We start from the raw sequence: 113,702 nt of genomic DNA, 5'->3' as shown, positions 1-113,702 counted from the left end.
TATTGACCTGCAACGGCGAATTGCCCAAAAGGCGCAGGAGCTGCGTCTCCGTGGCAATCTTGGTCGGCATGAGATTGACGATTGCAATCTCCAGCGGGCGGATGTCCTGCCGCACGGCACGATCTTCGGTCATCACAAAGATGTTTTCGCTTTCCAGCGCCGCGCGGGCGGGAAGATCAGCGGGAATTTTGATGGGCATGTGCTTTCCTTGCAAAGCATTGAGCGCTTGCGCGCGTGCTGTGTCGCAGCATCATGGCTGCATATTCCGGCCGCATCGGGCCTGATCCGGCTGCATGGGCATCGGCGGCAAAGCCCTGCATGATTTGCGGCAAGAGACTGTAAAAGTGTTCAGGCCTGCGACCGATAAAGTATGCTATACTTTTTTTACGGTAATAAAAACTTATCATTTTACTATGATTTGTCAAGTTGCGCCAAACCATGCCGAGGGTCCCGGATCGCGGGCATTGCCCGTTGCGGGCGGGCCAGGCCGCGCGACAGGCAGTGCCTAGTTAGCAAAACGCTCTAGTTGCACCACATGGCAATGCAGTGCCGCGGAAGAGCCGCAGCCTTCCAGAGCTTGCCGCGCCAGCCGCTCCAGGCCCTGGCAACAGGGCACGCTCATGCGCAGCACGCTCAGTTCCACGGGCCGGGCCACGCGCAGAATGGCGTTCAGTTTTTCCTGAAGTTCCTTGTTGTCGTCCAGCTTGGGGCAGGCGATCAACGGCACGCGGCCAGACAGCCAGTTCTGATGCAGACGGGGCAGGGCAAAACCCGCGCATTGGGCGGCCAGCAGCAGATGCGCGCCGACAAGAAAGGGAGCCTGCGGCGGCAGTAAACGTAGCTGAATGGGCCAGGCAGGCAGATCCGCGCGCAAATGGGGCTCGGCAGCGGCAGCGCCGGTCAGAGGGCGCAAGATGCGCGCCGCGCCGCCGGGGCAGCCGCCTGCAGGCAGCCCTGCCGCCGCTTGTCCTGCGGGGCCGCGCGCGGCTTCGCTTCGGGCCTTGGCGGCCAGGGCCGCGGCCTCGTCAAAAGGCGGAGCCTCACGCACTGTGAGCGTCAGCGCGCCCTGCGGGCAATTCAGGCAGGCACCCAGGCCGTCGCAATACACTTCGCTGATCAGGCGCGCCTTGCCCTCAATGACGGCCAGCGCGTTTTCGGCGCAGTCCAGCACGCACTGGCCGCAACCATTGCATTTTGCTTCGTCTATCTCAATAATCTGTCGTTTCATATCTCTCCTGAAAATTTTCCGTCTGAAAGAATTTCGTGCGCGCTGTCCCGCCCGCTGTCCCGCCCACCTTGGGCCGCGGCCTTTTCCCGCAAAGGGCAGGCGGCCAGTTCCGGCAACTGATCCGGCGTGTCCACCAGATAGCGCGCTCCGGCGGCGCGCACTTCCGCAAGCCCCCGAAAGCCCCAGGCCACGCCCACGGAAATCATGCCCGCGTTATGCGCTGTGAGAATATCCACATCACTGTCGCCCACATAGAAGCATTGGCCTGCTTCAAGCCCGAGTTCCGTCAGCATGGCCCGCGGCCCCGCCGGGTCGGGCTTGAGTGGCATGCCCGGGTGCGCTCCTCGCACCAGAGCAAAGGGAATCTCCGGAAAATAGCGCGGCATCAGCCCGGCAGTGAAATTGTCGGGCTTGTTGGAGAGCACGGCCAGCGTGAAACCGCGCCGGGCCAGCTCCTTGAGAGCTTCGGGCACGCCGGGATAGGGGCGGGTGCATCCGCACATATGCGAGCCGTAAAAGGCGCGGGCCTCGGCCGTCAAAGCCTCCAGGCGGTCGGGCGCAAGCGCCTCCCCAATGCCGGGGGGCAGAGCCCCGCGCACCAGGCGGCCAAAGCCGTTGCCCACAAGCCGCCGGTAGGCCGCGACGCTGTGCGCGGGATACTTGTGCGCGGCCAGCATTGCATTGCAGGCTGACGCAATATCCTCAAGTGTATCCAGCAGGGTGCCGTCCAAATCAAAGATAAAAGCCTTCATTGCAGCTCCAGTTAGAGCATTTTTTGATTGAAAATATTCATTTTCAATCACTTCGCTGCCATCATTTCGCGTCCAGGCTTCAGCCGTTGCGACGAAGGAAGCTACGGATGGAGACAGCAATGAGTTACCACAAAAAACATTCAACGAAACCGCTGTCGCCATCCGTAAGGCTCGCAGACTCGCCAACGGCTGGCGCAAGCAAGCAAAGCTTGCTAACGGCTACCGCAACGCGGTCTGGACGCTCATTCGGCGCGGACGCCAGCTAACGCTGTCGCCAGAGCGGTTTGGATAATTTCATTATCAAACCGCTCTAATCCGTGTGCGCCGAAATGTGTCAGCCCTGAGCCGTTGCGGCCGGCGTCTGGACAGGGCCGGGCGGCCTTGGTAAGCTCTCTGTATATTCGGCTGCGGCATAAGGCCCGCGCCGTTCCGCCCTGGAGGAAACAATGCCACGACATGTACTGACCATCAAGGATCTTGGCGAGGAGGCCTGCTGGCTGCTTGTGCAGCAGGCTATCGGCATCCCTGACGCCAAAGCCCGCAGCGACTTCATGACCGAGCGGGTGGCCATGCTGATTTTTACCCGGCGCTCCCTGGCCGAACGGCTCTGCGTCACGGCCGCGGTGCGCCAGATGGGCGGCTTTACGGTATACGAGGGCAAGCTCGGCACCTGGCATACCGAGATTCGCGATTATCAGCGGCAAATGATGACCGTTTTCGATTATTATCTGGACTGCATGTACATCTATGGCCTGCCGGTGGGCTCCTGGGACATGAAAAACGCCAATGTGGCCTTTCCGGTGATCAATGCGGGCAGTCCGGACGCGCATCCCGCGCACGCCCTGGCCGACATCGCCTGCATGTTGCGCGCTTCGCGCTATCTGAAAGGCGTTACGGCGGGCTGGCTGGGCTGCGACAACGGCACCCTGCACTCGTTGATCGAGGCCACGGTCTGGTTTCCCTTTGCCTTGCGCGTGGCTCTGCCGCCGCACCTGGACCCGACGCCCCTGAAAGAAAAGGCCCAACGGTTGCAAACCCCTGTGACTTTTGTGGAAACGCCTGAAGAGGCCGTGCGGGGCGTCGACTATATCTTTGCCGGTTGCCGAGGCAGCGTGAGCGAGGATGACAGCGGCCTCTGGCATCTTGACGGGGCACTTATGCGCAAGGCCAATCCTGACGCCCGCGTGCTCCTGAGCGCGGCGCCTGTGGAGGCCATTCCGGTGGATAAAGACATCCTCTCCAGCAAAGCCTCGTTTCTGGTGCGGCAGGCGGAGCATCGACTGCGCGTGCACAAGCGTATTCTGCATTGGGTCTTTATGGAAAATGAGCGTGAGATCTGAGTGTTCCCGGACTGGCGCTGCGGCGGACCTCTGAACGCAGAGTGCGCGTCCGGCGCATCCCATGCACTGTCGGGTTTGAGCGTGGGCCCGCCAGGTCGGATGCGCCTGGGGCATGGCGGAAAACAGCGTGTCGATGGGGAGTCGCTCCCATATCCATGCCGAAAGGCGGCTTTCAAGGCGGCACGCCCCTACTCCGCAAGGATTTCATATTCTTCCAGCTTGTCCCAGATCGCGCTGATCACCAGGGCCATGACCGCGGCCAGGCGGGCCTGAGTCCGGGCGTCAAGCGAGGCTGAGCCGTGGGTCAGACGTTCAGAGAACAGGGCCGGGCAACGGGCCTGCTGCTCCTGGGCAAACAAGGACATATACCCGGCAAAAGGGCCGTCCACAAAGGCGTCCCGCGCGGCCTGGGAATCGGCCAAAAGCGCGGCCTCGCCGGGTTCCGCCGCGGCGCGCAGCAGGCTGCCGGTTTCTTTCAAATAGCCCGCCAGCACGCTGTTGGGCGCATGCTGCATGAGCCCGGCGGCCACGGTCGCGTGCACAAAGGCGCGCCACTCCTGGCAGAAGCGCGCCCGCGCAGTGCCGCTCCAATAGAGAGGGGGCATCCCGGCATTTTCGGCCAGGCGCAGAATGTCCACGGTTTTGCTGTTAAGCTGGAAGAGAATGCAGGCCGCTTCAATGCCCTGAGCCGCGTTGAGCTGTTTTTTGGACATCAGGCCTCCGCGCGGCCGCGCATGCTTTGGCGCGCTTCGGCGTGCGCGCCGGTTTTGTCTGTCTGCCGGGCAGCGCGGTAGGCGGCATATCCGGCGGCCCGCAGGCGGCAGGCGGGGCAGACCCCGCAGCCGTAGCCCCAGTCATGGCGCTTGCCGCGCTCGCCCTCATAGCAGGTATGGCTTTCCTCAAGGATCACCTCCACCAGCGCCGCGCCGCCCAGTTCTTCGGCCAGTTCCCAGGCATTGCATTTGCTGCGCCACATCAGCGGCGTGTGCAGGACGAAATCCGTAGCCATGCCCAGGTTCAGAGCCGCCTGCATGGCCTTGATGCTGTCATCGCGGCAATCCGGATAGCCGGAGGAATCACTCTGGCAGACGCCGAGCACGAGATGGCGGATATGCCTGGCATAGGCCCAGGCCGCGGCATGCAGGATGAAGAGCAGATTGCGGCCCGGCACAAAGGTATTGGGCAGGCCGTCCGGCCCGTTGTCGGCAATGGGCGCGGAGGAGGTCAGGGCCGTGTCTGCCAGTTGGCGAAAAATATCCAGATCCAGTACCGCATCCGGCCCCAGCCGTTGCGCCCAGAGCGGAGTGCGGGCTGCCAGGGCCGCGCGGAGGCGCGCGCGGCAGGCCAGCTCCACGGAATGGCGTTGGCCGTAGTCAAAGCCCAGGGTGAGCACGCGCTGAAAACGGCTCAGAGCCCAGGCCAGGCAAGTGGCGGAGTCCTGGCCGCCGGAAAAGATGACCAGGGCCTGCTCGCGCTGTAAAGGGGTGGGGGCGTTCATGGTTGCGCGGGCCAGAACGGACAGACCCGGGCCGGAGCGTAGCCCGCAAGAAAAGCGTCCATCAGGGTGCCGAAATAAATCCGGTTGCGGGGCTTGATGTGCTCGGCCTCCGGGCAGGCGGCCGGGAAGAAGCGCAGGGACGTGCGGTTGCCGGTGTAATTCTCGCGCGCCAGGGGCAGGGAGAGCAACCGCGCCCACAGGCCCCGCCGCCCGCTGACGGCCTGCTCTTGCAGGCCGCGCAGGCGTTCCTGAAACTGCGGGCTTTGATCCTGGTGGGGATAGTAAAAGGCCGCGCCCCGGCTGAGCATCAGATCGCTGAGAGATTGGCCGTCCTCCAGGCGCACATCGGCCACAATCCGGCCGTGACGGTCCCGGCTGTTGATCCCTGCCGCAAACAGGCGCACTTTCCGGCCTTTGGCCAGGCGAGTGAGCTCCTCGCGTGACTGCCGGGCGTAGTACTGGGCTTTTTCTCCGTCATGCGCCAATTCCGGCGCGTCAATGCCCGCCAGCCGCACAATGCGCCGATCCGCAAGCATGAGCGTGTCGCCGTCAAAACAGCGGGCCACCACGCCTGCCGGCTGGGGCAGGGGAATCTCCTGCCCCAGTGCCGTCAGGGGCAAAAGCAGGCAGCAGAGTACGAGAAAAAGAGCTGCTTGCAAGCGCGGAAGGTTGTTGCGCGATATTGACATCTCCACTTCCGTCACACTGTTATGTGAAAGATACCCTGGTCTGCTTTGGCGACGCCCGCTAGTTCTCGTAATAGGAGCGCAAGGGCTGGCTGCGCACCGGATGGCGGAGTTTGCGCAGGGCCTTGGCCTCAATCTGGCGGATGCGCTCGCGCGTCACATTGAAGAGCTTGCCCACTTCCTCAAGGGTGTGATCGCTCTTTTCCGCAATGCCGAAGCGCTTGCGCAAGACCTGCTCCTCGCGCGGGGTCAGATCCGCGAGCACGGCTGCCAACTGTTCGGAAAGCTTGGTGTTGATCACTTCCTCGGCCGGGGCCACGGCCTTTTTATCCTCAATGAAATCGCCCAGGCTGGAGTCTTCCTCGTCGCCGATGGGCGTTTCCAGAGAAATGGGCTCCTTGGCGATCTTGAGCACCTTCTTGACTTTTTCCACCGGATATTCCATGCGCTCGGCAATTTCCTCGGGCGTGGGATCGCGGCCCAGTTCCTGCACCAGGTAACGCGAGGTGCGGATCAGCTTGTTGATGGTCTCGATCATGTGCACCGGGATGCGAATGGTCCGGGCCTGATCCGCAATGGCCCGGGTAATGGCCTGGCGAATCCACCAGGTGGCGTAGGTGGAAAACTTGTAACCGCGCTGGTACTCGAATTTGTCCACGGCCTTCATCAGGCCGATATTGCCCTCCTGGATCAGATCCAGAAATTGCAGGCCGCGATTGGTGTATTTTTTGGCAATGGAGACCACCAGGCGCAGATTGGAGCGGATCAGCTCCTGCTTGGCGCGCATGGCCGCGGTATTGCCGCGCTTGATCCGCCAGAGCACCTCCTCCAGATCCCCGACGTTGTGGCAGCATTTTTCCTGGAGGCGCTTGAGAATTTCAATCTTGCCGATGATCATTTCCTTGAAGGAAAAGAGCTCGTCCACGCTGAGCTTCAGCTCGCGGGCCGCAGTGTTGGGGTTGATCTCCCGCTTTTCCAGACCGTCGAACATGGCCTGGATTTCCCCCTGCGTGCGGCCGGTGGAGAGAATATAGGCCGAGAGATCGCGCTGGCAGTTGTGCATCTGGCGCACATAATCCTCTACCGTCTCAATGATCCGGTCAATGAGGGTTTTTTCCAGCTTGATGTCGCGCAGGCGGGTGACAATTTCTTCCTTGAAGCTGATAATTTCCTTCTGGATGGCCGCGACCCGGCGCTCCAGGGTGCAGCAGTCATCCAGCTTCTTGTAGATCTTGCGTTTTTTCTTGAAAACCTGCTTGATTTCATCCAGAAGCAGAATAACCCGCGAACGCTGGTTCATTTCATCTTCGCTGGGGTCGTCCTCCTCAATGGTTTTGACCACATCCTTGAGTTTGATGCGGTTCTGGCGCAGATCTTCGCCCACATTGATCAGTTCTTCCACTGCCACGGGCACTTCCACCAGAGCGTAGAGCACGTCCTGTTCGCCCATTTCGATCTTTTTGGCAATGACCACTTCGCCGTCGCGATCCAGCAAGGGCACTGCGCCCATTTCGCGCAGATACATGCGCACCGGGTCAGTGCTGCGGGACGAGTAATCGGCTGATTCCTCGTCCTCGGCCAGATCCAGCGCGCTTTCGCTTACGTCGTCGTCGCTTTCGGCGGCAGTGGCGGAAATTTTCTTCCCGTCTTTCTCCGAATCCACTATAACGATTTCCAGCTGTTCAAAGATGCCGATGATCTCTTCAAATTGCTCGGGCGTGCTCATTTCCACGGGCAGAGCTTTGTTGACCTCTTCAAAGGTCAAAAAGCCCGTGCCCTTGCCTTTTGCAATGAGCGATTGAATTTGCTGGATGTCTTTTAGATTACTCATGCCCTTTCTCCAAGGTTTCCTGCAGTGCGCGAAGATAATCCAAATCAGCTTCAAAGTCACCTGTGCCGGTGTTTTGACGTAACGCTGCGGAAACAGACGATTTTTGTGCCGAGACATAGTAGGCGTCCAGGTCCCGGCGCAGAAATTCCAACTCCTTGTCGCCGTTGTCCCGCGGCGCTGCCTCAGGGCCGCGGCAAAACGACCAGAAATTTTTTTCCCGTTGATCCAGGTGATAGGGGGCTTCTTCGCCCATCTCCTCGATTTTGTCCCAGAGCTGCCGGGCAATGGCCGACTGCAAGGCCAGATCCGCGCCCAGGGCGCGCAGATCGGCGAGACGTTCCGGATAGCGCACCGCATACATCATGATCTGACGGTCGCGCATGTTCTGGCGGGCCAGGCCCGGCCTGGGCGCAAATCCTCTGCGCCCCCGTTCCGCCGGGGGAAAGAGGCCGCGACGCAGCTCCGCCTCTGAAATCTGCAACTCCCCGGCCAGGCGCGAGGCACAGGAGTTCACCAGCTCGGGCAGTTCAATCCGGCGCAGAAAATTGCGCGCCCACTCCACGGTTTCCCGCGGGGCCAGGGCCTTGAGCACGTCCACGCAAAAGCGCAGGCCGTCAGGCGCTTTGGCCTGCAAGGCCTCAAAGGCCTCCGTGCCTGCGGTGCGCAGCAGGCTGTCAATGTCTTCCCCTTCGGGCAGCAGCACCACAGAGCAGGCCAGGCCGCGCGCAAGCAGCATTTCGCAGGAGCGCAGGGCGGCCTTGCGCCCGGCCCGGTCCCCGTCGAAGAGCAGGACGAGCTGCGAGGCAAAACCCGAAAGGCGTTTGATCTGATCCGGGGTAAGGGCCGTGCCCAGCACGCCCACGGCATTGTCATAGCCGAACTGGTGCAGGGTGAGCACGTCCATATAGCCTTCGGTCAGAAGGACGCGGCCCGAAGTGGTGATGCCCCGCCGGGCCTGGGCCAGCCCGTAAAGATGCTCGCCCTTTTTGTAAAGGGGCGTGTCCGCGCTGTTGATGTACTTGGCCTCGTCCTCCCCGGCGATGATCCTGCCCCCGAAAGCAATGATCTGGTTGGACAGGCTCTTGATGGGAAAGATCAGCCGCCCCCGGAAGCGGTCATAGGCCCGGCCGTTGCCCGACAGGCCGAGCAGGCCGGCTTCCACGGCCAGCCGGCTTGCAAAACCGGCGCGGCGCAGGGCGTCGGCTAACGATTGCCACTCGCGCCGCGCCCAGCCAAGGCCGAAACGCTGCACAATTTCCTCGCTCAACCCGCGCTTTTCGATGTAGGCGCGGCATTCGGCGGCCTCGGGACAGGCGAGAGCCGCGCTGAAATGGCCTGCGGCCAGCTCGTACATGCGCAGCATCTGCTGCCGGGCCGAGCGGCGTTGCCGCTCCTCGCCCTGCCGGGCCGGATCGCTGTCTCCGCGCTCAATGCTGATTCCGGCCTCGGCAGCCAGTTGCTCCAGACATTCTTTGAAGTCCAGGCCGTTGATCCGGCCGTAAAAATCAAAAATGTCGCCTGAGGCGTGGCAGCCGAAACAATAAAACAGGCCCTGATCCTCGTTGACCGAAAAGGAGGGTTTGGTTTCCTGATGAAAGGGGCAGGGCGCCACCCAGCGCGGGCCGTTGCGCTTGAGATCCACATAGCGGCGCACCATGTCCACGATGTTCAGGCGCTCTTTGATGGCGCGGATGGCGTCCCTGGATTGCATGCGGCTCTGTGCTCCGATCCGGCGTTGCTGCGGAAAAGCCGTAACGCGACATGGTGAACTACACGCTTGCCGAAGGCCGTCTCCGCATGGGGAAGCCCCGGCCTTGTTGCCGACCGGCGTTTGCGCGCTGCGTCTGGCCGCAACGACAAGCGTCAACGAAAAGTGACGATGGTCATGCCGTCGCCGCCCCGATCTTCAGGCGCCACGGCAAAACGCTCCACTGCCGGAAAGGCGCGCAAAAACTCGTGGAGTTCGCGACGCAACGCGCCGGTGCCGCGCCCGTGAACGATTTCCACTTCGGAAAAACCGGCCAGAAGGGCCTTGTCCAGAAAGCGTTCCGCTTCGGCCAGGGCCTGATCCGCGCGCATGCCGCGCACATCCAGACGCAAGGAGGCGGCTTCGCCGCTGTCCTTGCGCAGGGCCGCGCGCGGGCCGGGCACAACAGCCGCGCTGGTCTTGCCCGCGCCCTGGCGCAAATCCTTCATTTCAGCCCACAGGCTGACGCCGTTCATGTCCAGGCGCACCCGCTTGCGGCGCGCGTCCACATCCGTGATCACGCCGCGCTTGTTGAAAACGCTGTGCAGCACGCTCTGTCCCGGCGCAAAATGTTGCGGCAGGGGTAAAACGGACTGCGCATCAGCGTCGCTCGCCGGGGCCAGGGAGGCGCGCAGGCGCGACATTTCTTTCAGGGCCTGCTTGTGCGTGGCGCGGCCCTCCTTCCAGGCGCGCATCAGCTCGGCGGCCTTGCCGCGCACTTCTTCGTAGAGGCGTCCGCGTTCCTTTTCCAGGCGTTCGCGCGTCTCCTGCGTGGCGCGGCGGGCTTTTTCCTGCTCAGCGCGCAAGGCGGCCAGCTCTTCCTCGCGCCGGGCCGCCAGATCGTTGAGGCGGCCCAGAAGCGCGCTGGCGTCCTGGCCGTCCTGCAACAAATAATGCTCGGCTCTGCGCAAAATGGCTTCCGGCAGGCCGTGCTCCCGCGCCACGTCCAGGGCCTGGCTGGCTCCGACCTGATCATAGGCCATCTTGAAAAGCGGCTTTTTGCTGCGCGGATCAAACAGCATGGACGCGGCCCGCGCGCCGTCGCGGGTCAGGGCGTACGTCTTGAGCGCCGGGAAGTGGGTTGCCGCCAGCACAAAGGTATGTTTCTCCAGCAGTTCATCAAGAACCGCCTGGGCCAGAGCCGCGCCCTGGGCCGGGTCCGTGCCCGCGCCGAACTCATCCAGCAGCACAAGGGCCTGGCCGTCCAGATGCTTCCAGGCCTTGGCCAGATGGTCGATCTGGGCTGTGAAGGTGGAAACATTGTCCGCAAGGCTCTGCTCGTCGCCGATAAAAGCATCCATGCGGCTGAACCAGGGCAGATGCGAGCCCTTGCCCACGGGCACGGGCAGGCCGCTGAGGGCCATGGCCGCCGTCAGGCCCAGGGTTTTCAGGCAGACTGTCTTGCCGCCGGCATTGCCGCCGGTGATCACCAGGGCGCGCTCGCCGGGGCGCAGCAGAATGTCCAGGGGCCGCACCGCGCCGTCCGCGTTCCTCGCAGGGGCCGCGCCGCCGGGCGCGGCCGCGCGGGCCAGGGCAAGCAGGGGGTGGCGGGCCGCATGCAGGCTGATGCCTTCTTCCACCGGGGAAAGCGTCAGGCAGCGACCGTCAAAAAGGGCGGCCAGGCGCCGTTTGGCCTGCAAAACGTCCAGGCGGGCCAGGAGCTCCAGGGCAGCCTGAGCGCCGGGCAGCTCTGCCGCAAGCAGCTCGCGCAGATAGGCGAGCACTTTCTGCTCTTCCTCGCGCTCTTCATGCTTGAGCTCCTGGAGGCGGTTGTTGATCGCCACCAGAAACATGGGCTCAAAATAACAGGTCTCGCCGGTCTGGGACCAGTCATGGATGATGCCCTGCATACGGCCCTTGAAATTGGCCTTCAGCGGCAGAACATAGCGATCCGAGGAAAGCGTCATGAATTCGTCCTGCAAATACGGCAGCATATTGTATTGCAGGGCAAAATCCCTGACCTTGCGAATGCAGCTCTGGTGCAAACGCCGCAACTCGCCGCGCAGGCGATACAGTTCCGGCGAGCTTTCGTCCTTGAGCAGGCCATCGTCGGAGATGCAGCGGAGCAGCGCGGCCGTGAGCTGCGCGGGCAGAGGCGCCGCTTCGGCCAGCGTCAGAAGGTGCGGCCAGAGCTGCGGCGCGTCGGGCGTGGCAATGGCCGCATGAGCGGCCTTTGCCTGGCGGAGCATTTCGCGCAGCGCCCAGAAGGCGTCGGTATCCGGCAGGATTTCACGGCCCGGCGTCGATGCGCGCAAAAGGCTGCCCACGTCCGGAAAAGCGGCAAGATTGAAAGCCGCGCTCTCGCCGGACCGGGGCTGCGCGGCCCAGACGGCCGCTTCCTCATAGAGCCGGACGGCCAGGGTCACGGCCTCGCTGTCCGGCAGCGGCAAAAGCGCAAGGGCGCGTTCGCGCCCTGCGCAGGAACAGCAGAGAGCGGCGAGCTGCTCGATGATCTTGCCGAATTCGAGGGCTTGAAGCGTTCGCGCGTGTATCATTGTTACCTTATAAGACGTAAGCGGGCAGAAGCAAGATGGCTGGGGTCTTTCCCCTTGCGTCCCGTGGTGGTCCGGATTGCGCGGCAAGAGAGCATTTTCCGGCGCGATCCTTCCCGCAAATGCGTGCAACTCGCGGGTTGCAGGCGCGGGGAAATTGTTCCCGCGCGGTCGTGTTCGAGCCGCGGCGGCAGAGAGCGGAGAATTTTAAGCGAGCCGCTTTTTCACCGCTTCGGAGAGGATTTTGCCATCTATCCGGCCCTTGTAAGCAGCCATGATCGCGGAGATCACCCGGCCCATGTCCCTGGGAGCGGCGGCCTGGAGATCGGCGATGGTTGTCTCGATGATTTCCGCCAATTCCTCGCGGCTGAGGGGCCTGGGGAGGTATTCCTGCAAAATTTTCAGCTCCGCGGCTTCCTTGTCGGCCAGATCTGCCCGCTTGGCGGTCGTATACTGCTCGATGGAATCCTGCCGCTGCTTGCTTTCCCTGATGATCACGTCCAGCATTTCCGCGTCGGAAAGCTCGCCGCCCGGGCGCTTGAACTCCACAAGGCGATTTTTGGCCGCTGTTTTCAGCAGCCGCAGCACCGCAAGACGCACGCTGTCTTTAGCCTTGTACGCCTGGATATAGTCTTTTTCAATTTGTTCGGATAGGCTCATGGCAATCGGGGGGGTGAAAGTATGAAGAAAAGCGGAAAATGCGGGAAACCCGTCCGGGCTTCCCGCATGATCACTCCAGGGAGACGAATGCGCGGGGCGTCAAGCGCGATTTTCACGGGCAAAGCCGCACCATGCCTGTCGCTTTGGCGTGAGCCACGCAAAAAAGCGTTTTTCTGCCTTGCCCAGCCGACCGCCGTGGGCGGCGCGCAACCTGTTGCAAGGTTGCGCCCGGTTTCGCGCGCTGCTCCGCCGGGGATTGGTTTTTTAGTGCTTTTTTTGCCTTCCCGCTTCGCCCAAGCGCGTTTTTTGTTCCGAACGCGCGCCAGCAGGGGCGCATTCTTTCCGCACAGTTTGTTTTTTTGCGGGAAAGGCAAAACTCCTCACTGGGGCAACAGCCCTAGGCCAGATTCATTTTTCTGATTTTTTTCAGCAGGCGCTTGCGCGCGGCGGCCTTCTTCTTCTTGCGCATAACGCTGGGTTTTTCATAATGCTGGCGTTTTTTCATTTCAGAAAGAATGCCGGCCTTTTCCACCTGCTTTTTAAAGCGGCGCAGCGCAATGTCGAAGTTATAGTCGTCTTCGTTGAGAAAAACTCCGGGCAAAAATATCACCCCCTTCCAGAGCAGCGTTGACTTTTTGTAAAAGTCACAGTCGTCATGTGGCCACAAAACGTTGTTATTGGTGGGCACATGCCTGTACGGCTCCTGCGTCGCCCGCGGGAGCAGCCTCCCGGGCTGACTTCGACCGCTTCGGCTTGCTCACGCCGCCGGACGTAAAAAGGCGGCTTTGCAGCAGGTAGCGTAATGAGGGCTGACCCTAGCCCAGGGCCGGGAAAAAAGCAAGCCAATTTGCTGCAAGCCCCTGCGCGGCATTGCGGCTGCCGCGCAAACAGGCCGCATGCCCCAGGCGCGCCCGCCGGGAAGAAGCCCGGACGGACCTGGCGAGATCCGCGTTGCCCTGCAAAGCGCAAAGCTTTGCGGGGCTGTGCAGGGCTGAACACTCGCGCAACGGCAAGCCCGAAAGCCGGACTTGCCGTTGTGGAGATAGCATATTGGACGGAAAGCCGGAGAATCAGTTAAGCGCGTCCTTGAGCATTTTGCCCGGACGAAATTTGACCATTTTGCAGGCGGGGATGGTCAGGGCCGCGCCGGTGCGCGGGTTGCGCCCCTGACGGGCTTTGCGGCTTTCCACGGCAAAAGTGCCAAAGCCGGTGAGCGTCAGTTTGGATTCTTTGGTCAGCGTCTCTTCCACGGAAGCCAGAAAAGCATTAAGCGCGCGTTCAGCGGCAGCTTTGGTCAGATTAGCCTTGTCGGCGATTTTTTCAACCAGATCAGCCTTAGTCATCAGCGTATCCTCCTGAAGATTTGCCAAGGGTATTGCGCTTTGGCTCCCCCAAGCCTGTGGTCCAAAACCACTACGCGCAACACCGACATAGTCATGGACAGTGAGTCAACCTCTTTTAGGAAAGCTTGTCAAGGTTTGGGCCAAGAAAGAGGCCAGCCGCCGAAAATCGCGTATGCAGAGAGATTCCGGCCTGAGGCTGGGATCAAGGCCCATGTCTTTCAACCCTGTTTCCAGAACCGGCAGACCGGCCCGGCGGAAAATGCCGCCCAATTGCTTGCGGCGCTGTTGAAAACAGATCCGCAGCAGGCGGGCCAAAGCCTCGGGATGCGCGGGCCGTTGCGCCAAGGGGAGCGGATCAAAGGAAAGCACGGCTGAATCCACCCCGGGCGGCGGCTGGAAAGCGCCCGGACCCACCACGAACTCCAGATGCGGGCGCGCATGACTCTGCACCCAGACGGAAAGCGCGCCGTACTGGCCGTTGCCCGGCGCGGCGGCCAGGCGTTGCCCCACTTCTTTTTGGACCATGAACACGGCTCTGCTCAGCCCCGCGGCCCGGGAGACAATATCCCAGATCAAGGGGGAAGCGACATTGTACGGCAGGTTGCCGATGATCTTCCAGGGCTGCTCGGGCTGAATCCGTCGCCAGTCAAAGCAGAGCGCGTCCATCAGCACGGCCTGGGTGCGCGGCCCGGCCAGTCGCCCGCGTTCCCTTGCCCAATGCCGATCTTTTTCCAGCAGGAGCAAACGGCTGTGCGGCAAGGCTTCCAGGGCCCGGGTCAACGCGCCGGGGCCAGGGCCGATTTCCAGAATGCGGTCGTCAGGGCCGGGCAGGAGCAGGGCCGCGATGCGCGCGCAGATTTCTTCCCGGCGCAGAAAGTGCTGGCCCAGGCTTTTTTTGGCAGGCGGCGCGCCTTGCGCCCTGGCGGGAAAAGACATGCCCATCCCCTCAGGGCAGATCAAAGCGGTCAAAGGCCAATACCAATCCGGCCCGGCCCTGGGTGGCCGAGCGCAGAGAAGTGGAAAAGCCGAACAGCCGCCGCAGGGGCGCTGTGCCGCGCAGCAGTTTTTGCCCGTTGTGATCTTCCAGCTCCTCGACCTTGCCGCCGCAGCCGTTGAAGAGGCCGATGGCCGGGCCCAGGAATTCGCCGGGCACGTTGATTTCCACCCGCATGATCGGCTCCAGGGCCACGGGCGCGGCCTTGGCCAGGGCTTCGCGCAGGGCCTGCCCGGCGGCCATGTGGCAGCCCGGCGCGGTGGTCAGGCCTTCGTGTCGTTGCACATTGGTCAGCGTCACTGCCACATCCTCCACAGGGTAGCCGCTGAGTTCCCCGCTTTGCAGGCTGTCGCGCACCCCGTCCAGCGCGGCCTGCAACAGTGCCCTGGGCAGTATTTTTTGCGCTTCCGCGGGATTTGCGGGCAAAAAATCACCCACTTCCACCAGATTGCCCGCATGGCGCGGGCGGGGGGCCACGCGCAGGGAAACCGCGCCCTGATGCCGCTCCTTGCCCAACTCCTTGTCAAAAACAGCCTCGGCGCAGGCTTCCTTGCGCACGGTCTCGCGCAGCACCACCTGCGGATGGCCGGTGCGCGGGCTTATGTCGTATTCGCGCTTCATGCGTTCCAAAAGCACATCCAGATGCAATTCCCCCATGCCCGAGAGCATGCGCGTGCCCGAGTCTTCATCCAGGCGCACCTGAACGGTGGGGTCTTCTTCCATATAGCGGCCGAGAGCCTCATCCAGAATTTTGCCTTCGTCGGCGTTGCGCGGTTCCAGGGCCAGGGTGAGCACCGGGGCGTAGGCGTCGATGGCTTCCAGAGAAAGCTCGCGCCCTCGCGCTGTATACGTTTCGCCGGTATGAGCCGAGCGCAGACCCACCACGGCGACAATCTCACCGGCGCAGGCCGTTTCGAGCTGCTCGCGGCGATCCGCATGCGGCTGAAAAATGCGACCCACGCGGTCGTCGGTTTTGCGCAGGGTATTGCGCAGCACATCCCCTTCCCGGATGCTTCCGGCGTACAGGCGCAGAAAGGCCAGTTTGCGGCCGTTTTCCATCAGCACCTTGAAAACCAGCGCCACCGCGGGCGCCTCCGGCTCCGGCGGCACCGGCGATTCCTTGCCCTGCGCGTCACTGCCAATGGGGGGGGGCACATCCAGCGGCGAGGGCAGCCAGTCGCACACCGCGTCCAGCACGGGCTGGATGCCCATATTGCGCAGGGCTGAGCCGCACAGCGCGGGCGTCAGCGCGCGGGAGAGCGTGGCGCGCCGCAAGGCGGCGCTGACGTCATCCGGCGTGTAGACGCCGTTGAGATAGCATTCCAGAAAAGCGTCATCGGCTTCGGCCAGCTTTTCCAGCATGGTCTCGCGCCAGGGCGCGGCCAGGGCCGCCTCCTTTGGGCTGAAGGGCGCGCGGCGCACGGTCTGCCCCTGATCCGCGGCGTCAAAGGTCAGGGTCTGCTCATGGATCAGATCCAGCACTCCGGCAAAAGCCTCGCCTTGCCCCAACGGCGCGGTCACGGCCACGGCATTGGCCTGGAGGCGTTGGCGCAGCGCCGCGAGCACGGCTTCATAATCCGCGCCCGTGCGATCCATCTTGTTCACAAAGACGATTTTGGGCACGCCGAAATGTTCCGACTGCCGCCAGACGGTCTCGGATTGCGGCTCCACCCCGCCCACGGCGCAAAACACGCCAACGGCTCCGTCCAGCACGCGCAGGGAGCGCTCCACCTCAATGGTGAAATCCACATGCCCGGGCGTATCGATCAGATTGATCATCCTGCCCTGCCAGCGGCAGGTGGTGCAGGCAGAAGTGATTGTGATGCCGCGCTCCTGCTCCTCGGGCAGATAATCCATGGTGGCCGCGCCGTCATGCACTTCGCCCATGCGGTGAATCCTGCGGCTGTAGAAAAGCATGCGCTCGGACAGCGTGGTCTTGCCCGCGTCGATATGGGCAATGATGCCGATATTCCGGATGTCGCGGATCTGGGTCATACTGGCTCCGGCTGAAGGGCGTTTCCTGGAGTGGTACGGTTTTTTCAGGGCAGCCGCAAGACCTGAGCGGGCAGGGATCAGGGCTGACGCATAGAGCGTTTAGCTAATTTCATTAGCAAAACGATCTAACGGTCCGAAAGCAAGGCGTGTGACTGTAAAAAAATCCGGCGTCAGGCCGTCATGCAGCCAAAAGCCTTCGCAGCCCGGAGCCAGAGCCAGCGGGCCCGCAAAACTGAAGGGGCCGTGGGGGGAATCGTTGCAATGCGCCCGCGCGGCCTTTTCGTTGCAATAACATGCCGCGGGCCTGGCCGGATGCCGCGCTTGCAGGGCTTGTTGCAGGGCCTCGCCCTGGGCAAAGGCCAGCACGTCCGGATCGAAAGCTTCGGGATTCGGCAGAAGCAGAGTGGGCGAGCAGCGTTCCTCATAACAGGGCAGGCCCATTGCCCGGGCAAAGCGGCTCGTGTTGTCCAGGTCGCCGTTGTGAAGCAGGACCAGACGGCCGGGCCCGTGTTGGCTTTCTTCCTCCAGCAAAGCGCGGAGCGCGGCCGCCTCCAGTGTGAAAATGTCTTCCACGCCGGTGAGCTCCAGACTGACGAGGGCCTCCCGCGAGGGGCGGCCGCCCACGCAAACCGCGGCCACAAGGGGCACGCCGGCCAGAAGCGCCGGCACGCAGGCCGCGGCCAGACGGGCTGCCGCCGTATATGCGGGCGTAAAGGCGATGACCGCCCAGGGCGCGGGAAAAACGGCCGTATGCCGCCAAAACCCAAGATGATTGTCCCTGCGTTCCTGCCGCAGGCTGCCGGGGCTCTGGCCGAAATGCATGTGCGCCAGGGCAAGGCCGGATTTCAGCGCGGCCCTGCATGCCGGCGGCGTGGCCTCATAGGCCTGAGCCGCCAGATCGTCGTCCAGGCGCGCATCTTCGGCCCAGTCAGGCCAGTGGACCGTGTGCGGCGCATCCAGCGCAAGTTCAGGCAGATTCCGGCTGCTCATGGCCGTTTGTTGTTCTGCGGGGCTGTTTTTGTCACTGCAGTGGCGCGCGGTTCGGAGCGGTTCTCATATTCCGCCAGCCATTGCCTGAGCTGCTCCACCTGGCGCGCCACGGAACGCGGCCCCGTGCCGCCGGGAGTCTCGCGCCGCCGCACGGCTGCCGCGTAGTCCAGCACGGCGAAAACGTCGTCCTCAACAAGCGGCGTAAGCGCCTGCAATTCCGGCAGGGATAAATCCTCCAGGCCCTTGCCCTCGCGTTCGGCGGCGGCCACGGCCTGCCCGGTCAGATGATGGGCCTCGCGGAAGGGCAGCCCTTTGCCCACCAGATAGTCGGCCAGTTCCGTGGCATTGAGAAAACCCGCCTTGCAGGCGGCGCGCATGCGATCCGTGCGGAAGCAGAGTTCCTCCAGCATGCCCGCCATGAGCTGCAATGAGAAATCCACTGTGCGGTCGGCGTCCAGAAAGGCTTCCTTGTCTTCCTGCATGTCGCGATTGTACGCCAGAGGCAGGCCTTTCATGACCGTGAGCATGGCCGTCAGATCGCCATAGACCCGGCCGGTTTTGCCGCGCATCAGTTCGGCCACGTCCGGGTTTTTTTTCTGTGGCATGATCGACGAGCCCGTGGCGTAGCCGTCAGGCAGCCTCACAAAACCAAAGGCCGGATTGGCCCAGAGAATAATCTCTTCGCAGAGCCGTGAAAGATGCATCATAACGGCTGAGGCGCCGAACAGGGCTTCCAGCACAAAATCCCGGTCTGATACGGCGTCCATGGAGTTGCCGTAAATCTCCGTGAAGCCCACCTCGCGGGCCACGCTCTCGGGGTCCAGGGGGTATGTGGTCCCGGCCAGGGCAGCCGCGCCCAGAGGCGAGATGCAGGTACGCCTGAGCGCATCGTCAAGGCGCTGCACGTCGCGGCGGAACATCCAGGCGTAGGCCAGCAGATGCTGGGCAAGGCTCACGGGCTGGGCGGGCTGCAAATGCGTGCAGCCCGGCAAAATATCCGCCTGATGGTCCGCGGCGCGCCCGACCAGCACGGCACAGAGCGCGGCCGCGTGTTTTTGCCAGATCTTCAGCCTGTCCGCCACAAACAGGCGGAAGCTCAAGCCCACCTGATCGTTGCGGCTGCGGCCGGTATGCAGTTTTTTGCCCACCTCGCCGGTCAGTTCGGTGAGTCGGGCCTCAATGTTCATGTGCACGTCTTCCAGCTCGGGCTTCCAGAGAAAAACGCCGGACTCGATTTCGGAGCGCACCTTGTCCAGGCCGTCCACCAGGATTTCCGCCTCCGCGGGCGTGATCACGCCCTGGCGGCCCAACATTCGGGCATGGGCCTGTGATCCGCGTATATCCTGGGCGTAAAGCGCGCGGTCATAGGATTGGGAATCCGTGTACCGGGCCACAGCCTGTCTGGGGCCTTCGGCGAAACGACCGCCCCAGCTTTGATTTTTGCTCATGACTCGCCTTTCTGGAGTAGAGTGGCTTTGCAATGCGGCGCATTGCAAAGTTTCCTTATTTCCCCGCAGCCTGTGTTTTGATCGCCGAGTAAAGGCGCAGGCGCAGGCTGTTCAGGCGGATAAAGCCCGCCGCGTCCTTGTGGTCGTAATCGCCGCCCTCGAACGTGGCCAGATCCTCGGAGAAGAGCGAATGGGGCGACGTGCGGGCTAGGGGCCAGACTCCGCCCTTGTAGAGCTTGGCGCGCACGGAGCCTGTGACCGTCTCCTGGGATTTGTCCATGAAAGCTTGCATGGCTTCGCGCTCGGGCGAATACCAGAAACCATTGTACACGCACTGGGAGTAGCGCACGGCCAGCATGTCGCGGATGCCGAGCAGTTCGCGATCCATGCAGATGCCTTCCAGATCGCGGTGCAGCTTATAGAGCAGGGTGCCTGCCGGGTTTTCATACACGCCCCGGCATTTCATGCCCACAAAGCGGTTTTCCACCATGTCGTCGCGGCCGATGCCGTTGCGCCCGGCCATCTCGCTCAGGGTTTTGACTATGGCGTAGGGCGAGAGGCGTTGGCCGTTGACGGCCACGGGATTGCCGCGTTCAAAATCCACAGTGACGATTTCCGGCGTGTCCGGGGCCTGTTCCACAGGCACGCAACGCTGGTGGCAGGATTCGTGCGGCTCATTGCCGGGATCTTCCAGCTCGCTGCCCTCAAAGCTGGTATGCAGCATGTTGGCGTCCATGCTGTAGCGTTTGGCCGCGCTGGAAATGAAAATGCCGTGCTTTTCGGCAAAGGCGGTCAATGCGGTGCGGGACATGAGATCCCACTCGCGCCAGGGCGCAATGACCGTAAGATCGGGAGCCAGGGCGTTAACCGCAAACTCGAAGCGCACCTGATCGTTGCCCTTGCCTGTTGCGCCGTGAGCCACGGCGTCCGCGCCTTCCCTGCGGGCCACGTCCACCAGAGCCTTGGCGATCAGCGGCCGGGCAATGGAGGTCCCCAGCAGATAGCGCCCCTCGTACCGGGCGGCTCCGCGCATCATGGGAAAGACGAAATCGCGGGCCATTTCCTCGCGCAAATCCAGCACACAGGCCTTGGTTGCGCCGGTTTTCAGCGCCTTTTCCTCCACCCCGGAAAGATCCTCGGGCTGGCCCAGATCCGCGGTGACGGCAATCACTTCGCACTGATAGGTCGTGATCAGCCATTTGAGGATCACGGAGGTATCCAGACCGCCGGAATAAGCGAGCACAACTTTTTTGATCTTCTGCATTCGTAAGAGCCCCCCTTGTGGATTCGGGGAAAGAGTATTGCCCAAAAAGCGCCGGGGCGCAAGTCAGGGGGCCGCCAGACGCGCCGCGAGGCCGAAAGATTCCGGCAGGCTTTTCTTTCTCTGGGGCCGTGATTTTTACTTGTCAGATGGAAAGGATGCGATTAGTCCTTGCCCTGGCGTGCCCGCGCTCCCCCTGTTTTTTCCAAGGTGGCCAAGACCTTGTGGATTTTCGGCAGGATTTTTCTGCGCACGGCAATGCCCCTGGCCGCCTGGCCCGATATGGCGGGAAAAAGCGGAGGCGGCCAAAGGAGATGGCAGCGAGGATGAGGCATGCCCTTGTTCAGCATTAAAATGCGCGCCAGCCGGATTGCGCACGGCAGGGAAGAGCATATTTCAGGCGCGGAACGCATTGCCGGGGCCGAGGCCATGCCCGCTCTGGCGCAGGCCCTGGTAGCCCGCGCCCAGGGGCACGCGAAAGGGCGTCCCGACCGCATTCATCTCAAGGTGGAGGCCGTGCCTGAATCCGCCTGCCTGCGTTTGCAGAGCCTGCCTGCGCGCGCCCTGGCCTGCGCGGATGCCGCTGAAGGCCTGCGGCTGGCCGCGGGCCTGCTTGCCCGGGCGGGCGTGCCCGCGCCCGAGGCCGTGATTGCTCTGTTGCAGGAGGCCGGAAATTTGCGCGGCGCCATGTTGCTGGACGCGGACAGCCTGGAGCGGCTGGAGCCCAACACCATGCGCGGCATCCGCGCCACCTGCATGGATGCGGCCGATCCCGAGCCTTTTTCTGACTGCTCCGGCGCCGGGGCAAAGAGCCACTATCGGGAAGCCATGGTGCTGGCCGCCAAGGTGGCCCACGCGCCCCATATTCTGGCAGAGATCTGCATCTCCGACGATCCGGACTATGTGACGGGCTATGTGGCTTCCCGCGCGCTGGGTTATGTGCGTATCGCAAGGATGAAGGAGCCGGGTTCGCCACAAGGCGGCCGCATTTTCCTGTACAGGGGCCCCCGGCGGGATCTGGCCGCCACCCTGGATTTTATCGAGCGCCAGCCCGTGCTGGTGGAGAACATACCGGACGCGCCGGGCTTCAACGCGGACGCATCCGCGGCGTCACGTTCGTTTTTTTCGCAGTCAGGGGCGTTGATGCCGGGCACTGCGGGCCGCGCAACGGCCCGCGCGGACAAATGGGATTTTCTGGACAAGCGTCTGGACCGCCTGGACGCGCAAGGCCTGCGCCGTCATATCCGGGAAATGTCCTCCGCGCCCGGAGCGGTGGCGCGCTGCCGGGGCAAGGATCTGCTTCTGCTGGCTTCCAACGACTACCTGGGCCTGGCCGACGACCCGCGGGTCAAGGCCTGCGCTGCCGAAGCCCTGGCCGCTTACGGCGCGGGCAGCGGGGGCTCCCGTCTGACGACAGGCAGCCTGGAACTGCACGGCAGGCTGGAGCGGCGTCTGGCGGCCTTCAAGCAGGCGCAGGCAGCGTTGCTGTTCAACACCGGCTACATGGCCAACGTGGGCGTGATTACCGCGCTGTGCCGCAAGGAATGGGTGATCTTCAGCGACGAGCTGAATCACGCCAGCATCATTGACGGCTGCCGCCAGAGCAGGGCGCAGATCGTTGTGTATCGGCATAACGACATGGAGGATCTGGAAGCAAAGGCCCGTCAGCACGCGGGACGCCAGGGCCTGATCGTCAGCGACGCGGTGTTCAGCATGGACGGCGACGTGGTTTGCCTGCCTGAACTGCTGCGCATTGCGGATCGCTGCAATTTCCTCTCCATGATCGACGAGGCGCACGCCACCGGTGTTCTGGGGGCCACGGGGCGCGGCGCGGCAGAGCATTTCGGCCTTGAGCGCGCGGCGGATATTACGGTGGGAACCTTGAGCAAGGCCCTGGGCAGCGAGGGGGGCTACGTCTGCGGCAACGCCCGGCTCATCGAATACCTGAAAAACAGCGCGCGCAGTTTTATTTTTTCCACGGCCTTGTCCGCCGCGCCCGTGGCGGCCGCGCTCCAGGCCCTGGAAATTCTGCTCCGGGAACCGGAACGCGTGCGCCGTTTACGGGAAAACACGGCATTTTTCTGCTCCCGCCTGCGCGAACAGGGCCTTGCGGCCCATTCGGACAGCGCCATCGTGCCCCTGCGCATCGGGGAGGAAAAAGCGGCCCTGGCCGCGGCGCAAAGCCTGTTCGAGGCCGGATATTATCTCTCGGCCATCCGCTACCCCTCGGTGGCCAGAGGCAGCGCCCGGCTGCGGGCCACGCTGCGCAGCGATCACAGCCAGCAGGATCTGGCTGAAGCCGCCCGGCAGGTGGGGCTGGCCCTGAGGTCGGCGCGGTAGAGCGTTGAGAGCATTTTCTCTTTGAAAATGCTCTGCTGACGCGAAAGCGGCAGCCGCCGCAACGCGGCGTACATTCAGGCGAAAACCGCGTTTTTCGCCTGAATGCCACCTTTGACTTTCATAAAAAGTCAAAGGTAATCTGCTCTAGCTGATTGCGTCAGCAAAACGCCCTGCGGCTCGCTCCGGCCCGGCGTCTGAAGGAAAACGCTTGACCGGCAAGCCCGCCATAGCGTAGAAACAATCGTTTTGAGCAACACGGCGCGGCCGTGCCTTTTCTTCACGACTCTCCAAAATCCGCAGGAATGCCCCATGCCCAAGCGTACGGATTTACACAAAATTCTGGTTATCGGCGCGGGCCCCATCATCATCGGCCAGGGCTGCGAGTTTGACTACTCCGGCTCTCAGGCCGTCAAGGCCCTCAAGGAAGAAGGCTACGAGGTGGTGCTGGTCAACTCCAATCCGGCCACCATCATGACCGATCCGCAGATGGCCGACGCCACCTATGTGGAACCCATCGAGCAGGACACCCTGACGGCCATTATCCGCAAAGAGCGGCCCGACGCACTGCTGCCCACCCTGGGCGGTCAGACCGCTTTGAACGCCGCTCTTGGTCTGGCCAAGAGCGGCGTTTTGGCGGAATACGGGGTGGAACTGATCGGCGCCAGGGCGGAGGTCATTGAAAAGGCCGAGAGCCGGGAGCTTTTCCGCGAGGCCATGGAAAACATCGGCCTGCAAATGCCTGCCAGCGGCATTGCCCACAATCTGGACGAGGTGCGCCACCTGGGCAACGTGCTGCCTTTCCCGCTGATCGTGCGCCCGGCTTTCACCCTGGGCGGCACGGGCGGCGGCGTGGCCTACAATCTGGCGGATCTGGAGGAAGTGGCGGCGCGCGGCCTGTCGGCCAGCCCCGCTTCGGAAGTGATGATCGAGCAGAGCGTGCTGGGCTGGAAGGAAATTGAGATGGAGGTCATGCGCGATCAGAAGGATAATTGCGTGATCATCTGCTCCATTGAGAACTTCGACCCCATGGGCGTGCATACCGGCGACTCGATCACCGTGGCCCCGGTCCAGACCCTCTCGGACATGGAATACCAGAAGATCCGCGACGCTTCCATTGCCATCATGCGCGAAATCGGGGTGGAAACCGGCGGCAGCAATGTGCAGTTCGGCATGAACCCGAAAAACGGCGACATTGTGGTCATTGAGATGAATCCGCGCGTCTCGCGCTCCTCGGCCCTGGCCTCCAAGGCCACGGGCTTTCCCATTGCCAAAATCGCGGCCAAGCTGGCCGTGGGCTATACCCTGGACGAGCTGCGCAACGATATCACCCGCGAGACTGTAGCCAGCTTTGAGCCGGCCATTGATTATTGCGTGGTCAAGATCCCGCGCTTCACCTTTGAGAAATTCCCGGGCGCCAGGGATGAGCTGACCACTTCCATGAAGAGCGTGGGCGAGGCCATGAGCATCGGCCGCACGTTCAAGGAAGCCCTGCAAAAAGGCCTGCGCTCCATGGAAATCGGCGCGCCCGGCCTGGGGTACCGCTTCCGGGAGGAGCCGCCCTCGCGCGAGGCCATTCTGGAAGCCCTGCACCGGCCCAATTCGCGCCGCATCTTTGCCCTGCGTCAGGCCCTGGCGACGGGCATCAGCGAAGAAGAGATTTTTGCGGCTTCGGCCATTGATCCCTGGTTCATCCGCCAGGTGCGGGACATTGTGGATATGGAGACCCGCATCCGCGACTTCGGCCAGGCCAACGACATGACCCCGGCCAACGCGGATCTGGCCGTTGTGCTGCGCGAGGCCAAGGAATACGGCTTCTCGGACCGGCAACTGGCCGAGATGTGGAAGCGCCCGGAGGGCGACATCCGCCGCCTGCGCCGGGAAATGGACATCGTGCCCACCTATTATCTGGTGGATACCTGCGCGGCGGAATTTGAGGCCTATACTCCCTATTTTTACTCCACCTATGAACGCGGCGACGAACTCAAGGTGCAGGACTGCCGCAAGGTGCTGATCCTGGGCGGCGGGCCCAACCGCATCGGCCAGGGCATCGAGTTCGACTACTGCTGCTGCCACGCCTCCTTCGCGCTGCGCGACGCCGGGATCATGGCGATCATGGTCAATTCCAACCCGGAAACCGTGTCCACGGACTATGACACCTCGGATCGGCTCTACTTCGAGCCCCTGACCTTTGAGGATGTCATGAATATCGTGGAAAAGGAAAAGCCCGAGGGCGTCATCGTGCAGTTCGGCGGCCAGACCCCGCTCAATCTGGCCGTGCCTCTGATGCGCGCGGGCGTGCCCATTCTGGGCACTTCGCCGGACGCCATTGACCGCGCCGAGGACCGCGAGCGTTTTCAGGCCCTGATCCAAAAGCTGGGCCTGTTGCAGCCGCCCAACGGCACGGCCGGGGATCTGAAGGAAGCCCTGGAAGTGGCCGAGTGCATCACCTACCCCGTGGTGGTGCGTCCCAGCTATGTGCTGGGCGGCCGGGCCATGGCCGTAGTCTATGACGCCTCGGAGCTGACCGACTACTTCCGCGAGCAGGTGCCGGAAAAGCCGGAACATCCCATCTTGATCGACAAGTTTCTGGAACATGCCGTGGAAGTGGACGTGGATGCCCTCTCGGACGGCGAGGAAGTCTATGTGGCCGGGATCATGGAGCATATTGAGGAGGCGGGCATCCACTCCGGCGACTCGGCCTGCGTGCTGCCGTCCTTCTCGCTCTCCTACGATCATGTGGCCCTGATCGCGGGGCAGGCCGAAGCTCTGGCCCGCGAGCTGCGAGTCGTGGGCCTTATGAACATCCAGTTCGCGATCAAGGGCGACGACATTTACATTCTGGAAGTCAACCCGCGCGCCTCGCGCACCGCGCCCTTTGTTTCCAAGGCCACGGGCGTGCCCCTGCCGTATCTGGCCACCCAGGTCATGCTGGGCAAGAGCCTGGACGAGCTGGACCCCTGGAGCATGCGCAAGGGCGGCTTTGTCTGCGTGAAGGAAGCGGTCATGCCGTTTCATCGTTTTCCGGGCGTGGATGTCATCCTGGGGCCGGAAATGCATTCCACCGGCGAAGTCATGGGCATGGGCTCCGATTTCGGCGAGGCCTTTCTCAAAAGCCAGTTGGGCGCGGGCCAGGTCCTGCCCCAGGCGGGCAAGATCTTTCTTTCGGTCAATGACCGGGACAAGCCTTTTCTGCCCGAAGTGGCGTCCATGTTCGCCAAACTGGGCTTCGAGCTTCTGGCTACGCGCGGCACGGCCGCCGTGTTGCGCAAGCATGGCCTCAAGGTGGAGGAAGTGCGCAAGGTCTATGAGGGGCGGCCCAATATCGTGGATCTGCTGATCAATCATGAGGTGGCCCTGGTCATCAACACGGCCTCGGGCAAGCCCACGGCCAGGGATTCCAAGGCCATCCGTCGCGCGGCCCTGACCTACAAGACGCCGTACTGCACCACCATCGCCGCCGCCAGGGCCACGGCCAGAGCCATCGGCTCGCGTCGGGACGAAATTCATGTGGAAACATTGCAGGAATACTACGCGCGGGAAGCGCGGGGGTAGTTTATGAAAGCATTGCTGGTGCTGGAAGACGGTTTCACTCTGGAAGGCAAATCCTTTACCGGCGAGTTTGAAACCGGCGGGGAAGTGATTTTTACCACGGGCATGACCGGCTATCAGGAAGTGCTCACCGACCCTTCCTACTACGGGCAGATGGTCTGCATGACCTATCCGCTCATCGGCAATTACGGGATTTGCCGCGAGGATATGGAGTCCGCCGGGGTGCATGCCGCGGCCCTGCTGGTCAAGGAGTGCTGCAAAAAGCCCTCCAACTGGCGGGCAACCATGTCCCTGCCCGCTTTTCTGAAGCGCCACGAGAAGCCGGGCATGGAAGGGCTGGATACCCGCGCCCTGACCCGCCATTTGCGCATCAACGGCGCCATGCGCGGCGTTATTTCCACCCGGGAGCTCGATCCGCGCGCGCTGCGCGAGAAGGCTCTGGCCCTGCCCACCATGCAGGGCCGGAACCTGGCGCCTTTTGTGGCGGCCAGGGAGCCGTACGCCTGGTATGAGAACGCCCCGCAAAAGGCCGTTTTCAGCGCTGACGGCGCGTATGCCTGGAGGGGGACGGGGCTGCGCCTGCTGGTCTATGATTTCGGCATCAAGTGGAATATTTTGCGGCGCTTGTGCGAGGCGGGCTTCGAGCCGCTGGCCGTGCCGCCGGACTTCAGCGTGCAGATGGCCAGGGCCAGCGGCGCGCAGGGAGTTTTTCTCTCCAACGGGCCCGGCGATCCGGCCACGCTGACCAGGGAGATCGCTCTGGTGCGGGAATTGATTCAGGCATTCCCGGTCACGGGCATCTGCCTCGGGCATCAGCTCATCGGCCACGCCCTGGGCGCTCGCACGGAAAAGCTCAAGTTCGGGCATCACGGCTGCAATCATCCGGTCAAGGATCTGACCACCGGACGCATTGAAATCTCTTCCCAGAATCACGGTTTTCATGTGGTGCTGGAGGAAACGCCCGATGTGGAGGCCACTCACGTCAATCTTAATGATCATACCCTGGAGGGCTTGCGCCACAAGCGCCTGCCGGTCATGAGCCTTCAATACCACCCTGAAGCCGCGGCAGGCCCGCGAGACGGCGACTATCTCTTTACCCGCTTTCGGGAAACGATCGCCAGGGCCGCGCGCATCTGAGGCTCACGGCGGGAAATGTCTTGATATGGCCTCGTTTTTGAGGATATACTGAGGCTCAGGGCAGGTCGCCAAAGCCCCCCTGCAAACATTGAGGGCCCGGGCTTGCAGCAAATGTCTTGTTTTCAAAGCTTCATCCGTAGCTTCCTTCGTCGCAACGGCTGAAGCACGGACGCGAAATGATGGCAGCGCCGCTTTTGAAATTGAATCATTTCAAAAGCAAAATGCTCTAGAGCGTTTTGCTAATAAAATTAGCTAAACGCTCTGGCGGCCGCGGGAGCGGACGCCCGCGCCGAATGAGCGTCCAGACCGCGTTCTGGACGCGAAATGATGGCAGCGCCGCTTTTGAAATTGAATAATTTCAAAAGCAAAATGCTCTAATGGCCGGCCCGGCATGCCTTTGCCTCCTGGTTTCGGCTGGCAGAATGGCGTGATAAAAGGCAGGGCCGCCATGACCTCAACATTAAGGAGCTTTCAGTGAAAAAGTCAGTTTTGAGCCTTGGCCTGGCTCTGGTTCTGGCCTTGGCCGGCATCAGCGTTCAGGCTGCGGAAAAGGGCCACCCACAGGGCAATCCCGTGGATCAGTTTACCGGCAAAGTCTGGGTAGAGACCCGCGAGTCCGACAAGACCGCGTATCTTTTCGGGGTAGAGTCGGCCATCACTGTCGAATATTTCGTCAATACGCAAATCACGGAAAAGGCCGCCAAGGCCGGCAAACGCCCGGTATACTGCGTCTCCCCTTTTGAAAGAGGCTGGATGAAGGCCTTTAAGAACGTCAGCCGCGCGGAAATCGTCAAGATGGTGGACAACTGGTATAAGGCCAACCCTCAAAGTCTTGACCGTCCGGTCATGAGCGTCATTTGGCATGAGTTGATCATGCCGCGGCTGGCTGCCGCGAAGTAGGCATTGTCGTTGTCTTGCAGATCCGGCGAAAGCCCGTGATTTTTTCAGGAGAAAAGCCATGAAGAAAGTTTTGATTGCAGGCCTGTTGGCCGTCATGTTTGCCGGCGGCATGGGATGCACCAATATGAGCCGCACGCAGCAGGGCGTTGCCAGCGGCGCGGCCCTGGGCGCTTTGGGCGGGGCCGGTATTGCCGCCATTTCCGGCGGATATGCCGGTTGGGGCGCGCTGGCCGGCGCAGGCGTCGGCGCGCTGGCCGGCGGCATTATCGGCAACCAGCAGGATAAAAATTACCACTGGTAAGATCGAGGCGCGTGTGCACTCCCGGCACAGACGCAGAATATGGCCGGGTAAAAATCGCAACGGGCCGGATTTTCCGGCCCGCTTGTCTTTTGCCGGCGTCTGTCCCCACAGCTTTGGTCAGGGGCAGGCATTTTCAGGAGAAAATCATGACTCGCACAATCCGCACGCTCTTTTTCAGCCCCACGCACAGCAGCAGAAAAATCGCCCTGGCCATTGCCGACACGCTGGCCGCGGCCCTGGGGGCCAAAAAGGAAGTTCACGATGTGACGCTGCCTGAGGGCAGAGTGCAGAGCAAGCCCTGTGGGCCTGACGACGCGCTGGTGCTGGCTTTTCCGGTGTACGGCGGAAGAGTGCCGCAAGTCCTGGAAGCTCTTTTGGCTGATCTTGAAGGCCAGGGAGCATGCGCGGTCGTGGTCGCGGTTTATGGCAACCGCCATTACGACGACGCTTTGCTGGAAGCAGGGGATCTGCTCACGCGGCGCGGCTTCAAAGTCATTGCGGCCGCGGCTTTTATTGCTGAGCACTCCCTCACGCCCAAGGTGGGAACCGGCCGCCCTGATGACGCTGATATGCAGCGCGTGGCTGACTTTGCCCGCGCCGCTGCCGAGAAGATTGCCCGGGGCAATCCCGCGCCAGTCACGGTGAAAGGGCAACGGCCCTACAAGGAGCGGGGCCCGACCGCGCCCGTGAGTCCCAAAACCGGCGAGGGCTGTACCGAGTGCATGCTCTGCGTTGCGAGCTGTCCCATGGGCGTGATCAGCGCCCACAATCCCCGTCTGGTGAGCCAGGGCTGCATCTGTTGCTTTGCCTGCGTTAAATCCTGCCCTGAAGGGATCAAGTATTTTGACGATGAAAGAATCGCGCAAATCCGGGCCATGCTCGAAAGCAAGTGCGGGGCGCGCAAGGAGCCGGAGCTTTTTCTTTAGAGCATTTTCTCTTTGAAAATGCTCTGCTGACGCGCAAGCGGCAGCCGCCGCAACGCGGCGTACATTCAGGCGAAAACCGCGTTTTTCGCCTGAATGCCACCTTTGACTTTCATAAAAAGTCAAAGGTAATCTGCTCTAGAGCATTTTGCTTTTGAAATTATTCAATTTCAAAAGCGGCGCTGCCATCATTTCGCGTCCAGAACGCGGTCTGGACGCTCATTCGGCGCGGGCGTCCGCTCCCGCGGTCGCCAGAGCAATTTCAAAGTGAAATTGCTCTAGAGCGTTTCAAAAGCAAAACGCTCTAATCTCAATGCCGGGGCGTTGCGCCTTGGTTGCGCCGTCATGTAAAAATGCCGCTTGCGCGGCATTTTCTTTGTCTGATGCAATCTCCGGCATACGACCGGAATCTGGCAAACAGCCTGTAAAAATCCGTTCCGGCTGTGGACTGGGCCTGCGTGGCCCTCTACAGCGGCTCGTCTACATTTTTATCCATGTCCACAAATTGTCCGAAGCCGTCAGTGGCAAAGGCTGACATGAGGAGTTTGGTCAATTCCGGATCGTAGCGCTGGGCGTCGGCAGCCAGATTTTTTGCGGCCTCCAGCGGCTCTCGCGTCTGGCCGTACGATTTTTCGCAGATCATGGCTGAAAAGGAATCGGCAATGGCCGTGATCCGCCCTACGCGGCTGATCTGGCTGCCTTTGAGCTTTTGCGGGTAGCCTGAGCCGTCCATGCGCTCATGATGCTCAAAGCTGGCGCGCAACAGCTCTTCAAAGGCAATATCCGTTTTTTGCATCAGCTTTACGCCGACCATGGGATGCAAAAGCACCTTTTCCCACTCTTCGGGCTTGAGAGGCCCCTGCTTGTTGAGCACAAAGGCCGGAACCTTGCTCATGCCCACGTCATGCAGCAAAAGGGCGAGCGCCATGCGGTCCAGATCCTTGCGGCGGAAGTCGGAGACAATCTGAAGCCAGAGCCAGAGGCCCACGGACATGGTGTTGAGGGCATGCCGGGCCGGCTGGTGCTTGCGAAAAAGCCGGCGCATCAAGGCATTGATACGGTGTTTGTCTTCCCAGATGTACTCTGTGACCACCATGACGTCGCGGTAAAGCGGCTCAAACACCGACTTGACCGGTTGAGCGTTGAAATCCGTATAGCGCAGAGCCAGTGCGCGGATGCAGATGTCCGCGATTTCCGATTCCTTGAGATTGTTGTCCTGAAGCACCAGATCAAGCTGTTTGACGATGTGCCGGGAATACACGGAATGATCGGAGCGCGACACGAAAAGATTGCCCTCCGCGCAAAGCCGGGCCACCTCATCCACCTGCTCGTTGCTCAGTCGCACGCCCTTTTTGGAGTAGGGCGCAAGCACCTTGATATCCTCGCGGAAGCAGAAGAGATCCACCGGCGGCCGATATTTGGGAAAACTCGCCAGAATTTCACTGTTGATTTGATAGTATTCCTCATTGATGTTGTGAGGAATCTCGCGAGCTGTCCGGGCTTCAACGGCCATAACTTATTTCCAGTAGATTTTGACGAGGTTGGTGCCGCGCGGCGTGGCCGAGGAGCCTTTGAGCTGGCCCGCGGTGATCACGGCGCAGTCGTTGGCCTTGAAGTCAGGACTCGCATGGATGAAGTTCTCGGCCCTGTTCAGGTGGCTCGGCTCGGCTTCGGGTTTGTCCACAAAAATGGGCTCCACGCCCCAGACGAAATTGAGAGCCTTGATCGTCACGGGATCTGGCGTCAGGGCATAGATGCGTTGCGGCGGCCTGCGCGCGGAAACCTGGCGGGCCGAACCGCCGGAAAGGCTGTGCGAGACAATGGCCTGGGCCTGGGCCTTGTCGGCCAGCAGGCAGGCTGAATACGCCAGAAATTCCGGGATGCCCTTGTCGCCGTCCGGCTCTTCCAGCTTGCGGTTGACCAGCAGCAGCTTTTCGGCTTCATCCGTGATTCGCCGCATATAGCGGACGGTTTCCACAGGAAAGTTGCCCATGGCAGTCTCTTCGGAAAGCATCACGCAATCGGCCCCGTCCAGCACGGCATTGGCCACGTCCGTGGTTTCCGCGCGGGTGGGCGCGGGGCTGTTGACCATTGAAAGCAGCATCTGCGTGGCCACGATGACCGGTTTGGAAGCCTTGTTGCAGGCGCTGATGATCCGTTTCTGCAGAGCCGGGAGCTGGGGCAGGGGGCATTCCACGCCGAGATCGCCGCGGGCCACCATGACGATATCCGTCTCTTGCAGAATTTCAGCCAGATTGTCCACGGCGCTCTGACGCTCAAGTTTGACCACCACCGGCACACGACGCCCGGCGGCGGCAATCAGCGCCTTGGCTTCCCGCACGTCGTCAGCCGTCTGCACATAGGAGATCGCCACAGCGTCCACTCCCAGTTGCAGGCCGTCGGCCAGGTCTTTCTTGTCCTTGTCGGTCAGGGCGCGCACTTTGGTGGCTTTGCCGGGCAGCGCCAGGCCCTTGCGCGAGGTAACCAGCCCGGCGTTGTCGGCCTCCAGGAGCACAAGACCGTCGGAGCGGCGCTCCCGCACTATGAACTGCAGGCCGCCATCGGCCAGCACCATGCGATCTCCGGGTTCCAGACTTTCCAGAATGACGTCATGGTCAAAGGGCAGGTAGGGCAGTTCCTCCACGCGCCGGGCGCTGGGACCGAGCAGCAGGCGCATGCCCTTGCTGACCTGGATGGTGTTTTCCGGCACCACGCCCAGGCGGATTTTAGGGCCGGAAAGATCCTGCATGATCGTGATGGGACGCCCGAGCTCTTGCTCAACTTCGCGTATATATTTGATGATATTTACAAAATCTGAAGCTCCACCATGAGAAAAATTGAGCCGGAAGACACTGACGCCGGCCTCAGCCAGAGCCAAAAGTTTTTCCTTGCTGTTGGAAGCCGGGCCGATGGTGGCGACAATCTTTGTTTTCATGGCGATTCCTTCTTGTTGGCGACCCGCTGGGCGTGCGCGGAAAAAACTTCGCTCAAAAGGCCGGGCAGGATAAATCATCTTGGTTTTCAGCGGCATTGTCAAGGCATCCGGCCAAAATACCCAGGGCAGACGCATCGTATGCGGCAGCCCTGGCGACGATGCGACAGCATCGCCCGAAGCCGCATGCCGCGCGGGGCAAAGTGCGGCTTAGAGCGTTTTGCTAATGAAATTAGCTAAACGCTCTGGCGACAGCGTTAGCTGGCGCCCGCGCCGAATGAGCGTCCAGACCGCGTTCTGGACGCGAAATGATGGCGGCGAAGTGATTGAAAATGAATATTTTCAATCAAAAAATGCTCTAACGATGCTCTTTCTCCGTCATGCGCGGCAGGCAAACAGGCACAGCCGCTCTGGCCGCGGTTCTTACTGTCTGTCATTTTAATATATTGATATTTTTGAATATTTTTAGATGCCGCTGCCAGGGCTCGGGAGCTGGTCGGCTTGACACCCTGTTGGGCTTGGGGCATAAGTGGGAAAAAGTGGTAAGAATCAGTAAAAAAGTGGTAAATCGTGCAAAAGCTCTTCACCAAAAGCCTTTCCCGCAGCCTTGATGCCAAGGGGCGGTTGATGTTGCCTCCGGAATACCGCGAGGCCCTCTGCGCAGGGGGAGGGGATGGTGAAGGCGCGGGCGCTTTCTGGCTGACCTGTTTTTACGGCCGCCTGACGGCCTATCTGCCCGCTGAGTGGGAAGCCGTCACCGAGCAGTTGGGCCGCATCCGCATTCCGTCGCCCAGGCTTTCGCACTTCAAAACCAAAATCATGGGGCTGGCGCAGGAGTTGATTCCCGATCCGCAGGGCCGGGTGCGCATTCCGCAATCTCTGATGCGCGAGGCTGGCTTGCAGAAGGACGTCATGCTGGTGGGCATGCTCAACAAGTTTGAAATATGGGATCAAAAACGCTTCGATGAACTGCAGCTTGAGGATGTCTCCGAAGAGCTTGCGGCCAGCGGCGTGGATATTTCGCTGTGAGTTCCGGATGCTTTTATGCTGGGATGCTCTGTCTGCCCGCGAGGGCGGAGCGTTGGCTCGCATCGCAGTGTGGATTCCGGGAAAAAACGTTGTTTCAGAAGATTCTGGGTGAAATCGGATACGCAATGACAATCGGAAATTGCTCAAAAGGTCGAGCCCCATGGCGGAAGTGATGGCCGGGAGCGGGCAGAGCGCGGCACAGCGTCATGTGCCCGTGCTCCTCGCCGAGACGCTGCGCGCGCTGGCTCCAAAACCCGGCGGCCGTTATCTTGACGGCACGCTGGGCCTGGGCGGGCATGCCGCGGCGCTGCTTGCCGCCGCGCCGGGCTCCGAGATCTGCGGCCTGGATCGCGACGCGCAAGCCCTGGCGCTGGCCCGCGAGCGACTGCGCCCGTACGGTGGCCGCGCGCATTTTTTCCACTGCCGCTACAGCCGTTTTCTCGGAGCTCTGGCCGAACTCGGTTGGGACAAGGTTGACGGCGCGCTTTTGGATATCGGCGTTTCATCTCTGCAAATCGACGAAAAGGAGCGCGGCTTCAGTTTTTACGGCGACGGCCCGCTGGATATGCGCATGGATCGGCATTCCGGGGAATTGTCGGCCTGGCATTGGGTCAACCGCGAGAGTTTCGCCCGGCTCAAGGAGTGCATAGCCACGTTGGGCGAGGAGCCGCAGGCCGGGCGTATCGCCCGCGCTCTTGTGGAAGCCCGGCAGAAGGCTCCCATCGACAGCACGGCGGAACTGGCCGCGCTGGTGGAAAAAGCCTATCCGGCCGCCTGGCGGGCCAAGGCCAGACGTCATCCGGCCACGCGCACGTTTCAGGCGCTGCGCATGGCGGTCAATGACGAGTTGGGGGAGCTGGATCGTTTTCTGTCGCAGATTCTGGCCCGGCTGCCCATCGGCGGGCGTCTGGTCGTGATTTCCTTTCATTCGCTGGAGGACCGCATGGTCAAGCTGGCCATGCGTCATTGGGCCGAAGGCTGCCGCTGCCCCCGGCATGTGCCGGTCTGCATCTGCGGGCATCAGCCGGAAGTGCGCATTTTGTACAAAAAACCGGTGCAGGCCGGGGCTGATGAACTGGCCGTGAATCCGCGCGCGAGCAGCGCCAAGCTGCGGGCCGCGGAAAAAACAGCCGAGGCCGTCTCATGAAAAAGAGCGTCCCGCCTAAAACGCGGGGCGGCAGGGGCTGGCTGCTTGTTCTGGCTTTGGGGCTGATGGCCTGCATGGTCATGGGCCTTGTGCTTGTCTGGAGCAATATTGAACGCATGGATACCACATATTTCATCAATATTGCGCAGAACGAACTGCGCGAACGCCGGGATCTGCGCGCAAAGCTGCAAGTGGAGCGCGAGCGGCTGCTCTCTCCGTATGAGCTGCGCCGCAGGGCAGAGGAATTCGGCATGCGCGAGCCCAGGCCCGGTCAGGTGCGGCGCATGGAAATACAGTAGGGCGTTGAGCTCATTTCAGTAGCAAAACGCTCTCCTTGCAGAAACAAGCTCCTGAAGCTGGCGCCGGAGGTTGAAAACAGCTCCTTGCCCGCTCCAGGAGCCGGGTTTTCGCGCAAAAAAAAGACGGCTGCCCCGGCTTTGGGCAGGAGCGCGTCCGCCCGCCGCGCAGGGAGCCGAAACAGTCTGAAAAAAAGCCGTCGCAGACGGCTCGAATACAAAGCGATCCCGTTATCGGGGGAAAGATGTTCAAGTTCAGCAAACGCAACCGCAACCGCCCGAACCCGGCCGTAAAGCGCGACACGTCCCCGCGCGGCAGCCGCATTCTGCGCGCCAAAAACGGCAGGAACTCCCGGCCCGGCCTTGCCGCAAGCTTTGCCGGGGTCGACTGGGCGCGCTTCCGGATCAATGTGGTTGTCGGCATTTTCTGTCTGCTTTGGGCCGGTCTCTGGGGCCGGGCCTGGTATCTGCAGATGATCGAGGGGCCGCGTCTGGCGGATCGCGCGCACCGTCAGCACATGGCTTCCGAACTGGTTACAGGCCGCCGCGGCATGATCTATGATCGCAACGGGCAGGTGCTGGCCCGCAGCGTGGAGGCCCGCTCTGTGTATGTCAAGCCTCAGGAAGTCGAGGATTTTTTGGTGATGGCCAATACCCTGGGGCCGATCCTGGGCATGGAGCCGCAAAAGCTGTATGACGATCTTTCAAAAACGAATCGCCGTTTTGTCTGGCTCAAGCGCAAGGTTGACGATTACACGGCCCAGGCCGTGCGCAAGGCCAATCTGGCGGGCATCGGCCTGAGCAAGGAATATGACCGCGTCTATCCGTTCAAGCACATGGCCGGGCAGCTTTTGGGCTTTGTGGGCCTGGACGACAAGGGCCTTGAAGGCATAGAGCGCGCCCTGGAAGCGCGTCTGGGGTGCATTCCCACCCGCCAGATCGTGCAGCGCGACGCCATGGGGCGTCGTTTTTACCTGCATGAGGAGGGTCAGTCGGAGCCGCGCGGCCAGGATCTGACCCTGACCATCGACGTGCAGATGCAATTCATTGCCGAAGAAGCAGTGGCCCGCGCCGCTCGGGAGCATGACGCGCGCTGGAGCGGCGCTCTGGTCGTGGACGTGCCCACAGGCGAGATCCTGGCCTGGGCGCAGTATCCTTTTTTCAATCCCAATACATATCGGGAATCAAGCCCCTTGATCTACCGCAACCGGCTGGCCGCCGACGCGCTTGAGCCCGGTTCCACCTTCAAGCCCTTTGTCATGGCTGCCGCCCTGCAAGAGCGCAAAATCACGAGCACGACGCCCATCAACTGCGAACGCGGCAAATGGGAAACCAAAAACTTCATCATCCGCGATACGTCCAATCAGGGGGTACTGCCCGCAAACAAAGTGCTGCGGTACTCCTCCAATATCGGCATGGCCAAGATCGGTCTCGCGCTGGGCGCGCCCACGTTTTACAAATATCTGCATGCCCTTGGCTTTGGCGAGCGCACCAGCGTGCCTGTTGCGGAAAGCCGCGGCATTTTGCGCATGCCGCGCGACTGGAGCGAAGTGGACATCATGTCCACTTCCTTTGGGCAGAGTATTTCCGTCACGGGCCTGCAAATGGCCCAGGGCTACCTGACGTTGCTGAACGAGGGCGTCTACAAGCCGTTACGGCTGATCAGGGAAGACGGCAGCGTGGAAGAGCCGCGCCAACGGGTCTTTACCGAACAGACGGCGCGCCAGGTCATGAAGATGATGCGGGATGTGGTTGAGGAAAAAGACGGCACGGGCAAGCGCGCGCGCATTGAGGGCGTGGAAGTGGCAGGCAAGACAGGCACTGCCCAGAAAGCGGATCACAGGGCCGGCACGTACGGCAACAAGCGCCTGGCGTCGTTCGTGGGCTTTTTGCCCGCAGACAGGCCTCGCTATCTGGTTCTGGTCATGGTGGACGAGCCCTCGCGCAATCAGTTCGGCGGCGTGGTGGCCGCGCCGGTCTTTCGTGAAATCGCGGGTCGCGCCTTGATCTATAGCGGCATTTTGGCGGAAAGGCACGTTGACGAAAGCGGCAAGGGCGCGCTCGCCTCCGGCGCGCGGCGGCGCGGCCTCAAGGTTTCCGCGTTGGAGACGCCGTATCTGGCCCAGGTGGCGCACGCGCCCCGGCGCGATTCGGGCATGCAGTTGCCCGGCCATCTGGCCAAAGCCTCCGACAAGGTGCCGGACGTGCAGGGCAAATCCGTGCGTAATGCTGTAGAGCTGTTCGCGCGCGCGGGCGTTGTGCCGGAGCTCAAGGGCTCGGGCAGCAGGGTGGTGCGCCAGAGCCCGCCGCCCGGCGCGGCCTGGCCCGCGCAAGGGCAAGGCGCGGCCTGTATTTTATGGCTCTCGGAGAGATAGAGCGTTTTAAAAGCAATATGATCTACTATGCTTGAACCTGACCTCGGCCTGAAGCGGCTCTGCCGGGGTTCGGGACAACTTGCGGCAAGATTTGTGAGGTAACTATGCAGCGGGAATTTGCGGCTCTTCTGGAAACCTGCCGCTGTGGCGGCCCCAACGGAGACAGCGCCGCAGAAGTGCGCGACGACTCGCGCGAGGTCAGGCCCGGGGATATTTTTGTGGCTGTTCCCGGCGTTGCCGAGGACGGTTCGCGCTTTATTCCCGCGGCTGCGGAAGCCGGGGCAGGCGTCATTGTCTGCCGTCCGGGCACAGCGGAAAGCGCGGCGGCTCAAGCCCGCGGCTGCCGCGTCGTGCAGCATGAGAACCCGCGCGAGGCGCTCTGGCGGCTGGCCCAGGCCCGCTGGCGCACAGACGAGCTGAATCTCCGAGTCCTGGGCGTTACCGGCACCAACGGCAAGACGACCAGCACGTATCTGTTGGAGCGCCTGTTCCGTGAGGCAGGGCACAAGGTCGGCGTCATGGGCACTGTGAGCTACCGCTGGCCCGGCCACGAGGAAAGCGCGCCCCTGACCACGCCCGGCCCCTTGCGGGTGCATTCCATGCTGGCCCAAATGGCTGAAGCCGGGGTGGACGTGGTCGTCATGGAGGTTTCCTCGCACGCCATCGACCAGCAGCGCGTCTGCGGGGTGCCTTTCGCGGGCGCGGCCTTCAGCAATCTGACGCAGGATCATCTTGATTTTCACAAGGATATGGAAAGCTATTTCAAGACCAAGGCCAGGCTCTTCCTGGAGCTGCCGCGGCACGACAAGCTCATGGCCGTGAATGCCGACGATCCCTGGGGCCGCCGCCTGTTGGAACTTTGCCCGCGCGCCCTTTCTTTTGGCCTGCAAAAAGGCGCGCCCAACCGTCGGCATCTCTGGGGCGAGCTCCTTTCTGCGGGCACGGACGGCTGCCATTTACGCATGAGCCTTGGCCCTCAGAGCTGGGAATTGCGCTCGCCTCTGGTCGGAGCGTTCAATGCCTCCAACCTGCTGGCCGTGCAGGCCCTGGCCCTGGAGATGGGGCTGGAGCCGGCGCAGTTCAAGGCGCTGGAGAGCTTTACCGGCGTCTGCGGCCGCCTGGAGCGGGTGGAGAATCCCCGTGGCCTCAATGTTTTTGTGGACTACGCGCATACGCCGGATGCGCTGGTCAATGTGCTCAAGGCCTTGCGCGGAGCCGGTTTTGCGCGGATCGTCACTGTCTTCGGCTGCGGCGGCAACCGCGATCGCGGCAAGCGCCCGCTGATGGGCGAAGCCGTGGCGCGCTATGCGGATGTGGCCGTGCTCACCTCGGACAATCCCCGCTTTGAGGAGCCTGAAGCCATTTTGCAGGATGTGCTGCCGGGCCTGAAAGAAGCGCGCCACGTCCTGGTGGAGGTTGACCGCCGGACGGCCACTGCCAGGGCCCTGGAGATGCTGGGCAGGAACGATGCCTTGCTGATTGCGGGCAAGGGCCACGAGAACTATCAGCTCATCCGGGGTGTCAAACACCACTACAGCGATCAGGAAGTGGTGCGGGAGTTGTTGCAGTGCGCTTGAGTTATAATGAAATAGCGGCCCATTTGGGCCATGCGGCGCTGCCTGATGATTTTTGGGTGACTTCCGTGGTTACGGACAGCCGGGAAGTCACGCCGGGCGCGCTCTTTGTCTGCCTGCCGGGCGAGCGCGCGGACGGGCATGACTTCGCGGGCATGGCGCGGGAACGGGGCGCGGTTGCGCTCCTGGCCTCGCGGCCGCTCCCGGGCGCGGGCCTGCCCGTGCTGCTTGTGCCGGACACGGTGAAGGCCTTGGGGCAAATCGCAGCGCTCTGGCGCGGCAGGACCACGGCCAGGGTGGTGGCCGTCACCGGCACGGCGGGCAAGACCACGCTCAAGGAAACGCTGGCCCAGGTGCTTTCAACGCGCGGCAGGACAGCGCGCAACGCCATGAACCGCAATAATCAGATCGGCATGCCCTGTTCCGTGCTGGCCGCTGAAGGGAATGAGGCTTTTTGGGTCATGGAGGCCGGGATCAGCCGGGAAGGCGACATGGATGAGCTGGCCCCGGTGCTGCGCCCCGACCTGGCCGTGATTCTCAATGTGGGGGCCGGGCATACCGCAGGCCTGGGCAAAAAGGGCGTGGCCTGGCACAAGGCCCGCCTGTTGGCGCATCTCGCGCCGCGCGGCCTTGGCCTGGTCAGCGCGGATTATCCCGATCTGGTGCGCGAGGCCAGGGCCTCAGGCGCGCCATTGCGTTTTTTCAGTGCCGCGGGCAAGGCCGTGGAATACCGCGCCGCCTATGTGGGGCCGGCGCCAGAGAGCCAGGGCGCGGCGCGCGGAATCTATCGTCTCTGGCTGAACGGCGAGACATGCGAAGTTCTTGCGCCGTTCCGGGGCGAATACGGCACGGAAAACAGCATTGCGGCCGCCGCCGCGGCGCACCTTCTGGGCCTTTCGCCCGGGGAGATTGCAGAGGGCTTCGCCCGCGCCGCTTTGCCGCCGCAACGTTTCAGTCAAAGCCGTCTCGGCGCCTGGGAGCTTATTGACGACACCTACAACGCCAATCCCCTGTCCATGCGCCGGATGCTGGAGGCCGCCGCCGATCAGGCCCGCGGTCGGGTATTTGTGGCGGTACTGGGTGAAATGGGGGAATTGGGCGAAGCCGCGGACGCCCTGCATGAGCAATTGGGGCGGCATCTGGCAAGGCTCAAGCCGGCTGCCGTGATCTGGAAAGGCGGCCATGCCCGGGAAATGCGCGCCGGGCTTGCGCGCGGCGGCTACGGCGGTCCTTACTGGCCCGTGGATGGTGTGGAAACATTCATTGCCGCCTGGAAAGCTTTCCTGCGCGGCACCAGGCCGGAGCAGGATCGTGGCGGCGTGCTGCTCTTCAAAGGTTCACGCTGCAACCGTCTGGAGGACTTGCTGGCGGCTTTGCGAGACTGCCACGCCACTGCGGCGGCACAAGAAGCGCAGAGCCAGCGACAAGGGGAGAGCGGGCATGTTTTATAACATTCTGGCTCCCCTGGCTTCAGAGTGGACGCTTTTCAACGTCTTCCGTTATATTTCCTTTCGATCTCTGGCCGCGCTGATCACGGCTCTGGTCATTTCCATTTTGATCGGGCCGCGCTTCATCGCCTGGCTGCGCCGTCTGAAATGCGGCCAGTATATCCATGAGGATGTTGTCGCGCACGCGGCCAAGGCGGGCACGCCGACCATGGGCGGGCTGCTCATGCTGGCGAGCCTCGGCATCAGCCTTCTGCTCTGGGCGGATCTGACCAATCCCTATGTCTGGCAGACCATGTGCGTTTTTGTCGGCTTCGGGGCAGTGGGGCTCTGGGATGATCTTGCCAAGCTGCGCCACCACCAGAACCGGGGCATTTCCGGCAAGGCGAAGCTGGCCGGGCAAATTCTGGTGGCTTTCATTGCCGTGTGGTTTTTGGCTTTGAACCCGGATTACAGCAGCAGGCTGACAATTCCCTTTTTTAAGGAATGGAGCCCGGATCTGGGGTGGCTGTATATTCCTTTCGGCATATTCGTGATGGTGGCCGCCTCCAACGCCGTCAACCTGACCGACGGCCTCGACGGCCTGGCCATCGGGCCGTCCATTGTGGCCTGCGCGGTTTTTTCCATTTTCATTTATATCACCGGCAATGCGCGCTTTGCCGGCTATCTGCTGGTGCCTTACATTTCCGGCGTGGGCGAGGTGACGGTTTTCTGCGCGGCCCTGGTGGGCGCGGGTCTGGGATTTTTATGGTTCAACGCGTATCCGGCGCAGGTTTTCATGGGCGACGTGGGTTCGCTCTCCATCGGGGGCGCGCTGGGCTATCTGGCCCTGCTCTGCAAGCAGGAATTGGTATTGGCCGTTGTGGGCGGGCTTTTCGTGGCCGAGACGCTGTCCGTGATCCTTCAGGTGGGCTACTTTCGCTGGACCGGCGGCAAACGCATTTTTCGCATGGCCCCGCTGCACCATCATTTCGAGCTGAAGGGCGTGCCGGAATCCAAAATTATCATCCGCTTCTGGATTACTTCCATTTTATTGGGGCTTGTGGCTCTTTCCGTGTTGAAGTTGCGCTGAGGAGATGACGCATGGCCTTGGAAAAAACTCGCGGCAGACGCATAGCTGCCGGTGAACTGGCAATCGTTGTCGGCGCGGGCCGCTCGGGCCTGGCCGCGGCGCGGCTTTTGCGCCGGGAAGGCGCGCGCGTGCGCCTGCTGGACCGCCGCAGCGACGCGCTGTCAGGGGAACAGGCCGCCGCCTTGCAAAAACTCGGCGTGGAGGTGCAGCTGGGCGAGCACCGGCCGGAACAGTTCGAGCACGCGGCCTTTGTGGTGCCCAGCCCGGGCATGCCCGTGGCCACGCTGAGCGGCCTGGTGCGGCCGACCGGCGAGAACGGGCCGGAAGTGCTGGCGGAAATGGAACTGGCCTGGCGTTGTCTGGATACTGAGCCGGTGCTGGCCGTTACCGGCACCAGCGGCAAAACCACCACGGTCTCTCTGGCGGCCGCCATGCTTCAGGCCCAGGGCTATACGGTTTTTCTGGGCGGCAATATCGGCACGCCCCTCTCGGAGTATGTGCTTTCCGGCCGCAAGGCGGACGTGCTGGTGCTGGAGATTTCCAGCTTTCAGTTGCAGGCCTGTTCCACGTTCTGCCCGCGCGTGGGCGTGCTTTTGAACATCACGCCCAATCATCTGGACTACCACAAGGATATGGCCGAATACATCGAGGCCAAATTCCGCCTCTTCCGCTGCCAGGACGAGGGCGATCTGGCCGTGCTGGGCGAGGATCTTCAGGAATTGGCGGCCGGTTTTCACCTCAGGGCCCGGCAGGTCCGGGTGCGCGGGGGCGGGCGCTTTCCGCAAAGCCGCCTGTTGGGCGCGCACAATGCCTTCAATGAAGAGGCAGCCTGGCAGGCCTGTCGCTTTTTCGGCGTGAGCGAGGCCAACGCGTCCCGCGCCGTGGCCCGTTTCACCCCCCTGCCGCACCGCCTGGAGGCGGTTCGGCAACATAAGGGCGTGCTTTTTGTCAATGATTCAAAATGCACGACGGTTTCCGCGCTCAAAGTGGCTTTGGAAGCATTTGACCGGCCTGTGCGGCTGCTCTGCGGCGGCAAGTTCAAAGGCGGCGATCTGGCTGCCCTTGGGGAGCTGGTCAAGGCCAAAGTCACGGAAGTGGCGCTCTTCGGCGCGAGCCGGGAAAAATTCGAGCAGGCCTGGCAGGGAGTCGTGCCCCTGAGCTGGCATCCGACGCTGGAAGCGGCGGTGCGGCATCTGGCGGCCGGAGCGCAGAAAGGGGAGGTGGTTCTGCTGGCTCCGGCCACGTCGAGTTTCGATCTCTACGCTAATTACATGGCCCGAGGCGAGGACTACAAACGCATCGTGGGTGAGCTTTCATGAAAAACACCTTTACCGAAAAACCAAAAACGGCCAAAAGCCGCAGCTCCTTTTCCCGAGCCGTGAGCAACGCCGCCAGGGCCGAGCTTGCCGCGCCTTTTGACTGGTGGCTCTTCACCATCATGCTCACCATTCTGGCCATCGGCCTGGTGATGGTGCTCTCGGCCAGCGGCATTGTGGCCGAGCAGGTCAATGGCGACAAATACTATTTCTTCAAACGGCAACTGGCGTTCGCCGCGCTGGGTGGCATCGCGCTCTGGGCCGCGGCCTTGCTGCCGCGCCACTGGCTGTACAGGTTGCAGTACCCGGCGCTTTTTTTTGCGCTGCTTTTGCTGCTGATCACGCTCTCGCCCTTTGCCCCGGCCATCAACGGTGCCAAGCGCTGGATTCCCGTGGGGCCCATTTCGGTGCAGCCCATGGAGTTCGTGAAAATCGCCCTGGCGCTGTATCTGGCGTACTTCATGAGCGCCAAGCAGGATCTGATCAAGACCTTCAGCCGGGGCGTGATACCGCCCTTTGCCGTGACCGGCCTGTTTTGCTTTCTGCTCCTGTTGCAGCCGGATTTCGGCAGCGCCGTGGTGCTGGCCGGGATTCTTTTTTTCATGTGCGTGGCCGGGGGCACCCGCTTTGTGTATCTTTTCTTTTCCCTGGCCCTGGCCTGCGCGGGCGCCATGGCCCTGGCCATTGCCTCGCCGTACCGCCTGCGCCGCCTCCTGGCCTTTCTGGACCCCTTTCAGGACGCGCATAATACTGGCTACCAATTGGTGCAGTCCCTGCTGGCCATCGGCTCGGGCAGTTTTTTCGGGGTAGGCGTGGGCGCCAGCAAACAGAAGATGTTTTATCTGCCGGAAGCGCACAATGACTTCATCATGGCCGTGCTGGCCGAAGAACTGGGCTTTGTGGGCGTGACCGTGGTCATGCTGCTCTTTGCCCTGCTGTTCTGGCGCTGTTATCGAATCATCATGGGCCAGCACAATCTGCGGGACCGTTTCACGGCGTTCGGGCTCACCACGATCCTGGTGATGGGCGCAGTGATGAATCTGGCCGTGGTCATGGGCGTGGCCCCGCCCAAGGGCGTGCCCATGCCGCTGATGAGTTACGGCGGCAGTAATCTTCTGGCTACCATGCTTTGCGTGGGATTGCTCCTGAACTTTTCACGAACGGCGGACCCGTGGACAAAATCCTCCTGACCACCGGCGGCACCGGCGGCCATATCTTTCCGGCTCTGGCCGTGGCCGAGGAGCTGTTGCGCCGCGATCCGACCGTCAGCCTGCTTTTCGTGGGCTCGTTATACGGGCCGGAGGAGCGCCTGGCGCAACAGGCGGGCATCCCTTTCGAGGGCCTGCCCGTGCGCGGCTTTCTGGGGCGGGGGCTGCGGGCCGTTGGCGCGGGCGCGCGCATGAGCTGGGCCGTGCTCAAGGCCCTGAACATCGTGCGCCGTTTCCGGCCCCGGGCCGTGGCCGGCTTCGGCGGCTACGCGGCTTTTGCGCCCATGCTTGCCGCGCGTCTGGCGGGGGTGCCGGGCATTTTGCACGAGCAGAACGCCATAGCCGGGACAAGCAATCAGGTGCTGGCCCGGCTGGCGCAAAGGATTTGCCTTTCCCTGCCCGGCACCGGGGGCTTTGCGCCGGAAAAATGCGTGCTCACCGGCAACCCGGTGCGCCGCTCCGTGAGCGCGGCCGGGCGTCTGCCCCGGCAGTGGGAGACGCGGCATCTGTTGATTCTGGGCGGTTCGCAGGGCGCGCATGCCCTGAATGTCTTTGTGCCGGAAATTTTACCGGCCCTGAAAGCCGCGGGAGTGGAAATCCGCCATCAGAGCGGCTCCAGGGACGAGGAAAGCGTGCGCGCGGCCTATCTGGCGGCGGGCTATGACGGGGCATGCGTGTCAGCCTTCATTGACGACATGGCGGGAGCCTATGCCTGGGCCGATCTGGCGCTGTGCCGTTCCGGGGCCAGCACCGTGGCCGAGCTGTGCGCCGCCGGTCTCCCCGCGCTGCTGGTGCCTTTTCCGCAAGCCGTTCACGACCATCAGACCGCCAACGCGCGTATTCTGGAAAAGGCAGGAGCGGCTCTGCTGGTACGGGAAGCAGAGATGCGCGAGCGGGGGCTCGGTCGCCTGCTGCTGGATCTCGCGGCCGATTCCGGGCGTCGCGCCCGCATGTCCGCCGCCGCATTGGCCGCCGCGCGGCCTGACGCGGCAGAACGGGTAGTCGCCGTATTGGAAGAAGCAGCCGCGCAACGCGCCTGAATCAGCCGCTGCGTTGGCGCTCGGCATGACAGATGGCGGCCTTATGAGCGCAGAATATCTGGATTTTTTCTGGAGTCTTGCAAATATGTCAGGCCACGCGCCGGGAGTACGCTCAGGATAGAGCGGTTTGCTGTTGAAAACGGCAACCGCTCTGGCGGCCGCGGGAGCGGACGCCCGCGCCGAATGAGCCTGAAAACCACGCTTTTCAGGCGAAATGATGGCAGCGCCGCTTTTGAAATTGAATAATTTCAAAAGCACAATGCTCTAAAAAGGCAGGAAGCGCGCCTCAGGCGCAGCGAGGCAGGCTGAGGGCCATGCGCGAATCGGCGCACAGGCGGGGCTTTCTCCACATTAGAGCATTTTCACTTTGAAAATGCTCTGCTGACGCGAAAGCGGCAGCCGCCGCAACGCGGCGTACATTCAGGCGAAAACCGCGTTTTTCGCCTGAATGCCACCTTTGACTTTCATAAAAAGTCAAAGGTAATCTGCTCTAGTTGTAAAAAGGGTGGCACATGAACAGCAAGATACGGCGCATTCACATGATTGGCATCGGCGGCGCGGGCATGAGCGGCATTGCCGAAGTGCTGCTCAATCTGGGCTATGAAATTTCGGGTTCGGACGTGAGCGATTCAGCGGTTGTGCGCCGTTTGCGCGATTTGGGCGCGCGTGTGGCCGTGGGGCACGCGGCCGAAAACGTGGGCGACGTGCAGGTGCTGGTCAGATCGACGGCCATCAGCGACGACAACCCGGAGCTGGTGGAGGGCCGCGCCCGGAATATCGCGATCATCCCGCGCGCTGAAATGCTCGCCGAGCTCATGCGTCTGCGTCAGGGGATAGCCATTGCCGGAACCCACGGCAAAACCACGACCACCTCGCTGACCGCTTCCATTTTCGACACCGCCGGGCTGGACCCTACGGTGATCATCGGCGGCCGCCTCAATGCTTACGGCACCAACGCGCATTTAGGCCACGGCGACTACCTGATAGCCGAAGCCGACGAATCGGACGGCTCTTTTCTCTGTCTTTTGCCGATTATCAACGTAGTCACCAATGTGGACGAGGATCATCTGGATTACTACAAGAGTCGTGAAGGCATTGATGCGGCCTTTGTGCAGTTCATGAACAATGTTCCTTTCTACGGCATCAATGTGGTCTGCGGCGATGATCCCGGCGTGCGCGCGCTGCTGCCGCGGGTCAAGCGCCCTGTGTTGACCTACGGCTTTGCCGAGGGCAATCATCTGCGCGCCGTGCCGTTGGAAAGCGGGCTGAAGAATCGCTTCGAGGTCTGGCGCGAGGGCGAAAAACTGGGCGAAGTATGTCTGCCCCAGCCCGGGCGGCACAATATTCTCAACGCTCTGGCTGCCATCGGCGCGGCTCTGGAGGCGGATATCAGCTTCAGCCGTTGTGCCGCGGGCCTGAATTCCTTCGGCGGCGTGGGGCGGCGCTTTGAGTTCAAGGGCGAAAAAGACGGCGTGACCGTGGTGGACGATTACGGGCATCACCCTGCGGAAATCGCGGCCACGCTGGTTACGGCGCGTCAGGTTTTCCCCGGCCGGCGCATTGTGGCGGCTTTTCAGCCGCACCGCTTCAGCCGCACGCAGGCCCATTTCGGCGAATTCTGCAAGGTGTTCGACAGCGTGGACATGCTGCTCCTGACTGAAATCTACGCGGCTTCCGAAAAACCCGTTCCCGGCGTTTCCGGCCAAAGTCTGGCCCAGGGCATACAGCAGGTTTCCAGCACGCCGGTGAGCTATTTTCAGACCCTGGACGCGCTGGCTCAAGCCTTGCCGGGCGTCTTGCGCCGCGGCGACGTGCTGCTGACCCTGGGCGCGGGCACGATCACGCGCCTTGGCCCGGCATGGCTGGAAGGGAGCGGGCATGCGTGAGATCATGGCCCCCAGCCTTGCGCAGCGGACCACATTGCGCCTGGGCGGCACAGCCATAGCCGAGCTGATTCTCGAGAGCGCCGCGGATTGCGCGCTCCTGCCAGAACGTCTCCGCGCTCTGGGCGGCAGGCCGCTGATTCTCGGCGCGGGCAGCAATATTCTGGCGCTCGACGGCCAGTTGCCCCTGGTGCTTGTGCGTCCGCGTTTCCTGCACGGGCCGGAGATTGTGGGGGAAGAAGAAGACAGAGTTCTGGTGCGCGCGGGCGCGGGCCTGCCCTTGCCGCGATTGCTGCGTTTTTGCGCCGCGCATGGCCTTTCCGGTCTGGAAGGTCTTGTGGGCATCCCCGGCAGCGTGGGGGGGGCCGTGGCCATGAACGCAGGTTCCTTTGGAACGGAAACTTGCAAAAATATCAAATGCATAGATATATTCAGCAGAGGAAGAGTCCGCCCGGTCAAAGCAAGTGAACTGCACTACGGCTATCGCAGCCTCTATATAACGGAAGAAAAAATGGGATTTCTGGTTGTGGAAGCCACATTTAGCTTGACCAGATCCGCAAGGGATGGCATCAGTAAACGCATGCGTCACAACTTTTTCGAGAAAAAGTCTAAACAACCTGTGACGGCCTGGAGCGCGGGTTGCGTGTTTAAGAATCCCGCGCCGGACATGCCCGCCGGAAAACTGCTTGAGCTCGCCGGCTGCAAGGGAAAGAAGCTGGGCGGCATGGCTTTTTCAAATCTGCACGCCAATTTTTTGATTAATGACGGCACAGGCAGCGCCACAGCGGCCCTGGCTTTGCTGCAGGAGGCCCGGGAGGCCGTGCGGCAACGGTTTGGGTTCGCGCTTGAGCCGGAAGTCAGGATAGCGCCGTGCCCCTTGCCCTGAAAATGAGCGGCCGCAAAGCCCGCAACGCATATACCAGAGAGCCTGCATCAGGCAAAAAGGGCCGGGCGGGCCAGAAATTCCGTCTGCCGCGGTTTTTTTCCTGGTTCTCGGAAAAGCTCAAAAGCCTTGGCGGATTGAAAAGCCTTGCGGTGCTTTCCGCGCTTTTGTCGTCGGTCGTGCTGGTGCTGGCCGCGGTCTGCGCGACATCGCTCTGGCTTTATGACAAGGCCGTCACCAGCGACTTTTTCACCACCAGGCATGTGGACGTTACAGGCAATGTGCGCCTCTCCAGAGACATGGTGCTGCAATACGGCGGCATCAAGGAAGGGGACAACAGTCTGGCCGTGAGCATCGCCCAGGTGGAACAAAGCCTGAGGCAGACCCCCTGGGTGCAGGAAGTCTCGGTCAAGCGCCTGTTGCCGGACAGATTTGTGATCAAGGTGAAGGAACGCATGCCTTCCTTCTGGGTGCACAAGGACGGGGTATTGTATTACGCCAATGAGCGCGGCGAGATTATTGCCCCGGTGGAGAGCAGGAATTTTCTTTCTCTGCCGACCCTGACCATCGAGCCCGGCGCCGAGGCGGCGGTTCCCTTCCTCGCCCGGCTGCTGAAAGACCTGCAGGGCGGCGCGCTGCCTGTGGAGGCCGGAGCCGTGGCTTCAGTGACCGTGAGCCCGGGCAGGGGCATTGAAATGTATCTGGAAGACCGTGAAATGCGCCTTTCCGTCGCCACGGACGACTGGAGCGGCAATCTGGCCCGGATGAGCGTGACCCTTGGAGATCTTGCCCGTCGCCATGAGTTGAAAAACGTGCGCGAGGCGCGCGCCGTGAACGGCAACGTCTGGGTCATACTCAATGGGGCCGCGCGCAGCTGAAGGCGCAAGACTGGCGTTCGTGAGGAGAATGTATGAATAAGTCCGAGCTCATCGTGGGCCTCGACATCGGCACCACAAAGATCTGCGCCGTGGTCGGAGAACTTTCGGAGTCAGGCCTGGTGGATGTGGTGGGCATCGGCACAAGCGTTTCCACGGGCTTGCGCAAAGGCGTGGTCGTCAACATCGAACAGACCGTGCAGTCCATCCGCAAGGCTGTGGAAGACGCCGAGCTCATGGCCGGATGCGAGATCCACTCGGTCTATGTCGGCATTGCGGGCAGCCACATTATGGGCATCAACAGCCACGGGGTCATTGCCGTCAAGGGCGGCGAAGTGGCCCAGCGGGATGTGGAACGCGCCCTGGACGCGGCGCGGGCCGTGGCCATTCCCGCGGATCGCGAAGTGATTCACATTCTCCCGCAGGAATATATCGTGGACAACCAGCGCGGCATTGCCGACCCGCTGGGCATGGCGGGCGTGCGCCTGGAAGTCAAGGTGCATATCGTGACCGGCGCGGTTTCCTCCGCGCAGAACATTGTGCGTTCCTGCCACCGCAGCCAGTTGGAAGTCTCGGACATCGCGCTGGAATCCCTTGCTTCGGCCAAGGCCGTGCTTACCGAGGAGGAGCGGGAGATCGGCGTGGCCCTCGTGGATCTGGGCGGCGGCACCACCGACATCGCGGTTTTTGCCAATGACGCCATCAAGCATACGGCCGTGCTGGCCCTGGGCGGCCAGAACCTCTCCAATGACATTGCCTTCGGCCTGCGCACGCCCATTGCCTCTGCCGAAAAGATCAAGATCAAATACGGCTGCGCCCTGGCGGACATGGTCCGTCACGATGAATTTATCGAAGTGCCCAGTGTGGGCGGTCGCGAACCTCGCCGCCTTTCCCGTCAGGTGCTGGCGGAAATCTGCGAGCCGCGCATGGAGGAAATCCTCTATCTTGTGGATCAAACCCTGGTGCGTTCCGGCTATAAGGATTTGATCGGCGCGGGCGTGGTGCTCACCGGTGGAACGGCATTGATGGAAGGCTGCCAGGAACTGGGCGAGCAGATTTTCAACCTGCCCACGCGCATCGGCTATCCGCGCAATGTGGGCGGACTCAAGGATGTGGTCAACAGCCCCAAGTTTTCGACAGCTGTGGGGCTTTTGCGCTACGGCGCCGAAAAGGAAATGTCCGGGCAGAAAAAGTTTACCACGCGCAGCGAATCCGGCGTTTTTGACGGCGTGCTCTCACGCATGAAAAAATGGTTCGCGGATATATCATAACCTTCAGCGGGCATGTGGGGACAGCAAAACAGGAGAGGCTACCATGGCACAGTCAATAGTTGACGATATCGACACTTCTTTAGCCGGAAGCGCAAAAATAAAAGTCATCGGTGTGGGCGGCGGCGGCGGCAATGCCGTAAAAAATATGATTGATTCCGGCTTGCGCGGCGTGCAGTTCGTCTGCGCCAACACGGATTTGCAGGCGCTGACCAAGAACAACGCGCCTTTCAAGGTGCAGTTGGGCGAAAAGCTGACCAAGGGGCTGGGCGCGGGCGCCAACCCCGCCATCGGCCGGGAAGCCGCCGTGGAGAGCGTCAACGCCATCCGCGAGGCCATCGGCGACGCGGACATGGTCTTTGTGACCGCCGGCATGGGCGGCGGCACCGGCACGGGCGCGGCTCCGGTGGTGGCCCAGGCCGCCAAGGAAATGGGCGCGCTCACCGTGGGCGTGGTGACCAAGCCTTTCAGCTTTGAAGGCGTCAAGCGCAAGCGCGTCGCCGAAGAAGGTCTGGAGGAGTTCAAACAGCATGTGGACTGCCTGATTACCATCCCCAATGACCGGCTGCTGGCCTTCGCGCCCAAAAAAGCCCCGTTTTCCGAAATGCTGCAAAAGGCCAATGACGTGCTCTTTTACGCCGTCAAAGGCATTTCCGATGTTATTGTGGGCGAGGGTCTGATCAATCTTGACTTTGCCGATGTGCGCACCACCATGTCGGAAGCGGGCCTCGCGCTGATGGGCACGGGCATGGCCTCCGGCGAAAACCGCGCGCGCGAAGCGGCCCAGCGCGCCATCATGAGCCCGCTGCTGGAAGACGTTTCGCTGGAGAGCGCCAAGGCGGTGCTCTACAACATCACCGCGCCCATGGACATCACCGCCGAGGAAATCGCCGAGATCGGCGATATTATTGCCGACGCGACCCCCGAGGACGCCAATATCATCTTCGGCGTGGTCTTTGACGACAATGTGGGCGACGAAATCCGTCTTACCGTCATTGCCACCGGCATTGAATCCCCGCAGGCCGTGCAGCCCGTGCCGGCGCCGGCAGCCACGGTGACCAATTTCCGCCAGCCGGGCCCGGATGCTGTCATGGCCGAGCCGCGTCGCCGCCAGGCCGGGCGCGCGGCGCAGCAGGGCAATCTGGTGCAGGCTGCTCCGGACGCGCCGGAAGAAATGGAAACGCGCCTGCCCCGCGCCACACGCCGCTCCGAGGTGGAGCGCTGGTATGACGAGAAGAGCAATCGCCCCCCGTACCTGCTCAAGCGCGAAGCTATGGGGCAAAGCCGCCGTCGCCCCCATAGCCCGGGGCAGGAAGATTTTACCTATGATGAGGATGATTTTGAAATTCCGACCTTCATACGGACGCAGGCTGACTAGAGCAGATTACCTTTGACTTTTTATAAAAGTCAAAGGTGGCATTCAGGCGAAAAACGCAGTTTTCGCCTGAATGTACGCCGCGTTGCGGCGGCTGCCGCTTTCGCGTCAGCAGAGCATTTTCAAAGTGAAAATGCTCTAGCGCCTGTCTCTGCTGTCGTCATCCGCAAGGCGGCACAGCCGCCAACGGCTGACGTGCGCGGGCGGGCATGGCTTCGCCCTGCCGGAGTGTTGAGCTGCTTTTATGAGCAAAACGCTCTCAGCGCAGACTGCTGTGACGTAAAAAAGACTTGGCTGCAACAGTCAGTGCACAAGCGCGGTTGCGCTACTATCTTTTCACCGGTCGGGAGTGCATACCCCTGCGACGACAGGAGTCAGCAGGCTGTATGTTCCCTTCCGCATCAAATTTTCAGGGCTTGCCTCTTCGGCCCTGAAATGCCCGCCGGGAGGCCCATTGGGGGCCTCCCAGTGCGGGGCGTTAAGGTTTTGGCGAGCCCGCAAGGCCTTTGGCTGTGCGGATTTTTTCTTTTGGCGGAGCGAGCGTTTCACGGCGCAAGTAAATTTCGCCTGCGCCCTGTTGACGTGACCTGCGCTTGCGCTGCGGTCGTCAGAACCTTTTCACCGTCTCACCACGCTCTGAACGAATCGCCATGACCTTCTTTGCCCCTCGCGACGCGGAAACCAGCCTGCACTGCCCGGACTGCGGGACGCGTCTGCATATTGCCCGTTCCTGTCGCGAAGTTCACATGTATTGCCCGGCCTGCCGGGCGCACTATCCGCTCCGCGAGTATATCCACCGCGCCGACGAAGCTATGGAGCGATTTCTCGAAAACGTCTACTGTGACAGAATAGAGTAGAAGTCATTCAGAAATGATTTTCAGGGTCAGCCCTCATTAGAGCAGATTACCTTTGACTTTTTATGAAAGTCAAAGGTGGCATTCAGGCGAAAAACGCGGTTTTCGCCTGAATGTACGCCGCGTTGCGGCGGCTGCCGCTTTCGCGTCAGCAGAGCATTTTCAAAGAGAAAATGCTCTGGAGCGTTTGGCTACTTTCATGAGCAAAACGCTCTAAAAAAGTTCAGGCGATCATCCGCAGCGTTCCGGCAATACGGCGCGTCCGGCGGCCACGCCGCTGGCCCAGGCCCAATGCAGATTGTAGCCGCCCAGTTGCCCGGTCACATCCAGCAGTTCCCCAATACTATGAAGATGGGCGCAACGCAGACTGGCCATGCCGTGCGGGTTGATTTCCCGCGTGTCCACGCCCCCTGCGCAGACTTCCGCCTTTTTGAATCCGGCTGTGCCGGTCGGCAGAACCGTGCGCGCCTGCACATGGATTTGAATTTCCCGGCGCGCGGCGCGGGAAAGTTCCGCGATCTTGCGCCGGGCCGAGTGCGCGGGCAGCACTGCGTCCGCGAGACGCTGGGGCAGCAGGCGGCTCAGCAGGGCGCGGGGCGTCTGACGCCCCGCGCCGGGCGCATCCAGCAGGGTGGACAGGTTTTGGCCGGGCAAAAAATCAAGCTGAACAGGCTCATTCCTCTGCAGGAAGAGTGAGGCTTTGAGCGCGGCAGGCCCGCTCAGGCCTTCATGGGTAAAAAGCAGATCATCGCGCCAGAAGCGGCCCTCGTCGGCACGCGCGGGCAGGCTGATTTGCGCCGGCAGGCTGATGCCCGCCAGATTCCGCAAAGGCTCGCTGGGCGGCAGAAGCAGCGGCGCCAGCGCCGGGCGCGGCGGGATGATCGTATGCCCCAGGCTTTGAGCCAGCCTGTACCCCTGGCCGCTGCCGCCGATCTGCGGCCAGGCCGGGCTGCCCAGGGCCAGCACCAGGGCCTTGCCTTGCCAGAGGGCATTCCCGGCCTGCACGCGGAAGCCCTGGTCAGAGCGCCAAACGGCATGGATGGGAGCCTTGCAGACAATACGGCAGCCGCGTTGGCGGCAGTCGCGGCTGAGGGCCTCCACCAGTCTTTGCGCGGGCACGCGCAGAAAAAGTTGCCCGTGCTCCCTTTCCTCAAACGGCAGGCCCCAGGCGCGGATCAGAGTGAGCATGTCCGCGGGGGTGAATCCGGCCAGCGCCGGACCGCAGAAATCCGGTTGCCCGCAGCAATAGTCCCGGGGCGTGACCTCCCGATTGCTGAAGTTGCTCCTGCCGCCGCCGCTGACAGCCAGTTTGCGGCCGGGCGCGGCAGCGCGATCCAGCAGGATCACGCGCAAACCGCGGGCTGCGGCTTCCCGCGCGCAGATCAGCCCTGAAGCTCCTGCGCCCAGTATCAAGACATCCGCCGTGCCGGCGACCTGCAAACCGGCCTGCGGGCCGCGCGTCACTGCGGCATTTGACAGATTTTCCGGCTCAGAGCTAAAAACTGAGGGTGCATGCATGCCGTCAGCCTACACAAGCTCCGGGTCCGTGCCAAGGCTCTCACCGACAGCGGCGTGGATTTGGGGAAAAGCGACGTTTTTCCCGGCATGACAACTTTGAACTAGAGCAGATTACCTTTGACTTTTTATGAAAGTCAAAGGTGGCATTCAGGCGAAAAACGCGGTTTTCGCCTGAATGTACGCCGCGTTGCGGCGGCTGCCGCTTTCGCGTCAGCAGAGCAATTTCAAAGTGAAAATGCTCTCGAGCCGCGCAGGTGCGGCGGCCTGCATCGTTGTTGCCGGGGGCTTCACGCCTTGCCCCGGGCCGCCAGTTTTTTCTTGGTCAATGCTGTGGCCGGGGCGCTGAGCGGATCTTCCGGCCAGGGATGCCTGGGATAACGGCCGCGCATTTCCGCCCGCACGGCAGGGTAGCCGTGACGCCAGAAATGCGCGAGATCCCGCGTGACTTGCAAGGTGCGTCCGGCCGGGGAATTGAGCCGAAGGGTCAGGGCTACGCGGCCGTCGGCAATGCGCGGCGCGTCCTCGCAGCCGAAAAGCTCCTGAAGCCTGGCGGCCAGCCAGGGGCCTCCCTCTTCGCCGTAGACAATAGGGTGTTGCGCGCCCGAAGGCGCCTGCCAGCGGCAGGGGGCCTGCTTTTCCAGCCGTCGCGCAAGCTGAGGGGGCAGTTGCGCGCGCAGGGCTTCCTGAAGCCGGGCGGCGCTGAAGCGCCCCAGGGACGCGCAATCCGTGAGATAGGGAGCCAGCCAGCTTTCAAGGCTGTTGCACAGGGCCGCATCGGAAACATCGGGCCAGGGTTCGCCTTCCAGCTCCCGCAGCAGCATGACCCGGGCCTGCCACTGGCGCGCTGCATCGCTCCAGGGCAGGCGAGCCAGAGCCTGTGGGCCGGCTTGGCGCAAAAAGGCGCAGATCGCCGCGGCGCAGGCCCCTGCCGGGGGGCGGGGCAGGGGAGCATCTTCCAGAACAAGAGCTCCAAGCGTTTTTTGGCGTCGGGCCGAGACAGAGCCTTCGTCATTGACCGTCAGTTGATCGTGGGAGCGGATTTGCGCATGGAACAGTTCTTCCACATCTTCACGCGTGAGCGGGGCTGCCAGACGGATGCGGGCGCGGGCTCCGGCTCCGTCAAGATCGGCAATGGCCAGAAACTGGCGTCGCGCCAGGGCGTCGCCGCCCGGCAGCCACGCGGCGCGTCCCGAGCGCAGCAGAAAATGAGCCGTGCCCAGATCCCGGCCGGGAGCATCCTTGCTTTCGGGCAGGCGCTTGGCCACGCGGTCCGGCCAGGCCAGGGCCAGAAGCCTGCCCAGAGCCTCGGCATCCGCGGCCGCGATGTTGAAAAGATCTCCTTTGATCCCTGTGAGTTGCGCCAGGCGCGCGGCCCAATCGCGCAGACGTCGCCATGCGCCGCCGTGCCCCTCGCGGCAAAGCCAGTCCAGGCGGCGAAGCAGATCACAGCCCGGATCGCAGGCCCCCGTGCCGCGGGGGGCAAGGGCGCGGCCGGGGTTTGCGGCCGCTTCCGCTTCGTTCGGGAGGCCGTTTGCCGCTGTATCCTTGAAGCGCAAGAGCGGATCTCGTTCTTCCAGCAGGGCGGCCACGCAGCAGGCCAGGGCTCCATGCCCGTCCTCCCTGCCCAGGAGAAGCAGGCGGCCCAGATGCGGCGGCAGGGGCAGAGAAGCCATGCTCCGGCCCAGGGCCGTGGGCCTGTTCCGTGAATCAAGGGCGCCAAGCTCTTGCAGATTTTGGCGGGCAGCGGCCAGATGCGCGGCTGGCGGCGGGTCAGGCCAGGGCAGGGCCGCGGCGTCGGACACGCCCCAGACAGCCAGTTGCAGCGCCAGATTGCTCAGGTCGGCATCCAGTATTTCCGGGCGGATCTGCGGGCGCATGCCGTTTTCCTCTTTCCGATCCCAGAGGCGGCAGCAGATGCCGGGCTGCGTGCGTCCTGCCCTGCCCGCGCGCTGGGCCGCCCCGGCCAGGGAAACGCGTTCGGTGACCAGGCGGCTGAGGCGGCTTGCCGGATCAAAGCGCGCTACGCGCGTCAGGCCCGCATCCAGCACCAGGCGCACGCCTTCAATGGTCAGGGAGGTTTCGGCAATGGCTGTGGCAAGCACGGCTTTGCGCAAGCCGGGCGGGGCCGGGGCAATGGCCGCGTCCTGCCGTTCGGGCGGCAGATTGCCGTAAAGCGGGCAGAGAAGCACGTCCGGCGGCAGACGGCCTTCCAGGAGCGCGGCCATCTGCCGGATTTCCCCTTCGCCGGGTAAAAAGACCAGCAGGCTGCCGTGCTCGGTGCGCAGCAAATGCGCCGCAACCTCGGCCGCATGCCGCCAGATCCCGGAGGCGGCATGCGCTCCACGCGCCGCCCTGCCGGGCACAGGGAAATAGCGCATTTCCACCGGAAAGGAACGCCCCTGGCAGGACAATACCGGGCAGCGCCCCAGCAGGCCCGACACGGATTGCATATCCAGCGTGGCGGACATGACCAGCAGGCGCAGATCCGGCCGCAGCGCCGCCTGGCTTTCCAGGCAGAGCGCCAGGCCGGTATCGGCCACAAGCGAGCGCTCGTGGAATTCGTCAAAAATGACGCAGGCGGCCCGGGGCAGCTCGGGATCGTCCTGCAGCATGCGCGTCAGCACGCCTTCGGTGATCACCTCAATGCGGGTGGCGGCGCTGATGGCGCTTTCCCGGCGCATGCGAAAGCCCACGGTTTGCCCTGCCTCTTCGCCCAGCAGCCTGGCCATATAGCGGGCCAAAGCGCGGGCCGCCACCCGGCGGGGCTCCAGGAGCAGGATTTTGCGCCCGGCCGACCAGGGTTCGGCCAGAAGCCAGAGCGGCACGCGGCTGCTCTTGCCCGCGCCGGGCGGCGCGGTGAGCGCCAGATTGCCCCCTCTGGCAAGAGATGCGCTGAGCTCGGCACGCAGCCCGTCCACCGGACATGGCGGCAAGCACGCAAGAGGCGGCGCATCAGAGCAATGGAGTTGCGGCATGGCGTGACCTGTGCGAAATATCTGTTGCAATACGTGGAAAAAACAGCGGATGCCGCGTCTTTTTACTGGCAATTCCGTGCGCGTCAGTGTATTGACACATAAAACATCGTGCAAGCCGCAAGATCTGCGCCCGACTCGGCAGTGCTGCACAACAGACAGGGGAGATGCAGCGTGCCAGGGCAAAGGCGCACGGATACGATTGCCGCCTGCCCGGAGAAATCCTCATGGAGTTAAACACAAGCGGTATCATCGGCCAAAGCCCGATCCTGGCCGAAGTCTTCAGAATCCTCGGCAAAGTCGCCCCCACTGACAGCACTGTGCTTGTAACCGGCGAATCCGGAACCGGCAAGGAGCTGCTGGTCCGCGCGCTGCACGCCAACAGCGGCCGCGCCGCCAAGCCCTTTGTGCCCATTAACTGCGGGGCCATCCCCAAGGAATTGCTGGAGAGCGAGCTTTTCGGCCATGAAAAAGGCGCTTTCACCCATGCCATCCGTTCCAGGGCCGGTCGCTTTGAGCTGGCGGACGGGGGCACCATCTTCCTGGATGAAATAGGCGAAATGGACCTCAGCCTGCAAGTCAAGATCCTGCGCGTGCTTCAGGAAAAAGAAATTGAGCGCGTGGGGGGCAGCGGCAGCAGGAAGGTGGACGTGCGCATTGTGGCGGCGACCAACCGGGATTTGGAAGCCGAAGTGGCGGCAGGGCGCTTTCGCGAGGATCTCTATTACCGGCTGAACGTCATCCCCCTGCATCTGCCGCCCCTGCGCGAGCGCGGCGGCGACGTATTGCTGCTGGCGCGGCATTTTCTGAGCCGCTTCTGCCGCAAAAAATCCCGCGAGCCGCTGGCGCTCGCTCCTGATGCGCGTCGTATTCTGGCTGCCTATGCCTGGCCCGGCAATGTGCGCGAGCTGGAAAACGTCATGGAGCGCCTCAGTATTCTGGTGGACGGCGATGTGGTGCAGGCGGCGGATCTGCCGCAAAAAATCCTTGAGCATGTGGGCGATCCCGCGGAACTGCCCGATATTGAAGAACCGGGCGCAGCCGAAGCCCCGCAGCGGAGCGGGCATGTTGCCGCCACGGCAGCCGGGCCCGCCGCAGCGAATCCCAATGCTTTTTTTTGGCCGGATTTGTCTGTGCTGGCAGCGCAGGGCATGAATCTCAAAGATTTTCTGGATGCCGTGGAAAGCCGCCTGATTGATGAGGCTCTGGACAAGGCCCAGGGCGTGAAAAACCAGGCTGCGGAATTCTTGGGCGTCAAGCGCACCACCTTGATTGAAAAGCTCAAGAAAAGGAATTTGTAAAGAGTTTTCCCCATTGCTGCGACCGGGCCTGGCGGCAAGACACAAGATACATGCGCGGCGGCGTCACTCGCCGCTGCTTTTGTGAGGCGATTCGCCCAAAAGCGCGCTACATTCCGGGCGCGGGATATGCAGATTGAAGGCGTGGATGCGACTCATTGTGGAACTATGTTTATCGGCATATCTTTTGCATTAAAACGCGGCAGATACTAAATCTCATTCTTTTTGCAATGCCCAGTGAATACAGCCTGCTGCACCGGCATGAACCGGCCTCATAGCGCCGCCCGCAAGAGCACATTGCGCCAAAGCCCGCATCGGCTTTTGTCGTCTGCCTGCCTGTTTTTTTCGCTCTGCCTGCTCTGGCTTGCCTCTCCGCAACCGGCGCGGGCCATGCTTTGGCAATGGCTGCCCGGCGCGTCGTCCGAGCGCCTGATTATTGTGCTCGACAGCCCGGGGCAGGCCCGCAGCGTGGCCCGCACCAGCCCGGTCGGCATGACGCTTTTTCTGAACAGCCCGGCAATCTCTTTGCGGCACACCGGCCTGCCCCCGGCTCCCGGCTCTCTGCTGGAAAGCCTGGCCCTTGAAAACGGGCAGGTGCGCATCAATCTTTCCTCGCGCGCGGTCAATCATGTGCTGACCCGGCCCGCGCGCGACAGGGTGGAAATGGAATTCTTTGCCGCTGCCGCCGAGCCGGAAGTCGTCCCGGTTCAGGCACGCGGCGCGTCTGAGCCCGCAACCGTGAACGCGCCGATCCCGCTTCTTTCTCCGGCGTCCGGCCCTGCCGCGGCCGATGCAGGCGAATCCCCGGCTTTGGCCGGGGACTTTCCGGCAGATATGCTGCGCCAAAGTCTGAACCGCGCGGGCGCCTTGCCGTATTCACGGCTGAAGGCCCTTGCCGCGCGGCAAGCTGCGCTGCAAACGCCGGAGCCTGAACGCCGGGCGGCAGAGGAAGTCATGCGGCCTGCCCCTTCCGGCGCGGGTTTCTGGCTGTCCGCGGCATATGCCGCGGCAGCGCCCGAGCCGCAGGAATCTGCCGCGTTGGGCGAGCGCGGCAGGATGCTGACGCGCCAGGATCTGCGCGGCAAAGTCAATCCCGGCGGCCCGGAGGACTGGCCTCAGGAGAGCGGCTTGTCCACCGCCACCACCGCCACCGTGCCCCCATCAAACAAGGATCGCCCGGCTTCCGCGCCCTTGGCGGATCAGGCCGCCGCTGCCCCCGACACCGGGAAAGCCCCTGCGCCCGCCGAGCAGGCCGCTACGGTCGCCGAGCAGGCCGCCGCGCCGCCTGAAGCGGCGCAATCCGCCGAATCCGCCGAATCCGGCAAACCCGGCGAAACGCCCGCCACGCAAGCCGAAACCGCGCAAAACAAGGTGGCGGACAGCCTGGAAGGCAAGGCCGAAAAGGCCGCTGCGCCGCAGACGCAGGCCTTGGCGGAGAAGGAGGAAGGCCCGGTTGTGACCGGCCCTGTGGACACAGAGCCTGTGGGTTTGCCTGTGGATGAACAGCCCGCCGAAGAAACAGAAGCTTCCGATGCAAAGCCTCGTGAAGTCATTTATGTGGATGAGCAGGGCAACCCGGTTCCCAAGCCGCCGGAACCCGACAAAATGCTGGCCGAAGCCGAGCGCCTGATCAGCGAAGGCAAATATGCCGAAGCCCTGCCGCAGCTGGAAAAAATCCGCGCGATTACGGATATTTCGCCACAAATGCGGGAAAAAGTGCTCTATGATATCAGCGACTGCCTCTGGGCCCTCTATGCTGCCAATCCCCTGGCCGGATACGAAGCCATTGTCTCTTCCACCAATGAGGCCATGAACGCCAATCTGCGCTCGCCGCGGGTTCCCGACGCCTTGCTGCGTCTGGGCCTTGCCAATGCGAACGTGGGCAACCTTGTGGATGCCGGAGGCTATGTTGTCGCCCTGTTCAGGCGTTATCCCGACTTTCCGGGGGTGGCGCAGGGTTTTGCGGCTCTGGGTCGGGAGCAGCTCAAGCGCGGGCTGAATCCGGAGGCCGAGCAGTCGTTTGCCATCGTGCTTGACAAGTACCCGGAATCTTCGCATCTGCAGGATGCTTCCGTGGGTTTGGCCCAGGCGCTTTTCAATCAGAAAAAGTACGACAAGGCCCAAATCATTCTTGATTTCATCAGCAAGCGCTGGCCCCGCCATTATATTGACCACCCCGATTTTTTGCTTTTGCAGGCAGGCAACGACGAGGCTTTGCAGAAAACGGACGCGGCACTTGCGCTGTACTGGCTGTACGTCAATCTGGATCCGGGACGAAAGGGCAATGACGCGCTCCTGCTCAAAATGGGCGACATGTATCTGCGCAAGGGCAACATGAGCGCGGCGAACTTCGTCTATCATGAGCTGGAGCGCCGTTTTGCCGGGGCCCCGTCCGCGTCTGCCGCTCGCCTGCGCCTGGCGGAAAAGGGCATTTACCAATCGCCCCTCGCTTATGAGCAGATGAGCCGGGTCTTCGCCAGAGCGGGGGAACCGCCGTTGCCGCAGGTATACAGTGAGATTGCCGCTTCCTCCAAAACAGCCCCGGAGGCGGTCCTGGCCCGCCTCAAGCAGGCCATGTGGCTCTACTGGGATAAAGAGTATACCGAGGCCATGGGCAAGGCCGCCGATTTCATTGACGGCTATCCCGAGCATCCGGATGTGCCGCAGGCCAGGGAGATCATCTGGCAGGCCTTTCAAAAGGAGCTGGCCAATTCCCTGGCCGAGCAGAACTACGGGCGTATTCTGATTTTGTGGAACGGCTTTCCCCTGGTGCGCGAACGCTACGGCCCGCCCGATCCCCGCTTGCGTTACGCGCTGGCGCAAGGCTGGCTGGAGCGCGGCGAGGAAGCCAGGGCCTATGAGATGCTGGCGGAGTTTTTAAAAACGCCTATGGATACAGAGTATGGCGAGGCGGCTTTTACCGAGTTTTTCAATCGTTATCTGCAAGCCGGGGCCTGGGATAAAATTCTGGATTTGGGCAAACTGGTTTCCGCCTGGAAGATGAAGCCCGAACTGCGCAGGCAATTGGACTATGCCCTTGCCCTTTCGGCGCAGAATCTCAATCTTGCCGGACCGGCGCTGGCCATGTGGCGCGAACTGGCCGCACGCGCCGACATACCGCTGTATCAGCGCGCCTATGCCACCTATTTTCTGGCCCGCGACGCGGAACAGCGCAAGGACATCAAGAACGCCTATGATTTTAACCGGCAGGTTATCGACCTCTTTACCCGGCTGCAGGATGAGCGCTCGGACAAGGCCGATCCCCAGCGGATCAAGGAAGCCGTGGCCGCGCTCATGGATATTTGCGAGGTGGGCAACCGTATCCCCGAAGCTCTGCAATGGGTGGCGCGCTATAATGCTTTTGTGCCGGAAACCTCGCCCGAATACCCGGGGCTGCGTTTTCGCGAGGCCCGCCTGTATCGCAAGCTGGGCGACACGGCAAGGGCGCAGGCCCTGTTGGAGGGCATTGCCAAACAGTTTCCGGACTCGCCTTTCGGCAAGGCCGCGGCAAGCGAATTGCGCACCTTTGAAGTGTCCCGCGATCTGCGCGACTACATGCCCGGCGGGACAAGAGCGCCGCAGGCCCCTGCTCCGTAATACCAAAGCCGCAGCCAGAGCCTGCGCCTTCAGCCCTTCCGCTGCCTGAGTTCCCTTGTCCAGGGTCAGCCCTCATTAGAGCATTTTCACTTTGAAAATGCTCTAAAAGCGTGGCCGCTTTTATCGAAGTGTGCTGCCTGCCCTGCCGGATTCCCCGGCTTTTCAGGCCACTGCCCGGCATGCTGCAATGGTATGCGTTACACGGTCCCGGACAGCCGCGCTTTTTTGTGCGCGTCTGCACTGCGGCCGCAAACAACGGCGGACAAAAAATGCCTGCCTCAGGTAAAGAAAGGCTTGCAGCGGCAACATTGCCAGTTTATTGCTGTTGGGATATGCTGCGGGAGTCAGAGCAACACTTTACCCGGCCTCTGCCGCACGGGCGGGGCGGGCCGCTGTTTACGGGAGAAAGAATATGAAAGGCATACGCCGGTTTTGCATAGTCGTATTGCTCATGCTGGCTGCGGGCTGCACAGGCGCGCAGCAACGCGGCATGATTGGTTCCCTGTATGTTTCCACGGCCAGACCGGCCATTTCCATAGAGGCCAAAAATCTTCCCCTGCGCACCGCCGGGCGCAGCGTGGTCAACCTCCCCTGGAGCAGCGTGCTGGGCGGTCTGCCCATCCGGGTCTGGCTGGCCGTCTATGGCGCCACAAGCCCGCAAAGCCCCATGGCCATTGTCGCCCAGGCCGAGGTGCCTGCCGGCTGGTACTGGGACGGAATCATGCGCCGCCCCTTCAGCGTGGATGAAAGCGTGGAGATCTTCGATAATGTTGCGTATCAGGCCTGCACCTATATTGTGGACGGGGCGCGCGACCCGTTCGCGGATCTGGTCAAAGGCCAGGAGGCGGCAAACGGCGAAAAGCCCCTGCGCTGGATAGCCCGCGGCTTCGCGGCCCGTTACAACTTTAATGACGACAAGATTATTCTTGAATACCGGGAGCCCCTGCCTGCGGAAATTACCTCTCTTTCCGCTCTCCCATACGGGCAGGCGGACTTTGTCAAGGCTTTCGAGCAACGCGCCCGCGAGGCCTTCAGCGTCGGGCCGCTGCCTTCGGGCGCTCTCCGGATACAGCAGGGCTATGCTCAGGGCGTTCTATGGCAGTATATGGATCAGCGTTTTTTAGGGACCGTATCCCAGTATGATATTTTCAACACAAATTGATTCCCTTTTGAAGGTTTTGAAAGCCCTGAAGCAGGGAAAAAATTTCCTAGTGTATTGACTGGTTTTGAAACAGTGTGTATATTCATCAATCATGCAATATGGCAGGGTTAAGGCTGTTCTTTGGTGGGACGGCTCACGCAGAAGAGGGGATTTGCGCCGTATTGGCATGAGCGAACATACAAATCAAGGGGTAGGTAATGGACGACTATTTAAAAGAAGCTCTGGAAATCACCAGAGCCCAGGCCGGTGTGCGGATCATGACCGAGGAGGAAATTGCGGCCTTTATCCAAAAGGTGGCGCAAGGCATCCGCGCTGTGGCCGAAGGTGAAGCGCCTGTTGAACTCGACAGTGCGGAAATGGCCGTGGAAGCTCGAAAATCAGTCAAGGAAAAGTCCGTTACCTGCCTTGAGTGCGGCAAGAGCTTCAAAATTCTGACGAAGCGGCATTTGGCCGGTCACGGCATGGACACTGCCGAGTACAGGGAAAAGTGGGGCTTCAAGAAGGACGCCCCGCTGGTTTGCAAAGCTTTGCAGCGTGAGCGCCGCAAAAAGATGAAAGACATGAAGCTGTGGGAAAAACGGCGCAAAGCCAAGTAGAAGTCATTTCATAACTGGCTTTTAGAGCGTTTTGCTAATGAAATTAGCTAAACGCTCTGGCGGCAGCGTTAGCTGACGCCCGCGCCGAATGAGCGTCCAGACCGCGTTCTGGACGCGAAATGATGGCAGCGAAGTGATTGAAAATGGATATTTTCAATCAAAAAATCTTCTCGTGAACCGTAGCGGCCCATCTATCGCCGGCAGGGTCACGCCGCCGTGCATGGGCGGTTTCATCGGAACATAGAGCAGATTACCTTTGACTTTTTATGAAAGTCAAAGGTGGCATTCAGGCGAAGAACGCGGTTTTCGTCTGAATGTACGCCGCGTTGCGGCGGCTGCCGCTTTCGCGTCAGCAGATCATTTTCAAAGTGAAAATGCTCTAGTTGCTCAGACGTTTGCAGGCGGGCATTGCCCGCCTGCAAACGTCTGAGCTATATGCCGCAGGTCTTTGCAATGAATTTTCCCCAGCCTGTCACAAATCCTTCCGAAGCCCGGGCGCTGCTGTCCCTGCCTGAAGCCCGGCTTCTGCGGCAGGCCTCATGCCTGCGCGAAGCAGCCTTTGGCCGCAGGATCGACCTGTGCGCGATCATCAATGCCCGCAGCGGCGATTGCGCCATGGATTGCCGCTTCTGCTCCCAGAGCCGGCATAATCAAACGCCTGTCAAGGTCTTCGACCTGCTTCCCGATGATCTGCTGCGCGCGCGCATCCTGACCCTGGCGGCCCTGCCGGTGCGGCATATCGGCGTTGTGACCAGCGGCGGCGCGCTTCATGCCCATGAGCTCAAGCGTCTGTGCGGCGTCCTGACTTCCCTGCCGCCGGAGGTCCGGCCCCGGGTCTGCGCCTCCCTGGGCAGGCTGTCGGCCGGGCAGCTTGCGCAGTTGGCCGCAGCGGGGCTGATCCGGTACCATCATAATCTTGAAACCTCCCGAAGCCATTATCCGCGCATCTGCACCACGCAGACCTGGGAGCAGCGGCGGGATACGGTTGTCCGGGCCATGCGCGCCGGGCTTCAGGTTTGCAGCGGCGGCCTGTTCGGCCTGGGCGAGAGCTGGGAGGAGCGCATTGACTTTGCTTTCAGCCTCAAGGCCCTTGGCGTGCGCCATGTGCCCATCAATTTTCTGTATCCCCATCCCCAGACCCCTTTGGCGGGTCAGGAAATTCTCGACGCAGAGGAAGCACTGCGGATCATTGCCGTGTTCCGGCATATTCTGCCGCAGGCCACCTTGCGGATCTGCGGCGGCCGCCCGCTGGTGCTGGGCAAGCGGCAATCGGAAATTTTCGCCGCAGGGGCCAATGCCCTGATGACCGGCGACTACCTCACCACCCAGGGGCAGGGCGTGGAAGAAGATCTCGCCATGCTTGCGGCCCAGGGCCTGGAGGCGGCCGGCTATGCGTAATGCCGGTACTGCGCGGAGCATCTGCGCTTCCCGTGCTTTGAGCGGCCTTTTTGTCACGGGCACAGGCACGGATGTGGGCAAAACCGTGGCTGCTGCGGCGCTGCTGCGCGCATTGCGCGGGCTCGGCCTTGCCGCGCAGGCCGTAAAGCCCGTGCAGACCGGCGTCGCGCCTTCTGAAGCCGAGACTTCGCCTTTGGCCGATGCTCCGGTCTATGCGGCGGCTGTGGCGGATCTGGCCTGCATGCCGCAACTTTCTCCGGCTGTGGCCCTGCATTGCTTTCCCCTGCCCGCGTCGCCGCATCTGGCTGCGGCCCGGGTTGGAGAACGGCTGGAGGTGGCAGAACTCTGCCGCAGCATCCGCGCGCATTGGGCGCGGCAAAGCGCGGCGGATTTTTTGCTGGTGGAAGGCGCGGGCGGCCTGCGCGTGCCGCTGAATGAGCGCGAGGACATGCTGGATTTGATGGCGGCCCTGGATCTGCCTGTGCTCCTGGTGGGCGGCAATTATTTGGGCGCGCTCAACCATGCCCTGCTTTCCCTGGAGGCTTTGCAGAACCGCGGTTTGCGCGTGGCTGCTCTGGCCCTGACAGCGGCTTTGCCCGAAGAACACGGCAGGGCCAATGCCGAACAGGAGCTTATTTTGCAGGACAATGCGGCTCTGCTGCGCGCGCGCTTGCAGGCTGCGGGAAGCGACGCGCCCGTACTGGAACTGCCGCGCCTGGCGCGACTGGACGCAGCGGGCTGGCAACTGCTTTCCCGGCGCATGCTGCCCCTGGCCCAGGCCCTGCAAAAGCGGAGCGGGCAGCGCGGGCGGCCTGCGCCCTTTGCGGATCTGCTGCCGCGCGATCACCGTTGCGTCTGGCATCCCTATGCCTCGGCCGTGCAGCCCCCACCCCTGCATGTGGCCCGGCGTTCGCACCATAACCGCATTGTCCTGGCCGACGGCAGGGAGCTTATTGACGGCATGTCCTCCTGGTGGGCTGCGGCGCACGGCTACAATCACCCCAGGTTGCTCCACGCGCTGCGCGCCCAGGCCGGGCGCATGCCGCATGTGATGTTCGGCGGGCTGACGCATGCTCCGGCCGTGACTCTGGCTGAACGGCTGTTGTCGATAATGCCGCCTGGGCTCAGCCGCGTTTTTTTTGCGGATTCCGGCTCAGTGGCCGTGGAAGTGGCCCTGAAGATGGCCCTCCAGTGCCAAAAGGGCAGGGGAGAGGCGCGGCGCACGCGTTTTCTGACGCCGCGCGGCGGTTATCACGGCGACACCCTGGGAGCCATGTCGGTCTGCGATCCGGTCACGGGCATGCACAGCCTGTTCAGCGCCTTGCTGCCGCAACAGATCTTTATGGAGCGGCCTGCCTGCCGTTTTGACGCGCCTTTTGACGAGACATGCCTGGACGACGCGCGGCGTCTGCTCAAAATGCACAGGGATGAAATTGCGGCTGTGATTCTGGAACCGGTTGTGCAGGGCGCGGGCGGCATGTGGTTTTATCATCCCGCGTACCTGCGCGGCCTGGCCGGGCTTTGCAGAGAGGCGGGCGCCTTGCTGATTTTTGATGAAATCGCCACCGGATTCGGGCGCACCGGCAAGATGTTTGCCGCGGAATGGGCTGGCGTCACGCCCGATATTCTCTGCTGCGGCAAAGCCCTGACCGGCGGCGTGCTGACGCTTGCGGCCACGGCCTGCACGGCCCAGGTGGCCCGGGACATCTGCCGCGACAACATGGTTTTCATGCACGGCCCCACCTTTATGGCCAATGCCCTGGCCTGCGCCGTGGCCAATGCGGCTCTGGATCTGCTGGAGCAGGGCGCATGGCCGCAGCAGGTGGCAGGTTTGGAAAGCGCGTTGCGCGCCGGGCTTGCCCCTTGCGCCACATTGCCGGGCGTGGCCGATGTGCGCGTTTTGGGCGGCATCGGCGTGGTGGAAGCCCGCCAGCCTGTGAACACCGCGGCCCTGCAAGCCTATTTTGTGGAGCAGGGCGTCTGGATTCGACCTTTTAACCGCCTGATCTATCTGATGCCGCCCTTCATCAGCCCGGCCGAAGACGTGGCCCGGCTTTGCGAAGCAGTGCGGGGCGCTTTACGGGCTGGAGCGCATCTGCCGTGACGTGTCCGCAGCATGTTTGCAGATGCGTTTTCCGGCAGTCCGCGCCATATCGTGCGGAGCGCGGAGCAATGTTTGCCTTTGCCCGGGCATGCGGTTCCGGCCGGATGTTGTTTGACGCGGCGGCCACAGCCGGGGCCAGAGCAATTTCACTTTGAAATTGCTCTGGCGGCCGCGGGAGCGGACGCCCGCGCCGAATGAGCGTCCAGACCGCGTTGCGCCAGCCGTTGGCGAGTCTGCGAGCCTTACGGATGGCGACAGCGGTTGCGTTGGCTGGCTGCCGCAGTAACCAGTTGCTGTCTTCATCCGTAGCTTCCTTCGTCGCAACGGCTGAAGCCTGGACGCGAAATGATGGCAGCGCCGCTTTTGAAATTGAATAATTTCAAAAGCAAAATGCTCTATTCCGAAGGCGGAGGCAGCGGCAAACCGCGGAATATCAGGCGCGTGGCTGTGGCGTCGGCCAATTCGCCCATGTCCATCAGTTTTTCAAGAAGTTCCAAAAGATAATAGCGGTCGTTTTCGCAACCGTCTTTAAAATCCGCCTCCAGCCCGCCGGAGCGCATATAGGCTTCCAATTCTTCCAGATCCTTGACTGTCAACATATACTGTCCTCGCATCCAATCCGCGTATTGGAGAGATGAGAGCATTTTTTGATTGAAAATGAATATGTTCAATCAAAAAATGCTCTATGCCCTCCCGGCACGGGCCAGCGCGGCCAGGCAGCGCCCGGCAAGCCGTTCCGTCAGAAGCCGCGCCTCATGAATCTCTTCTTTGCTGATTCGATCATAATGCACGCCCGCGCTGACGCACACGGCACAGGCCAGTTGCGCGGCCAGCGCGCGCGCGAGAAAGGCCGCCAGCTCATGATCCTTATGCCGCGTGTCACGGGAAAGTACCCTGACTGTGACCCCCGCAGCCCCGGCAGGGCTGCTGGGCGCGGCCTCTGGCACGGCCAGCGCCGTGCCGCCCAGATGCGCCTCGCCGCCGGTAAGCACGGCCTGCCAGTCCCTGCCCATGCGGCAGAGGCGCAGGGTGAGGGTCAGTCGTCCGCTGCGGGCTGTGAAACGCATCTTTTGTCCGGGGTTGTGGTGAAGATTGTGTCAGGCATTTTCCAGATGCGGCGCAGGGCCGCGTCCATGGCTTGCAGTTCCGTGCCCAGAGCATTTTCTCTTTGAAAACGCTCTGCTGACGCGAAAGCGGCAGCCGCCGCAACGCGGCGTACATTCAGGCGAAAACCGCGTTTTTCGCCTGAATGCCACCTTTGACTTTCATAAAAAGTCAAAGGTAATCTGCTCTAGGGTCAGCCCTCATTCATCCACCTGCTGCAAAGCCGCCTTTTTCCGTCCGGCGGCGTTGCAAGGCCAACATTGACCTTGCGGTATGTTCAATACAGCTTCGCCCAATGTTTGCCTTGCGCCTTGCCGACCGAAAAAATTCGGCTTTTCGCGGACGGTGTTTTAATGAGGGCTGCCCCCAGATGATCGCGGATCTCGTCGCGCAGGCGTCCCAAGTGGTGGGGCGGCAGGGTTCCGCCGTCCTCGCCGAGCTTGAGCGCGGCCACAAAGGCTGCGGCTTTTTGGGCGGCCCGCCCCCCCCCTTGCGTCCGTAATGGGTGAAACATGCTACCGGATGGCGTCATGCTCCGCAAGGTGTTGGGCGGCAATGATATTTTTGAATCTATTTTCAGATGCCTTTGTATCGTCAGAGAGAGGCGCAAGCGCTGCGAGGCTTGACGCCGTGCCGGGCGGGCCTTACATTTCAGCCTGTCACATTATTTTGCACGGAGCAGCCATGACTCTTGATCCCACCAAGCACCCGGACTGGGAAATCGCCCTGGATGCGGAATCCCGCATGAAAACCATTGACGCTCTGGCCTCGGAAATGGGCCTTGAGCCCGCAGAAGTATTGCCCTACGGGCATTATATGGGCAAAATCGAGCAGCAATCCGTGCTGCGGCGTCTGGCGGATCGGCCCAACGGCAAATATGTGGACGTGACCGCCATCACGCCCACGCCCCTGGGCGAGGGCAAATCCACAACCACCATCGGCCTGGTGCAGGGCCTGGCCCGGCGGGGCTACAGATCATCGGCCGCTATCCGCCAGCCTTCGGGCGGCCCGACCATGGGCATGAAGGGTTCGGCAGCCGGCGGCGGCCTTTCGCAGTGCATCCCGCTCACGCCGTATTCGCTCAATTTCACGGGCGACATCCATGCCGTGGGCGCGGCGCACAATCTGGCCATGACTGCCCTGACCGCGCGCATGCAGCATGAGCGCAACTACGACGACGCCACGCTGGCGCGGCTTTCCGGCATGCGCCGTCTGAATGTGGACCCTGCGCGCGTGGGCACGGGCTGGGTGCTGGATTTCTGCGCTCAGGCTTTGCGCAACGTGATTATCGGCATTGAAGGCGACGGTCGCCGCAACGACGGCTTCATGATGCGCTCGCATTTTGACATTACCGTGGCCTCGGAGGTGATGTCGATCCTCTCCGTGGCCCGCGATCTGCGCGATTTGCGCGAGCGCATGGGCCGCATGGTTCTGGCTTTGGATCGGGACGGAAACCCCGTGACCACGGCCGACCTGGAAGTGGACGGGGCCATGACCGCATGGCTGGTGGAGGCCGTCAAGCCCAATCTGATCCAGACCATCGAAGGCCAGCCCGTACTGGTGCACACCGGGCCTTTCGGCAATATCGCGCTGGGCCAGAGCTCGGTCATCGCGGACAGGGTCGGCCTCAAGCTCAGCGACGTGCATGTGACGGAATCCGGCTTTGCCGCTGAAATGGGCTATGAGAAATTCTGGAACCTGAAGTGCCGGTACAGCGGGCTTGCGCCGGACGCGGCGGTCATTGTGGCCACGGTGCGCGCGCTCAAAAACCACGGCGGCGCGCCCCGGCCCAGGCCCGGCCAGCCGCTGCCGGAGCCCTACACCCGCGAGGATGTGGGCCTGGTGGAAGCGGGCTGCGTCAATCTGCTCCACCACATCGGCATTGTGCGCCGCTCCGGCGTGCCTTCGGTGGTCTGCATCAACAGGTTTCATACGGACAGCCCGGCGGAAATCGCGGCCATCCGCCGCATCTGCGAATCTGCGGGGGCCCGTGTCGCTGTTTCCGAGCATTGGGAAAAGGGCGGAGAAGGCGCGCTGGAACTGGCCGACGCGGTTATGGACGCCTGCAATTCCGAAAAGCGGCATTTTCAGCCCCTGTATGATTGGAGCCTGCCTTTTACCGAGCGAATCAACCGCATTGCCCGCGAGATATACGGCGCGGACGGCGTGGACTTTGAGCCGCTGGCGGCCCAGCGCCTGAAGGCCCTGCAGGAGCGCCCGGACGCTGATTCGCTCGGGGTCTGCATGGTCAAGACCCAGTATTCTCTGTCCGATGATCCCACGCGCAAGGGCGTGCCCGCCTCGTGGCGGCTGCATGTGCGGGATGTGCTGCTCTTTGGCGGCGCGGGCCTGGTCTGCCCGGTGGCCGGAGACATCAGCCTGATGCCCGGCACCGGCTCACGTCCCGCGTTCCGTAATATTGATGTGGATGTGGAAAGCGGTCGCGTGACCGGACTTTTTTAGAACATTTTTTGATTGAAAATGGATATGTTCAAGCAAAAAATGCTCTAGAGCGGTTTGCTGTTGAAAACGGCAACCGCTCTGGCGACCGCGGGAGCGGCCGCCCGCGCCGAATGAGCCTGAAAACCACGTTTTTCAGGCGAAATGATGGCAGCGCCGCTTTTGAAATTGAATAATTTCAAAAGCAAAATGCTCCAGGAGCGGGCCTGTGTTGCCGGATTTTGCGCCGACAGAGCGCGTGGACGTGGCGGTCAACATTTTCGCCAAGCCCTTTCAGACGGCCCTGTCGCTTTTGTCCCTGTTGCGGCACAGCGGGCCGCGCATCAATGTGATCTGGCTGCAATTCGAGCCCTACGGCTCACGGCATGACAGCATCAGCACCTATCATATCGCTCAATATTTGCGCGAGCTTGTGGGCGAGCGCTGCAAGGTCTTTCAGCCGGATCACTGGCTGGATCTCAAGGCCGCGGATACCGCGCGTTTTTCCGATCCCGCCTATCGCCTGGGCATCCGCTATCAGTATGCCTTTGAACACAGCGCGAGCCGCAAGCTCTTTCTCATGCACAACGACGTGCTGGTGCTCAAGGATATTCTGGGCGCAATGCTGCCCCAAATGGGCCATGCCTTTGCCCTGGGCGCGCTGGGCCAGTGCTGGAACTGCCCGGCCAGCCATGAGGCATTGATGCAGGAAGCTCTCGGGCGCAGCGCCTGCGGGCCGCGCAGCTACCTTGATTTTCAGCCTTCCTGTGCGGAATTGCGGCGTCTTTACGCGCTGGCCCGGGCCAGAGGCGTTTTCGTGCGGCCTTATGACCAGGGCTTTGAAGGCATTTTTGATCGGCAACCCTGGCCCCTGCCCGAATGCCGGATCAACGAGTGGGCCTGCCTCCTGGATTTGGAAAAGACCCGGCCTCACTGCGTGCCCTTCGGACCTGTTCTGCCGCCCGGAGCCTACCGCCAATGCGGCCCCATCTGTCTGGATATCGGCGTGGAGTGGTTCCGCGGTTTGCACGCCCTGGGCCTGCACGCGCGGCATTTTGAGCTCAAGCCCTACCTCAAGCACTGGGTGGGCACCGGCAAAGTGACGCCCAGGCGATACCTTTTGGCTGAAGAGAACGCTCTCGGGCTGTTGCGGCGGCACTATCCGGACTATCTGAAGTGGCTGGCGGAAAAAACCGGAAAAGCTTTCGGCTAGAGCATTTTTAATTGAAAATAGATATTTTCAATCAAAAAATGCTCTAAGGCTGTCCGCGCGCTCCAGGCAGGCTTTTTTATCCAGAATTGCCTGCGGATGAAGCCCCAGAGCCCTGTGCAGAAGATACAGGCGCAAATGAGGTTGCCAATCTTCGGGATCACGATCGGCGGCCGCCTGCTGGCAGGCAACCGCGGCAGCCAGATTTCCCCGGCCTTCGTGGGTCAAACCGAGGCAGAACCGCGGCCAGGCCTGGCCGGGGTGCCGTTCCACACAGGCCAGCAACGCCGGAAGCGCCGCAGGCTCAAAATGCAGGAGCCGTGATTGGGCCTTGAGCACGTCATCCGGGCTAAAAGCCTTTGGAGACATGGTCACCAGCATGGCCAGAGCATCCGCTTTCAGAGCTTCGGGAATCTCCGGGTTCAGAGCGGAGCCGGGAAGCGCGCGCACAAGGCAGACCCGCGGCAGATGGCGGCGCAACTGGCCGCTGCCCAGACAGTCGAGCCAGAAGAGCGCATCCGTCAGACCAAAAGGGTGCAGCGTTCTGTAGCCGCCCACATCTTCCCAAAGGCTTTTCCGAAACAGGGAGCAGCCCGCGGCAGCCTTTTCCTCCAGGATTTCCTCAAGTCCCTGTGGCAGGCACGTCCGGCCCTCGGCATCCTGAGCCCTGGCCGTGATCATATTCAGCTCAGGCCGTGATTGCACGGAATACGCGAGTGATCGCAGCAGATCCCGGCTCAGTTCGTCGCCGGGCAGCAGCGGCAGCAGCCAGGGGCCACGGGCTGCCATTATGCCCGCATTCCAGGCCTCCCAATGATCGGCAGGCCTGCTCTGAAATGGCTGTTGCCCCGGCTCCGAAGCCTCGACAGGAGTCGTGACCCCGTCACCCAGGCTTTTCCAGAGGGCTGCCGCTTTTTCAGTCAGATGGGGCGGGCCGGCGAACACAACTTCCAACTGCGGCGCAAGGTTCTGCCAGGGCTCCTGTTCCCGCAGCGTTTGCAGGGTCGCTTTCAAACCTGAACAGTCGTTGCCAAGTGCGATGACGGCGCTGACGGCATCCGGCCGTGGCAGCGCAGTATTCCGCGGCGAGCCCTCGCTCACGCAGGCAAAAGAGAGTGTTTCGCCTGATCGCGCGGCGCAGTTATGCAAAAATTCGTGGAGCCGGCCGCCTTTGCTCTGCCAGGAGAGATGCTCCTCGCCATAACGGCGCATGAGCGCCCGCGCCTCCGGATGCTCTTCGGGAAAACGGGCCAGGGCCGCCAAAGGAGCCATGTCGATGGGCGCGTCATTCTGCGGCACGCTCAGGACAAAATCCGGCAGCGGGTCAAAATCCACGTCGCGTCCGCCAAAGAAAAACGGCAGGCCCTGCAAACAGTATTGCCGATGTTTGAGGGACGCGTGCTCGGCCATGCCCATGCGATGCAGCGCCAGACTGCCCACGCCAAGATGACAGGTGGCGGCCAGCTTATACAATTCGTCCTGATTGAGCCTGCCGTGAAAGCGTACCTGACTCTCCAGGCTCAAGCGTCGGACCAGATCCAGATATTGGGGCAATGACTCGCCGCTGCCCGCCAGATGCAGGATGAAACGCTGTGGGCCGTCATAGGCGGCCATGCCGTGCAGCAGGCGGTCTACGCCATGCCAGGGGGCAAAATGCGCTGCGCAGAGCATATGGATGGCCTCGTCCGGCAGTGCAAAATCAAGCTTGGGCACGCTTTGCGGCTCAATGCCGTTGCCGAGCATCAGCCCCGGCCTGTTATTGCCTGCCCGCTGCTGCTCATAGCGCAGAATTTCGTGCGTCACCGCGCACAGCCCTGCGGCTTTGGCCAGCACACGCGGGCCCCAACGAATTTCATTGAGGCGCGCTTGCTTCGTGAATTCAGCCTCCTCCACGGTGTTGTGCTCAAAAACCACGTTGGGGTGACGGAGCGTAAATTGCCAGAGACGTCGCGTGGCGCCGGGATAGCGGAAGTAGATGACATCGGGTCTGATGTCCTGAGCCAGAGAGTCGGCCGCGGCCATATAGTCCGCGAGGTTGAAGGGCAGGCTCAGATACCGGAAGCTGTATCCCCGCGTCTGTTCGGCTCTGGAGGGGCCAATGGCAAAGCCCAGCGTATCGGCGTTATAGAGCCGCAACTGCCGGATCTGGGAATCGAATTTTTTCAATAATTGGGGAAAATCCGCGATCAGCACGGCCAGACAAAGAATACGCATAGATCTCTCCTCGGTTCAGGGCTGTCGCGTGATGCTGAAAGTCATTCCATCCAGGGCTGCTGCGGTCAGACAAGCGCCCGAAACGGCGGCAACGCCCTTGGAAAGGAGCCGAAGACCAGGGTTTTTGCTGAAGTAGCCCTCATAAATCGCGCGCGGGCTGATGGATGACATGAGCTTTGGCCAAAGCGGCAAGCATTTTTTCCGGTTCCACGCAAAGGCGACGCAGGAGCTTGCTGTGCCGGGCCTGCAAAGCGGAGGGGTCAGTGTCCCGCAAAACGTCTTTGAACATCCGTCTGACCATATACAAGGCCTTGTGCGCAGCCGGAAAATGCCGCCTGTCGCAGACAGTTCCGTTGAGCAGGATTTGCAGCGCGTGACACAAGCGGATGCGTTCCAGCTCAGCGTCCTCGCGGCCCTGTGCGCACAAGGCGCGCGCCTGCGCAGCCTGCTCCACGGCCCGCGCGAATTCGGCCAGCAGACGCTCCCCCAGGGCAGGATTGAAAGCGAGTACCTGGCTGGCGCAGGCCAGCGTGCCCGCGGCATGCGCCAGCCAGCCGGAAAATTTGCCTGCCTTCGGAAAGTCCGGCGCCTCGTCCAGCGCCTTTCCCACTTTTGAATGCATGGCCGCGTCATACACCAACTGGCGCACATGCCGGTTGGTCATGCTTTGGCCATGTTTGCGGTAAATCACGAGACCTTCGGGGTTGCAGGCAAAAACTTTGCCCGCCACTGCGCAACGCAGCCAGAAATCCTGATCCTCGCAGGCTCCGAGGGAAACGTCAAAAAAGCCGATTTGGGCTGCTGTTTGCGAGCGCAGCATAAAAGTATGCACCGGCGAAACATTGGCATTGCATAAATGCAGATCAAGATGCTTTTGCATCAGCGGCCAGAAGGCATCCGGCGTCTCTCGGCTCTCAAAGGTCTGCAGGCAGAGGCAAACGCTGATCTCCAGATCCGGGCGGGCTGCGAAAAGACGCAGGTGACTGGCCAGATTGCCATTGCCGAGCAGGTCATCGGCATCCAGAAAAACCAGATACTCGCCGCGCGCAGCACGCAGGCCTGTATTGCGCGCTGCCGAGAGCCCCTGATTTTTCTGATAAATATAGCGCACGGCCGCGCCAAAGGCCTGAGCCTCGGCCGCGGTATTGTCCGTGGAGCCGTCATCCACAATGAGTATTTCCGTTGCGACGCCGTCAGTACTCTGGGCCTGAACGCTTTTTACGGCCCACGGCAAAAAGCGGGCATAATTGTAGGTCGGGATAATGACGCTGACAAGCGGCGTGTCCGGTTTGCTCATGGCGATCAACGATATTTGGGGCAGGCGTCAAAGGAAAGCCCCTGCCTGTCTTTGGCCGAAACAATGGGCCCGGACGCAGGCAGCGGCCAGTCAATGCCGAGGGCCGGGTCGTCCCAGCGCAGGCAATACTCGTCATCCGGCGCATAATAGGCCGTGCACTTGTACAGGAATTCCGCTTCCGGGCTTGTGACAATGAAGCCGTGGGCAAATCCGGGAGGCACCCAGAGCATCCGACGCTGTTGATCGTCCAGCAGCGCGCCGAAACTTTTGCCGAAGGTAGGCGAGGAGACGCGCAGGTCCACAACCACATCATAGACTTGCCCAAGCGTCACACGCACAAGTTTGCCCTGGGGCGCGACAAGCTGGTAGTGCATGCCGCGCAGCACGCCAAGGCGGGATTTGCTGTGATTGTCCTGCACGAAGGTATATGGGCCGCAGTGGCTTTCAAATTCATTCTGCCGAAACGTTTCCAGAAAGAAGCCCCGCTCGTCGCCCAATACCCGGGGGGTCAGCAAGACAGGTCCGTTCGGGGCCAGGACAGTAAATTCCATATTCTCTCCTTGGGGTTCCACTGCGTCAACGCATCTGCAAGAGACGAAGCAGATACTGGCCATAGTCGGTCTTGGCAAACATGTTGCCGGCCCGCTCCATTGCCGCGTCGTCAATCCAGCCCTGTCTCCAGGCGATTTCTTCCAGGCAGGCCACCTTGAGGCCTTGACGTTCCTCAATGGTTTGCACATAGGACGATGCTTCCAGCAAGCTCGTGTGCGTGCCGGTATCCAGCCAGGCAAAGCCGCGCCCCAGCTTTTCGACGCGCAATCGCCCCTGCTCGAGATAGGCCTGATTAATGCTGCTGATTTCCAGTTCGCCGCGTGCCGAGGGCTTGATGCCCCGGGCCAGCTCGACGACGGTCTGATCGTAAAAATACAGCCCGGTGACGGCAAAGGGAGAAAGGGGCTTTTCCGGTTTTTCCACAATGGAAGTTGCGTTGCCTTTTTCGTCAAAGCAGACCACGCCGAAACGTTCCGGGTCTTTGACCAGATACCCGAAAATGGTGGCTCCGTCCGTCACAGAAACAGCGCGCAGCAACTTTTCGGTAAAATGCTGGCCGTGAAAGATATTGTCGCCCAGGATCAGGCATACCGGCGAGGAAGCCAGAAATTTTTCGCCGATCAGAAAAGCCTGCGCAATGCCCTGGGGTTCGGGCTGCACGGCGTAGCTCAGTTCCAGGCCAAAGCGGGAGCCGTCGCCGAGCAGGCGCCGGTATTGGGGCAGATCGGCAGGCGTGGAAATGACCAGTATGTCACGAATGCCCGCCAGCATGAGCACCGACAAGGGATAATAAATCATGGGCTTGTCGTAAATCGGCAGAAGCTGCTTGGAAACCCCGAGCGTAATGGGATGCAGCCGGGTGCCGGTGCCGCCGGCCAGAACAATGCCTTTGTATTTCATGCTGACCTCAGACGGCGACGCCCAGCCGTTGGCAACGGTATGTGCCGTCAAGAATGGGCTGCCACCAGGCTTTGTTTTCAAGGTACCAGCGCACGGTTTTGCGCAGGCCGGATGCAAAATCCTCCCGCGGCCGCCAGCCCAGCTCCTTTCTGATTTTTGCGGCGTCAATGGCGTAGCGTCCGTCGTGACCCGGACGATCACGCACAAAACGGATCAAATCCGCATACCTGCCGAGACCGGCGGGTTTTTGCGGCGCCAACTCCTCCAGTATCTCGCAAACGGCGCGCACCACCTCCACATTTTGTTTTTCGCAATGTCCGCCCACAGCGTAGGTCTCGCCCTCCCGGCCGTGCGCCAGCACAAGCAAAAGCGCGCGCACATGATCCTCCACAAAGAGCCAGTCGCGTACCTGACGGCCGTCGCCATAGATGGGCAGATCGCGCCCGGCCAGGGCATTGAGAATCGTCAGCGGGATAAGTTTTTCCGGGAATTGGCGCGGCCCGTAGTTATTGGAGCAATTGGTCACCAGGGTGGGCAGACCGTAGGTGCGCTGCCAGGCCCGGACCAGATGATCGGATGCGGCCTTGCTCGCGGAATAGGGCGAGCTCGGGGCATACGGCGTGCTCTCGGAGAAAGCGGTTTGCGTCTCTGCGAGATCTCCGAAAACTTCATCCGTGGAAATGTGATGAAAGCGGAAATCACGGGCTTTTTGCGGCTCCGCGGTTTTCAGGCCTTTCCAGTAGCGGCGCGCTTCTTCCAGCAGCACGAACGTGCCCCGCACATTAGTCTCCAGAAAGGCGGCCGGGTTGTCGATGGACCGATCCACATGGCTTTCGGCCGCCAGATGCATGACGGCGGCAGGCTTGAAAACCTCAAAGGCGGCGCGCATGGCCGCGGGATCTGCAATGTCCGCGTGTATGAAGTGGTAGCGCGGATTATCGGCCACATCAGCCAAAGACGCCGGATTGCCGGAATAGGTGAGCTTGTCCACGTTGACGACGCGCCATGCGCTCGCCAACAGCACCTCGCGAACCACGGCCGAGCCGATGAAGCCCGCGCCGCCCGTGACCAGAAGAGTGTGCGTCATTCACGTACCCTGTTGTGTTGCAAGGAGGCTTTTTCAGCATTTTTTGATTTTTTACTATATTAGCAAAATTTGTTCCGCAGCGCAAAGTTTGCTTCTTTGCGCCCCCGGGCAAGGGAAGGGAAAGCAGTGCGACATGGGCAGCAATGCAGTCGATGGTTAAGGCCCTATGCTGTAGGGCTCCGGGTATCCACTTGTCATCTTGCCTTGTTGGGGATAAGTCAAAAAAAGTAAAACATAATCTATGAAATGCCGTGGCGCTCTGATATGCGACGCGCCCCCGGGGGTTAAACGGCATTTTTTTGACGCTGCTCAGTGGCGGAAAAAATAAATAAAAGTCAGAAGTGGAGTAGAATACCCATGACAGAGTCGGTCATCAAAGAGATGCTGGCCAGGATCGATGTGCGGATTAACGGCTCTCGCCCCTCGGATATTCAGATTCACGATGATCGTCTTTTTTCCAGGGTCATCCGTCAGGGCAGTCTGGGGCTCGGTGAGGCCTATATGGAAGGCTGGTGGGACTGCGAAGCCCTGGATCAGTTTTTTTACAGGGTCATCCACGGTCAGCTGGAAAAACATTTCCGTCTGAATCTGCCGGTTCTGCTCGGCATTGTCGCGTATCGCCTGCGCAATCTGCAAAGCGTGGCGCGCGCCCGCATGGTGGCCGTGGGCCACTATGATTTCGGCAACGATGTTTTTGTGGCCATGCTTGACCCGGGCATGCAATACAGTTGCGGGTATTGGAAAGGCGCCGAAAATCTGGAGCAGGCCCAGCAAAACAAGATGGAGATGATCTGTCGCAAACTGGGCCTGCGGCCGGGCATGCGCGTGCTCGACATCGGCTGCGGCTGGGGTGGTCTCGGGCGCTATATGGCAGCGCATTACGGCGTTCATGTGACAGGCATCACGGTTTCCAAAGCCCAGGCCGCCTATGCGCAAGCCCACAGTGAGGGCCTGGATGCGGAATGGCTTTTGGAGGACTACCGTTCGCTGTCCGGCAAATATGATCGCATTGTCTCAGTGGGCATGTTCGAGCATGTGGGGCATAAAAACTATGCTGTCTTCATGGAGACTGCCCGCAGGCTGCTGGAGAAGGACGGCCTCTTTTTGCTGCATACCATTGGTTCCAATAAAAAAACGTTGTCCGTTGACCCCTGGATCGAAAAGTATATTTTCAAAAACGGCATCCTGCCCAGCATTGCCCAGATTGGCGAGGCCATATCCGGACGCTTCATCATGGAAGACTGGCATAACTTCGGGGCCGACTACGACAAAACCCTGATGGCCTGGGAGCGGAATTTCAGCCGTGGACGCGAGCAGGGCAGATTTACCTGCTCCGAGACCGTCTTCCGCATGTTTCGGTATTATCTGTTGAGCTGCGCCGGGGCCTTTCGCGCCAGGGATCTGCAGTTGTGGCAGATTATGCTCAGCCCCGGCGGCGTTGCGGGCGGCTATGCGCGACCCGAGCTCGCGGGCCGGGCCTGAAAGGCAACACAGGACAATCACTCACGGCAGACTGCCACGCCGGGGCCTGGGCAAAGCTGATATTTTCCTTTTCCGTGGCGGCGGATCTGCTTTTTGCGACGATATCTATGGCGAAAAATCTGACCCAGGGCAATCCGGCAAAGCTGATTTTTCTCTTCGCTTTGCCGCTCTTCATAGGCAATTTGTTTCAGCAGATCTACAATATGGCCGACACGCTGATAGTCGGCCGGACCATTGGCGTCACGGCCTTGGCGGCCGTGGGCAGCACCGGCGGTCTGCTTTTTTTGATCGTCGGCTTTTTGATGGGCATGACATCCGGCTTTTCCATCGTCACGGCCCAGTTTTACGGCGCGCGCAACAAAGTCGGCGTGCGGCGCAGCTTTTGCGCGGGCATTATCTTGAGCGCTCTTGCCGCGGTCATCCTTACGGTCTGTGGCGTGCTCTTTTCGCGCGCGGTTCTCAAGCTTATGTTCACGCCGCCGGAAATCATGGAAGACGCCTGCAGATATATTATCGTCCTTTCGTGGGGCATCGGCGCGGGCGTGCTTTTCAACCTGCTTTCAAACATGATCATGGCCCTGGGCGATACCAGGACGCCGCTCTGTTTTCTGATCATCGCCTGCATCCTGAATATTATTTTGGATTTCTTGTTTATCCTTTATTTCAAAATGGGAGTGGCCGGAGCGGCCTGGGCCACTGTGCTGGCCCAGATCGTGGCGGGCGTGCTGTGCGCGGGCTACATCATCAAAAAACTGCCCATGCTGCGCCCTCATGCCAAAGATTGGAAGCTCGGCTTCAAGGATTTCTGGAAGCCCCTGTATATCGGTTTGCCGATGGGGTTTCAGATGTCCGTGATCGCCGTGGGCGCAATCATTCTGCAGGCAGCCTTGAACAGCCTTGGGCCTTTGGCCGTGGCCGCGTATACCGCCGCGCAGAAAATCGACATGGTGGCCGTGCTGCCCATGATGTCCTTTGGCCTGGCCATGGCGACCTATACCGGGCAGAACTACGGCGCGCGCGATCTGGAACGGATCAGACTGGGCGTGCGCCAATGCTGTCTGATGTCCGTGGGGTTCAGCATCCTTATCGCAACGGCCAACATCATGGGCGGGCATTATCTGATCGCGCTTTTTGTGGGCGACGGGCAGAGCAGGGTCATTGAAATGGGGCGGACGTATCTGCTGGTCAACGGCAGCATGTACTGGGCGCTGGCCCTGCTGTTCATCTATCGCAATACGCTGCAAGGCCTGGGGCAGAGCCTTGTGCCCACCCTGGCGGGCGTCATGGAACTGCTTATGCGGGCTCTGGCCGCGGTTGTGCTGGCCGTGTGGTGGGGCTTTAACGGCGTATGCCTGGCCAATCCTCTGGCCTGGATCGGCGCGGCGCTGCCGCTGGGCATCGCCTATTATGCCACCATGCGCCGCTTGAGCCGTCAGGGCCTGCCGCCGCTTGAGTCACCCGCATAAAAGATGTTTGGGCCCGGATTCAGACGCCGCAGAAGGGCCGGTCAATTCCGCCGATGTCCGCGAAGGGCCGCCAGCGCGGCGCTGAGCGCGAACCAGGCGCAGGCTGCCAGGATGACAGTGGCCCCGCTGGAAGTGGCAAGCCAGTCCTGAGCCGAGAGCGTAAGCCCTGCAAAGCCGGAACTGAGGCCCACCAGCAGGGCCCACCAGAACATGCCGCCGGCCGTCCGCGCCAGGTTGCGGGCCGTGGCCGCCGGGACGATCAGCATGGCCGTGACCAGAAGCACGCCCACGGCCCGGACCGAGAACATCACCACCAGCGCCAGCAGCCCGGCGAAAAGGTATTGCCAGAGGGCCACGCGCACGCCATGCGCCTTTGCCGTGACCGGATGCAGCGCGATTTGCAGCAGCCGGTTATAGCCCGCGGCCTGAAAAAGCATCAGGGCCGGAAAAAGCAGGGCCAGAAAAGTAATCTCGGTCTCACTGATCGTTAAAATATCCCCGTACAGGAATTGCTGCATGTCGCGGGCCACGCCGTGGAAGCGGCTGACCACCGCCAGCCCGAAAGCCACCACCGCGGAAAAGACGATGCCGATGACCGTGTCTGCGGAGAGGTTGCTCTTGCGGCGCACGGCCATGATCGCAAGACCCACCAGCACGCCGAAGAGCGGCATGGAAAGGCGCGGGTTCACGGCCAGGATCAGGCCGAGCGCCACGCCCGCGAAAGCGGAATGGCCTATGGCGTCCGAAAAAAAGGCCATGCGGAAATTAAGCACCTGCACGCCCAGCACCGCAGCCATGGGCGTCAGCAAAAGCAGGCCGAGCAAGGCTTGCTGCATGAAGCGGCTTTGCAGGCAGTCCAGTGGCAGGAGGGCGATCAGCGAGTAAACCGGGGAAAAATCAAACATGGGCTTTTCCCCTGGGCGCAAGGTCCGGCTGTGATCCGTCTGCGGCTGCTGTGGCAGAGGGCCTGGCGCCGGTGGCCGCCTTTGCCGGGCCTGGCGCCGCAAAAGCGGCGCAGCCCAGGCAGGGCGCGGCTTGCTGCAAGGAATTCTGCGCTACATGATCCGCTCCGCCAAGGGCCCCGCATTGCGGGCAGGGCGGATCGCCGACGCCGCACTGATCCGGGTAAAGATGAATGGGCACGCCGAAGAGTTGCAGCAGAGCGGCTGAGGTCAGCGTGGAACGCGGCGGCCCCTGCGCGAGCACGCGCTTGTCCAGGCAGATGACATGGGTGGCGTAATGCGCGGCCAGGGGGAGATTGTGACTGACCATGAGCTGCGTAAAGCCCTGTTCCCGCCGGGCCGCGTCCAGCACTTCCCATAAGAGGCGTTCTCCGTGCACATCCACGCCCGCAGCCGGTTCGTCAAGCACCAGCAGATCCGGCTCGCGGGCCAGAGCCGCGGCCAGCAGCACTCTGCGCAATTCGCCGCCGGAAAGATCGCCCACACGGCGATCCGCAAGATGACCGGCCCGCACAAGCTCCAGCAAGCCGCGGTTGCGCGCCCGCTCATTCCGGCGCAGACCCAGCCAGAGCGGGCTGCGTCGGCGGCCCAGGGCCAGAAATTCACTGACCAGCAGCGGCAGGCTGTGATCCATATACAGTTGCTGCGGCACATATCCCAGGCGCGGCGCCGCGCCGGTTTTGCCCCGCGTGAAGCGGCAAATGCTCCCCGTGTGCGTACTCTCGCCGATCAGGCACAGCAGCAAGGTGGTCTTGCCCGCGCCGTTGGGGCCCACCAGCACGGTGCTGCCGCCGCGCGGCACTTCGGCGCAGACATCCTCAAGGATCTGTTTTTGGCCGCGGCGCACGCTCACATGCTCAAAGCGCACGGCCGGGCCCGGGGCTTCAGCGCGGATCAAAGTAGTGCTCAAGGGTTCGGCAATTGGCGGACATCACGGTTTCGTAATAATCCAGGGGGGCATCGGCCGGGCCCGAAGCCACAGGGTCGAGCAGGGCCGTGGGCACGCCGGTTTCCCGGGAAAGCGCAAGCGCGGGCTTGTCCGAATATTGCGGCTCGCCGGCGATCAGCACGGGCTTTTCCTGCCGGATCAGCTTCGCAAGCGCGATCAGCCGTGCCGCTGAAGGCTGCATATCCTCGCTTTCCTGAATCACGGCCATGACGTCCAGGCCCGCGTCATGCGCCAGATAGGCCAGGGCGTCGTGCTGGAGCACAATGCCCTTGCGCGGGGCGCAGATGCCCAGCATGTGCAGGCGTCTGCCCAGGGACAGCAGGCGCGCGGCATAGGCCTCGGCCGCGGCGCGGTAGGCTGCGGCTCCCGCGGGGTCAATGCGCGCCAGGCCGTTGGCGATAGTATACGTCATGGCCGCAGCCTGTTGAGGACTGGCAAAAAGGTGGGGGTTCACATCGTTATGATTGTGTTTCCCGTGCACGTGCGCCTGCGCGCCTGGGGGCAGGGACAGCGGCGCAATGCCAGCGCTGCTGTCGATGACGCGCAGGGAATTGTTTTTTTGCAGCGGCGCGCCCAGAAAATCCTCCAGGCCAAGGCCGTTGATCACCAGCACCTGCGCCTGATCCAGCTTCTGCATATCCCGGGGAGTCAGACTGTAATCATGGGGGCAGCCGCGCGGAGCCGGGATCAGCAGTTCCACATGGACATAAGGGCGGCTGTGAGCCACGTTGCGGGTAAAAAGATAGACGGGAAAGGTCGTGGCCAGCACGCGCAGCTCGGCGGGCTGGCCCAGTGGCCCGGCCTTGCCGCCTGCCGGAAAAAGCAGGCTGAAAAAAAGCCCGGCCAGGATCATGGTCAGGCATGCGCGGCAGCGCACGGAAAATGTGGTCTGCATGCTGTCTGTTCCGTTTTTTTGATTTCTCGTAATGTAATTTTGTTACGACGCTCGTTGAGGGCTGTCAAGGCGCGGCCTGTCCGCACTCTTGCTGCGGCAAACCGTACCGGGCTGTTGCAGGCCGTGTGAGCCGTTGCGTAAAAATTCCGCTACAGTCATGCCTCTGACCCGCAGACCGCCAAAACGGACGCGCAAGCAGTCTTCAGCCGGACGCCGCTTGAACAAATGCGTCAGGACATGCGCAACGGAGAGAGTTCAGCGCGGCACATACGTTGGCCTGCTGCCAGGGCCGACCGTGCGCGAGGCAGAGTTCGCGAGAGGCAGGACAGGCGCATCTTATGCGTCAGCCCTGTAGGGAGCGGCGAGAGGGCTTGCCTCAAGCGCGCCGCGACAGTAGTATCCATGCAGGCTTTGCCCGGCCCGGCATTGCGCGCCGGGGGCAGACGCCGGCAACAGGCCTCGGGACAAGTAAATATTTGCGGCAATCAGGAGCATGCCATGATCAGCGCCATTTCCGACACACTGCCTCTCAACAACGGCCAGAGCATGCCCGGCTACGGCTTCGGCTGCTACAAGGCCTCGGGTCATGAGCTGGCTCTGGCCGTGCGCGAAGCCGTGGCCTGCGGATACCGCTACATTGATACGGCCGCCTATTACCGAAATGAAGATATTGTGGGCCGGGCCCTGCACGCCTGCGGGATTCCCCGAGAAGAGCTTTTTGTGCTCTCCAAAATCTGGCCTTCGGATTTCGGAGCTCCGGCGCGGGCTTTGGAGCAGAGCCTCAGGCTTTTGGGTCTTGAGTACCTGGACGGCTGTCTGCTGCACTGGCCGGGCATGGACGTTTCCCGCCGCCTGCGCGTTTTTGAGGCCCTGCTGCGCTTGCAGGAGCAAGGCAAGATCCGTGTGCCGGGCGTTTCCAATTTTCTGGCCGAGCATCTGATTCCGTTGCAGGAGAATTTCGGCTTCTGGCCTGCTCTGAATCAGATTGAAATCCATCCTTTTTTCACGCAGTCCGCATTGTGCCGTTTTTGCGCCGATCGCGGCATCCGGGTCATTTCCTGGAGCCCGCTGGGCAGAGGCAGGGATCTGGAACATCCGATGGTGCAAAGCCTGGCCGCGGATCTCCATAAGACACCGGCTCAGATCGTCCTGCGCTGGCATCTGGAAAAGGGCCTGCTGCCCATTCCCAAGTCCGTGCATGCCGAGCGGATCAGAGAGAACGCCGATGTTTTCGATTTCAGCCTGGATGCGGCGCAAATCGCGGCGTTGGACGGGCTTGAACTGCCTGAAGGCCGGGGCAGAATGGGGCCGGATCCGCTTTGTTACCCGCCTGTGCAGAGCAGGAAAGATTCATGAACTTCGGGCCAGGCCTCACACGGGCGCACGGGCCAGAAACGCATAGCGCCCGTTGACCGCGCGCAACAGATCGTCGGGTTTGAGAAAAAGCTGCAGGCCGCGCGCGCCCGCGCTTACATAGATGCGCTCGCAGGCAGAGGCGCTGTGATCCACAAAGACGGGATAGGCTTTTTTTGCGCCCAACGGGGAACAGCCGCCGCGTCGATAGCCGGTGAGGGGCAGCACATCCTTGAGGCGGACCATTTCCGCATGCTTGTTGCCGGAAGCCTGGGCCAAAGCCTTGAGATCCAGTTCGGCCGCCGCCGGGATGCAGGCCATCAGCACCCCTGTTTTGTCGCCTCTGGCGACCAGCGTTTTAAACACGCATTCCGGCGCCGCGCCCAGAGCGCGCGCCATGCTCACGGCGGAAAGATCCTTTTCATCCACGTCTACGTGATGCAGGTTGAAGGCAATGCCCATTTTTTCAAGCAGACGGGCAGCGTTGGTCTTGGAAATTTTGGCGGCTGAAATGCTCATGGGCGAGGATAACGTACGGAAAGCTTCACACATTTTGAAAATAGAAGCAGCTCACCAAGCAGGTCAGAGCGTTTAGCTAGAGCAGATTACCTTTGACTTTTATAAAAAGTCAAAAGTAATCTGCTCTAGTGCGCGAGGTCAAGCCGCAAAGTCTCCCAATGCGGCTTCACGGGCCCAAACCCGGTGCTTGCTCATGCCTTTCAGGAAGGCCTGCATAAGCTCCTGAGCCTTGCCCGCGGTTACGACGCCTTCATCCTGCCTGTTTTCAAGGCCCGCGGCTTCAAGCATGTTCCCGGCCTTGCCGTGCAAGCCGATAACCTTGAGGTGCTTGAAGGCCTGGCGCAGATAATGCAAGGCAAGGCCGTCGCGCATAAGCATCTGCACGCTTTCATCACCGTCGGGCACGAGAACCGCGTCCACCAGCACCGAGGGGTGGGTTTGAAAAGTGCCCTCGGCCTGGATCTTCTTTCCTTCGGCAGTCTTGATCATGCCCATGCGCGGGGCGCAGCATTGCGGGTGGACGCCTTCCTTTTGCAGCGCCGCGCAAATGGCTTCAACCGATTTGCCGCTCACGCCGTCGGCGATCAGCAGGGCCACGCTCCGGGATCTGAGCACTTGCTTGCCCCGCGCGTAAAGGCTCAAGGCCGGATCGCTTGTAATGCCGTTGACCGGCTTGGGCAGTTCGCGGCTCAACTGCTCCCTGGTCAGCTCAATGCCGAGATTTCTGGCCACGCCCGAGGCCAGATCCGGGTCGATGCGCGTGAGCAGATCCACGACCCGCTCGCGGATGTACGGCCGCATGACCTTGCTCAGCTCAAAGCTGAAGGCGTCGATGATATGCATCTGCTCCGGCCTGGTCTGGCTCAGCCAGAAAAGGCGCGGCTGGGCATAGTATTCGCCGAAGGATTCGCTGCGCCTCCGGACTTTTTTGCCCTCCACCTGTTCGGGACAGGTTTTGAAGCCGCCGCCGGCCGGAGCGTCGGGCACTTCACGCGGCCAGTTGCCGCTGATCGAGTTGGGCTCGTAATTGGCGCCGGGCTCGATCTTCATCCGGTGAAAGCCGTCGCGATGGTGATTCCTCACCGGGCACAGCGAGCGGTTGATGGGCAGCTCGTTGAAGTTGGGGCCGCCCAGGCGGTGTTGCTGGGTATCCACATAGGCGAAAATGCGGCCCTGGAGCAGGGGATCGTCCGAAAACTCAATGCCCGGAACAATATTCGCCGGGCAGAAGGCCGACTGCTCGACTTCCGCGAAAAAGTTGTCCGGGTTGCGGTTCAGGGTCATCTTGCCCACGAGTTGCACGGGCACCAGGGCTTCGGGAATCAATTTGGTGGGGTCCAGGATGTCGAAGTCAAAGGTGTCCACATCTTCTTCAGGGATAATCTGCAGACCCAGCTCCCATTCCGGATAGTCGCCCGCTTCAATGGCCTGCCATAAATCCTTGCGGTGGAAATCCGGGTCGCGGCCCATGATCATTTGGGCTTCATCCCAGATCAGGGAGGCGGCGCCGTAGAGCGGCTTCCAGTGAAAGCGCACAAAGCAGCTCTGGCCGTCTTCATTGACCATGCGGAAGCTGTGGATGCCGAAGCCTTCAATCATGCGGTAACTGCGCGGTATGCCCCGGTCGGACATGTTCCACATGGTATTGTGCAGGGTTTCCGGCTGCAGCGAGATATAGTCCCAGAAGGTATCGTGCGCGCTTTGCCCCTGGGGCACCTCATTGTGCGGTTCCGGCTTCAGGGCATGGACGAAATCGGGAAACTTTATGGGATCCTGAATGAAGAAGACCGGCGTGTCGTTGCCGACCAGATCCAGATTGCCTTCCCTGGTGTAGAATTTGACGGCAAAGCCGCGGATGTCGCGCACCGTATCCGCAACGCCCCGGAATCCCTGCACCTCGGAAAAGCGCACAAAGACTGGCGTTTTCTCCTCAGGGTGATTCAGGAAGTGCGCTTTGCAAATTTTGGACAGGGGCTTGTATACCTGAAAATAGCCGTGCGCGCCCGTACCCCGGGCATGCACCACGCGTTCGGGAATGCGCTCGCGGTCGAAATGCGCGAGCTTTTCGGTATACATGAAATCCTCAAAAAGTTTGGGGCCGCGCGTGCCGACGCCCAACGTGCTTTGATTGTTGGAGATTTTCGTGCCCCTCTCCGTGGTCATGTCCATGCCTTCGGCATTGACGCGGAACAGGTCCAGATCTTTGGTCTTTGCCGTGACGTTGTCGGGGGTTTTCATGCTGCCCGCGTTCATGGGCTCTTTATTGGGCGGCGTTGGCGCGGGCTCCGTCATGATGAGTTTTTTATCGATTATATCGTCATAGTGCGGTTCAGCGGACGTGGAATCCGTGAACGGCGCGGAATGCGGATCTTTTTTGGAATGGGACATGCGGTTCTCCTTGCTATAGAAAAATAGAGTTACATATAATTATAGGCAATATGATTAAAATAGCAAGGAGATCGTGTGCTCTTTTTTTGCAACAGACGGAATTCGGCTCAGCTCTTGCCGTCACAGGGACATGCCCTGCGAGTCGCAGGCGCGTAAAGGTCGCCTTGCACTGTGGCAGACAGCCGGAAAAGAAGAGGAACAGAGCCGGTAAAGCCCTTGTGAAATGCCGGGCCCCTGCACGCGGCCGCGCAGGCTCATGCTGCGCGGGTCAGGAGCGCGTTTTGGTCAAAGGTTGTGCTGCGTGGGGACTGCCGCGCCTCCGCCGCGCGCTTCCCGGTCTGTGGATTCTGCCTCGGCGCGCGCATGTTGCTGAGCCCGCTTGAGCGCATACATCCGCGAGTCGGCCCGGGTCAGAGTGCTGTGCAGATCGGTATCGCGCGCGGGATCAAAGACGGCAAGGCCGTACGCGAAGAGCAGGGGGAAGCTCTCCACCAGCGTGGCGCTGCCGATCGCCCGCAGGTCGCGCATTTCATCATCCAGGGCCTGCCTGTCCGCATGCGGCAGGAGCGTGGCGAATTCGTCGCCGCCGATGCGGTAGGTCTCCCCCCGATCTTTGAAACGCTCGGTCAGCAGGCGGGCCAGGGCGCAGATATAGGCATCCCCGGCGGCATGGCCGCGCAGATCGTTGACTTTTTTCAGCATGTCCAGATCGCAGGCCAGCACGGTCATGCCGTCCTGGCCGCCGTGCTCGCGCATCCGCTTCACATCCAGCTCAAATGCGTTGCGGTTGTTGATGCCGGTCAGCAGATCGGTATAGGCCAGCTTGCGGTAAAAAGGCACGGAAAGGCGGCGCAGCAGCCAGGCGGTGGCAAAGATGAACAGCAAAACCAGCGCGCAGGAAACGAGCAGGCTGTAGGACAGGGCGTTGCGAATGCTTCCGGCGATCAGCGAGGCATCGAACTCCATGACCACTGCGCCCACGGTCTTGCCGTTGATTTTGACGGGCGTGCAGGCGGGCAGAATATCGCCCCAGTCCGTGCGCAGAACCTTGTCCGCGTGCGCGGGCTTGCCGCCCAGGCAGATCCGCAGTTGAGGAAGGACCTCGGGCTCGATCAGATCGCCGATGTGGCGGAAATCATCGGCGTCTTCCTCCAGGCCGTCCACCACATAGACGGGCTTGCCCTGGGCGTTGAGCTTGGTCGTATAGAGATAGCGCACAGACGTGAGATCGCGCACGCTTTTGAGCAGATCCTGAACTTCCCTGTACAGCGGCTGCCGGTTGTCCTCCGGCCTGTTGAGAAGAAGCAGGCTTTCGGCCGGGAGACGGCGCACCACATAGGAAAAAAGGGCGTCGGAGCTCTCCAGCGCGGTGCGGCTCACGCCATTGCTCACATAGTGATAAAAAAGCCAGAAAATGGAGACCGCAGTCGCCAGGATGGCCACTGTGACAATCAGGAGGATTCTTCTTTCCGCGCCGGAAAGCGGGGCGCTGTGGGAAGTGGTCTTCATGTCGTATCCTGTTATCTGCTGCAAGAACCTCCGCCGGGTCCGGAAAAAATACACTGCTGCCGTACCATACGCGGAAAAGGCATAAAACCGTATACACCAAGGCGCAAGGCTACTCAATAAAAACCTCAGGGCAGACGCATCCAACCAAGAGGTGCAATACGTTGTCATGGTATCATAAACGCGGGTAAGAGATGCTTCGGCGGCGGAGCCGCACTTCGCTTCCACGAAGCCTGCGGCTCCGGGCGAGGCTGTCGCATCGCCGCCAGGGCTGCCGCATACGCTGCGTCAGCCCTGGCCCGCGGCGGCAAAGCTGTTGCCTCACGCCGCGCCCGACGATATACTTGCCGGCGGGCGAGTGACGTTTTCCGCAATATGCAGGAGGAGCCTTTATGTCCCGGGTCATAAAAAGCAGCGAGGTCACCTCCCTGATTCTGGACAGCCTGCCCATGGGCGTGCTGTTCTGCGACACGGATTACGTCATCCGTTTTGTGAACAGGGCCTATGCCGATCTGCTGGGGCAGCGGCCCGAGGATTTGCTGGGCCAGGACATCACAAAGGTCATCCCCCATTCACGCGCGGCCATTGTGTTGCGCGACGGGCGGCCCGAGATGGGCGAGCTCTGCCAGATCGCGCCGGGCAATGCCGTGCCTCTGGTCGTCAACCGCCTCCCCGTGCGCGACGGCCAGGGCCGCTTGATCGGCATGGTCTCTCAGGCGATTTTTAATGATCCCGAAGAGTTGAAAAAACTTTCCGCCAAAATCGAGCATCTCGGGCATAAGCTCAACCAGTATAAAAGGCGCTTCAAGGCCAGCCTTTCCCCGCAATATACGCTGGCCAGCATTCTGGGCGACAGCGCGCCCATGCGCCGCCTCAAGCAACAGGTGGTCAGCTACGCGCGCCTGGATGCCCCGGTGCTGATTCTGGGGGCCACGGGCGCGGGCAAGGAGCTCTTCGCCCATGCCCTGCACGCCGCAAGCCCGCGAACCGAAGGCCCGCTGGTCAGCATCAACTGCGCGGCCATTCCCAAGGATCTCTTTGAATCCGAGCTCTTCGGCTATGCGCGCGGGGCATTTTCCGGCGCGCATCAGGACGGCAAGATCGGCCAGATCGAACTGGCTGACAAGGGCACGCTCTTTCTGGACGAAATCGGCGAAATGCCGCCGCAGATCCAGGCCAAGCTCCTGCGCGTGCTGGAAACCCGCAGCATCTGCCGGGTGGGCTCGGTCAACGCCAAAAGCGTGGATTTTCGCCTGGTGGCGGCCACAAACCGCAACATCGCGGCCATGCTGCGCGCGGGCTCCTTCCGCGAGGATCTCTACTACCGCATCAATACCTTTGTGCTGGAAATACCGCCGCTCAAGGAACGGGCCGACGACATCCTGCCCATTGCCCGCTATTTTCTTTCGCGCATGGGGCTGGAGCATGTGCTTTTCAGCCCCGCGGCCGAGGCCGCCATGCGCGCTTTTTCCTGGCCGGGCAATGTGCGCCAGTTGCACAATGCCGTGGTGCATGCGGCCACCGTGCGCCAGGGCGAGGTCATTGAGGTGGAGGACTTTCCGCCGGACACTCTGCCCGGCGCCGATCTGCCCCTGCGCGCCGTGGGCTCGGCCAGCGATCTCGGCGGGATCATGGCCGACGCCGAGGCCGTGGTCATCAAAAAAAGCCTGGCCGAGCACAAGGGCAATGTGACCCGCACGGCCAAAGCCCTGCATATCGCGCGCGCCACCCTGTACGAGAAGTTGCGCAAATACGGCATCAGCCGCCGCGCATGAGCCGCAAGCCTCCCGGCGCGGGCGATCCACGCGCCCGGAGGCTGGAGCAGATTGACCGTGAAACGCGCGTTTTGCGGTGAAGATCCCTTACGGCCGTTCCCCGCGCGCCAGGCGCGCATTGACCTGATCCACAAGGCCGGGCAAATCCGCGATGCTTGAGAGCACATAGTGCGCGCCCGCGTCCAGAAAGGCGCGGCCCAGTTCTTGCTCGCGGCGGCAAAGTTCCTCCGCGGGCAGGGCCGCGGCTTCTTGCGCGGTCAGGCCCAGGGCGTTGCTGGTGCGCGTCACGCCCACGCTCCACATGCCCGCGTTGATGCCTTCCTCAATATCCGCAATGGTGTCGCCCGCCTTGATCACGGCTTCCGGCGGGTGCACGCCCAGGCGCTGGCAGTTGAGATAGCACATCCACGGCCAGGGTCGGCCCTGGGGCACCTCGTCCGCCGTGACCAGGGCGTCGGGCTTGTACCCGGCGGCCTCGGCGCGCGGCAGAAGGCGCGCCATCATATCCCGGCTGTAGCCGGTGCAGGAGCCGATTTTAAGCCCTTGGGCGCGCAGGGCGGCAATGGCCTGCACGCAACCCGGCACCGGCGCGGCATAGTCGGCCAGGGTTTCGGGCATCAGTTCCTGCACCGCGGCGAAAACGGCATTTGTGGCCGCATCGTCGGGCGCGGAATGTTGCGCCGCGCGCCAAAGCCCGGCCAGGCGGGGCATGGCCAGCATGGCCTGCACATGTTCGCGCTTTTCCCGGCCCATGGGCGCGCGCACTTCGGCCACTTCCGGCGTAATGCCGTAGCGCTCAAAGGCGCGGGAGAACACTGCCACCGGCCCCCGGCAACCGTGATCCACGGCCGTGCCCGCCCAATCCAGAATCACGGCCTGCACCGGCCCCGTATATGCTGTGCGACGCAAAAAAGGCTTCATGGCATATCCTTTATCCTTAGAGCATTTTCCGCTGCCGGGGCAGGCGGCAATGCCCGGGCGGCGCGCCGGAAAAAGAATGCAAGACGGCCCCGCCAGAATGTTTGACGGGGCCGTACGATCTCTTACTTACTTGGAGAAGTACTTCTTGTCCAGCTTTTCGTACTTGGGCAGGAAGCGGGTGGGCAGCGCCAGAGCGTCGCGGCGGAAGGGCGGCGCAAGGCGGGTGCCGTCGGTCATGATTTCAATGACTGCCGGGCGGCGGTTGTTTTTGGCCGTTTCCAAGGCATTGGCCAGATCGGCCTGGGTGTTGACGGTGTAGCCGTCCGCGCCCATGGATTCGGCGATCTTGGCGTAGGACTTGGACCAGATGTCCGCGCCCACGAAACGGTTGTTATAGAAGTCCACCTGGTTTTTCTTTTCCGCGCACCAGGCGCCGTTGTTGTACACCGTGGCAATGACCGGCAGGTTGAACTGGCAGGCCGTGGGCACTTCAAAGAGGCTCATGCCCCAGGCGCCGTCGCCGGCAATGGAGACCACCGGCTTGTCCGGGCAGGCGAGCTGCGCGCCCAGGGCGGCCTGGTAGGCAAAGCCGGTGTTGCCGAAGGTCAGGGTGGCGATGTCGCGTTTGGGATGGCGGAAGCGCAGATAGCTGTTGGCCGTGGAGGAGGTGTTGCCGATGTCCGTGGTGGCAATGGCGTCATTGTCATAAATGAACTTGCCCACCACTTCCAGAGCCTTGCGGGGATGCATGCGGCCTTCCATCACCGGCTCGTTGGCGATCGCGTCGATTTCCTTGTGCCACTTGTCCAGCTCTTCCTTGACCATGTTGGCCGCTTCGGTGATGTCGCGCTTGGGCATGGCCTCGCGCAACTGCTTGTACAGCTCCTGGGAAGCGTCCTTGGCGTCCGCGCACAGGCCCACGGTGATCGGGTGGGTCTTGGCGATATGCAGGGGGTTGATGTCGATCTGGACGATTTTGGCCGTCTTGGGGAAGTAGTTGATGCCGTCCTGGGGCAGGGTGCCGAAATAGGACAGGCGGCTGCCGATGGCCAGGATCACGTCGGCCTTTTCCATGATGCGCATGGCGGCATGGGAGCCCATGTAGCCGATGGGGCCGCACCACAGCGGATGATCCGCCGGGAAGGCGTCATTGTGCAGGTAGCTGCAGGCCACGGGCGCGGCAATATGCTCGGCCAGGGCCTTGACCACGTCCACGCAGTCCGCGTCCACAGCGCCGCGACCGGAGACGATCACCGGGCGCTTGGCGGATTTGAGCACTTCAACGGCATGCTTGAACTGCTCCGGATTGCCGATGCCGCCGGGGGCCACGCGGTATTGAGAGGGCTTCAGGATTTCTTCATCCAGCTCGCCGTAGAAGTAGTCGCGGGGGATGTCGACCAGCACCGGGCCGCGCAGGGCGTAGGCCGTGCGGAAGCCGGTGCGCAGCACGTCGGCCGCGCGTTTGGGATGCGGAATGCGCAGGGAAGCCTTGGTGATCGGCTTGAACAGGTTCCACGTGTCACATTCCTGAAAGCCGTCCCAGCCCACGGACGCGGAGCCCGCGCTGGGGGAGATGATGATCATCGGGGTGTGGGCCATGTTGGCGGTGGCCACGGCGGTCGCATAGTTGGTGATGCCGGGGCCGTTCTGGCCGATGACCACGCCGCAGCGGCCGGTCATGCGGGTGAAGGCGTCTTCCATGTGACCGGCGGTCTGCTCGTGACGCACGGAGATGAAATCAATGCCCGCGGCGGGGAAGAGGTCAAGCAGATCCATGTACGCGGATCCGAGAATGCCGCTGACATGTTTGACGCCTTCTTCCACGAGGACTTCGGCCATGGCCTCGCTGGGGGTCATTTTAGGCATAGTTGCTCCTTTGCTTGCGCGCTGTTGGGTGATGATTGTCCCGCGGTCGCCCCGCCTTCAGCCGGCCCGCGCCGTCACGGCGCTCAAGGCGGCAAAGGGCATTGGGGCAGCCCGCGGAGCCTCAATGAAGCATGGGAAAATTACTAGACTATTTTGCAAAGTATATGCCGACGCAAAATGCTTCATATCCTATTGAATTTTATACTTCTTTTTGAAAATCGCTGTCAAGCGGAGCCGGGCAGATCGTAAAAATGTCTTGTTTTTCATACAGTGTCTGTCCGATCTGTACTGCTTGCCGGACAGATGGCCTGCTTCTTCCTTTGAACAGGTCTCGCTTGCCAGGTGGGCAGCTCCGACGGAGTCGCAGCGCCGGGGCTGCCCCCCCGAACCGGTTCAGCTCATGCGGGCCGGGCCGGATCTGTGCGCTCCGGCGGGCAATGCTCCTGCAGATGCAAGAGGCAGTGCCCGGTCGTGGCAAAGCCGGCCCGCAGGCCGGGGTAATCCCGGATCACTGCGGCCCGGCCCTGCTCATAGAGAATCAGCACGCCCGCAAAGGCGTCCACATCCGCGGGATCGTGGGTAATGATCACCGTCGGGATGGTCAGAGCCCGGAGCAGTTCCAGAAGTTCCTGCCGCAGACGGTGGCGCAGCAGCGGGTCCAGGGCGGAAAAAGGCTCGTCCAGCAAGAGGAGTTGGGGGTCGGCGTTGAGCGCGCGGGCCAGAGCCACGCGCTGGCGCTGCCCGCCGGAAAGCTGCGCCGGCAGATGCCGGGCCAGATGCCCGATGCCGAAGCGATCCAGCATGGCCTGCGCCTTGTGGCGCTCCCGGGCGCAAATCCGCCAGGGCCAGCAGCCGGTGCGCGCATAGGCCACATTCTGCAGCACGCTCAAGTGCGGAAAGAGGGCATACTCCTGAAACATATAGCCGATGCGCCGCCGCCGGGCCGGAACAAAAACCTTTGTGGCGCCGTCATACAGGGTCCGGCCGTTCAGCCGGATGTATCCCGCGTCGGGCCGCATCAGCCCGGCCAGGCACTGCATGGTCAGGCTCTTGCCCGAGCCGGACGGCCCGAACAGGACCGCGGTTTCGCCGCGCCCGCCGATCTCGTATTCCACGTCCAGGCAGAAGGGCAGGGCCGTATTCCTGAATTTCTTGTGCAGACGCAGCGCGATCACCAGGGCCGCCTTTTCAGTTTCAGCAAGAGTTCCGCGGCCATCAGCAGAATGACGCAGACCAGGGAGGTGATGATCACCAGCCAGGCGGCCTGCAGATCATTGCCCGCCTGAAAGGCGTCGTAGATGGCCAGGGCCAGGGTCTGGGTCTTGCCGGGGATGTTGCCCGCAATCATCAGCGTGGCGCCGAATTCGCCCATGCCGCGCGCAAAAGCCAGCATCAGCCCGGCGAAAATGCCTTTCCAGGCCAGCGGCAGGGAAACGCTCACAAAAACGCGCCATTCCGAGGCGCCCAGGGTGCGGGCCGCGTCCTCCAGATGCGGGTCCACCTGTTCCAGAGCGGCGCGCGCGGATTTGTAGATCAGCGGAAAGACCACCACCGTGGCCGCCACCACGGCCCCCTGCCAGGAAAAAATCAGGTTGATGCCCAGATCCGCCAGCCACTGCCCCAAAAGCCCGCGCCGCCCCACCAGCAGAATCAGGTAATAGCCCAGAACCGTGGGCGGCAGCACCAGCGGCAGGGTGCAAACAGCGTCCACCAGCGCGGGCATGCTTCCCTTTTTGCGGGCCAGAAGCCAGGCCGTGAGCGTGCCCGTCACAAAGGAAAAGAGGGTCGCCAGGCCCGCCACCCTGAGGGAAAGCTCCAGCGGCCTGAGAATGTCAAGCTGATCAAAGTTCATACGCCGGTAGCCTTCTCCGCTGAAAAAGCAAAGCGAGGAGTTTTGCTCTAGAGCATTTTGCTAATGAAATTAGCTAAATGCTCTGGCAGGGCGAAGCCATGCCCGCCGCGTAGGCGCAAGCGCAATTTACTTGCGCCGTGAAGCGCCGGAGCGAGCGTTTCAAAAGCAATATATTCTAGGGTTTGGAGAAACCGTATCTGGCAAGGATGGCCTGGCCTTGCGGCGAAAGCAGGAAGTCCAGAAAAGCGCGGCCCATTTGGGGATTTTTGCCGGTCAGGGCCACGGCCACAGGATAGAGCACGGGCCTGTGCCCCGGAACCGTCATGACCACATCCACCTTGCCTGCCTGCTGCCTGGCGTCCGTGGCGTAGACAAAGCCCGCGTCCACTTCGCCGCGCGCCACATAGTCCAGCACCTGGCGCACGCTGGCGCCCTGGATCAGTTGCGGCTGCAACACATCCCACAGCCCGGCCGTGGTCAGGGCCTCGCGGGTGTAGCGCCCGGCAGGCACGGAGCCGGGATTGCCTGCGGCAATGCGCCTGAACGTTTTGAGCTCAGCCAGATCCGCAGGCTTTTTGCCGCCTGCGGGCACGATCAGCACCAGCTCGTTGCGCGCGAAATCCCTGCGTGTTGCAGGGTCCACCACCCTGGAGGCCACGGCTTGATCCATGGTGGCTTGATCCGCGGAGGCAAAAACGTCCACCGGCGCGCCTTCCCGGATCTGTTTGAGCAGGGGATTGGAGGCCGCGAAGTTGACATGCGCCGTCAGGCCGGGATGCTCTTTTTCAAACAGCCCTTTGAGCTCAGTAAAGGCGTTGGTCAGACTGGCGGCGCCGGAAATGGTCATTTCCGAGGCTTTGGCCGGAAGGGCCAGCAGAGCCGTACAGGCCAGGGCCAGGGCAATCCGGGTAACGAGCGGGGTTTTCATGATCTTTTTCTCCTTGCGTGCAGTTGGGGCGGCCATGTCACGGCATCCTATCCCAGTCCGGACAGCGCGCAAGCTGCTCACGTTTTGCGCTGAAAGCGTGCAGACTGTACAAAACAGGGGCACTGCCTGTATGATGAGGGCAAACCGGCGGAAAAAGCATGGAGAAAAGCGACACCCGTGAACAACTGGCCGCGCTGCTGCGCACGCTCTCCCCGGCGGATCGGGCCTGGTTGCGCCAGCGCCTTTTGCGCCGCGATTCGGCGGCCCTGATGCAGGACAACGGACGGCTCAGCCCGCAGGAATTGCTGGCCGTGGAGACGTGGCTGTGGGAGCGGGCAGTGGCGGCGCGCGGCCCGCGCGAAAAGCGGCCACGTTTGCGCATCTGGCTGATTTTCATGCTTTTGCGCTATGGGGCCCTGCGCCTGGTGGAGATTTTCGCCCTGCGCATGCGTGATCTGGATCTGGAAAACGGCCTGCTGCGCCTGGGCGGCCAATTCCAGCGCGAAGTGCCGCTGCCCCTGGCTGTAAGCCGCCGTTTGCGCCGGATACTGGAAGATCCGGCCCTGTTTCCCGCCGACCGGGAACTGATGCGCTGTGACGCCAGCTATGTGCGCCGCTGCCTGCAACAGTGCGGCGAAGCCTGCGGACTGCCCAGGGGCCTGCTCAGCGCGCGGGCGCTGCGCCACAGCAGGGCTCTGGAGCTGGCGCGTCAGGGCCTGCCGCTGCCGGTGGTGGACATGTTTCTGGGGCGCGGAACAGGACCTGCCCAGGGCGGCATCGTGCGCTGCGATCCGCGCGAGGCGCAACGTCTTTTGCGCGAACAACTGCAAAGGGAGCGGCCCATGAAAACCAGCGCCAGAAACGTCTTTCAGGGGCGCATTGTTTCTCTGCGCCGTTCCGGCCTGCTGGTCGAAGTGGTGCTGAGCACGGCCGGGGGCTTGCGCATCACGGCTCTGATCACGGATGAAAGCTGCCGCAGCCTCGCGCTCTGCGACGGCAAGCTGGTCAACGCCAGCGTCAAGGCCCCCTGGGTTATGGTTCAACAGGCTCCGCCCACGCCCGAGCGCCGGGGCGGCGGGTGCGTCGCCGCTGCGGAAAACAGTTTTCCCGCTCTGGTGGAGCGGGTGCGCGAAGACGGGATGGTGGCGGAGATTCTGGCCGCCCTGCCCGAGGGCAGCCAGGTCTGCGCCCTGCAAAGCGCGCAGCCGGGCAGCGGCGTGCGCCTGCGCGCCGGAGACAGGGTACAAGTCGCGTTCAAGGCTTTTTCGGTCATTCTCAGCCTGGAGTGAGTTGGGCCGCCGCCTCAAGGCATCCGGCAGGCAACATGCCTACCGCCGCCGTTGCAGGCGATCCCGGAGGATCACGGCGGCCAGGTTCATGCCCAGTACCAGCATGACCAGCACAAGGCCCGTACTGTATTGCAACGGCCGGGTCGCTTCTATTTCCGTGCCTGCCGTGGCCAGCACATACATGTGATAGGGCAGGGCCATGACCGCGCTGAAAAGAGAGTCCGGGTTCTTGGGCGTGTAGAAGACCGCCGCGGTAAACATGATGGCCGCTGTTTCGCCCGCGGCGCGGGCCACGCCCAAAATGGCCCCGGTAAGCATGCCGGGCAGGGCGCAGGGCAGAACCACGCGGGCGATGGTCTGGGATTTGGTGGCCCCCAGTGCCAGGGAAGCCTCCCGGTAGGTATCGGGCACGGAGCGCAGGGCTTCCTCGGCTGTGCCGATGATCACCGGCAGGGTCAGCACGGCCAGGGTCAGCACGCCGGAAAGGATGCTGACCCCGAAGCCGCAGAAAGTGACAAAGAAAGACAGGCCGAACAGACCGAAAACCACGGACGGCACGCCGGCCAGATTGTTCACGCCCAGCCGGATGAAGCGGGCAAAGCCATTGCGCCCGGCATACTCGTGCAGGTAGACGGCCGAAGCCACGCCCAGAGGAAAGGCCAGGGCCAGAGACCCCAGCGACAAGATGGCCGTGCCCACAATGCAGGGCCAGATGCCGCCCTCGGTCATCATTTTGCGCGGCGGCTCGGTAAGCAATTCCCAACTCAGGGCCGGAAGGCCGTTGTGCAGCAGAAAGGCGCAGACGCCCAGCAGGGCCAGCACGTTGCAGGCCGCGATCACACGCAGCGCGACGAACATGACTGCCTGTTGCACGCCACGGCCTTTGGACGATGTTAAAACATGCATGTGCGGCTCCCTTGAGGTCTGGATCTTATTGCTTTTGAAACGCTCGCTCCGGCGCGTAACGGCGAAAGTAAATTACGCCTGCGCCTAGAGCATTTTGCTTTTGAAATTATTCAATTTCAAAAGCGGCGCTGCCATCATTTCGCCTGAAAAGCGTGGTTTTCAGGCTCATTCGGCGCGGGCGTCCGCTCCCGCGGCCGCCAGAGCGGTTGCCGTTTTCAACAGCAAACCGCTCTATCTCTGCTGTCGTCATCCGTAAGGCGGCACAGCCGCCAACGGCTGACGCTTGCGGGCGGGCATGGCTTCGCCCTGCCAGATCGTTTAGCTAATTTCATTAGCAAAACGCTCTAAAGGCTGGAGGAGCCTGCCTGGCGGTGCTTTTCGGCAATATGCCCGGCCAGCAGGTTAAATGCCAGGGTCAGAAAGAAAAGCACAATGCCGATGGCGAACAGCGCGTGATAATGATCGCTGCGAAAGGGCGCTTCGGCCATTTCAGCGGCAATGGACGCGGGCATGGGCCGCACCGGGTCCAGCAGGGACGCGGGAATCAGCGCCGCGCCCCCGGCCGCCATCAGCACAACCATGGTTTCCCCGATGGCCCTGGACATGCCGAGCATCACGGCTGTGCCGATGCCGGAAAGCGCCGCCGGGATCACCACGCGCAGGGTCGTCTGCCAGCGGGTTGCGCCCAAAGCCAGGGATGCTTCGCGCAGTTCGCGCGGCACGCTGTACAGCGCGTCTTCCGAGATGGAGCAAATGGTGGGCACGCTCATCAGGGCCAGCACCAGCGAGGCGTTGAGCAGATTCAGGCCCGTGGGGGCATTGAAGACATCCTGAATCCAGGGAGCCAGGATCACCATGCCCAGAAAGCCCAGCACCACAGAGGGCAGGGCCGCCAGCAGCTCCACAAAGGGTTTGATGAACCGCCGCGTTGTCGGGTGCGCGATTTCCGTAAGGTACACTGCCGTAAGCACGCCCATGGGCACGGCCAGCAGGGAGGAGAGCGCGGTCACCGCCAGTGAGGCCAGAAGCAGCGGAAAGATGCCGAACAGGCCCGGATCTTCAGTGGGATACCAGAGCCGCCCGAAAAGAAAATCAAACACGGAATAGTGCGCGAAAAGCGGCAGGCCTTCCATGAACAGAAAGATCACAATGCCCGCCAAAGCCAGGAGGGAGCTGCCGGCCACGCCGGTCAGCGCGTAGCGGATGATTTTTTCCCTGAGATCCGATCCTGAGCGCATGGGCATGACCCCCTTGAGAAACGTATTTTCTTTGTGCCTGGCCTGCCGCCTGGCCGGTGAACCATGCCCTGGAGCAGCTTGCTTTTGCTCCGGCGCTTGGCGGCGAAAGTACATTTCGCCTGCGTCTGTCTCTGCTGTCGCCAGCCGTTGGCGGCTGTGCCGCCTTACGGCTGACGCGCGACGGGCATGTTCACCGGCGCGGCGACCGCGTCAATCTGGGCGTGGGCCGTTGCCGACAGCGGACCGGGCGCCCTTGCCCCCTGTGTCGGCGGCATGTCTTGCCGCCACGGCACAGGCAGCCGTCCGCATATCCGGCCCGCGCTCCAACCGTTTCCGATGGTCAGCCCTAGCGGGAGATGGGCACGTAGCCCACTTCCCTGACATTCTTCTGGCCCTTGCCGGGGTCCAGCAGATAGTCCACCAGCTTTTTCACGTCGCCGGCAGGCTCGCCGTCCGTGAAGATGTACAGCTCGCGCGCTATGGGCCACTGCTTGGAAAGCGCGGTTTCGGCGCTGGCTTCCACGCCGTCCACCTTCAGGGCCTTGGTGGATTTGCCCAGATAGCCCAGGCCGATGTAGCCCACGGCGTTTTTATTGTTGGTCACGGCCTGGACCACAGCGCCGTTGGAGGCCTGCATCAGGGCCGCCGGGGTGACGCGCTGCTTGTTCATGACCAGCTCTTCCCAGGATTCAAAGGTGCCGGAGGAGGTGTCACGCGAGATGGGCACGATTCTGGCGTCCTGGCCGCCCAGCTCCTTCCAGTTGGTGATTTTCCCGGCAAAAATGTCCCTGAGCTGGCTGGTGCTGATTTCGCTGACCGGGTTGGCGGGATGCACCACCGGCACGATGGCGTCCACGGCAATGGCCGTGCGCACGGGCTTGACGCTGTTTTTCGCGGCCGCGGCAACTTCCTTTTCTTTAATGTCGCGCGAGCTCATGGCCACGTTGCATTGTTTGTCGATCAGCGCCTTGATCCCGTTGCCCGAACCGCCGCCGGAAATGCTCAAGTTCACGCCGGGATGCGAGGCCATGAAGGCTTCCCCGGCTTTCTGCACCACGGGCAGCACCGTGGTGGAGCCGTTGATCACAATATCCTGCGCCGCCAGGGCCGGGGCGCTGAGCCCCAGGACGGTCAGGGCCGTTGCCAGCAATTTGCCGAAAGCCATGGTGAATCTCCTTATTTTAGAGCATGGATACTTGAAAAATGCTCTGACGGGCAGCCGTGCAAACGCGGAGCGTGCCCCGTGCGGCTTTTCAAAAGTACTCTGCTCCGGACTTGCGGCAGGGGGAATCCCTTCCGCGCATTCCCCTTTTGACCGGGCTTTGTTACAGATTGGCGACGAAAAGGCGAAGAGTGCGTGAAGCCTGGCGAAATACTCCCCAAGGGCGGCGGAGCCGGGTTTTGCGCCAGTCCGGGCCTGTCGCGAAATTGTAACATTGTGACCATCGGTTTGCCGCAAAAGCCTGTTTTACTGCCCGGCGTGACAAGGGAAGAAATGTATGAGCGCACAATCCGTTCTTGTGGTGGAAGATGAGGCCGACATCCGCGAGCTTTTGCGTTTCAATCTGGAGCGCGAGGGCTTCGGCGTGCTGGAGGCTGAAGACGGGCCCGGCGGCCTTGCTCTGGCCCGGCAGAAGCTGCCGTCTCTGATCCTTCTGGACGTGATGCTGCCCGGCCTGGACGGCTTTGAAGTCTGCCGTCAGCTCAGCGCCCAGGCGGAAACGGCAGATATCCCCATACTGATGCTCACGGCGCGCGGCGAGGAAGTGGATCGCGTTGTGGGCCTGACGCTGGGGGCCGACGACTATGTGGTCAAACCCTTCAGCGTGCGGGAGCTGATGCTGCGGATCAAGGCCGTCCTGCGCCGGGGCCATCGCGCCGCGGACAGCGGCAGGCTTGCGCGCCACGGCATTGTGCTCAGGCCCGAGGCGCACGCGGCGACCGTGGACGGCGCGGAACTGGCCCTCACGGCCACCGAGTTTCGGCTGCTGGAGGATCTCTTGCGCCATGCGGGCTCGGTGCGCACCCGCGAGCAGTTGCTGAACAATGTCTGGGGCTATTCTTTTGAAGGCTACGCCCGCACGGTGGATACGCATGTGCGCCGCCTGCGCTCCAAGCTGGGCACGGCCGCGGCCACGCTGGAGACAGTGCGCGGCGTGGGGTACCGGATCAAGGCCTAGAGCGTTTTGCTCATAAAATTAGCTATAGGGCCGCCTCTGCATTGCTTCCTTTGCCGGGCGGCCAGTGCGGACGCATCCAAAAAAACAGTAACGTAGAACGCAGTCAGTATTTACAGCAGGTAGACTTGTCGGCGCATCGCGAAGCGTTGCGCGTTCCTGCAGCAGCAAACCGGGGAAGCCATGTTTTCCTTTCGCACCCGTATTTTTTTCAGTGTTCTGCTTGTGTCCCTGCTCTCCATCGGCATTGCCGTTATTTACGGCAAGGCCTGGCTTGAGCGCAGCCAGTTGCAGGCCGCGCGGGAGCGCCTGGTCTACGAAACGCGCCTGGCCGGGGTCATCCTGGACAAGCTGGGCCCGCAAGCGGCCAACCTGCCGGAACTGGCGCGCATTCTGGATATGCCGGATGAGCGCCTGTCCCTTCTGGATGCCCGGGGCACTGTGCTGGGCGACACGGCCAGCGAGGCCCAGCCCGTGACTCGCCTGGACAATCATGCGGATCGCCCTGAAATTCAGCAGGCTCTGGCCACAGGGCAGGGCTTTGCGATCCGGCCCAGCGGGACCCTTGATCTGGATCTGGCGTACGCTGCCACCCGCCTGGAGGATGGCCGTCTGCTGCGCCTCTCCGTCCCCCTGGAAAACTTGCGGCGACTGATTGAAAGCCGGCTGAGCGTGTTCAGCCAGATCGGCCTGTTCACGGCCGCGCTTTCCCTTTTGCTGGCCGTCCTGCTCTCCGGCGCGCTGCGCCGTTCCCTGAACCGGATGATTGCCGTGGTGGAGGGCATTTCTCTGGGCAACTTCCAGCGCCGTCTGCGGCGCATACCGGGCAGCGAGTTTGCGCCTCTGGCCGAGGCGGTCAACCGCATGGCCGAAAATATCGAGCAACACATGCGCGCCGCCGCGGATCAGACTGCCCAGCTGGAAAGTATTCTGGACACCATGAGCGACGGCGTACTGGTGCTCGGCCCGCGCGGCCGCATCCGCCGCTGCAACCGGGCCCTGGCGCGCAATTTTCCGGAAGCGGCCGCTGCGCGGGGCGCTCAGGTGGTGGAGGTCATTCCCTCGCCCGCCCTGCAAGAGGCTGTGGACGACATGCTGGCCGCGCCGGAAGGCGAGTGCGCCGACGCCCACGGCAAACCTTGCGACCAGAGCGAAAAGGTGCAGCGGCATTTGCATCTGGATCTGCCCTCCGGGCAGGTCATGTCCGTCTGCCTTTCGCGGCCTGCCGGGCCGGACAGACATCTGGGAGCCGTGGCCGTGTTTCACGACATCACGGAACTGGTGCGGCTGGAGCGCGTGCGCCGGGATTTTGCGGCCAATGTCTCGCATGAGCTGCGCACCCCGCTCACGGCCATCCAGGGCTATGCCGAAACCTTGATCAGCCTGGACGCCTCGCCAGAGTGCCGCCGTTTCGGCGAAATCATTCTCAAGAACGGAGCCTGTCTCACGCGCATGGTTGAAGATTTGCTCTCTCTGGCCCGCCTGGAGGGCAAAAACGGCAGCCTTGAGCTCGCGCCCACAGACCCGCGCGAAGCCGTGGCCCAGGCCCGCGGCATGTGCCGGGAAGCCCTGGAAAGGCGCGACCTGCGGCTGGAAGAAGATATACCTTCGGATTGCCGCGTCATGGCCAGCCTGCCGCATCTGACGCAGGTTTTTCGCAATCTGCTCGAAAACGCCTGCCGTTACGCGCCGGAAGGCAGTGCCGTGCGGATTGGCGCGCGCAGGAGCGGGAGCGGGGAGCAGGCGGAAGTGGTCTTTCGCGTTACGGATCACGGGCCGGGCATCCCTGCTGAAGATCTTGAGCGGGTCTTCGAGCGTTTTTACCAGGTGGAGCGGCACCGCGGCCAGGCTTCCACCGGCCTGGGGCTGGCTATCTGCAAACATATCGTGGAACGGCACAACGGCCGGATACGCGCCGAGAGCCCGGCGCAGGACGGCAGCACGGCCATTGTTTTCTCCCTTGCACCGGCAGAAGTGGATCACGACGAAAAAAATCCCGATGGAGCGGCAACGTAATGAAGAAAAATCTGCTGGCCCAAAACGTCAGTGTCTTTTATGGTCAGAACAAGGCCTTGCACGATGTGAGTCTGAGTTTTGCGCCGCAAAAGGCCACGGCCTTGATCGGCCCTTCCGGCTGCGGCAAGTCCACCTTTTTGCGCTGCCTGAACCGGATGAACGATCTGGTGCCGGGCGCGCGCGTGGAAGGGGAAATTCTGCTGGACGGCGAAAACGTCAACAGCCCCAAAACCGATGTGGTATCCCTGCGTCAGCGGGTGGGCATGGTCTTTCAAAAGCCCAATCCCTTTCCCAAGAGCATTTATGAAAACGTGGCCTATGGCTTGCGCGTCAACGGCGTGAGGGATGAATCGCTGATCGCCGGGAAAGTGGAGGCTTCACTGCGCCGGGCCGCTCTTTTCGATGAGGTCAAGGATCGGCTCAACGCCTCGGCCCTGGGGCTTTCCGGCGGGCAGCAGCAACGCTTGTGCATTGCGCGCACCCTGGCCGTGGAGCCGGAAGTGCTGCTGATGGACGAGCCCGCCAGCGCCCTGGACCCCATAGCCACGCAGAAAATCGAAGAGAGCATTCACGAGCTCAAGGCCTCGTTGACCATTATCATTGTTACCCATAACATGCAGCAGGCCGCGCGCGTCTCGGACTACACGGCCTTTTTCTACATGGGGCGGCTCATAGAGCACGACGCCACGGACGTGATATTCACCCGGCCCGGCAAAAAGCAGACCGAAGATTACATTACCGGCAGATTCGGTTAACGGTTGTCTTGAGCGCGTGTTCCTTCCGCCGCTGTTTCGGCGAGGCGCGCGGCCTTTCGATTGAGAATGCATCTTTATCCAGGAGAAAGCCCCATGAACCGGCAGGAAAATCAGTTGCAGCAAATGCTTGTGACCTTGCGCACCCGGCTTCTGGTTATGTGCGCCAGCGTGGGCATTGCCCTGGAAGAGGCGGGCAAGGCCCTGGCCGCCAACGACCCGGGCCGTGCGGCCGCAGTCATTGAAAGCGACGCGGCCATCGATGAGCTGGAAAACGAGATCGACGCCATGACCTTGCGACTGCTGGCGCGCACCCAGCCCGTTGCAGGCGATCTGCGTTTTGTGGTCAGCTCCCTGCGCATGGTGGTGGATCTGGAGCGCATTGGCGACGAAGCCGTGAGCATGGCCGAGCAGGCTATTCTGATGCAGGATATGCCCGGCTACGGGGTCATACCCCATGTGCGCGAGATGTTCGACAAAGCCCGTCAGGCCTTTGAGCAGGCCATGGCTATTTTTCGCGCCAATGACGCCGAAGCCGCTCTGGCCATGAGTCTGGGAGAAGACGAGGCTGTGCAGTGCGAAGTGCGGATCATCCAGCGCATCATGGAAGGGCTTTCCGGGACAAAGGCGGATCTGGAGCCGCATCTGGCCATGCACATCATTCTGGTCACCCGTTCGCTGACGCGAATCTGGCGGCGCTCCATCAATATTGCCGAGCATGTGTATTTCATCAATCAGGGGCTGACCCTCAAGCATCACGGCGAAATGAGCGACGGGCCGCAGGCCGCGCAGTTCGCGCCGGGGAAAGGGGACGGTCGGGAGTAAAGGGTTTTTCGCGGCTTCGGGATCTCGATGGATGCGCATCTTGAAGGATATAAGCCGAGAGCAGCGGGCTCCTTCTCTGCGCACATAAAAAAATCGTCGAAAAACTCTTTACAAGGCCCGTAGCTTTCTATAAACAGGAATTGTTCTTAATAAATGACATGCAAACAATCATACGAGAAGGAGAATGTAATGAGCAAAACCCAGGAAAACCTCATGGCCGCCTTTGCCGGCGAATCCCAGGCCAACCGCAAATACCTCGCTTTCGCCCAGGTGGCCGAAAAGGAAGGCCTGCCCCAGGTGGCCAAACTTTTTCGCGCGGCTGCCGCCGCTGAGACCATCCATGCCCATGCCCACCTCAAAAACGCGGGCAAGATCGGCGACACGGCCGCCAATCTTCAGGCTGCCCTGGAAGGGGAAACCTACGAATTCACCAAGATGTATCCTGAAATGATCAAGGACGCCCAGGCCGAAGGCCAGACCGCGGTTGCCAAGTATTTCGACTTTGTCAACAAAGTGGAGGAAGTGCACGCCAATCTGTACAAGAAAGCCATTGCCAATCCTTCGGGCCTGTCCAAGACAGATTACTATGTCTGCAAAATCTGCGGCTACACGCATGAAGGCCCGTGTGATTCCTGCCCGGTGTGCGGCGCGGGCGCGGCGGCGTTCTTCAAGGTTGAAGAGGGCTGCAACTAGAGCCTTCCGCGTTTGGACGCGCATAGGGAGTATGATGGGTAGAGGAGCCGCCGCAAGGCGGTTCCTTCCGTTTTTGCCGAGAGCAAGAGCTTGAGAGCAGCTTACCCTTGAAACACTGCGCGGTTTAGAGCGTTTTCTCTTTGAAAATGCTCTGCTGACGCGAAAGCGGCAGCCGCCGCAACGCGGCGTACATTCAGGCGAAAACCGCGTTTTTCGCCTGAATGCCACCTTTGACTTTCATAAAAAGTCAAAGGTAATCTTCTAGAGCGTTTTGCTGTTGAAAACGGCAACCGCTCTGGCGGGGCGAAGCCATGCCCGCCGCGCGTCAGCCGTTGGCGGCAGAGCGCCTGCGTTTTTTCCGCGCCGCGCACAGGCCCGCGGCGAGCAGGCGGGCCGCGCGTTGACCGGGATCTAACAATCCGTTATACTTGGCATTATGGGTAGATAAGGATACTGCGCCCGGTCTGTTCCCTGTTGCCCGCGGCCGCAGGCGGCGGGTGCGCCCCTTCTTCGTTTTCCTATTCCGGAGTGAGCAGATGCAACTGTGCAACAAATGTGACGGCAGCGGCAGAATTTCCTGCGGCGCATGTTGGAACGGCCAGCGCAAGCCGCTTTGTCCCGATTGCAACGGCAAGGGCGTCGCGCGCACGGAGTATGGCGATCGGCCGTGCCCGCGCTGCCGGGGCAACGGTCGGGTGACGCCCGTGAGTTGCCCGCATTGCGGCAACAGCACGCCTTGTCCGGTCTGCAAGGGCAGCGGGCGGGTCTAGAGCATTTTCACTTTGAAAATGCTCTGCTGACGCGAAAGCGGCAGCCGCCGCAACGCGGCGTACATTCAGGCGAAAACCGCGTTTTTCGCCTGAATGCCACCTTTGACTTTCATAAAAAGTCAAAGGTAATCTGTTCTAGGGTCAGCCCTCAGTAAGCCATGCAAAGCCGCCTTTTTACGTCCGGCGGCGGGATCGCTGCTTCCTCACAGGCAGACGCGTTCAGCCGCAGCGCGCCGGGTCTGAAAGCTTGCCTGCGCGCCCAGAGCATGGGGCATGCACTGTTCAGGCTTTCGGGGCCGGGGCAGGCTCCTTGCGGTGCCGCAGCCAACGGATCAGACGCAGCGTGAGGTTGGAAGCCAGGACCCAGGCGCAGGCGATCACCGTGTCGATGAGCCGCCAGCGCAGCAGGGGAAAATCCCCGCCTCTCTGGAACATGGAAATGTCGATGAGCAGGAGCACCGCGCAGGTAATCACAAAGCTGAACAGGATGTAGTGATCTTTGACGACAAAGGGTATGGCAAAAGCGAACAGGCCGATGCCCAGGCCAATCAGCAGGGGATTGCCCACCGTGTAGAGAATCACGCCCGAAACCAGCACCCCGGCCAGCGTGCCCAGGGTCCGGGCCCACACGCGGAACAGCTCGGTAGCGCCGTCGCTGTGCATGACGAAAAGCACGGTCAGGCCGACCCAGGCCGGATCGCTGAAGGAAAAATACCGCGCCGCAAGGGTGGAGGCCAGCACCGTCACCGGCACGGCCACCCCGAACAGGCGGCCGTTGGTGGCCCCGTGCATAAAGGCTTTGAATTCGTCCAAAGGCTCGGGCTCCGGGCTGTCCGTTTCAAAGGCCATGCCCACAAGGCTCAGGCAGATGCCCAGGGCAATGCCGCCAAGAAAGGCCAGGGCCATGACCAGGCTTGCGGAAATGCCGAAGGAAGTCAAAAGCACGGAGCAGGCCACATACTTGACGATCAGGCCGAGATAGGCCTGATCGGGGCGGGGCAGGGCCGCCAGCCAACTGAGCAGGAAAAGCAGCACGAGCACAAGGTTGTGCCTCCCTTGCAGGGCTACGCCCAGCGCGGCGGCCAGAACCACCAGCAAGCCGCCGATGCCGATGCCCGCAATGCGGGCCGTGATCCCGTGCCTGGGCGCGATCAGCAGGGCGAACATGGCCCCGAACGAAGCCGTGGAAACAAGGGAAAAAGCCTGAAAAAACACGCCCAGCAGCACGGGCAGCACCAGGGCCACGGCAAACAGAAGGCCTCTGACCGCGGTTTCGGCGGTTTTTTTTTCAGTGGGCGCATGCGTCATATATCCTCCGGCCGCGCGCGGCCTTGTTTGAAGACAGTCATGTTCAAGGATGCCTCTTTTCATACTTCGTTCAGAAGAAAAAATGCGTGCCCGCGCCCAGTCCGGGCCGCCGCGAGCACTGCAACAAAACGAGCCGGGCCTGTTTGCATCAGGTAAATCCGGGCGGGCAGGAGCGCAGGCCGCAGGAACAGGCCAAGGGCAACAGGTATGCTCTCGACGCAGGAAGACTGCAATGCAGTCATATAAACAGCGCATTGCAAAAGAAAAATGCCCTGCACATAAACGTACAATGCGCGCAATGCTCCGTCAATGCGCGCACTGAAGTCATCTTTCGTCCGGAGGAACGTAGTAGAGCGTTGTGCTCATGAAAATAGCGAAACGCTCTGGAGGGCGAAGCCCTGCCAGAGCGTTCAGTTAGAGCATTTTCTCTTTGAAAATGCTCTGCTGACGCGAAAGCGGCAGCCGCCGCAACGCGGCGTACATTCAGGCGAAAACCGCGTTTTTCGCCTGAATGCCACCTTTGACTTTCATAAAAAGTCAAAGGTAATCTGCTCTAGTTAAATCTTTTAAATCAGTTAAATAAGTTAAATCTTTATCTACAGAAAACATCTGATGCGTCGGATCTAAAAAATTAAAAAGCTCTCTCCCTTCGGATGGATCATTTAAAAAATTTCCTTCTGATAATCTAAACTTGCTTTCATCATAAACTAGTTTCTTTAATGCCGAAAGTGTGGTATAATGAGTTACCCGAATACGCTTAGGACGTGTTAGCACTATCCTGCGCATTCTCAACTATTTTAATGAGTTCAGCGAAAATCCTTTCCCTGGCCGAATTGCGAGGCAGTGTTCCGAAAAACAAAACTTTTTCTGATAAGCGTGAACACGCTCTAGGTGAAACATGATTGGCTACCCGCCGAAGTCAGCCGCCAAGTTGAAAGTATTCGAATCCTGAGCAGGATTAGACTCATCGATGGTTTTCGCTGAATCAGACGTCTCAGCGTTACTGTTGATCTCATGACCATTTTTACCAAGACAAATGCGCTCAACTTGCCGATGATGTCAAGCTGGCACACTGGAAGGATTCACTTTGAGAGGCACTCATATATAAATCCCTAGAGTGCCATCACGATATATTTCTTTTAATTTCATATATATAGGAAAATCCAGGAGCCTGACACTGACCTTTCATGCCCGGTGATCCCTGGTTAATTATCCATTTTCTTATCCATTTTTTTGCCTTTTTCTTCATTGAAGGCGGCAAGGCGCATCAGATGATGGACAAAAGCCAGGGCGTGGTGGTGCTGAACTCCACAATGGGGATTTCCGCCCTGCGTCAGGGTAAGCCGGTCTACTGCGTGGACACGTCCATCTACGCCATGCCCGACCTGGCGGTGAACAGCGCGGAAATGCCGCTGGACGCCTTTGGGAACCATCCGCGCGGGCCGGAAGCGGCATCGTCTGGAAGGGTGTCTGCCCTCTTGGTCAGACTGTGCCCTCCACAAAAAAAGAACAGCCTGTTCCGTCAAATTTCAGTATCGCTGAGAAAATTGCATTGTTTTGGCAGCTGTTTTCCGGTCGGGAGGATGTCTATCCAAGGCGTTGGGAGTCAGCAAGCAAGGGCACATCAGGATACTCTCCCGTCTGCGGTAATGAATGGAAACGAGGGGTATGCGGCAAGCCCAAAGTCAGATGTGCCGACTGCCCGGAACGGAACTTGTTGCCCGTCACGGATCAGGTTCTTTACGACCATCTGTCCGGCAGACATACGATAGGTATTTACCCCTTGCGGAAGGATGATTCCTGCCGTTTCCTGGCCGTTGATTTTGACGAGGCTGACTGGCGGAATGATTCCAGAGCCTTCCTGCGAAGCTGTCACGATACGAACATTCCCACTGCTCTGGAAATTTCCCGTTCAGGGAAAGGAGCACATATTTGGATATTTTTTTCCGAACCTGTTCCGGCGAAGGAAGCCCGGCAACTTGGTGCCGCCCTGCTCAGCCGAACCTGCGAAAATACCCGTCAACTCTCGCTGGCAAGCTATGAGCACCTTTTTCCCAACCAGGACACCTTGCCCAAGGGCGGCTTTGGCAACCTGACTGCCTTGCCTTTGCAGAAACAGCCGCGGAGGTGTGGGCACAGTATTTTTGTCGATGAGCAGTTCCAGCCATATCCCGACCAGTGGGGTTTTCTTGCTTCAATCCACCCCTTGTCACGGCAGGCGCTGGAGGATGCCATTCTTCACGCCTGCAGGGGACGCCACCCTTTGGATGTGGCTTTTACCGGGGACAAAAACGACCCATGTCCGTGGCAACGTCCTGCTCCACAATCCGCCCGGCTGCCCGGAACCTTACCGCGCTCATTGCATCTGGTTCTTGCCAATCAGATTTTCATTGCCAAGGATATCCTCACACAGCCCTTGGCCAATCGACTGATACGCCTCGCTGCCTTTCAGAATCCTGAATTTTACAGGACACAGGCCATGCGGCTGCCGGTATGGAACAAACCCCGGATTATCGGCTGCGCTGAAAATCATCCCCGACACATTGGACTGCCGCGCGGCTGTCTTGACGCTCTGCTGTCGTTGCTGCGCGCCAATAATATCCAGGCGGAAATCCAGGATGAACGTATTTCGGGACAATTCCTGTCCGTACAATTTACAGGGATTTTACGCGAGGATCAGCAAGACGCCATAGAGAAAATGCTTGCGCAGGAACGCTGTAATACCGGATTTCCACGCGCATGGCAGACGGGGCACGGTACTATGCCAGTATACAGACTGTGATCCAGCTTTTTTGAAAACAAAAGCATGAATTGCAGACGTTCCCGCGACCAGCGCCGTACTTGTCCAGCCATCTCCGCCGGTTGCCATTTGTCGGAGAAAAATGCCGCTGCGCGGGCAGGCGACAGCCCTGTTGCACACAGACCAGACGCATAACAAGAGTCCGTTTTTCGCTGGAACAGGCAACAGCGGGTAGGTTTATCACAGTGAAGACAGCGCGGCGACTGGGCCGAAAGCTTTTTCCATTTGCCGATCGCGGGAACGATTTCAACCCGCCATCGTTTGACAAGCCTGGCTGCTTGAGCATCGTCCGGCTGACAGGAATACATATCCTGAGGAAAACATTTTCCGGAACATGTAATAACCCCAGAGGACAATCTCCGTGCGCTTCTCCAGTATGGGAGCAAGGCGCACCGGCTTGCCGCAAAGCGGACAGGGGCAAGCTCCGCCCGGTATTTTTCCAACACGGATCGATGCTTATCTCTGAGCCCAGGATTCACATCTGAGGCCGTCAATACGTTCAAATTCACGCAGGTTATGGGTGATCAGGGTACAATTGTTTGCCAGTGCCACTGCGGCTATCAGCATGTCCATACCTCCGACAGGAGTTCCCCTCTTTTCCAGTATGGCCCGTATATTGCCGTAAATTTGGGCCGCCGCCATATCAAAAGGTACAATTTCCAGAGGAAGCAATAACGCCTCCAGGGCTCTGGCATTTCTCTCCCGTGAGGCGCTTTTTTCCACGCCATAGTACAACTCAGCCACGGAGATGGATGCAATACCGATTTCACCGGGAGCGTATGCGGCAAAGCGTTCACGCACTTCCGGCGGATTGTTCCTGATAAGATAGATGCAGATATTCGTGTCCAATAAAGCGGTTATCATAAACTGGCACGTTCCTGTATCTGCGGTTGACACCTGTCTGCCATAAAATCAGGAGAGAATTGCTCCAATGCGTTGAAAAGCGTGTCCCAGGGCGCATCAGGCGGAAACAGCACCACAGCATTGCCGACCTTTTTGATAGCCACCCTGTCGCACGCGAAACGAAATCGCCGGGGCAGTCGAACTGCCTGGCTTTGACCGTTTTGAAAAATCTTGGCGGTTTCCATGCCCGTCTCCTTGGTATATATTTTATATATATATTTCCTCGCGTATCGTCAATGGTCCTTATCTTATCGTAACCGGAAGACTGGACGTACCCGCCTTTCGCGTGTTTCGTGATGTATCCGCTCCCTCTTCATTTCCTCGGCCTCATGGTTGAAGTTCTGAAACTGCTCCAGAGTGGGCTGGAATGAAGCGATGTCGATGCCTCTGGCCACGCCGAAAGCCTGGCCGGGCAATGTTCAGTATGGAGAGTCCGCGCGGAGCAAGGCGTGCTATGGCTGTTTCCCGGCGTTCCCGCTGCCGCTGTTCCAGTTCGTGCCGCTCTTCCTCCCGCCTTTTTCTGGCGTGGTGTTTTTCTTCATCCTGTCCCTGCCGTTCCTTCTGATACTCCAGCCACTCCTCCCGGCATACATGGCTGACCGTCTCCGGAGCGGCTTTGCTGCATGTCCGCTCGGAATACTAACCGGGCTTGAACTCGCCGAGTTTTTTACACTGCCTGGACATACTGAAATTCCTGTCCACGCTGGGCGCCCTGACCGCCGTATCTCCCGCAAAAATCACCGCCCGGCACCTTTGCGGACGAAACGCAAGCCAACTTCATCCAGTCCGGCATGAAGCTCCTCCCAGCAGGAGGCGCTCTGAATGACGGCGCGGCCCTTTTCCTGCGCTATCCGCTGTGCGGATTTTTCGCCTGTGGCGTTCTCAAAATCCTCTGCTCTGGGGCAGGGGGTGACCTGTTTCGGCAGAGCGTTGCGGACAATCTCCCCTTTTCCATCGACCCGGTAGCCAAGATGATGTTTGAGCAGCCCCCAAAGCCGCCGCAGTTCCCGGATGGTCTGGTCGTCTGTTCCGGCAATGATGGACCTGCCGCCGAAGAACAGCCGCCGCATGAACTCGGAAACAGAGATTCCGGCGGTCGTGGCCTGCCGGGTGATTCTTGCGTCTTCTTCAGCGGTGAGCCTGAGCGTCCGCCGTTTCTGAAATCTGATTGCTGCCTTCCGTTTTTCCATCTGCCTTTCCCGCCTTTTTGAGAGCGTGAGAAGCGCAGCGCCGAACGCTCTGCCGGAGTCCAGAGGCGAAGCCTTTGGCAGGATAGTAGCTGCGTCAGACAACTTGAATTAGAGTATTTTGCTTTTAACTTTTTACATAGCCACAGGATTTAAACCATCCTTCAGCGTCTTTTTGTGTGATACAACTTAATGCTTTTCCAATGGATTTGTACAGTTCATCACATGTTTTTGCTTTCATACCCCGAAGTAATTGTTTCACTTTGCTCCACATCTTTTCAATGGGATTTAAATCCGGGCTGTATTCTGGAAGGAAAATATACTTGCAGCCTTTTTCCGTTATCAACTTTTGGGCTGTTTTTGATTTATGGACATTCAAATTATCCATTATAACAATATCGTTAGCTTTAAGCGTTGGAAGAAGGAATTTTTCAATATAGGCATTGTACATTTTTCCATCCAGTGCCCCATCAAAAACAACACTGCAAGTTTCTCCCGTTACCCGGATTGCTGAAAGTATGCTTATCCTTTCCCAACGTCC

At 61.4% G+C, this 113,702-nt stretch carries 99 protein-coding genes (1 of these 99 running past the window's edge); 48 read left to right on the top strand and 51 right to left on the bottom strand.

What is annotated here, in order from left to right; translation table 11 throughout:
- From metA to G7Y52_RS01895, 4 genes are all read right to left on the bottom strand, one after another.
- A protein-coding gene (gene metA / locus G7Y52_RS01905) for a homoserine O-succinyltransferase (RefSeq protein WP_165065194.1) crosses the window boundary here: on the bottom strand, positions 1 to 199 show its 5' end (the start). It extends 743 nt beyond the left edge of the window; the window shows 199 of its 942 coding nt (coding positions 1-199); its start codon is at positions 197 to 199; its stop codon lies off the left edge, out of view.
- Positions 177 to 407 (bottom strand): hypothetical protein, encoded by a 231-nt coding sequence (locus G7Y52_RS14835; RefSeq protein WP_206215166.1) that lies wholly within the window; start codon positions 405 to 407, stop codon positions 177 to 179. The genes metA and G7Y52_RS14835 overlap by 23 nt, the downstream gene beginning before the upstream one ends.
- Before the next feature lie 98 nt (positions 408 to 505).
- Positions 506 to 1,228 (bottom strand): ferredoxin, encoded by a 723-nt coding sequence (locus G7Y52_RS01900; RefSeq protein ID WP_165065191.1) that lies wholly within the window; start codon positions 1,226 to 1,228, stop codon positions 506 to 508.
- On the bottom strand, positions 1,225 to 1,980 hold the full coding sequence (locus G7Y52_RS01895) for an HAD hydrolase-like protein (RefSeq protein WP_165065188.1): 756 nt from the start codon (positions 1,978 to 1,980) through the stop codon (positions 1,225 to 1,227). Before G7Y52_RS01895 ends, G7Y52_RS01900 begins: the two co-directional genes overlap by 4 nt.
- Before the next feature lie 446 nt (positions 1,981 to 2,426).
- Here G7Y52_RS01895 and G7Y52_RS01890 point away from each other — a divergent pair, with 446 nt between their 5' ends.
- Entirely contained in the window at positions 2,427 to 3,320 is an 894-nt protein-coding gene (locus tag G7Y52_RS01890) for an ornithine carbamoyltransferase (protein WP_165065185.1), read from the top strand.
- Positions 3,321 to 3,508: 188 nt separating this feature from the next.
- Here the strand turns inward: G7Y52_RS01890 and G7Y52_RS01885 are convergent, their stop codons facing one another.
- From G7Y52_RS01885 to G7Y52_RS01820, 14 genes are all read right to left on the bottom strand, one after another.
- Positions 3,509 to 4,033, bottom strand: a complete 525-nt coding sequence (locus G7Y52_RS01885) for a serine/threonine protein kinase (protein WP_165065182.1) — start codon at positions 4,031 to 4,033, stop codon at positions 3,509 to 3,511.
- Positions 4,033 to 4,818, bottom strand: a complete 786-nt coding sequence (queC, locus tag G7Y52_RS01880) for a 7-cyano-7-deazaguanine synthase QueC (protein ID WP_165065179.1) — start codon at positions 4,816 to 4,818, stop codon at positions 4,033 to 4,035. Before queC ends, G7Y52_RS01885 begins: the two co-directional genes overlap by 1 nt.
- Positions 4,815 to 5,507 (bottom strand): thermonuclease family protein, encoded by a 693-nt coding sequence (locus tag G7Y52_RS01875; RefSeq protein WP_165065177.1) that lies wholly within the window; start codon positions 5,505 to 5,507, stop codon positions 4,815 to 4,817. The genes queC and G7Y52_RS01875 overlap by 4 nt, the downstream gene beginning before the upstream one ends.
- Positions 5,508 to 5,565: 58 nt before the next feature.
- Positions 5,566 to 7,335, bottom strand: a complete 1,770-nt coding sequence (gene rpoD, locus G7Y52_RS01870) for an RNA polymerase sigma factor RpoD (protein ID WP_165065174.1) — start codon at positions 7,333 to 7,335, stop codon at positions 5,566 to 5,568.
- Positions 7,328 to 9,046, bottom strand: a complete 1,719-nt coding sequence (gene dnaG, locus G7Y52_RS01865; RefSeq protein ID WP_165065171.1) for a DNA primase — start codon at positions 9,044 to 9,046, stop codon at positions 7,328 to 7,330. The genes rpoD and dnaG overlap by 8 nt, the downstream gene beginning before the upstream one ends.
- 152 nt (positions 9,047 to 9,198) lie before the next feature.
- On the bottom strand, positions 9,199 to 11,577 hold the full coding sequence (locus tag G7Y52_RS01860) for a Smr/MutS family protein (protein WP_206215165.1): 2,379 nt from the start codon (positions 11,575 to 11,577) through the stop codon (positions 9,199 to 9,201).
- Positions 11,578 to 11,781: 204 nt separating this feature from the next.
- Positions 11,782 to 12,234: a GatB/YqeY domain-containing protein gene (locus G7Y52_RS01855; protein WP_165065168.1), complete on the bottom strand. Its 453-nt coding sequence runs from the start codon at positions 12,232 to 12,234 to the stop codon at positions 11,782 to 11,784.
- A gap of 397 nt (positions 12,235 to 12,631) precedes the next feature.
- Positions 12,632 to 12,835 (bottom strand): 30S ribosomal protein S21, encoded by a 204-nt coding sequence (gene rpsU, locus G7Y52_RS01850; protein ID WP_165065165.1) that lies wholly within the window; start codon positions 12,833 to 12,835, stop codon positions 12,632 to 12,634.
- A 469-nt stretch (positions 12,836 to 13,304) separates the two neighbouring features.
- A complete protein-coding gene (locus G7Y52_RS01845) occupies positions 13,305 to 13,604 on the bottom strand; it encodes an HU family DNA-binding protein (RefSeq protein ID WP_277424272.1) in 300 nt (99 codons plus the stop codon).
- Positions 13,605 to 13,682: 78 nt separating this feature from the next.
- Positions 13,683 to 14,513, bottom strand: coding sequence for a 16S rRNA (adenine(1518)-N(6)/adenine(1519)-N(6))-dimethyltransferase RsmA (rsmA, locus tag G7Y52_RS01840; protein ID WP_165065159.1), 831 nt, complete (start codon positions 14,511 to 14,513; stop codon positions 13,683 to 13,685).
- Positions 14,514 to 14,523: 10 nt separating this feature from the next.
- On the bottom strand, positions 14,524 to 16,566 hold the full coding sequence (fusA, locus tag G7Y52_RS01835; protein ID WP_165065156.1) for an elongation factor G: 2,043 nt from the start codon (positions 16,564 to 16,566) through the stop codon (positions 14,524 to 14,526).
- Between the two features lie 99 nt (positions 16,567 to 16,665).
- Complete coding sequence (locus G7Y52_RS01830; RefSeq protein ID WP_206215164.1) at positions 16,666 to 17,556, bottom strand: hypothetical protein; 891 nt, start codon at positions 17,554 to 17,556, stop codon at positions 16,666 to 16,668.
- Positions 17,553 to 19,004 (bottom strand): argininosuccinate lyase, encoded by a 1,452-nt coding sequence (gene argH, locus G7Y52_RS01825; RefSeq protein ID WP_165065153.1) that lies wholly within the window; start codon positions 19,002 to 19,004, stop codon positions 17,553 to 17,555. The genes G7Y52_RS01830 and argH overlap by 4 nt, the downstream gene beginning before the upstream one ends.
- Positions 19,005 to 19,059: 55 nt before the next feature.
- Positions 19,060 to 20,268 (bottom strand): argininosuccinate synthase, encoded by a 1,209-nt coding sequence (locus G7Y52_RS01820; RefSeq protein WP_165065150.1) that lies wholly within the window; start codon positions 20,266 to 20,268, stop codon positions 19,060 to 19,062.
- Positions 20,269 to 20,598: 330 nt separating this feature from the next.
- Between G7Y52_RS01820 and bioF the strand changes: the two genes are divergently transcribed.
- From bioF to G7Y52_RS01785, 7 genes are all read left to right on the top strand, one after another.
- A complete protein-coding gene (bioF, locus tag G7Y52_RS01815) occupies positions 20,599 to 22,605 on the top strand; it encodes an 8-amino-7-oxononanoate synthase (protein ID WP_165065147.1) in 2,007 nt (668 codons plus the stop codon).
- 309 nt (positions 22,606 to 22,914) lie between these two features.
- Positions 22,915 to 26,157, top strand: coding sequence for a carbamoyl-phosphate synthase large subunit (carB, locus tag G7Y52_RS01810; protein ID WP_165065144.1), 3,243 nt, complete (start codon positions 22,915 to 22,917; stop codon positions 26,155 to 26,157).
- A 3-nt stretch (positions 26,158 to 26,160) separates the two neighbouring features.
- Positions 26,161 to 27,291, top strand: a complete 1,131-nt coding sequence (gene carA / locus G7Y52_RS01805; RefSeq protein ID WP_165065141.1) for a glutamine-hydrolyzing carbamoyl-phosphate synthase small subunit — start codon at positions 26,161 to 26,163, stop codon at positions 27,289 to 27,291.
- A 474-nt stretch (positions 27,292 to 27,765) separates the two neighbouring features.
- Positions 27,766 to 28,191, top strand: a complete 426-nt coding sequence (locus tag G7Y52_RS01800; RefSeq protein ID WP_165065138.1) for a hypothetical protein — start codon at positions 27,766 to 27,768, stop codon at positions 28,189 to 28,191.
- 58 nt (positions 28,192 to 28,249) lie between these two features.
- Positions 28,250 to 28,492 carry a glycine zipper domain-containing protein gene (locus G7Y52_RS01795; protein ID WP_165065135.1) on the top strand — a complete coding sequence of 81 codons (243 nt, stop codon included), beginning with the start codon at positions 28,250 to 28,252 and terminating at the stop codon, positions 28,490 to 28,492.
- A 146-nt stretch (positions 28,493 to 28,638) separates the two neighbouring features.
- On the top strand, positions 28,639 to 29,418 hold the full coding sequence (locus G7Y52_RS01790) for a 4Fe-4S ferredoxin (protein WP_165065132.1): 780 nt from the start codon (positions 28,639 to 28,641) through the stop codon (positions 29,416 to 29,418).
- Positions 29,382 to 29,573 carry a hypothetical protein gene (locus G7Y52_RS01785; RefSeq protein WP_165065130.1) on the top strand — a complete coding sequence of 64 codons (192 nt, stop codon included), beginning with the start codon at positions 29,382 to 29,384 and terminating at the stop codon, positions 29,571 to 29,573. The genes G7Y52_RS01790 and G7Y52_RS01785 overlap by 37 nt, the downstream gene beginning before the upstream one ends.
- 308 nt (positions 29,574 to 29,881) lie before the next feature.
- On the opposite strand, the gene G7Y52_RS01780 is transcribed toward G7Y52_RS01785, so the two are convergent.
- Positions 29,882 to 30,928, bottom strand: coding sequence for an HD domain-containing phosphohydrolase (locus G7Y52_RS01780; protein WP_165065127.1), 1,047 nt, complete (start codon positions 30,926 to 30,928; stop codon positions 29,882 to 29,884).
- A gap of 3 nt (positions 30,929 to 30,931) precedes the next feature.
- A complete protein-coding gene (gene pyk, locus G7Y52_RS01775; protein WP_165065124.1) occupies positions 30,932 to 32,350 on the bottom strand; it encodes a pyruvate kinase in 1,419 nt (472 codons plus the stop codon).
- A gap of 567 nt (positions 32,351 to 32,917) precedes the next feature.
- Here pyk and G7Y52_RS01765 point away from each other — a divergent pair.
- The 16 genes from G7Y52_RS01765 (at position 32,918) to G7Y52_RS01690 (ending at position 51,990) form a co-directional block, all read left to right on the top strand.
- The gene (locus tag G7Y52_RS01765; protein ID WP_165065121.1) at positions 32,918 to 33,376 is read left to right on the top strand and encodes a division/cell wall cluster transcriptional repressor MraZ; all 459 of its coding nucleotides are present in this window, start codon (positions 32,918 to 32,920) and stop codon (positions 33,374 to 33,376) included.
- Positions 33,377 to 33,536: 160 nt separating this feature from the next.
- Positions 33,537 to 34,523, top strand: a complete 987-nt coding sequence (gene rsmH, locus G7Y52_RS01760) for a 16S rRNA (cytosine(1402)-N(4))-methyltransferase RsmH (protein ID WP_165065118.1) — start codon at positions 33,537 to 33,539, stop codon at positions 34,521 to 34,523.
- The gene (locus G7Y52_RS01755) at positions 34,520 to 34,822 is read left to right on the top strand and encodes a hypothetical protein (RefSeq protein ID WP_165065115.1); all 303 of its coding nucleotides are present in this window, start codon (positions 34,520 to 34,522) and stop codon (positions 34,820 to 34,822) included. The genes rsmH and G7Y52_RS01755 overlap by 4 nt, the downstream gene beginning before the upstream one ends.
- A 242-nt stretch (positions 34,823 to 35,064) precedes the next feature.
- Positions 35,065 to 37,194 (top strand): penicillin-binding transpeptidase domain-containing protein, encoded by a 2,130-nt coding sequence (locus G7Y52_RS01750; protein WP_165065112.1) that lies wholly within the window; start codon positions 35,065 to 35,067, stop codon positions 37,192 to 37,194.
- A gap of 104 nt (positions 37,195 to 37,298) precedes the next feature.
- Positions 37,299 to 38,771, top strand: a complete 1,473-nt coding sequence (locus G7Y52_RS01745; protein WP_165065109.1) for a UDP-N-acetylmuramoyl-L-alanyl-D-glutamate--2,6-diaminopimelate ligase — start codon at positions 37,299 to 37,301, stop codon at positions 38,769 to 38,771.
- Positions 38,762 to 40,219, top strand: coding sequence for a UDP-N-acetylmuramoyl-tripeptide--D-alanyl-D-alanine ligase (gene murF, locus G7Y52_RS01740; RefSeq protein WP_165065106.1), 1,458 nt, complete (start codon positions 38,762 to 38,764; stop codon positions 40,217 to 40,219). The genes G7Y52_RS01745 and murF overlap by 10 nt, the downstream gene beginning before the upstream one ends.
- The gene (mraY, locus tag G7Y52_RS01735) at positions 40,209 to 41,285 is read left to right on the top strand and encodes a phospho-N-acetylmuramoyl-pentapeptide-transferase (protein WP_165065103.1); all 1,077 of its coding nucleotides are present in this window, start codon (positions 40,209 to 40,211) and stop codon (positions 41,283 to 41,285) included. Before murF ends, mraY begins: the two co-directional genes overlap by 11 nt.
- 11 nt (positions 41,286 to 41,296) lie before the next feature.
- Positions 41,297 to 42,604 (top strand): UDP-N-acetylmuramoyl-L-alanine--D-glutamate ligase, encoded by a 1,308-nt coding sequence (gene murD, locus G7Y52_RS01730; protein WP_165065100.1) that lies wholly within the window; start codon positions 41,297 to 41,299, stop codon positions 42,602 to 42,604.
- Complete coding sequence (ftsW, locus tag G7Y52_RS01725) at positions 42,601 to 43,791, top strand: putative lipid II flippase FtsW (RefSeq protein ID WP_165065098.1); 1,191 nt, start codon at positions 42,601 to 42,603, stop codon at positions 43,789 to 43,791. The genes murD and ftsW overlap by 4 nt, the downstream gene beginning before the upstream one ends.
- On the top strand, positions 43,773 to 44,849 hold the full coding sequence (murG, locus tag G7Y52_RS01720) for an undecaprenyldiphospho-muramoylpentapeptide beta-N-acetylglucosaminyltransferase (protein ID WP_165065095.1): 1,077 nt from the start codon (positions 43,773 to 43,775) through the stop codon (positions 44,847 to 44,849). Before ftsW ends, murG begins: the two co-directional genes overlap by 19 nt.
- Before the next feature lie 512 nt (positions 44,850 to 45,361).
- Complete coding sequence (murC, locus tag G7Y52_RS01715; RefSeq protein WP_165065092.1) at positions 45,362 to 46,735, top strand: UDP-N-acetylmuramate--L-alanine ligase; 1,374 nt, start codon at positions 45,362 to 45,364, stop codon at positions 46,733 to 46,735.
- A complete protein-coding gene (gene murB, locus G7Y52_RS01710; protein WP_165065089.1) occupies positions 46,728 to 47,618 on the top strand; it encodes a UDP-N-acetylmuramate dehydrogenase in 891 nt (296 codons plus the stop codon). The genes murC and murB overlap by 8 nt, the downstream gene beginning before the upstream one ends.
- A complete protein-coding gene (locus tag G7Y52_RS01705; protein ID WP_165065086.1) occupies positions 47,603 to 48,493 on the top strand; it encodes an FtsQ-type POTRA domain-containing protein in 891 nt (296 codons plus the stop codon). The genes murB and G7Y52_RS01705 overlap by 16 nt, the downstream gene beginning before the upstream one ends.
- Before the next feature lie 32 nt (positions 48,494 to 48,525).
- Complete coding sequence (gene ftsA / locus G7Y52_RS01700) at positions 48,526 to 49,761, top strand: cell division protein FtsA (protein WP_165065084.1); 1,236 nt, start codon at positions 48,526 to 48,528, stop codon at positions 49,759 to 49,761.
- Between the two features lie 43 nt (positions 49,762 to 49,804).
- Positions 49,805 to 51,136, top strand: a complete 1,332-nt coding sequence (gene ftsZ, locus G7Y52_RS01695; RefSeq protein WP_165065081.1) for a cell division protein FtsZ — start codon at positions 49,805 to 49,807, stop codon at positions 51,134 to 51,136.
- 647 nt (positions 51,137 to 51,783) lie between these two features.
- Positions 51,784 to 51,990 (top strand): dual CXXC motif small (seleno)protein, encoded by a 207-nt coding sequence (locus tag G7Y52_RS01690; protein ID WP_165065078.1) that lies wholly within the window; start codon positions 51,784 to 51,786, stop codon positions 51,988 to 51,990.
- A gap of 228 nt (positions 51,991 to 52,218) precedes the next feature.
- On the opposite strand, the gene G7Y52_RS01685 is transcribed toward G7Y52_RS01690, so the two are convergent.
- Together G7Y52_RS01685 and hrpB are read right to left on the bottom strand one after the other, a co-directional pair.
- Positions 52,219 to 53,451 (bottom strand): aminoacetone oxidase family FAD-binding enzyme, encoded by a 1,233-nt coding sequence (locus tag G7Y52_RS01685; protein ID WP_241159559.1) that lies wholly within the window; start codon positions 53,449 to 53,451, stop codon positions 52,219 to 52,221.
- Positions 53,452 to 53,792: 341 nt separating this feature from the next.
- Positions 53,793 to 56,423, bottom strand: a complete 2,631-nt coding sequence (gene hrpB / locus G7Y52_RS01680; RefSeq protein WP_241159558.1) for an ATP-dependent helicase HrpB — start codon at positions 56,421 to 56,423, stop codon at positions 53,793 to 53,795.
- Between the two features lie 281 nt (positions 56,424 to 56,704).
- Between hrpB and G7Y52_RS01675 the strand changes: the two genes are divergently transcribed.
- The 4 genes from G7Y52_RS01675 to G7Y52_RS01660 all read left to right on the top strand — a co-directional run bounded on the left by G7Y52_RS01675 (position 56,705) and on the right by G7Y52_RS01660 (position 63,130).
- On the top strand, positions 56,705 to 57,778 hold the full coding sequence (locus G7Y52_RS01675) for a sigma-54 dependent transcriptional regulator (protein WP_165065069.1): 1,074 nt from the start codon (positions 56,705 to 56,707) through the stop codon (positions 57,776 to 57,778).
- A 258-nt stretch (positions 57,779 to 58,036) separates the two neighbouring features.
- Positions 58,037 to 61,372: a tetratricopeptide repeat protein gene (locus tag G7Y52_RS01670; RefSeq protein ID WP_241159557.1), complete on the top strand. Its 3,336-nt coding sequence runs from the start codon at positions 58,037 to 58,039 to the stop codon at positions 61,370 to 61,372.
- Positions 61,373 to 61,784: 412 nt separating this feature from the next.
- Complete coding sequence (locus tag G7Y52_RS01665) at positions 61,785 to 62,534, top strand: DUF4851 domain-containing protein (RefSeq protein ID WP_165065066.1); 750 nt, start codon at positions 61,785 to 61,787, stop codon at positions 62,532 to 62,534.
- Positions 62,535 to 62,731: 197 nt separating this feature from the next.
- Positions 62,732 to 63,130, top strand: coding sequence for a MucR family transcriptional regulator (locus tag G7Y52_RS01660; protein ID WP_165065063.1), 399 nt, complete (start codon positions 62,732 to 62,734; stop codon positions 63,128 to 63,130).
- 230 nt (positions 63,131 to 63,360) lie between these two features.
- Here G7Y52_RS01660 and G7Y52_RS01655 read toward each other — a convergent pair whose 3' ends face one another.
- Complete coding sequence (locus G7Y52_RS01655; protein WP_165065060.1) at positions 63,361 to 63,552, bottom strand: hypothetical protein; 192 nt, start codon at positions 63,550 to 63,552, stop codon at positions 63,361 to 63,363.
- Positions 63,553 to 63,565: 13 nt separating this feature from the next.
- On the opposite strand from G7Y52_RS01655, the gene bioB reads away from it, so the two are divergent.
- Together bioB and bioA are read left to right on the top strand one after the other, a co-directional pair.
- Positions 63,566 to 64,528 (top strand): biotin synthase BioB, encoded by a 963-nt coding sequence (gene bioB / locus G7Y52_RS01650; RefSeq protein WP_241159556.1) that lies wholly within the window; start codon positions 63,566 to 63,568, stop codon positions 64,526 to 64,528.
- Entirely contained in the window at positions 64,521 to 66,632 is a 2,112-nt protein-coding gene (gene bioA, locus G7Y52_RS01645; RefSeq protein WP_165065055.1) for an adenosylmethionine--8-amino-7-oxononanoate transaminase, read from the top strand. Before bioB ends, bioA begins: the two co-directional genes overlap by 8 nt.
- Before the next feature lie 395 nt (positions 66,633 to 67,027).
- Here bioA and G7Y52_RS01640 read toward each other — a convergent pair whose 3' ends face one another.
- Positions 67,028 to 67,231, bottom strand: a complete 204-nt coding sequence (locus G7Y52_RS01640; protein ID WP_165065052.1) for a hypothetical protein — start codon at positions 67,229 to 67,231, stop codon at positions 67,028 to 67,030.
- A gap of 84 nt (positions 67,232 to 67,315) precedes the next feature.
- Positions 67,316 to 67,699, bottom strand: a complete 384-nt coding sequence (locus tag G7Y52_RS01635; protein WP_165065049.1) for a hypothetical protein — start codon at positions 67,697 to 67,699, stop codon at positions 67,316 to 67,318.
- A 25-nt stretch (positions 67,700 to 67,724) separates the two neighbouring features.
- Between G7Y52_RS01635 and G7Y52_RS01630 the strand changes: the two genes are divergently transcribed.
- Positions 67,725 to 68,000: a hypothetical protein gene (locus G7Y52_RS01630; RefSeq protein WP_165065046.1), complete on the top strand. Its 276-nt coding sequence runs from the start codon at positions 67,725 to 67,727 to the stop codon at positions 67,998 to 68,000.
- A 13-nt stretch (positions 68,001 to 68,013) separates the two neighbouring features.
- Here the strand turns inward: G7Y52_RS01630 and G7Y52_RS14830 are convergent, their stop codons facing one another.
- Positions 68,014 to 68,292: a hypothetical protein gene (locus G7Y52_RS14830; protein ID WP_206215163.1), complete on the bottom strand. Its 279-nt coding sequence runs from the start codon at positions 68,290 to 68,292 to the stop codon at positions 68,014 to 68,016.
- Between the two features lie 128 nt (positions 68,293 to 68,420).
- Between G7Y52_RS14830 and G7Y52_RS01620 the strand changes: the two genes are divergently transcribed.
- The 3 genes from G7Y52_RS01620 to G7Y52_RS01615 are packed head-to-tail and all read left to right on the top strand — an operon-like array spanning position 68,421 to position 71,388.
- Positions 68,421 to 70,199: a formate--tetrahydrofolate ligase gene (locus G7Y52_RS01620; protein WP_165065040.1), complete on the top strand. Its 1,779-nt coding sequence runs from the start codon at positions 68,421 to 68,423 to the stop codon at positions 70,197 to 70,199.
- 8 nt (positions 70,200 to 70,207) lie between these two features.
- The gene (locus G7Y52_RS14825; protein WP_206215162.1) at positions 70,208 to 70,372 is read left to right on the top strand and encodes a hypothetical protein; all 165 of its coding nucleotides are present in this window, start codon (positions 70,208 to 70,210) and stop codon (positions 70,370 to 70,372) included.
- A gap of 32 nt (positions 70,373 to 70,404) precedes the next feature.
- On the top strand, positions 70,405 to 71,388 hold the full coding sequence (locus tag G7Y52_RS01615) for a hypothetical protein (protein WP_241159555.1): 984 nt from the start codon (positions 70,405 to 70,407) through the stop codon (positions 71,386 to 71,388).
- A gap of 27 nt (positions 71,389 to 71,415) precedes the next feature.
- On the opposite strand, the gene G7Y52_RS01610 is transcribed toward G7Y52_RS01615, so the two are convergent.
- From G7Y52_RS01610 to rfbB, 5 genes are all read right to left on the bottom strand, one after another.
- The gene (locus G7Y52_RS01610) at positions 71,416 to 73,599 is read right to left on the bottom strand and encodes a hypothetical protein (protein WP_165065037.1); all 2,184 of its coding nucleotides are present in this window, start codon (positions 73,597 to 73,599) and stop codon (positions 71,416 to 71,418) included.
- Positions 73,600 to 73,738: 139 nt separating this feature from the next.
- Positions 73,739 to 74,896 carry a glycosyltransferase gene (locus tag G7Y52_RS01605; protein ID WP_165065034.1) on the bottom strand — a complete coding sequence of 386 codons (1,158 nt, stop codon included), beginning with the start codon at positions 74,894 to 74,896 and terminating at the stop codon, positions 73,739 to 73,741.
- A gap of 5 nt (positions 74,897 to 74,901) precedes the next feature.
- Positions 74,902 to 75,447, bottom strand: coding sequence for a dTDP-4-dehydrorhamnose 3,5-epimerase (rfbC, locus tag G7Y52_RS01600; RefSeq protein WP_165065031.1), 546 nt, complete (start codon positions 75,445 to 75,447; stop codon positions 74,902 to 74,904).
- Positions 75,448 to 75,472: 25 nt separating this feature from the next.
- Positions 75,473 to 76,348, bottom strand: coding sequence for a glucose-1-phosphate thymidylyltransferase RfbA (gene rfbA, locus G7Y52_RS01595; protein WP_165065028.1), 876 nt, complete (start codon positions 76,346 to 76,348; stop codon positions 75,473 to 75,475).
- A 7-nt stretch (positions 76,349 to 76,355) separates the two neighbouring features.
- The gene (rfbB, locus tag G7Y52_RS01590; protein WP_165065025.1) at positions 76,356 to 77,435 is read right to left on the bottom strand and encodes a dTDP-glucose 4,6-dehydratase; all 1,080 of its coding nucleotides are present in this window, start codon (positions 77,433 to 77,435) and stop codon (positions 76,356 to 76,358) included.
- 357 nt (positions 77,436 to 77,792) lie between these two features.
- Between rfbB and cfa the strand changes: the two genes are divergently transcribed.
- Both cfa and G7Y52_RS01580 read left to right on the top strand, forming a co-directional pair.
- Positions 77,793 to 78,917 (top strand): cyclopropane fatty acyl phospholipid synthase, encoded by a 1,125-nt coding sequence (gene cfa / locus G7Y52_RS01585; protein ID WP_165065022.1) that lies wholly within the window; start codon positions 77,793 to 77,795, stop codon positions 78,915 to 78,917.
- A gap of 107 nt (positions 78,918 to 79,024) precedes the next feature.
- A complete protein-coding gene (locus G7Y52_RS01580) occupies positions 79,025 to 80,383 on the top strand; it encodes an MATE family efflux transporter (RefSeq protein WP_165065019.1) in 1,359 nt (452 codons plus the stop codon).
- Positions 80,384 to 80,424: 41 nt separating this feature from the next.
- Here G7Y52_RS01580 and G7Y52_RS01575 read toward each other — a convergent pair whose 3' ends face one another.
- The 3 genes from G7Y52_RS01575 to G7Y52_RS01565 are packed head-to-tail and all read right to left on the bottom strand — an operon-like array spanning position 80,425 to position 83,189.
- Positions 80,425 to 81,288 carry a metal ABC transporter permease gene (locus G7Y52_RS01575; protein WP_165065016.1) on the bottom strand — a complete coding sequence of 288 codons (864 nt, stop codon included), beginning with the start codon at positions 81,286 to 81,288 and terminating at the stop codon, positions 80,425 to 80,427.
- Positions 81,281 to 82,255, bottom strand: coding sequence for a metal ABC transporter ATP-binding protein (locus G7Y52_RS01570; protein ID WP_241159554.1), 975 nt, complete (start codon positions 82,253 to 82,255; stop codon positions 81,281 to 81,283). The genes G7Y52_RS01575 and G7Y52_RS01570 overlap by 8 nt, the downstream gene beginning before the upstream one ends.
- Positions 82,230 to 83,189 carry a metal ABC transporter substrate-binding protein gene (locus G7Y52_RS01565; RefSeq protein ID WP_165065015.1) on the bottom strand — a complete coding sequence of 320 codons (960 nt, stop codon included), beginning with the start codon at positions 83,187 to 83,189 and terminating at the stop codon, positions 82,230 to 82,232. Before G7Y52_RS01565 ends, G7Y52_RS01570 begins: the two co-directional genes overlap by 26 nt.
- A gap of 498 nt (positions 83,190 to 83,687) precedes the next feature.
- Here G7Y52_RS01565 and G7Y52_RS01560 point away from each other — a divergent pair, with 498 nt between their 5' ends.
- Positions 83,688 to 84,545, top strand: coding sequence for an aldo/keto reductase (locus tag G7Y52_RS01560; RefSeq protein WP_165065012.1), 858 nt, complete (start codon positions 83,688 to 83,690; stop codon positions 84,543 to 84,545).
- Between the two features lie 15 nt (positions 84,546 to 84,560).
- Here the strand turns inward: G7Y52_RS01560 and ybaK are convergent, their stop codons facing one another.
- The 3 genes from ybaK to G7Y52_RS01545 form a co-directional block, all read right to left on the bottom strand.
- Positions 84,561 to 85,061 carry a Cys-tRNA(Pro) deacylase gene (gene ybaK / locus G7Y52_RS01555; RefSeq protein WP_165065010.1) on the bottom strand — a complete coding sequence of 167 codons (501 nt, stop codon included), beginning with the start codon at positions 85,059 to 85,061 and terminating at the stop codon, positions 84,561 to 84,563.
- Positions 85,062 to 85,199: 138 nt separating this feature from the next.
- Complete coding sequence (gene katE, locus G7Y52_RS01550; protein WP_165065007.1) at positions 85,200 to 87,449, bottom strand: catalase HPII; 2,250 nt, start codon at positions 87,447 to 87,449, stop codon at positions 85,200 to 85,202.
- A gap of 285 nt (positions 87,450 to 87,734) precedes the next feature.
- Positions 87,735 to 88,958 (bottom strand): GGDEF domain-containing protein, encoded by a 1,224-nt coding sequence (locus G7Y52_RS01545; protein ID WP_165065004.1) that lies wholly within the window; start codon positions 88,956 to 88,958, stop codon positions 87,735 to 87,737.
- A 389-nt stretch (positions 88,959 to 89,347) separates the two neighbouring features.
- On the opposite strand from G7Y52_RS01545, the gene G7Y52_RS01540 reads away from it, so the two are divergent.
- Entirely contained in the window at positions 89,348 to 90,730 is a 1,383-nt protein-coding gene (locus tag G7Y52_RS01540; protein WP_165065001.1) for a sigma 54-interacting transcriptional regulator, read from the top strand.
- Positions 90,731 to 90,817: 87 nt separating this feature from the next.
- On the opposite strand, the gene phnX is transcribed toward G7Y52_RS01540, so the two are convergent.
- The 5 genes from phnX to modA form a co-directional block, all read right to left on the bottom strand.
- Entirely contained in the window at positions 90,818 to 91,651 is an 834-nt protein-coding gene (gene phnX, locus G7Y52_RS01535) for a phosphonoacetaldehyde hydrolase (RefSeq protein WP_165064998.1), read from the bottom strand.
- Between the two features lie 126 nt (positions 91,652 to 91,777).
- Complete coding sequence (gene xsc, locus G7Y52_RS01530) at positions 91,778 to 93,517, bottom strand: sulfoacetaldehyde acetyltransferase (RefSeq protein WP_165064996.1); 1,740 nt, start codon at positions 93,515 to 93,517, stop codon at positions 91,778 to 91,780.
- A gap of 398 nt (positions 93,518 to 93,915) precedes the next feature.
- On the bottom strand, positions 93,916 to 94,692 hold the full coding sequence (locus tag G7Y52_RS01525) for an ATP-binding cassette domain-containing protein (protein ID WP_165064993.1): 777 nt from the start codon (positions 94,690 to 94,692) through the stop codon (positions 93,916 to 93,918).
- Positions 94,689 to 95,369, bottom strand: coding sequence for a molybdate ABC transporter permease subunit (modB, locus tag G7Y52_RS01520; RefSeq protein ID WP_165064990.1), 681 nt, complete (start codon positions 95,367 to 95,369; stop codon positions 94,689 to 94,691). Before modB ends, G7Y52_RS01525 begins: the two co-directional genes overlap by 4 nt.
- Before the next feature lie 175 nt (positions 95,370 to 95,544).
- Positions 95,545 to 96,297 carry a molybdate ABC transporter substrate-binding protein gene (gene modA / locus G7Y52_RS01515; RefSeq protein WP_165064987.1) on the bottom strand — a complete coding sequence of 251 codons (753 nt, stop codon included), beginning with the start codon at positions 96,295 to 96,297 and terminating at the stop codon, positions 95,545 to 95,547.
- Positions 96,298 to 96,455: 158 nt separating this feature from the next.
- Between modA and G7Y52_RS01510 the strand changes: the two genes are divergently transcribed.
- A complete protein-coding gene (locus G7Y52_RS01510) occupies positions 96,456 to 97,586 on the top strand; it encodes a TOBE domain-containing protein (protein WP_165064985.1) in 1,131 nt (376 codons plus the stop codon).
- A gap of 39 nt (positions 97,587 to 97,625) precedes the next feature.
- Here the strand turns inward: G7Y52_RS01510 and pstA are convergent, their stop codons facing one another.
- The 3 genes from pstA to G7Y52_RS01495 form a co-directional block, all read right to left on the bottom strand.
- Complete coding sequence (gene pstA, locus G7Y52_RS01505) at positions 97,626 to 98,444, bottom strand: phosphate ABC transporter permease PstA (protein WP_165065226.1); 819 nt, start codon at positions 98,442 to 98,444, stop codon at positions 97,626 to 97,628.
- Positions 98,445 to 98,836: 392 nt separating this feature from the next.
- Positions 98,837 to 99,730: a phosphate ABC transporter permease subunit PstC gene (pstC, locus tag G7Y52_RS01500; protein WP_165065223.1), complete on the bottom strand. Its 894-nt coding sequence runs from the start codon at positions 99,728 to 99,730 to the stop codon at positions 98,837 to 98,839.
- Positions 99,731 to 100,076: 346 nt separating this feature from the next.
- The gene (locus G7Y52_RS01495; RefSeq protein WP_165064982.1) at positions 100,077 to 100,895 is read right to left on the bottom strand and encodes a phosphate ABC transporter substrate-binding protein; all 819 of its coding nucleotides are present in this window, start codon (positions 100,893 to 100,895) and stop codon (positions 100,077 to 100,079) included.
- A 334-nt stretch (positions 100,896 to 101,229) separates the two neighbouring features.
- On the opposite strand from G7Y52_RS01495, the gene G7Y52_RS01490 reads away from it, so the two are divergent.
- From G7Y52_RS01490 to G7Y52_RS01460, 6 genes are all read left to right on the top strand, one after another.
- On the top strand, positions 101,230 to 101,910 hold the full coding sequence (locus G7Y52_RS01490; protein ID WP_165064979.1) for a response regulator: 681 nt from the start codon (positions 101,230 to 101,232) through the stop codon (positions 101,908 to 101,910).
- Between the two features lie 180 nt (positions 101,911 to 102,090).
- Positions 102,091 to 103,923 carry an ATP-binding protein gene (locus tag G7Y52_RS01485; protein ID WP_165064976.1) on the top strand — a complete coding sequence of 611 codons (1,833 nt, stop codon included), beginning with the start codon at positions 102,091 to 102,093 and terminating at the stop codon, positions 103,921 to 103,923.
- The gene (gene pstB / locus G7Y52_RS01480; protein WP_165064973.1) at positions 103,923 to 104,678 is read left to right on the top strand and encodes a phosphate ABC transporter ATP-binding protein PstB; all 756 of its coding nucleotides are present in this window, start codon (positions 103,923 to 103,925) and stop codon (positions 104,676 to 104,678) included. The genes G7Y52_RS01485 and pstB overlap by 1 nt, the downstream gene beginning before the upstream one ends.
- Before the next feature lie 93 nt (positions 104,679 to 104,771).
- Entirely contained in the window at positions 104,772 to 105,500 is a 729-nt protein-coding gene (gene phoU / locus G7Y52_RS01475; RefSeq protein ID WP_165064970.1) for a phosphate signaling complex protein PhoU, read from the top strand.
- Between the two features lie 189 nt (positions 105,501 to 105,689).
- Positions 105,690 to 106,193 (top strand): rubrerythrin family protein, encoded by a 504-nt coding sequence (locus G7Y52_RS01470; protein ID WP_165064967.1) that lies wholly within the window; start codon positions 105,690 to 105,692, stop codon positions 106,191 to 106,193.
- A 613-nt stretch (positions 106,194 to 106,806) separates the two neighbouring features.
- Entirely contained in the window at positions 106,807 to 107,118 is a 312-nt protein-coding gene (locus tag G7Y52_RS01460; RefSeq protein ID WP_206215161.1) for a hypothetical protein, read from the top strand.
- Positions 107,119 to 107,245: 127 nt separating this feature from the next.
- Here the strand turns inward: G7Y52_RS01460 and G7Y52_RS01455 are convergent, their stop codons facing one another.
- On the bottom strand, positions 107,246 to 108,271 hold the full coding sequence (locus G7Y52_RS01455) for an FUSC family protein (protein WP_165064962.1): 1,026 nt from the start codon (positions 108,269 to 108,271) through the stop codon (positions 107,246 to 107,248).
- Between the two features lie 309 nt (positions 108,272 to 108,580).
- Here G7Y52_RS01455 and G7Y52_RS01450 point away from each other — a divergent pair, with 309 nt between their 5' ends.
- On the top strand, positions 108,581 to 108,832 hold the full coding sequence (locus G7Y52_RS01450; RefSeq protein WP_165064959.1) for a hypothetical protein: 252 nt from the start codon (positions 108,581 to 108,583) through the stop codon (positions 108,830 to 108,832).
- On the opposite strand, the gene G7Y52_RS01445 is transcribed toward G7Y52_RS01450, so the two are convergent.
- Positions 108,809 to 109,057 (bottom strand): hypothetical protein, encoded by a 249-nt coding sequence (locus tag G7Y52_RS01445; protein WP_165064956.1) that lies wholly within the window; start codon positions 109,055 to 109,057, stop codon positions 108,809 to 108,811. The two genes, G7Y52_RS01450 and G7Y52_RS01445, sit on opposite strands and share 24 nt — an antisense overlap.
- Before the next feature lie 401 nt (positions 109,058 to 109,458).
- On the opposite strand from G7Y52_RS01445, the gene G7Y52_RS15180 reads away from it, so the two are divergent.
- Positions 109,459 to 110,043 (top strand): hypothetical protein, encoded by a 585-nt coding sequence (locus tag G7Y52_RS15180; protein WP_241159553.1) that lies wholly within the window; start codon positions 109,459 to 109,461, stop codon positions 110,041 to 110,043.
- Positions 109,986 to 111,053, top strand: coding sequence for a hypothetical protein (locus G7Y52_RS01435; protein WP_206215160.1), 1,068 nt, complete (start codon positions 109,986 to 109,988; stop codon positions 111,051 to 111,053). Before G7Y52_RS15180 ends, G7Y52_RS01435 begins: the two co-directional genes overlap by 58 nt.
- A 474-nt stretch (positions 111,054 to 111,527) precedes the next feature.
- Here the strand turns inward: G7Y52_RS01435 and G7Y52_RS01430 are convergent, their stop codons facing one another.
- From G7Y52_RS01430 to G7Y52_RS01415, 4 genes are all read right to left on the bottom strand, one after another.
- Positions 111,528 to 111,935, bottom strand: coding sequence for a type II toxin-antitoxin system VapC family toxin (locus G7Y52_RS01430; protein WP_241159552.1), 408 nt, complete (start codon positions 111,933 to 111,935; stop codon positions 111,528 to 111,530).
- On the bottom strand, positions 111,932 to 112,159 hold the full coding sequence (vapB, locus tag G7Y52_RS01425; protein ID WP_165064953.1) for a type II toxin-antitoxin system VapB family antitoxin: 228 nt from the start codon (positions 112,157 to 112,159) through the stop codon (positions 111,932 to 111,934). Before vapB ends, G7Y52_RS01430 begins: the two co-directional genes overlap by 4 nt.
- A gap of 552 nt (positions 112,160 to 112,711) precedes the next feature.
- Positions 112,712 to 113,164, bottom strand: coding sequence for a hypothetical protein (locus G7Y52_RS15175; RefSeq protein WP_241159551.1), 453 nt, complete (start codon positions 113,162 to 113,164; stop codon positions 112,712 to 112,714).
- Positions 113,165 to 113,288: 124 nt separating this feature from the next.
- Positions 113,289 to 113,702, bottom strand: a 414-nt coding sequence (locus tag G7Y52_RS01415; RefSeq protein WP_165064950.1) for an IS630 family transposase, incomplete at its 5' end; no start/stop codon positions are given.

It is taken from the genome of Desulfovibrio sp. ZJ200, assembly GCF_011039095.1.
In the GTDB taxonomy this organism is placed as follows: domain Bacteria; phylum Desulfobacterota; class Desulfovibrionia; order Desulfovibrionales; family Desulfovibrionaceae; genus Desulfovibrio.
This window is presented reverse-complemented; position numbering and strand designations above follow the sequence as displayed.

Bases quoted from the DNA above. Each gene is read 5' to 3' on its own strand.
- G7Y52_RS14835 (WP_206215166.1), bottom strand. From the start codon at position 407: ATGATAAGTTTTTATTACCGTAAAAAAAGTATAGCATACTTTATCGGT.
- G7Y52_RS01900 (WP_165065191.1), bottom strand. From the start codon at position 1,228: ATGAAACGACAGATTATTGAGATAGACGAAGCAAAATGCAATGGTTGC.
- G7Y52_RS01895 (WP_165065188.1), bottom strand. From the start codon at position 1,980: ATGAAGGCTTTTATCTTTGATTTGGACGGCACCCTGCTGGATACACTT.
- G7Y52_RS01890 (WP_165065185.1), top strand. From the start codon at position 2,427: ATGCCACGACATGTACTGACCATCAAGGATCTTGGCGAGGAGGCCTGC.
- G7Y52_RS01885 (WP_165065182.1), bottom strand. From the start codon at position 4,033: ATGTCCAAAAAACAGCTCAACGCGGCTCAGGGCATTGAAGCGGCCTGC.
- queC (WP_165065179.1), bottom strand. From the start codon at position 4,818: ATGAACGCCCCCACCCCTTTACAGCGCGAGCAGGCCCTGGTCATCTTT.
- G7Y52_RS01875 (WP_165065177.1), bottom strand. From the start codon at position 5,507: ATGTCAATATCGCGCAACAACCTTCCGCGCTTGCAAGCAGCTCTTTTT.
- rpoD (WP_165065174.1), bottom strand. From the start codon at position 7,335: ATGAGTAATCTAAAAGACATCCAGCAAATTCAATCGCTCATTGCAAAA.
- dnaG (WP_165065171.1), bottom strand. From the start codon at position 9,046: ATGCAATCCAGGGACGCCATCCGCGCCATCAAAGAGCGCCTGAACATC.
- G7Y52_RS01860 (WP_206215165.1), bottom strand. From the start codon at position 11,577: ATGATACACGCGCGAACGCTTCAAGCCCTCGAATTCGGCAAGATCATC.
- G7Y52_RS01855 (WP_165065168.1), bottom strand. From the start codon at position 12,234: ATGAGCCTATCCGAACAAATTGAAAAAGACTATATCCAGGCGTACAAG.
- rsmA (WP_165065159.1), bottom strand. From the start codon at position 14,513: ATGTCTTTTCCCGCCAGGGCGCAAGGCGCGCCGCCTGCCAAAAAAAGC.
- fusA (WP_165065156.1), bottom strand. From the start codon at position 16,566: ATGACCCAGATCCGCGACATCCGGAATATCGGCATCATTGCCCATATC.
- G7Y52_RS01830 (WP_206215164.1), bottom strand. From the start codon at position 17,556: ATGAGCAGCCGGAATCTGCCTGAACTTGCGCTGGATGCGCCGCACACG.
- argH (WP_165065153.1), bottom strand. From the start codon at position 19,004: ATGAGCAAAAATCAAAGCTGGGGCGGTCGTTTCGCCGAAGGCCCCAGA.
- G7Y52_RS01820 (WP_165065150.1), bottom strand. From the start codon at position 20,268: ATGCAGAAGATCAAAAAAGTTGTGCTCGCTTATTCCGGCGGTCTGGAT.
- bioF (WP_165065147.1), top strand. From the start codon at position 20,599: ATGCCCTTGTTCAGCATTAAAATGCGCGCCAGCCGGATTGCGCACGGC.
- carB (WP_165065144.1), top strand. From the start codon at position 22,915: ATGCCCAAGCGTACGGATTTACACAAAATTCTGGTTATCGGCGCGGGC.
- carA (WP_165065141.1), top strand. From the start codon at position 26,161: ATGAAAGCATTGCTGGTGCTGGAAGACGGTTTCACTCTGGAAGGCAAA.
- G7Y52_RS01795 (WP_165065135.1), top strand. From the start codon at position 28,250: ATGAAGAAAGTTTTGATTGCAGGCCTGTTGGCCGTCATGTTTGCCGGC.
- G7Y52_RS01790 (WP_165065132.1), top strand. From the start codon at position 28,639: ATGACTCGCACAATCCGCACGCTCTTTTTCAGCCCCACGCACAGCAGC.
- G7Y52_RS01780 (WP_165065127.1), bottom strand. From the start codon at position 30,928: ATGGCCGTTGAAGCCCGGACAGCTCGCGAGATTCCTCACAACATCAAT.
- pyk (WP_165065124.1), bottom strand. From the start codon at position 32,350: ATGAAAACAAAGATTGTCGCCACCATCGGCCCGGCTTCCAACAGCAAG.
- rsmH (WP_165065118.1), top strand. From the start codon at position 33,537: ATGGCGGAAGTGATGGCCGGGAGCGGGCAGAGCGCGGCACAGCGTCAT.
- G7Y52_RS01755 (WP_165065115.1), top strand. From the start codon at position 34,520: ATGAAAAAGAGCGTCCCGCCTAAAACGCGGGGCGGCAGGGGCTGGCTG.
- G7Y52_RS01750 (WP_165065112.1), top strand. From the start codon at position 35,065: ATGTTCAAGTTCAGCAAACGCAACCGCAACCGCCCGAACCCGGCCGTA.
- G7Y52_RS01745 (WP_165065109.1), top strand. From the start codon at position 37,299: ATGCAGCGGGAATTTGCGGCTCTTCTGGAAACCTGCCGCTGTGGCGGC.
- mraY (WP_165065103.1), top strand. From the start codon at position 40,209: ATGTTTTATAACATTCTGGCTCCCCTGGCTTCAGAGTGGACGCTTTTC.
- murD (WP_165065100.1), top strand. From the start codon at position 41,297: ATGGCCTTGGAAAAAACTCGCGGCAGACGCATAGCTGCCGGTGAACTG.
- ftsW (WP_165065098.1), top strand. From the start codon at position 42,601: ATGAAAAACACCTTTACCGAAAAACCAAAAACGGCCAAAAGCCGCAGC.
- murC (WP_165065092.1), top strand. From the start codon at position 45,362: ATGAACAGCAAGATACGGCGCATTCACATGATTGGCATCGGCGGCGCG.
- murB (WP_165065089.1), top strand. From the start codon at position 46,728: ATGCGTGAGATCATGGCCCCCAGCCTTGCGCAGCGGACCACATTGCGC.
- ftsA (WP_165065084.1), top strand. From the start codon at position 48,526: ATGAATAAGTCCGAGCTCATCGTGGGCCTCGACATCGGCACCACAAAG.
- ftsZ (WP_165065081.1), top strand. From the start codon at position 49,805: ATGGCACAGTCAATAGTTGACGATATCGACACTTCTTTAGCCGGAAGC.
- G7Y52_RS01690 (WP_165065078.1), top strand. From the start codon at position 51,784: ATGACCTTCTTTGCCCCTCGCGACGCGGAAACCAGCCTGCACTGCCCG.
- G7Y52_RS01675 (WP_165065069.1), top strand. From the start codon at position 56,705: ATGGAGTTAAACACAAGCGGTATCATCGGCCAAAGCCCGATCCTGGCC.
- G7Y52_RS01670 (WP_241159557.1), top strand. From the start codon at position 58,037: ATGAACCGGCCTCATAGCGCCGCCCGCAAGAGCACATTGCGCCAAAGC.
- G7Y52_RS01665 (WP_165065066.1), top strand. From the start codon at position 61,785: ATGAAAGGCATACGCCGGTTTTGCATAGTCGTATTGCTCATGCTGGCT.
- G7Y52_RS01660 (WP_165065063.1), top strand. From the start codon at position 62,732: ATGGACGACTATTTAAAAGAAGCTCTGGAAATCACCAGAGCCCAGGCC.
- bioB (WP_241159556.1), top strand. From the start codon at position 63,566: ATGCCGCAGGTCTTTGCAATGAATTTTCCCCAGCCTGTCACAAATCCT.
- bioA (WP_165065055.1), top strand. From the start codon at position 64,521: ATGCGTAATGCCGGTACTGCGCGGAGCATCTGCGCTTCCCGTGCTTTG.
- G7Y52_RS01640 (WP_165065052.1), bottom strand. From the start codon at position 67,231: ATGTTGACAGTCAAGGATCTGGAAGAATTGGAAGCCTATATGCGCTCC.
- G7Y52_RS01635 (WP_165065049.1), bottom strand. From the start codon at position 67,699: ATGCGTTTCACAGCCCGCAGCGGACGACTGACCCTCACCCTGCGCCTC.
- G7Y52_RS01620 (WP_165065040.1), top strand. From the start codon at position 68,421: ATGACTCTTGATCCCACCAAGCACCCGGACTGGGAAATCGCCCTGGAT.
- G7Y52_RS01610 (WP_165065037.1), bottom strand. From the start codon at position 73,599: ATGCGTATTCTTTGTCTGGCCGTGCTGATCGCGGATTTTCCCCAATTA.
- G7Y52_RS01605 (WP_165065034.1), bottom strand. From the start codon at position 74,896: ATGAGCAAACCGGACACGCCGCTTGTCAGCGTCATTATCCCGACCTAC.
- rfbC (WP_165065031.1), bottom strand. From the start codon at position 75,447: ATGGAATTTACTGTCCTGGCCCCGAACGGACCTGTCTTGCTGACCCCC.
- rfbA (WP_165065028.1), bottom strand. From the start codon at position 76,348: ATGAAATACAAAGGCATTGTTCTGGCCGGCGGCACCGGCACCCGGCTG.
- rfbB (WP_165065025.1), bottom strand. From the start codon at position 77,435: ATGACGCACACTCTTCTGGTCACGGGCGGCGCGGGCTTCATCGGCTCG.
- cfa (WP_165065022.1), top strand. From the start codon at position 77,793: ATGACAGAGTCGGTCATCAAAGAGATGCTGGCCAGGATCGATGTGCGG.
- G7Y52_RS01580 (WP_165065019.1), top strand. From the start codon at position 79,025: ATGGCGAAAAATCTGACCCAGGGCAATCCGGCAAAGCTGATTTTTCTC.
- G7Y52_RS01575 (WP_165065016.1), bottom strand. From the start codon at position 81,288: ATGTTTGATTTTTCCCCGGTTTACTCGCTGATCGCCCTCCTGCCACTG.
- G7Y52_RS01565 (WP_165065015.1), bottom strand. From the start codon at position 83,189: ATGCAGACCACATTTTCCGTGCGCTGCCGCGCATGCCTGACCATGATC.
- G7Y52_RS01560 (WP_165065012.1), top strand. From the start codon at position 83,688: ATGATCAGCGCCATTTCCGACACACTGCCTCTCAACAACGGCCAGAGC.
- ybaK (WP_165065010.1), bottom strand. From the start codon at position 85,061: ATGAGCATTTCAGCCGCCAAAATTTCCAAGACCAACGCTGCCCGTCTG.
- katE (WP_165065007.1), bottom strand. From the start codon at position 87,449: ATGTCCCATTCCAAAAAAGATCCGCATTCCGCGCCGTTCACGGATTCC.
- G7Y52_RS01545 (WP_165065004.1), bottom strand. From the start codon at position 88,958: ATGAAGACCACTTCCCACAGCGCCCCGCTTTCCGGCGCGGAAAGAAGA.
- G7Y52_RS01540 (WP_165065001.1), top strand. From the start codon at position 89,348: ATGTCCCGGGTCATAAAAAGCAGCGAGGTCACCTCCCTGATTCTGGAC.
- phnX (WP_165064998.1), bottom strand. From the start codon at position 91,651: ATGAAGCCTTTTTTGCGTCGCACAGCATATACGGGGCCGGTGCAGGCC.
- xsc (WP_165064996.1), bottom strand. From the start codon at position 93,517: ATGCCTAAAATGACCCCCAGCGAGGCCATGGCCGAAGTCCTCGTGGAA.
- modB (WP_165064990.1), bottom strand. From the start codon at position 95,369: ATGAACTTTGATCAGCTTGACATTCTCAGGCCGCTGGAGCTTTCCCTC.
- modA (WP_165064987.1), bottom strand. From the start codon at position 96,297: ATGAAAACCCCGCTCGTTACCCGGATTGCCCTGGCCCTGGCCTGTACG.
- G7Y52_RS01510 (WP_165064985.1), top strand. From the start codon at position 96,456: ATGGAGAAAAGCGACACCCGTGAACAACTGGCCGCGCTGCTGCGCACG.
- pstA (WP_165065226.1), bottom strand. From the start codon at position 98,444: ATGTTCGTCGCGCTGCGTGTGATCGCGGCCTGCAACGTGCTGGCCCTG.
- pstC (WP_165065223.1), bottom strand. From the start codon at position 99,730: ATGCGCTCAGGATCGGATCTCAGGGAAAAAATCATCCGCTACGCGCTG.
- G7Y52_RS01495 (WP_165064982.1), bottom strand. From the start codon at position 100,895: ATGGCTTTCGGCAAATTGCTGGCAACGGCCCTGACCGTCCTGGGGCTC.
- G7Y52_RS01490 (WP_165064979.1), top strand. From the start codon at position 101,230: ATGAGCGCACAATCCGTTCTTGTGGTGGAAGATGAGGCCGACATCCGC.
- G7Y52_RS01485 (WP_165064976.1), top strand. From the start codon at position 102,091: ATGTTTTCCTTTCGCACCCGTATTTTTTTCAGTGTTCTGCTTGTGTCC.
- pstB (WP_165064973.1), top strand. From the start codon at position 103,923: ATGAAGAAAAATCTGCTGGCCCAAAACGTCAGTGTCTTTTATGGTCAG.
- phoU (WP_165064970.1), top strand. From the start codon at position 104,772: ATGAACCGGCAGGAAAATCAGTTGCAGCAAATGCTTGTGACCTTGCGC.
- G7Y52_RS01470 (WP_165064967.1), top strand. From the start codon at position 105,690: ATGAGCAAAACCCAGGAAAACCTCATGGCCGCCTTTGCCGGCGAATCC.
- G7Y52_RS01455 (WP_165064962.1), bottom strand. From the start codon at position 108,271: ATGACGCATGCGCCCACTGAAAAAAAAACCGCCGAAACCGCGGTCAGA.
- G7Y52_RS01450 (WP_165064959.1), top strand. From the start codon at position 108,581: ATGCGCGCACTGAAGTCATCTTTCGTCCGGAGGAACGTAGTAGAGCGT.
- G7Y52_RS01445 (WP_165064956.1), bottom strand. From the start codon at position 109,057: ATGCGCAGGATAGTGCTAACACGTCCTAAGCGTATTCGGGTAACTCAT.
- G7Y52_RS15180 (WP_241159553.1), top strand. From the start codon at position 109,459: ATGCCCGGTGATCCCTGGTTAATTATCCATTTTCTTATCCATTTTTTT.
- G7Y52_RS01430 (WP_241159552.1), bottom strand. From the start codon at position 111,935: ATGATAACCGCTTTATTGGACACGAATATCTGCATCTATCTTATCAGG.
- vapB (WP_165064953.1), bottom strand. From the start codon at position 112,159: ATGGAAACCGCCAAGATTTTTCAAAACGGTCAAAGCCAGGCAGTTCGA.
- G7Y52_RS15175 (WP_241159551.1), bottom strand. From the start codon at position 113,164: ATGGAAAAACGGAAGGCAGCAATCAGATTTCAGAAACGGCGGACGCTC.